At 50.5% G+C, this 115,343-nt stretch carries 101 protein-coding genes, 2 tRNA genes, 1 pseudogene and 2 riboswitches (1 of these 106 running past the window's edge); of the genes and pseudogenes, 86 read left to right on the top strand and 18 right to left on the bottom strand.

The annotated features are described in order from the left end of the window. The 15 genes from glmM to DW915_RS09680 all read left to right on the top strand — a co-directional run. Positions 1 to 1,195 carry the 3' portion of a phosphoglucosamine mutase gene (gene glmM, locus DW915_RS09750; RefSeq protein ID WP_022462134.1) on the top strand. 152 nt of this gene lie to the left of the window's left edge, so the window shows 1,195 of its 1,347 coding nt (coding positions 153-1,347); its start codon lies off the left edge, out of view; the stop codon is at positions 1,193 to 1,195. Next, positions 1,192 to 2,226 carry a tetratricopeptide repeat protein gene (locus tag DW915_RS09745; protein ID WP_055219726.1) on the top strand — a complete coding sequence of 345 codons (1,035 nt, stop codon included), beginning with the start codon at positions 1,192 to 1,194 and terminating at the stop codon, positions 2,224 to 2,226. Before glmM ends, DW915_RS09745 begins: the two co-directional genes overlap by 4 nt. Positions 2,227 to 2,244: 18 nt before the next feature. Further along, positions 2,245 to 3,480: a GTPase HflX gene (gene hflX / locus DW915_RS09740; RefSeq protein WP_118742042.1), complete on the top strand. Its 1,236-nt coding sequence runs from the start codon at positions 2,245 to 2,247 to the stop codon at positions 3,478 to 3,480. 247 nt (positions 3,481 to 3,727) lie between these two features. Continuing rightward, positions 3,728 to 6,139, top strand: a complete 2,412-nt coding sequence (locus tag DW915_RS09735) for a ribonucleoside triphosphate reductase (protein WP_055227013.1) — start codon at positions 3,728 to 3,730, stop codon at positions 6,137 to 6,139. A gap of 158 nt (positions 6,140 to 6,297) precedes the next feature. After that, complete coding sequence (locus DW915_RS09730; protein ID WP_022463108.1) at positions 6,298 to 7,575, top strand: O-acetylhomoserine aminocarboxypropyltransferase/cysteine synthase family protein; 1,278 nt, start codon at positions 6,298 to 6,300, stop codon at positions 7,573 to 7,575. Positions 7,576 to 7,616: 41 nt separating this feature from the next. Beyond that, positions 7,617 to 8,099 (top strand): acyl-CoA thioesterase, encoded by a 483-nt coding sequence (locus DW915_RS09725; RefSeq protein ID WP_118742041.1) that lies wholly within the window; start codon positions 7,617 to 7,619, stop codon positions 8,097 to 8,099. Between the two features lie 121 nt (positions 8,100 to 8,220). Next, positions 8,221 to 8,301: riboswitch (ZMP/ZTP riboswitch) on the top strand. 78 nt (positions 8,302 to 8,379) lie between these two features. Beyond that, complete coding sequence (locus DW915_RS09720) at positions 8,380 to 9,093, top strand: IMP cyclohydrolase (RefSeq protein ID WP_022463110.1); 714 nt, start codon at positions 8,380 to 8,382, stop codon at positions 9,091 to 9,093. A gap of 31 nt (positions 9,094 to 9,124) precedes the next feature. Then, positions 9,125 to 10,303, top strand: coding sequence for a phosphoribosylaminoimidazolecarboxamide formyltransferase (locus DW915_RS09715; RefSeq protein ID WP_117760499.1), 1,179 nt, complete (start codon positions 9,125 to 9,127; stop codon positions 10,301 to 10,303). A gap of 183 nt (positions 10,304 to 10,486) precedes the next feature. After that, entirely contained in the window at positions 10,487 to 10,729 is a 243-nt protein-coding gene (locus DW915_RS09710) for a hypothetical protein (protein ID WP_022463113.1), read from the top strand. Continuing rightward, positions 10,716 to 11,243, top strand: coding sequence for a DNA-deoxyinosine glycosylase (locus DW915_RS09705; RefSeq protein WP_118742040.1), 528 nt, complete (start codon positions 10,716 to 10,718; stop codon positions 11,241 to 11,243). Before DW915_RS09710 ends, DW915_RS09705 begins: the two co-directional genes overlap by 14 nt. A gap of 4 nt (positions 11,244 to 11,247) precedes the next feature. After that, entirely contained in the window at positions 11,248 to 11,478 is a 231-nt protein-coding gene (locus DW915_RS09700; RefSeq protein WP_022463115.1) for a hypothetical protein, read from the top strand. Positions 11,479 to 11,515: 37 nt separating this feature from the next. Further along, on the top strand, positions 11,516 to 11,860 hold the full coding sequence (locus DW915_RS09695; RefSeq protein WP_055219739.1) for a metal-sensing transcriptional repressor: 345 nt from the start codon (positions 11,516 to 11,518) through the stop codon (positions 11,858 to 11,860). 30 nt (positions 11,861 to 11,890) lie between these two features. Further along, positions 11,891 to 12,715: an Mrp/NBP35 family ATP-binding protein gene (locus DW915_RS09690; RefSeq protein ID WP_055219741.1), complete on the top strand. Its 825-nt coding sequence runs from the start codon at positions 11,891 to 11,893 to the stop codon at positions 12,713 to 12,715. Positions 12,716 to 13,050: 335 nt separating this feature from the next. Then, positions 13,051 to 13,278, top strand: coding sequence for an HPr family phosphocarrier protein (locus tag DW915_RS09685; protein WP_022463118.1), 228 nt, complete (start codon positions 13,051 to 13,053; stop codon positions 13,276 to 13,278). A gap of 329 nt (positions 13,279 to 13,607) precedes the next feature. After that, on the top strand, positions 13,608 to 16,100 hold the full coding sequence (locus tag DW915_RS09680) for an ATP-dependent DNA helicase (RefSeq protein WP_117801941.1): 2,493 nt from the start codon (positions 13,608 to 13,610) through the stop codon (positions 16,098 to 16,100). On the opposite strand, the gene DW915_RS09675 is transcribed toward DW915_RS09680, so the two are convergent. Next, positions 16,091 to 16,984: an AraC family transcriptional regulator gene (locus tag DW915_RS09675; protein ID WP_055219743.1), complete on the bottom strand. Its 894-nt coding sequence runs from the start codon at positions 16,982 to 16,984 to the stop codon at positions 16,091 to 16,093. The genes DW915_RS09680 and DW915_RS09675 overlap by 10 nt on opposite strands. Before the next feature lie 264 nt (positions 16,985 to 17,248). On the opposite strand from DW915_RS09675, the gene DW915_RS09670 reads away from it, so the two are divergent. The 7 genes from DW915_RS09670 (at position 17,249) to DW915_RS09640 (ending at position 27,120) form a co-directional block, all read left to right on the top strand. Beyond that, positions 17,249 to 18,418, top strand: a complete 1,170-nt coding sequence (locus DW915_RS09670) for a galactokinase (RefSeq protein ID WP_022463121.1) — start codon at positions 17,249 to 17,251, stop codon at positions 18,416 to 18,418. 40 nt (positions 18,419 to 18,458) lie between these two features. Next, positions 18,459 to 19,952: a UDP-glucose--hexose-1-phosphate uridylyltransferase gene (gene galT / locus DW915_RS09665; RefSeq protein ID WP_055219747.1), complete on the top strand. Its 1,494-nt coding sequence runs from the start codon at positions 18,459 to 18,461 to the stop codon at positions 19,950 to 19,952. Positions 19,953 to 20,026: 74 nt separating this feature from the next. Then, positions 20,027 to 21,043 (top strand): UDP-glucose 4-epimerase GalE, encoded by a 1,017-nt coding sequence (gene galE, locus DW915_RS09660; protein ID WP_022463123.1) that lies wholly within the window; start codon positions 20,027 to 20,029, stop codon positions 21,041 to 21,043. 187 nt (positions 21,044 to 21,230) lie between these two features. After that, complete coding sequence (gene ftsH / locus DW915_RS09655) at positions 21,231 to 23,189, top strand: ATP-dependent zinc metalloprotease FtsH (RefSeq protein ID WP_117813181.1); 1,959 nt, start codon at positions 21,231 to 21,233, stop codon at positions 23,187 to 23,189. Positions 23,190 to 23,281: 92 nt separating this feature from the next. After that, complete coding sequence (gene uvrC, locus DW915_RS09650; protein WP_055219750.1) at positions 23,282 to 25,141, top strand: excinuclease ABC subunit UvrC; 1,860 nt, start codon at positions 23,282 to 23,284, stop codon at positions 25,139 to 25,141. A 94-nt stretch (positions 25,142 to 25,235) separates the two neighbouring features. Beyond that, positions 25,236 to 26,171, top strand: coding sequence for an HPr(Ser) kinase/phosphatase (hprK, locus tag DW915_RS09645; RefSeq protein WP_022463126.1), 936 nt, complete (start codon positions 25,236 to 25,238; stop codon positions 26,169 to 26,171). A 4-nt stretch (positions 26,172 to 26,175) separates the two neighbouring features. Then, positions 26,176 to 27,120 (top strand): ROK family glucokinase, encoded by a 945-nt coding sequence (locus DW915_RS09640; RefSeq protein WP_117509663.1) that lies wholly within the window; start codon positions 26,176 to 26,178, stop codon positions 27,118 to 27,120. A 91-nt stretch (positions 27,121 to 27,211) separates the two neighbouring features. On the opposite strand, the gene DW915_RS09635 is transcribed toward DW915_RS09640, so the two are convergent. Then, the gene (locus tag DW915_RS09635) at positions 27,212 to 29,791 is read right to left on the bottom strand and encodes a transglycosylase domain-containing protein (protein WP_118742039.1); all 2,580 of its coding nucleotides are present in this window, start codon (positions 29,789 to 29,791) and stop codon (positions 27,212 to 27,214) included. Between the two features lie 205 nt (positions 29,792 to 29,996). On the opposite strand from DW915_RS09635, the gene DW915_RS09630 reads away from it, so the two are divergent. Together DW915_RS09630 and DW915_RS09625 are read left to right on the top strand one after the other, a co-directional pair. Beyond that, entirely contained in the window at positions 29,997 to 30,692 is a 696-nt protein-coding gene (locus DW915_RS09630; protein ID WP_022463129.1) for a YigZ family protein, read from the top strand. Between the two features lie 13 nt (positions 30,693 to 30,705). Continuing rightward, positions 30,706 to 31,734, top strand: coding sequence for a S66 family peptidase (locus tag DW915_RS09625; RefSeq protein ID WP_117509660.1), 1,029 nt, complete (start codon positions 30,706 to 30,708; stop codon positions 31,732 to 31,734). 72 nt (positions 31,735 to 31,806) lie between these two features. Here the strand turns inward: DW915_RS09625 and DW915_RS09620 are convergent, their stop codons facing one another. The 5 genes from DW915_RS09620 to DW915_RS09600 all read right to left on the bottom strand — a co-directional run bounded on the left by DW915_RS09620 (position 31,807) and on the right by DW915_RS09600 (position 34,178). Then, entirely contained in the window at positions 31,807 to 32,490 is a 684-nt protein-coding gene (locus DW915_RS09620) for a Crp/Fnr family transcriptional regulator (protein WP_055265861.1), read from the bottom strand. Between the two features lie 153 nt (positions 32,491 to 32,643). Beyond that, a complete protein-coding gene (gene trxA / locus DW915_RS09615) occupies positions 32,644 to 32,961 on the bottom strand; it encodes a thioredoxin (RefSeq protein WP_022463132.1) in 318 nt (105 codons plus the stop codon). 118 nt (positions 32,962 to 33,079) lie between these two features. Next, a complete protein-coding gene (gene nudC, locus DW915_RS09610; RefSeq protein WP_118742038.1) occupies positions 33,080 to 33,934 on the bottom strand; it encodes an NAD(+) diphosphatase in 855 nt (284 codons plus the stop codon). An 81-nt stretch (positions 33,935 to 34,015) separates the two neighbouring features. Then, positions 34,016 to 34,087 (bottom strand) — tRNA-Gly (locus tag DW915_RS09605). 20 nt (positions 34,088 to 34,107) lie between these two features. After that, a tRNA-Gly gene (locus tag DW915_RS09600) sits at positions 34,108 to 34,178 on the bottom strand. Between the two features lie 511 nt (positions 34,179 to 34,689). On the opposite strand from DW915_RS09600, the gene DW915_RS09595 reads away from it, so the two are divergent. From DW915_RS09595 to DW915_RS09555, 9 genes are all read left to right on the top strand, one after another. Beyond that, positions 34,690 to 35,145, top strand: a complete 456-nt coding sequence (locus tag DW915_RS09595; protein ID WP_022463135.1) for an Lrp/AsnC family transcriptional regulator — start codon at positions 34,690 to 34,692, stop codon at positions 35,143 to 35,145. A 111-nt stretch (positions 35,146 to 35,256) separates the two neighbouring features. Further along, on the top strand, positions 35,257 to 36,381 hold the full coding sequence (alr, locus tag DW915_RS09590; RefSeq protein WP_022463136.1) for an alanine racemase: 1,125 nt from the start codon (positions 35,257 to 35,259) through the stop codon (positions 36,379 to 36,381). A 206-nt stretch (positions 36,382 to 36,587) separates the two neighbouring features. After that, a complete protein-coding gene (locus DW915_RS09585; protein ID WP_118742037.1) occupies positions 36,588 to 37,442 on the top strand; it encodes an amino acid ABC transporter substrate-binding protein in 855 nt (284 codons plus the stop codon). 6 nt (positions 37,443 to 37,448) lie between these two features. Continuing rightward, a complete protein-coding gene (locus DW915_RS09580) occupies positions 37,449 to 38,096 on the top strand; it encodes an amino acid ABC transporter permease (protein WP_022463138.1) in 648 nt (215 codons plus the stop codon). A 24-nt stretch (positions 38,097 to 38,120) separates the two neighbouring features. Beyond that, positions 38,121 to 38,879: an amino acid ABC transporter ATP-binding protein gene (locus tag DW915_RS09575; RefSeq protein WP_055226986.1), complete on the top strand. Its 759-nt coding sequence runs from the start codon at positions 38,121 to 38,123 to the stop codon at positions 38,877 to 38,879. Between the two features lie 166 nt (positions 38,880 to 39,045). Beyond that, positions 39,046 to 40,482: an adenylosuccinate lyase gene (purB, locus tag DW915_RS09570; RefSeq protein WP_022463140.1), complete on the top strand. Its 1,437-nt coding sequence runs from the start codon at positions 39,046 to 39,048 to the stop codon at positions 40,480 to 40,482. A 141-nt stretch (positions 40,483 to 40,623) separates the two neighbouring features. Then, positions 40,624 to 41,904, top strand: a complete 1,281-nt coding sequence (locus DW915_RS09565) for an adenylosuccinate synthase (RefSeq protein WP_055265795.1) — start codon at positions 40,624 to 40,626, stop codon at positions 41,902 to 41,904. A gap of 25 nt (positions 41,905 to 41,929) precedes the next feature. After that, positions 41,930 to 42,622, top strand: coding sequence for a hypothetical protein (locus DW915_RS09560; RefSeq protein WP_022463142.1), 693 nt, complete (start codon positions 41,930 to 41,932; stop codon positions 42,620 to 42,622). Between the two features lie 27 nt (positions 42,623 to 42,649). Further along, the gene (locus DW915_RS09555) at positions 42,650 to 44,047 is read left to right on the top strand and encodes a glycine--tRNA ligase (RefSeq protein WP_055265793.1); all 1,398 of its coding nucleotides are present in this window, start codon (positions 42,650 to 42,652) and stop codon (positions 44,045 to 44,047) included. 76 nt (positions 44,048 to 44,123) lie between these two features. Here DW915_RS09555 and arcC read toward each other — a convergent pair whose 3' ends face one another. Continuing rightward, on the bottom strand, positions 44,124 to 45,053 hold the full coding sequence (gene arcC / locus DW915_RS09550; protein ID WP_055265791.1) for a carbamate kinase: 930 nt from the start codon (positions 45,051 to 45,053) through the stop codon (positions 44,124 to 44,126). A 197-nt stretch (positions 45,054 to 45,250) separates the two neighbouring features. On the opposite strand from arcC, the gene DW915_RS09545 reads away from it, so the two are divergent. The 30 genes from DW915_RS09545 (at position 45,251) to DW915_RS09395 (ending at position 81,696) form a co-directional block, all read left to right on the top strand. Continuing rightward, a complete protein-coding gene (locus tag DW915_RS09545) occupies positions 45,251 to 46,726 on the top strand; it encodes a UDP-N-acetylmuramoyl-L-alanyl-D-glutamate--2,6-diaminopimelate ligase (RefSeq protein ID WP_055265789.1) in 1,476 nt (491 codons plus the stop codon). After that, a complete protein-coding gene (priA, locus tag DW915_RS09540; protein WP_118742036.1) occupies positions 46,723 to 48,951 on the top strand; it encodes a replication restart helicase PriA in 2,229 nt (742 codons plus the stop codon). Before DW915_RS09545 ends, priA begins: the two co-directional genes overlap by 4 nt. Positions 48,952 to 49,014: 63 nt before the next feature. Beyond that, on the top strand, positions 49,015 to 49,506 hold the full coding sequence (gene def, locus DW915_RS09535) for a peptide deformylase (protein ID WP_055219778.1): 492 nt from the start codon (positions 49,015 to 49,017) through the stop codon (positions 49,504 to 49,506). A 27-nt stretch (positions 49,507 to 49,533) separates the two neighbouring features. Continuing rightward, a complete protein-coding gene (gene fmt, locus DW915_RS09530; protein WP_055219781.1) occupies positions 49,534 to 50,505 on the top strand; it encodes a methionyl-tRNA formyltransferase in 972 nt (323 codons plus the stop codon). 86 nt (positions 50,506 to 50,591) lie between these two features. After that, positions 50,592 to 51,287: a zinc metallopeptidase gene (locus DW915_RS09525; protein ID WP_022463149.1), complete on the top strand. Its 696-nt coding sequence runs from the start codon at positions 50,592 to 50,594 to the stop codon at positions 51,285 to 51,287. After that, positions 51,277 to 52,644, top strand: coding sequence for a 16S rRNA (cytosine(967)-C(5))-methyltransferase RsmB (gene rsmB, locus DW915_RS09520; RefSeq protein ID WP_330422682.1), 1,368 nt, complete (start codon positions 51,277 to 51,279; stop codon positions 52,642 to 52,644). Before DW915_RS09525 ends, rsmB begins: the two co-directional genes overlap by 11 nt. A 3-nt stretch (positions 52,645 to 52,647) precedes the next feature. After that, positions 52,648 to 53,688, top strand: a complete 1,041-nt coding sequence (gene rlmN, locus DW915_RS09515) for a 23S rRNA (adenine(2503)-C(2))-methyltransferase RlmN (RefSeq protein ID WP_055219785.1) — start codon at positions 52,648 to 52,650, stop codon at positions 53,686 to 53,688. A 30-nt stretch (positions 53,689 to 53,718) separates the two neighbouring features. Beyond that, positions 53,719 to 54,462 (top strand): Stp1/IreP family PP2C-type Ser/Thr phosphatase, encoded by a 744-nt coding sequence (locus DW915_RS09510; RefSeq protein WP_022463152.1) that lies wholly within the window; start codon positions 53,719 to 53,721, stop codon positions 54,460 to 54,462. Further along, positions 54,456 to 56,723: a Stk1 family PASTA domain-containing Ser/Thr kinase gene (gene pknB, locus DW915_RS09505; RefSeq protein WP_118742034.1), complete on the top strand. Its 2,268-nt coding sequence runs from the start codon at positions 54,456 to 54,458 to the stop codon at positions 56,721 to 56,723. Before DW915_RS09510 ends, pknB begins: the two co-directional genes overlap by 7 nt. A 2-nt stretch (positions 56,724 to 56,725) precedes the next feature. Continuing rightward, on the top strand, positions 56,726 to 57,610 hold the full coding sequence (gene rsgA / locus DW915_RS09500) for a ribosome small subunit-dependent GTPase A (RefSeq protein ID WP_118742033.1): 885 nt from the start codon (positions 56,726 to 56,728) through the stop codon (positions 57,608 to 57,610). Position 57,611: 1 nt separating this feature from the next. Beyond that, complete coding sequence (gene rpe / locus DW915_RS09495) at positions 57,612 to 58,295, top strand: ribulose-phosphate 3-epimerase (protein ID WP_022463156.1); 684 nt, start codon at positions 57,612 to 57,614, stop codon at positions 58,293 to 58,295. A gap of 34 nt (positions 58,296 to 58,329) precedes the next feature. Then, positions 58,330 to 58,983, top strand: coding sequence for a thiamine diphosphokinase (locus DW915_RS09490; RefSeq protein ID WP_147342458.1), 654 nt, complete (start codon positions 58,330 to 58,332; stop codon positions 58,981 to 58,983). Positions 58,984 to 59,107: 124 nt separating this feature from the next. Beyond that, a complete protein-coding gene (ychF, locus tag DW915_RS09485; RefSeq protein ID WP_022461456.1) occupies positions 59,108 to 60,205 on the top strand; it encodes a redox-regulated ATPase YchF in 1,098 nt (365 codons plus the stop codon). 206 nt (positions 60,206 to 60,411) lie between these two features. Beyond that, positions 60,412 to 61,287, top strand: coding sequence for a prolipoprotein diacylglyceryl transferase (gene lgt / locus DW915_RS09480; RefSeq protein ID WP_022461071.1), 876 nt, complete (start codon positions 60,412 to 60,414; stop codon positions 61,285 to 61,287). A 323-nt stretch (positions 61,288 to 61,610) separates the two neighbouring features. Continuing rightward, positions 61,611 to 62,042: a division/cell wall cluster transcriptional repressor MraZ gene (mraZ, locus tag DW915_RS09475; RefSeq protein ID WP_022461070.1), complete on the top strand. Its 432-nt coding sequence runs from the start codon at positions 61,611 to 61,613 to the stop codon at positions 62,040 to 62,042. Positions 62,043 to 62,071: 29 nt separating this feature from the next. Then, on the top strand, positions 62,072 to 63,010 hold the full coding sequence (gene rsmH / locus DW915_RS09470) for a 16S rRNA (cytosine(1402)-N(4))-methyltransferase RsmH (RefSeq protein WP_055265773.1): 939 nt from the start codon (positions 62,072 to 62,074) through the stop codon (positions 63,008 to 63,010). Positions 63,011 to 63,039: 29 nt separating this feature from the next. Beyond that, positions 63,040 to 63,549 (top strand): hypothetical protein, encoded by a 510-nt coding sequence (locus tag DW915_RS09465; RefSeq protein WP_022461068.1) that lies wholly within the window; start codon positions 63,040 to 63,042, stop codon positions 63,547 to 63,549. Positions 63,550 to 63,623: 74 nt separating this feature from the next. Continuing rightward, positions 63,624 to 65,678: a peptidoglycan D,D-transpeptidase FtsI family protein gene (locus DW915_RS09460; protein WP_055265771.1), complete on the top strand. Its 2,055-nt coding sequence runs from the start codon at positions 63,624 to 63,626 to the stop codon at positions 65,676 to 65,678. Between the two features lie 82 nt (positions 65,679 to 65,760). After that, positions 65,761 to 67,485, top strand: a complete 1,725-nt coding sequence (locus tag DW915_RS09455) for a peptidoglycan D,D-transpeptidase FtsI family protein (RefSeq protein WP_118742032.1) — start codon at positions 65,761 to 65,763, stop codon at positions 67,483 to 67,485. 249 nt (positions 67,486 to 67,734) lie between these two features. Further along, the gene (gene mraY, locus DW915_RS09450) at positions 67,735 to 68,691 is read left to right on the top strand and encodes a phospho-N-acetylmuramoyl-pentapeptide-transferase (protein WP_118742031.1); all 957 of its coding nucleotides are present in this window, start codon (positions 67,735 to 67,737) and stop codon (positions 68,689 to 68,691) included. 19 nt (positions 68,692 to 68,710) lie between these two features. Then, positions 68,711 to 70,078, top strand: coding sequence for a UDP-N-acetylmuramoyl-L-alanine--D-glutamate ligase (gene murD / locus DW915_RS09445; RefSeq protein WP_118742030.1), 1,368 nt, complete (start codon positions 68,711 to 68,713; stop codon positions 70,076 to 70,078). A gap of 128 nt (positions 70,079 to 70,206) precedes the next feature. Then, on the top strand, positions 70,207 to 71,289 hold the full coding sequence (locus DW915_RS09440) for an FtsW/RodA/SpoVE family cell cycle protein (protein WP_118742064.1): 1,083 nt from the start codon (positions 70,207 to 70,209) through the stop codon (positions 71,287 to 71,289). An 84-nt stretch (positions 71,290 to 71,373) separates the two neighbouring features. Then, entirely contained in the window at positions 71,374 to 72,639 is a 1,266-nt protein-coding gene (murA, locus tag DW915_RS09435) for a UDP-N-acetylglucosamine 1-carboxyvinyltransferase (protein ID WP_055219802.1), read from the top strand. After that, the gene (locus DW915_RS09430; protein ID WP_118742029.1) at positions 72,636 to 73,583 is read left to right on the top strand and encodes a cell division protein FtsQ/DivIB; all 948 of its coding nucleotides are present in this window, start codon (positions 72,636 to 72,638) and stop codon (positions 73,581 to 73,583) included. The genes murA and DW915_RS09430 overlap by 4 nt, the downstream gene beginning before the upstream one ends. A gap of 186 nt (positions 73,584 to 73,769) precedes the next feature. After that, positions 73,770 to 74,951 (top strand): cell division protein FtsZ, encoded by a 1,182-nt coding sequence (gene ftsZ / locus DW915_RS09425; protein WP_118742063.1) that lies wholly within the window; start codon positions 73,770 to 73,772, stop codon positions 74,949 to 74,951. A gap of 190 nt (positions 74,952 to 75,141) precedes the next feature. After that, on the top strand, positions 75,142 to 76,005 hold the full coding sequence (locus DW915_RS09420; RefSeq protein WP_158581051.1) for a sigma-E processing peptidase SpoIIGA: 864 nt from the start codon (positions 75,142 to 75,144) through the stop codon (positions 76,003 to 76,005). 42 nt (positions 76,006 to 76,047) lie between these two features. After that, positions 76,048 to 76,746: an RNA polymerase sporulation sigma factor SigE gene (sigE, locus tag DW915_RS09415; protein WP_330378078.1), complete on the top strand. Its 699-nt coding sequence runs from the start codon at positions 76,048 to 76,050 to the stop codon at positions 76,744 to 76,746. Between the two features lie 279 nt (positions 76,747 to 77,025). Continuing rightward, on the top strand, positions 77,026 to 77,316 hold the full coding sequence (locus DW915_RS09405) for a hypothetical protein (RefSeq protein WP_022462543.1): 291 nt from the start codon (positions 77,026 to 77,028) through the stop codon (positions 77,314 to 77,316). 44 nt (positions 77,317 to 77,360) lie between these two features. Next, positions 77,361 to 78,719, top strand: coding sequence for a sodium-dependent transporter (locus DW915_RS09400; RefSeq protein WP_055226948.1), 1,359 nt, complete (start codon positions 77,361 to 77,363; stop codon positions 78,717 to 78,719). 175 nt (positions 78,720 to 78,894) lie between these two features. After that, positions 78,895 to 81,696, top strand: a complete 2,802-nt coding sequence (locus DW915_RS09395) for a glycoside hydrolase family 3 protein (protein ID WP_118742027.1) — start codon at positions 78,895 to 78,897, stop codon at positions 81,694 to 81,696. Between the two features lie 110 nt (positions 81,697 to 81,806). Here DW915_RS09395 and DW915_RS09390 read toward each other — a convergent pair whose 3' ends face one another. Next, positions 81,807 to 82,436 carry an HdeD family acid-resistance protein gene (locus tag DW915_RS09390; protein ID WP_022462612.1) on the bottom strand — a complete coding sequence of 210 codons (630 nt, stop codon included), beginning with the start codon at positions 82,434 to 82,436 and terminating at the stop codon, positions 81,807 to 81,809. Between the two features lie 140 nt (positions 82,437 to 82,576). On the opposite strand from DW915_RS09390, the gene DW915_RS09385 reads away from it, so the two are divergent. The 3 genes and pseudogenes from DW915_RS09385 to DW915_RS16450 form a co-directional block, all read left to right on the top strand. Then, the gene (locus tag DW915_RS09385; protein ID WP_022462611.1) at positions 82,577 to 83,323 is read left to right on the top strand and encodes an RNA polymerase sigma factor region1.1 domain-containing protein; all 747 of its coding nucleotides are present in this window, start codon (positions 82,577 to 82,579) and stop codon (positions 83,321 to 83,323) included. A 69-nt stretch (positions 83,324 to 83,392) separates the two neighbouring features. Further along, the gene (locus DW915_RS09380) at positions 83,393 to 83,695 is read left to right on the top strand and encodes a Dabb family protein (protein WP_118742026.1); all 303 of its coding nucleotides are present in this window, start codon (positions 83,393 to 83,395) and stop codon (positions 83,693 to 83,695) included. Continuing rightward, a pseudogene (locus DW915_RS16450) lies at positions 83,605 to 83,820 on the top strand (DUF6783 domain-containing protein); the annotation flags it as partial. The gene DW915_RS09380 and the pseudogene DW915_RS16450, both read left to right, overlap by 91 nt. Here the strand turns inward: DW915_RS16450 and DW915_RS16445 are convergent. Then, positions 83,752 to 83,904: a DUF6783 domain-containing protein gene (locus tag DW915_RS16445; RefSeq protein ID WP_334294920.1), complete on the bottom strand. Its 153-nt coding sequence runs from the start codon at positions 83,902 to 83,904 to the stop codon at positions 83,752 to 83,754. The pseudogene DW915_RS16450 and the gene DW915_RS16445 overlap by 69 nt on opposite strands. 76 nt (positions 83,905 to 83,980) lie before the next feature. Next, a complete protein-coding gene (locus DW915_RS09375) occupies positions 83,981 to 85,636 on the bottom strand; it encodes an InlB B-repeat-containing protein (RefSeq protein ID WP_147398431.1) in 1,656 nt (551 codons plus the stop codon). 349 nt (positions 85,637 to 85,985) lie between these two features. On the opposite strand from DW915_RS09375, the gene DW915_RS09370 reads away from it, so the two are divergent. From DW915_RS09370 to glpK, 4 genes are all read left to right on the top strand, one after another. Beyond that, on the top strand, positions 85,986 to 87,002 hold the full coding sequence (locus DW915_RS09370; protein WP_055226940.1) for a LacI family DNA-binding transcriptional regulator: 1,017 nt from the start codon (positions 85,986 to 85,988) through the stop codon (positions 87,000 to 87,002). Positions 87,003 to 87,156: 154 nt separating this feature from the next. Next, positions 87,157 to 88,827: a glycoside hydrolase family 13 protein gene (locus DW915_RS09365; RefSeq protein ID WP_022462607.1), complete on the top strand. Its 1,671-nt coding sequence runs from the start codon at positions 87,157 to 87,159 to the stop codon at positions 88,825 to 88,827. A 100-nt stretch (positions 88,828 to 88,927) separates the two neighbouring features. Then, positions 88,928 to 91,315, top strand: coding sequence for a glycoside hydrolase family 31 protein (locus tag DW915_RS09360; protein WP_055265751.1), 2,388 nt, complete (start codon positions 88,928 to 88,930; stop codon positions 91,313 to 91,315). Positions 91,316 to 91,452: 137 nt separating this feature from the next. Next, positions 91,453 to 92,943: a glycerol kinase GlpK gene (glpK, locus tag DW915_RS09355; RefSeq protein WP_118742024.1), complete on the top strand. Its 1,491-nt coding sequence runs from the start codon at positions 91,453 to 91,455 to the stop codon at positions 92,941 to 92,943. Between the two features lie 86 nt (positions 92,944 to 93,029). Here glpK and thiC read toward each other — a convergent pair whose 3' ends face one another. From thiC to DW915_RS09325, 6 genes are all read right to left on the bottom strand, one after another. Then, positions 93,030 to 94,337 carry a phosphomethylpyrimidine synthase ThiC gene (gene thiC / locus DW915_RS09350; RefSeq protein ID WP_022461338.1) on the bottom strand — a complete coding sequence of 436 codons (1,308 nt, stop codon included), beginning with the start codon at positions 94,335 to 94,337 and terminating at the stop codon, positions 93,030 to 93,032. Between the two features lie 25 nt (positions 94,338 to 94,362). Next, positions 94,363 to 95,142 (bottom strand): bifunctional hydroxymethylpyrimidine kinase/phosphomethylpyrimidine kinase, encoded by a 780-nt coding sequence (gene thiD, locus DW915_RS09345; protein WP_118742062.1) that lies wholly within the window; start codon positions 95,140 to 95,142, stop codon positions 94,363 to 94,365. A gap of 115 nt (positions 95,143 to 95,257) precedes the next feature. After that, positions 95,258 to 95,902, bottom strand: coding sequence for a thiamine phosphate synthase (gene thiE, locus DW915_RS09340; protein WP_055226936.1), 645 nt, complete (start codon positions 95,900 to 95,902; stop codon positions 95,258 to 95,260). Continuing rightward, positions 95,889 to 96,710, bottom strand: coding sequence for a hydroxyethylthiazole kinase (gene thiM / locus DW915_RS09335; RefSeq protein WP_022461341.1), 822 nt, complete (start codon positions 96,708 to 96,710; stop codon positions 95,889 to 95,891). Before thiM ends, thiE begins: the two co-directional genes overlap by 14 nt. A gap of 126 nt (positions 96,711 to 96,836) precedes the next feature. Beyond that, a riboswitch (TPP riboswitch) is annotated at positions 96,837 to 96,948 on the bottom strand. A 377-nt stretch (positions 96,949 to 97,325) separates the two neighbouring features. Further along, positions 97,326 to 98,303, bottom strand: coding sequence for a Gfo/Idh/MocA family protein (locus DW915_RS09330; protein WP_118742023.1), 978 nt, complete (start codon positions 98,301 to 98,303; stop codon positions 97,326 to 97,328). Between the two features lie 21 nt (positions 98,304 to 98,324). Then, the gene (locus tag DW915_RS09325) at positions 98,325 to 99,281 is read right to left on the bottom strand and encodes a ketopantoate reductase family protein (protein WP_118742022.1); all 957 of its coding nucleotides are present in this window, start codon (positions 99,279 to 99,281) and stop codon (positions 98,325 to 98,327) included. A 383-nt stretch (positions 99,282 to 99,664) separates the two neighbouring features. Between DW915_RS09325 and DW915_RS09320 the strand changes: the two genes are divergently transcribed. From DW915_RS09320 to DW915_RS15760, 3 genes are all read left to right on the top strand, one after another. Beyond that, the gene (locus tag DW915_RS09320; RefSeq protein WP_118742021.1) at positions 99,665 to 100,672 is read left to right on the top strand and encodes an ABC transporter substrate-binding protein; all 1,008 of its coding nucleotides are present in this window, start codon (positions 99,665 to 99,667) and stop codon (positions 100,670 to 100,672) included. 211 nt (positions 100,673 to 100,883) lie between these two features. Beyond that, positions 100,884 to 101,681, top strand: coding sequence for a pyrroline-5-carboxylate reductase (gene proC / locus DW915_RS09315; protein WP_022461345.1), 798 nt, complete (start codon positions 100,884 to 100,886; stop codon positions 101,679 to 101,681). Between the two features lie 38 nt (positions 101,682 to 101,719). Beyond that, complete coding sequence (locus DW915_RS15760; protein ID WP_158579586.1) at positions 101,720 to 101,869, top strand: hypothetical protein; 150 nt, start codon at positions 101,720 to 101,722, stop codon at positions 101,867 to 101,869. On the opposite strand, the gene DW915_RS09310 is transcribed toward DW915_RS15760, so the two are convergent. Beyond that, on the bottom strand, positions 101,864 to 102,319 hold the full coding sequence (locus DW915_RS09310) for a CYTH domain-containing protein (protein ID WP_022461346.1): 456 nt from the start codon (positions 102,317 to 102,319) through the stop codon (positions 101,864 to 101,866). The two genes, DW915_RS15760 and DW915_RS09310, sit on opposite strands and share 6 nt — an antisense overlap. 235 nt (positions 102,320 to 102,554) lie before the next feature. Here DW915_RS09310 and DW915_RS09305 point away from each other — a divergent pair, with 235 nt between their 5' ends. The 13 genes from DW915_RS09305 (at position 102,555) to DW915_RS09245 (ending at position 114,976) form a co-directional block, all read left to right on the top strand. After that, positions 102,555 to 103,106, top strand: a complete 552-nt coding sequence (locus DW915_RS09305; protein ID WP_055219893.1) for a DJ-1 family glyoxalase III — start codon at positions 102,555 to 102,557, stop codon at positions 103,104 to 103,106. Positions 103,107 to 103,250: 144 nt separating this feature from the next. Beyond that, on the top strand, positions 103,251 to 104,537 hold the full coding sequence (gene tig, locus DW915_RS09300) for a trigger factor (protein ID WP_022461348.1): 1,287 nt from the start codon (positions 103,251 to 103,253) through the stop codon (positions 104,535 to 104,537). Between the two features lie 24 nt (positions 104,538 to 104,561). Further along, positions 104,562 to 105,143, top strand: a complete 582-nt coding sequence (gene clpP, locus DW915_RS09295; protein WP_022461349.1) for an ATP-dependent Clp endopeptidase proteolytic subunit ClpP — start codon at positions 104,562 to 104,564, stop codon at positions 105,141 to 105,143. Between the two features lie 108 nt (positions 105,144 to 105,251). Next, positions 105,252 to 106,547 carry an ATP-dependent Clp protease ATP-binding subunit ClpX gene (gene clpX / locus DW915_RS09290; RefSeq protein WP_117509624.1) on the top strand — a complete coding sequence of 432 codons (1,296 nt, stop codon included), beginning with the start codon at positions 105,252 to 105,254 and terminating at the stop codon, positions 106,545 to 106,547. Between the two features lie 21 nt (positions 106,548 to 106,568). Continuing rightward, positions 106,569 to 108,896 carry an endopeptidase La gene (lon, locus tag DW915_RS09285; RefSeq protein ID WP_118742020.1) on the top strand — a complete coding sequence of 776 codons (2,328 nt, stop codon included), beginning with the start codon at positions 106,569 to 106,571 and terminating at the stop codon, positions 108,894 to 108,896. A 34-nt stretch (positions 108,897 to 108,930) separates the two neighbouring features. Further along, a complete protein-coding gene (gene yihA / locus DW915_RS09280) occupies positions 108,931 to 109,536 on the top strand; it encodes a ribosome biogenesis GTP-binding protein YihA/YsxC (protein ID WP_055226925.1) in 606 nt (201 codons plus the stop codon). 4 nt (positions 109,537 to 109,540) lie between these two features. Beyond that, positions 109,541 to 110,386 (top strand): energy-coupling factor transporter ATPase, encoded by an 846-nt coding sequence (locus tag DW915_RS09275; RefSeq protein WP_055219895.1) that lies wholly within the window; start codon positions 109,541 to 109,543, stop codon positions 110,384 to 110,386. Further along, positions 110,377 to 111,261: an energy-coupling factor transporter ATPase gene (locus DW915_RS09270; RefSeq protein ID WP_118742019.1), complete on the top strand. Its 885-nt coding sequence runs from the start codon at positions 110,377 to 110,379 to the stop codon at positions 111,259 to 111,261. Before DW915_RS09275 ends, DW915_RS09270 begins: the two co-directional genes overlap by 10 nt. Continuing rightward, positions 111,255 to 112,055 carry an energy-coupling factor transporter transmembrane component T family protein gene (locus DW915_RS09265; protein WP_118742018.1) on the top strand — a complete coding sequence of 267 codons (801 nt, stop codon included), beginning with the start codon at positions 111,255 to 111,257 and terminating at the stop codon, positions 112,053 to 112,055. Before DW915_RS09270 ends, DW915_RS09265 begins: the two co-directional genes overlap by 7 nt. 24 nt (positions 112,056 to 112,079) lie before the next feature. Continuing rightward, a complete protein-coding gene (gene truA, locus DW915_RS09260; RefSeq protein ID WP_022461356.1) occupies positions 112,080 to 112,832 on the top strand; it encodes a tRNA pseudouridine(38-40) synthase TruA in 753 nt (250 codons plus the stop codon). A gap of 213 nt (positions 112,833 to 113,045) precedes the next feature. Then, positions 113,046 to 113,474 (top strand): 50S ribosomal protein L13, encoded by a 429-nt coding sequence (rplM, locus tag DW915_RS09255; protein ID WP_055219851.1) that lies wholly within the window; start codon positions 113,046 to 113,048, stop codon positions 113,472 to 113,474. Between the two features lie 17 nt (positions 113,475 to 113,491). Continuing rightward, positions 113,492 to 113,884: a 30S ribosomal protein S9 gene (gene rpsI, locus DW915_RS09250; protein ID WP_055219853.1), complete on the top strand. Its 393-nt coding sequence runs from the start codon at positions 113,492 to 113,494 to the stop codon at positions 113,882 to 113,884. Between the two features lie 348 nt (positions 113,885 to 114,232). Beyond that, positions 114,233 to 114,976, top strand: a complete 744-nt coding sequence (locus tag DW915_RS09245) for a BRO family protein (RefSeq protein ID WP_243033813.1) — start codon at positions 114,233 to 114,235, stop codon at positions 114,974 to 114,976. Positions 114,977 to 115,343: the final 367 nt, after the last annotated feature.

Here is a 115,343-nt window from a genome sequence, read left to right as displayed (position 1 = left end):
CAGCTACATGTTCGAATATTCGCTGGTAGCAGGACTGACCGCATCGGGAGCAGACGCTTATCTGCTGCACGTAACGACCACCCCGAGCGTTTCCTATGTTGTCCGTACCGAAAACTTTGACTGCGGAATTATGATCTCCGCCAGCCACAACCCGTTCTATGACAACGGAATCAAAGTCATCAACGGCCTGGGACAGAAACTGGAAGCCGACATCGAAGCGCAGATCGAAGCCTACATCGACGACGGAACACCGAAGATCCCGTTCGCAACGAGAGAAGACATCGGACGCACCGTGGATTTTGCAGCCGGAAGGAACCGCTACATTGGACACCTGATCTCGATTCCGACAAAATCCTTTAAAAACATGAGAGTCGGACTCGACTGCTCCAACGGAAGTGCCTCTTCCGTAGCCAAGAGCGTGTTTGATGCCATCGGCGCCAAGACATATGTGATCCACAACGAGCCGGACGGAACAAACATCAACTGCGGCTGTGGTTCCACCCACATCGAAGAGCTTCAGAAATATGTAAGAGAGAAACACCTCGATGTCGGATTTGCCTACGACGGAGACGCAGACCGCTGCATCGCTGTCGATGAGCTGGGAAATGTGGTAGACGGAGACCTGATCATGTATGTCTGCGGTAAATACTTAAAAGAAAAAGGCCAGTTAAACGGAGATACGATTGTGACCACGATCATGTCAAACCTCGGTCTTTACAAAGCGTGTGACCGCGCCGGTATCCGGTATGAGAAGACGGCAGTCGGCGACAAATACGTGTGCGAGAACATGATGGCAAACGGCTATTCTCTCGGCGGAGAGCAGTCCGGCCACATCATTTTCAGCAAGCACGCGACGACCGGTGACGGAATCCTGACCTCCCTGATGGTGATGGAAGTGCTGATAGATAAGAAACTCCCGCTCAGCACCCTGACAGCCGAGGTAGTGATTTACCCGCAGCTCTTAAAGAATGTCCGCGTGGCAAACAAAGCAGCTGCAAAGGCCAACCCGGCAGTACAGAAAGCAGTAGAAGACGTAGCAGAGGCCCTGGGCGATGACGGACGCATCCTCGTAAGAGAGAGCGGCACCGAGCCGGTGATCCGTGTCATGGTGGAAGCACCGGACGACGCAACGTGTGCAAAATACGTAGACCAGGTTGTTTCTGTGATGCATAAAGAAGGACTTGTGACAGAATGAAAAAAAGACTGGTAATCTTTTTTCTGGCGGCGGCAATGGTGCTTGGCGGCTGTGAAAATAAAAATTCAAAGCTTTATAAAAAGGGCATCGAGGCGCTCGAACAGAAGGACTACGTAACGTCGATTGCGATGCTGGAGGGAGCCGTAAAGGCAGGCGACCGACTGGCGGAGAGCTACCGGTCGCTCGGCATCGCTTATCTGAAAAGCCAGGAGTATGACAAGGCAAAAGAGGCTTTCAAGAGCAGTCTTTCGAGCATGAAGCACAAAGACGCGGAGTTTTCGCGCGATGTCATGTATTACGAGGCGGAAACCTGCGTACAGGCCGGAGATCTGGATGGAGCCATTGAGATCTGCACCAATATTCAGGAAGAAAAGGCCGATGCCGATGCGCTGTTCCTTAGGGGACGCGCGTACTTCCTGCAGAAGAATTACGAGCAGGCGAAGGTGGATTTTGATGCGGCAGTGGAGACGAAGGAGAGCTATCAGCTCTGCCTTGACATTTACGAGCTGTATCAGGAGAGCAGCATGAAGGCGGACGGAGACCGTTACCTCGAAGCGGCAGTGAAGATTGAGCCGAAAACGACCGAGGATTATTATAACATCGGCTGCGCATACTACTATCTGGAGGAGCAGGACGAGGCGGTCAAAGCGTTCTCGAAGGCAATGAAGGACGGCAGCAGCGCGGCGATGGAAATGCTCGGCGAGGTTTACCTTTCCAATGGTCAGAACGACGAGGCGAAAGCACTGTTTTCTTCGTATCTTTCGACAGATGGCTTTGCGGCGGCAGCAAACAACGGGCTGGCGCTCTGCGCACTTGCGGAAAACGACACGGACAGTGCACTCTCGTATATCGAGGAAGGACTCAAAACGGCAGAGGATTCCGACCGGGAAAATCTGCTGTTCAACCAGATTGTATCCTATGAAAAACGGGCGGATTTTGATACCGCGAAGTCGCTGATGGCGGATTTTCTGGCAGCATACCCGGAAAACACCGCGGCGCAGCGGGAAAATACGTTTCTCCAGAACCGATAACAGACGGAGGAAGTTGGATTGTTTGATTTAAGAGAAGAACAGGAGCGCGTGATTCTGGTCGGCGTACAGGAAAACGGCGGCGCAAACGCAGAAGAATCGCTCGACGAGCTGGCGGAACTGGCCAGCACCGCCGGTGCGAAGGTGGAGGGCCGCCTGGTGCAGGTGCGGGAGGCCATTCATCCGGGAACGTACATCGGAAAAGGAAAATTAGAGGAATTGAAAATTCTGGTGCGCGCCTGCGATGCGACGGGCATCATCTGCGACGATGAGCTCTCCTCGATCCAGTTAAAAGGGCTGGAGGAAGCACTGGAATGCAAGATCATGGACCGTACGCTTTTGATCCTGGATATCTTTGCGGCGCGCGCCGTGAGCAGCGAGGGTAAAATCCAGGTTGAGCTGGCCCAGTTAAAGTACCGTGCGTCCCGACTTTCCGGCCTTGGCACATCGCTTTCCCGTCTCGGCGGCGGAATCGGTACGAGAGGACCGGGAGAGAAAAAGCTGGAAACCGACCGGCGCCTGATCCGCACGCGTATTACGCAGTTAAAACGTGAGCTTGAGGAAGTACGCCAGCACAGAGAGCTCCTTCGTGAAGGCAGAAAACGTTCCAAAATCCCGGTAGCGGCGCTCGTAGGCTATACGTCAGCGGGAAAGAGCAGTCTTTTAAATGCACTGACAGGATCGGAAATTCTGGCAGATGCAATGCTATTTTCCACGCTGGATACGACGACGCGGTCACTGACCCTTCCGGATGGACAGGAAATCCTGCTGACCGATACGGTTGGATTTATCAATAAGCTGCCACATCATCTGATCGATGCATTCCGCAGTACGCTGGAGGAAGCACGGTATGCCGACTATATTCTCCACGTTGTGGATACGTCAAATCCGCAGATGGAGCTGCAGATGCAGGTCGTGTACGATACGCTGCGGGAACTGAAAGTTGAGGACAAAAAGATCGCCACCCTGCTGAACAAGCAGGATAAGCTTCTCGCCCCGATGGTTGTAAAAGATTTCCGGGCAGACGCGAGCCTTGCGGTCTCTGCCAAAACAGGACAGGGACTCGAAGACCTCAAAAATTTACTCTCCTCGTGGATGATGGAGGGAAAAATCTATATCGAGCGCCTCTATCCGTACGATAAGGCGGGAACGATTTCACTGATCCGCGGATACGGAATTCTGCTCGAAGAAGAATATCTGCCGGAAGGCATCCGCGTAAAAGCCTATGTACCGAAGGATATCTATCCGAGGGTATAGAGGTATGGCAAGCGGGCTTAAAAACGGCAGTACATCCCTTTAAGCGCCGTACAGCGCCGAAAAATGGAAGGGACAGAATACAAGTAAAAGTACCATATCTAGTGATGTTAGAAAATTTCACACTAGATATGGTACTTTTTACTATTGACGGGAGAAACATGCTCTGCTATCATATGGTTCAGACACTGCAAAGAGTGGAACCTTAAAAAGGCCTTGCAGAAACGGTTGAATTAACAGGAGGGATTCCATGTTTCAGGTAGAAAAGAGAGACGGAACGATTGCAGAGTTCCAGATGAAAAAGATTACCGATGCGATTGGAAAAGCATTCGGCGCAAAAGATATGCAGTTCAGCGATGACATGCTTCAGATGCTGGCACTGCGCGTAACAGCGGACTTTCAGTCCAAGATCAAAGACGGAAAAATTTCAGTGGAGGCAATTCAGGACAGCGTGGAGAACGTGCTGATCCAGTGCGGCTACGCAGAAGTGGCAAAAGCTTACATTCTGTACCGCAAGCAGAGGGAAAAAATCCGCAACATGAAATCGACGATCGTAGACTACAAAGAGATCGTGGACAGCTACGTAAAAGTAGAGGACTGGCGTGTCAAAGAGAATTCGACCGTAACGTATTCTGTCGGCGGTCTGATCTTAAGCAATTCCGGCGCGATCACAGCCAACTACTGGTTATCAGAGATTTATGATGACGAGATCGCCGAGGCACACCGCAACGCGGATATTCACATCCACGACCTGTCGATGCTGACCGGCTACTGTGCAGGATGGTCGTTAAAACAGCTCATCAAAGAAGGACTTGGCGGCATCAACGGAAAGATTACTTCTTCTCCGGCAAGACATCTTTCGGTTCTGTGCAACCAGATGGTCAACTTCCTCGGCATTATGCAGAACGAGTGGGCAGGTGCGCAGGCATTTTCTTCATTTGATACGTATCTGGCGCCGTTCGTCAAAGTGGACAACTTAAGCTACGGCGAAGTGAAGAAGTGCATCGAGGCGTTTATCTACGGCGTCAACACACCGAGCCGCTGGGGAAGCCAGGCACCGTTCTCCAACATCACACTCGACTGGACCGTACCGGATGACCTCGCGGAGCTTCCGGCGATCGTCGGCGGCAAGGAGATGGACTTCAAGTACAAAGACTGTAAAAAAGAGATGGATATGGTCAACAAAGCGTTCATCGAGACGATGATCGAGGGAGATGCCAACGGAAGAGGCTTCCAGTACCCGATCCCGACCTACTCCATCACATCCGATTTTGACTGGTCCGATACGGAGAATAACCGTCTGCTGTTCGAAATGACTGCAAAATACGGTACCCCGTACTTCTCCAACTACATCAACAGCGATATGAAACCAAGCGACGTGCGCTCCATGTGCTGCCGTCTCCGCCTGGATCTGCGTGAGCTTCGAAAGAAAACCGGCGGATTCTTCGGTTCCGGCGAGAGCACCGGATCGGTCGGCGTTGTCACCATCAATATGCCGCGTATCGCATATCAGTCCAAAGATGAGAAAGAGTTCTACCGCCGTCTCGATCATATGATGGATATTGCTGCACGTTCGTTAAAGACGAAACGTGAGGTCATTACCCGCCTCCTGGACGAGGGACTGTATCCATATACGAAACGGTACCTTGGAACGTTTGAGAACCACTTCTCAACCATCGGTCTGATCGGTATGAACGAGGCCGGCTTAAATGCCGCATGGCTCGGAAAGGGTCTGGAGGATCCGAAGACACAGCAGTTTACGAAAGAAGTTCTGAACCATATGAGAGAGCGTCTTTCTGATTACCAGGAGGAGTACGGCGATCTGTACAACCTTGAGGCAACTCCGGCGGAGTCGACCGCATACCGTCTGGCAAAACACGACCGTGCAAAATGGCCGGATATCAAGACCGCAGGCCATGAGGGAGATACCCCGTACTACACCAACAGCTCCCATCTGCCGGTGGACTATACCGAGGATATTTTCTCTGCGCTTGATATTCAGGATGATCTGCAGACGCTGTACACCTCGGGAACTGTCTTCCATGCGTTCCTTGGCGAAAAACTGCCGGATTGGAAAGCAGCAGCTTCCCTTGTGCGGAAGATTGCAGAGAACTACAAACTGCCGTACTACACGCTGTCCCCGACGTATTCTGTTTGTGCGAACGACGGCTATCTCGCCGGCGAGCACTTTACATGTCCGATCTGCGGAAAAGAGGCAGAGGTTTACAGCCGTATCACGGGATATTACCGTCCGGTCAAGAACTGGAACGACGGAAAACGCCAGGAGTACAAGAACAGAACTGTATATGATATCATCCACTCCAAATCGCCGGAGCAGAAAATGAAATCGTACGGCGCAGCAGAGAAACTGGCAGAGCAGGCCGCTGGAAAAGAAGAGCCGAAAGCCGCTGCAGCAGCAGATAAAATCGAGGAAGACGGCATGTACCTGTTCACGACAAGCACCTGCCCGAACTGCAAAATGGCAAAAGAAATGCTCGCCGAGGAGCAGTATGAGGTGATCGACGCAGAGCGTCACCCGGATCTTGCCGCACAGTACGGCATCATGCAGGCACCGACTCTTCTCGTTGTGGAGGACGGCCAGGCGCAGAAGATTGTGAATGCTTCCAATATCCAGAAATATGTGGATGAATATCTCTCCTAAATCTGTGCGCATATAGTTGCAGGAAAGAACAAACAGAGTTATAATAGGAAAAAGTGATACCCTCGCCCGGGCATCCCGGGTGGGGGTATTATTATGGCGCTGAGCACAGCAGAAATCGGCCCGGTGGACCGGTTTCACTTACAGAAGGGAGAAAAATTATGGGATACAGCCAGGACACAATCTGTGTACAGGGAGGATGGCAGCCGAAAAACGGTGAGCCGCGTGTACTTCCGATTTACCAGAGCACAACATTCAAATATGCAACCAGCGAGGAAATGGGAAAACTGTTCGATCTGGAGGAGGAGGGATATTTCTATTCCCGTCTGCAGAACCCGACGAACGACGTCGTAGCACAGAAAATCTGCGATCTGGAGGGCGGCGTGGCAGCCATGCTCACATCTTCCGGCCAGGCGGCAACGATGCTTGCTGTTACCAATATCTGTGAGGCAGGCGACCACGTTGTCTGCGCGGCAAAGGTTTACGGAGGAACCTCCAACCTGCTCGCCGTTACCTTAAAACGATTCGGCATCGAGACTACCCTCGTGGACCAGGATGCGCCGGCAGAGGAGCTGGAAAAAGCATTCCAGCCGAACACCAAAGCTGTCTTTGCCGAGACGATTTCCAACCCGGCAGGTGTTGTACTTGACATTGACAAGTTTGTTAAACTTGCACATGAGCACGGCGTTCCGATGATCTGCGACAACACCTTTGCAACCCCGATCAACTGCCGTCCGTTCGAGTTTGGTGTAGATATTGTCACCCATTCCACCACAAAATACATGGACGGCCATGCAATGGCGCTCGGCGGAGCGATTGTTGATTCCGGAAACTTCGACTGGGATGCGCATGCAGACAAATTCCCGGGTCTTACCACACCGGACGAGTCGTATCATGGTGTTATTTACACCCAGAAATTCGGCAAAAAAGCATACATCACAAAAGCAACCGCACAGCTGATGCGCGATATGGGAGCGTGCCAGTCCCCGCAGAATGCATTCCTGACGAATGTCGGTCTGGAGACCCTGCACCTGCGCGTGGAGCGTCACTGCAGAAATGCCGAGAAAGTGGCAGAGTTCCTGAAAAACCACCCGAAGGTAGCATGGGTTGAGTACGCAGGCCTTGCAGACAGCAAATACCATGCGCTGGCAGAAAAATACATGCCGAACGGAACCTGCGGCGTTCTCTGCTTCGGACCAAAGGGCGGAAGAGACGGCGCGATGCGCTTCACGAACGGCCTGAAAATGGTAGCAATTGTAACACACGTTGCCGATGCAAGAAGCTGCGTTCTGCACCCGGCAAGCCATACCCATCGCCAGCTGAACGATCAGCAGCTCATCGAAGCCGGTGTTCTGCCGGATCTGATCCGTCTGTCAGTCGGCATCGAGGATGTGAACGATATCATTGCAGACCTTGATCAGGCGCTTGCGAACGTATAAAGATACAAAAAACAGGATGTGAAAAGGAGCGTATTGGTAAAATGGAAGAAATGGCAAAGAAACGCGTAAAAGATTCTGAGACAGAGCAGTCGTATCTTCTGATGCACCGCCATATCAACGGCTATGGCCGTCTGTTCGGCGGCCAGCTGGTCGCGTGGATCGATGAGCTTGCCGGTCTGGTGGGACGCCGCCACTGCGGCCACGAAATCACCACCGCGTGCATCGACAATCTGAACTTCAAGCATCCTGCTTTTCTGAACGACACCGTCGTACTGGTCGGAAGAGTGACGTATGTCGGACGCACCTCAATGGAGGTGCGCGTCGACACGTACGTGGAAGAGCTTGCGACCGGCATTCGGAAAATGATCAACCGTGCCTACGTGGTGATGGTGGCCATCGACGAGAATGGTCACGCACTTCCCGTTCCGGGGCTGATTCTGGAATCTCCGGAGCAGGAAGCTGAGTGGGAGGGCGGAAAACGCCGCTATGAACTGCGAAAAGAGCGTCACAGAGAGGGGTTCTAAGTTGACGTTCACCCGCACATTTGCAGAATCCACCGGAGCTGTCTTCGTGCATTCTGAAAATTTTATTTTAAGAAAATCCCGCCGTGTCCCTTGACAGGCGGGATTTTCCATGTTAAGGTAAAGGCAGTTATACGACTGACGGAAGTGGAAATGACCACAGGGAGTATAGCGTGAGAAGAGGCCGACCGTCTGGGCAGAAGAATGCTTGGGGGAGTGGGTCTGTTTTTTTATCCAAAAACAGAAAATCCCATTCCAGCCACCTTGAAAAGGAGATCAGAAGATGAAAAAAGTATCACTGGAACAGGAATTAAAAGGAAATGCATATCCAGGAAGAGGAATTGTGATCGGCAGATCCAAAGACGGCACAAAAGCTGTTGCCGGATACTTTATTATGGGCAGAAGCCAGAACAGCCGCAACCGTGTCTTTGTTGAGGAGGGTGAGGGAATCCGCACACAGGCGTTTGATCCGTCGAAGCTGGAAGATCCGAGCCTGATCATCTACGCACCGGTACGCGTTCTGGGAAATGATACGATCGTAACAAACGGAGACCAGACCGATACCGTATACGAAGGACTGGAGCAGGGAAAAACGTTTGAGGTATCCCTTCGAAGCAGAGAGTTTGAGCCGGATGCACCGAACTACACTCCTCGTATTTCCGGTGTGATGCACGTAGAGAACGGAACGTACGGCTACCAGATGTCGATCTTAAAGAGCAATAACGGCGATCCGTCCCAGTGCAACCGCTACACCTTCTCCTATGATAACTGTGTAGCAGGGGAAGGCCATTTCATCCACACCTACATGCACGACGGCAATCCGCTGCCAAGCTTTGAGGGTGAGCCAAAACTGGTCGAGATTCCGGATGACATCGATGCCTTCACCGAACTGCTCTGGAGCAGCTTAAACGAGGACAACAAGGTGTCCCTCTTCACACGCTATATCGACATTGCAACCGGCAAGTATGAGACAAGAATCGTGAATAAAAATAAATAAGAAATCGAGTGTTTTGCGAAAGGAGAAAATCATGAAAGAATTAGCGTTAAAATACGGATGCAACCCGAACCAGAAACCTTCCAGAATTTACATGGATGATGACAGAGATCTTCCGATCGAAGTATTAAGCGGCCGTCCGGGCTATATCAATTTTCTGGATGCCTTCAATGGCTGGCAGCTGGTACGTGAGCTGAAAGCAGCCACCGGTCTTCCGGCAGCAACTTCCTTCAAGCACGTTTCCCCGGCAGGTGCAGCCGTAGGTCTTCCGCTGGACGAGACCCTGCGTAAAATTTACTGGGTAGACGATATGGGAGAGCTTTCTCCGTTAGCATGCGCTTATGCAAGAGCCAGAGGCGCAGACCGTATGTCTTCTTTCGGCGACTTTATCGCACTTTCTGATGTCTGCGACAAAGACACCGCATCCCTGATCAAACGCGAGGTTTCTGACGGTGTCATCGCTCCGGGATTTACCGATGAAGCACTGGAAATCCTGAAAGCAAAGAAAAAAGGTAACTACTGCGTCATCAAAATCGACGAGAATTACCGTCCGGCTCCGCTCGAGCACAAACAGGTCTTCGGCATTACCTTTGAGCAGGGCCGCCAGGAGCTGCCGATCGACGATGAGCTGCTCTCCAACGTGGTAACCGAGAACAAAGAGATTCCGGAAGCAGCAAAACGCGATCTGAAGATTGCACTGATTACCTTAAAATATACCCAGTCCAACTCCGTATGCTTCGTCAAAGACGGTCAGGCCATCGGTGTCGGTGCAGGCCAGCAGTCCCGTGTGCACTGCACCCGTCTTGCCGGACAGAAAGCCGACAACTGGTTCCTGCGTCAGTGCCCGAAGGTGCTGGATCTGCAGTTTGTAGACGGCATCCGCCGCGCAGACCGTGACAATGCGATCGACGTTTACATCGGCGAGGAGTACATGGATGTTCTCGCAGACGGCGCATGGGAGAAGATCTTCAAAGTAAAACCGGAAGTCTTCACAAGAGAAGAGAAACGTGCATGGCTCGACCAGATGAAAGGCGTAACCTTAGGTTCCGATGCCTTCTTCCCGTTCAGCGACAACATCGAGCGCGCACACAAGAGCGGCGTCCAGTACATCGCAGAGCCGGGCGGATCAGTCCGTGATGATGCTGTGATCGAGTGCTGCAACAAGTACAACATGGCAATGGCGTTTACGGGAATCCGTCTGTTCCATCACTAAGAAGAAAAAAACATATAATAAAAAGAATCCGGCTCCGGCAGCCGGGTTCTTTCTATTATATGGCAGAGAAATTTTAGAACAGGGGGAATTTCGGGAAAATCCCCTGTTCTTTTTGGAGAAAGTATGATAAAATACCCCATGGGCGTATTTTTTGGCGCCGCTGCAAAAAGGAGGATGAGAAATATGCGGCAGATGGAATTTAAAATGGAGCGACAGGGACTTCTCGAGGAAGGCCAGGAAGTCAACGTGACAGAAAGCGCACTGCCTACCTCCTATTATTATACGATTACCCCGGCAGTGGCCATGAGCAGGAATTATCAGGCGTATGAGAGGCTGCAGTCCCGGAAGGGAATCGTAAAAGAAGTAAAAGAGACACCGAGAGGATTCTATACGGTAGTGGAGTTTGATGAAGATGAGCCGACCTGACGAGAACAAAAATGAGCACCCGGTGGTGCATCCGATTCCGCCGGTTTACCGCGCCGATTCCCGGATTCTGATTCTCGGCAGTTTTCCGTCCGTAAAATCCAGGGAGACCGGATTTTTTTACGGCCATCCGCAGAACCGTTTCTGGAAAGTGACGGCAGTCGTGTGCGGGGAAGAGGTGCCGCAGACCGTGGAAGAGAAGAAGGCGTTTCTGCTCCGGAATCATATCGCTGTCTGGGATGTGATCGCGTCCTGCGTCATCACAGGCTCGAGCGATGCGAGCATCCGCGATGTTGTGCCGAATCCGCTGCAGGACATTCTGGAATGCGCCGATATTCGGCAGATTTACTGCAACGGGGCGACCGCGTGGAAGTATTACCGGAAGTACCAGGAGAAGCAGCTGGGACGGGAAGCGGTTCGCCTTCCGTCGACGAGTCCCGCGAACGCCGCATGGTCTGTGGAGCGGCTGCTTGGCGAGTGGAGCCAGTGCGGAGAAGTCTTACGAAACGGAGAGTGACAGGATGAAAAAAGAGTACGAGACCGTCTGGGAGATTTTTAATGAGTGTGCCAATAATCAGATGCGGGACGTCTTTTTCGACGAGATTGAGACGGATGACCCGGAGGCGTATATCCGTCAGAAATTTCCGGACAAAAACTTAAAATATGAAAAAACGGTGGAAGCGGACGGATCTCTGGTCTTTGACATTGAGACCTCCGGCATCCGCCAGCGGTTTACGTTTACAGAAATCTGAATCGCGCAGAAAATACCAGAAAAGCGGAGAAAAAACGATGAGTGAAGAAAAACACACGCATGTGCATGTGCTGGAAGACGGCACCGTGATCGAGCATTCCCACGATCACGCCCACGGGCACCATCATACAAATACAAAAGCAGTCTTAAACCGCCTCTCCCGCGCGATCGGACACATGGAGTCGATCAAGCGGATGGTAGAGGAAGGCCGGGACTGCACTGAGGTTCTGATCCAGCTGTCTGCCGTGAAGGCGGCCATTAACAATACAGGAAAAATTATCCTGGAGGATCACATTGAACATTGCATCGTCGATGCAGTCGAGCATGGGGACACAAAAGCGATTCAGGAGCTGAATAAGGCGATCGACCGCTTTGTCAAATAAGCAAGAAAAACAAGAAAAGAGGAAAGAAACATGGCAAAAGAATGCAGCAATTCGAGCTGTTCCAAAGAAAGCTGCGAAGGATGTCCAAGCAAAGCAGGACAGGGCAAACCGGATTTTCATATTGATCTGAATGCCGATTCTTCGATCAAACATGTCATTGGCGTTGTCAGCGGCAAGGGCGGTGTTGGTAAATCCATGGTAACCGCATCTCTGGCAAACCAGAAAGCAAAAGAGGGCTACAAGGTTGGTATCCTCGATGCCGATATCACAGGACCGTCCATCCCGAAAATGTATGGCCTGAAAGGACCTGCAAACGTAGATGACAAGGGCGTTTACCCGGCAGTTGCAGCAAACGGCGTAAAGGTAATGTCCATCAACCTCCTGCTTCCGGGCGAGGAAGAGCCGGTCATCTGGAGAGGACCTGTCATCGCAGGAACCGTAAAACAGTTCTGGACCGACGTCATCTGGGGCGACCTGGACTATCTCTTCGTCGATATGCCGCCAGGAACCGGTGATGTTCCGCTGACCGTTTTCCAGTCTCTTCCGGTAGACGGCGTAGTGATCGTATCTTCCCCGCAGGATCTGGTGCGCATGATCGTCATGAAAGCCTACAAGATGGCACAGATGATGAGCGTTCCGGTGCTCGGTATCGTAGAGAACTACAGCTACCTCGTATGTCCGGACTGCGGCAAAAAGCTGTCCATTTTCGGCGAAAGCCACATCGACGAGATCGCAGCCGAGATCGGCGTGCCGGTTCTCGGCAAAATGCCGATTCATCCGGAGTTTGCCGAGCTGGTGGACGAAGGAAGATTTGCAGAAGTGGATAACACCGATATTGCAAAGATCAACATCTAATCATTAAATATAGAAGCAAGTAATGGCATGAAAAACTCGTTTTTCCTTGATTTTACAAGGAAAAGCGGGTTTTTTTGACAAGATTTTTACGTTTCTTTTGGCAAAAACTATTTTATTTTAAACGGATTTTGTGTAACCGGTTACACACGACTGCGCAAATGAGACAAAAAGCGACAAATATGAAGGGTTAATGAGAAAAACTTGCATAAAAAACATGCATAATATGGCAAAAACAAGGAAATAAATTCAATATTGACATTTAAAGAGAAAAAGTGCATAATCTACCTCAACGATAGGAAAACAAACAGCTATTGATTAAGAAAGAGGTGAATCGTATGTCACACTGCGTAGTAAGACTCAATGGAACTGAGGAAGTAGAGGAGTTTGTAAAAGCAGCTTCCAAATGTGATTTTGATATTGACATTTTTTACAACCGCGTTATTATTGATGCAAAATCCATTCTTGGCATCCTCAGCATGGATCTGAACCGTGATCTCACCGTACACTGCTATGGTGACAGCCCGGCATTCAATAAAACCCTGCAGAAATTTGCTGTAGCATAAATTTTATTAAGGGAAACGAAAAAAATTCAGCCTGCGCCGCCAGCGAGAGTAGAGACAGAATTTGCGCAGGGGACTTTCTGAAGAAAAACTAATCACACGAGACACATAGCTTCAGAGAGAAAAAAAGGAGACTGTTGCGGCAGTCTCCTTTTTTCTGTATAATGATAACTATTCAGAGCTATGCGAAATTCCAGAAAAGGACACGAATCATGCTTGCATGAATGAGCGTTCTTTTCTGGAATTTCATATGGCGAGAAGCCACATCGAGATGCAGCGCAGCGGAATCGAGATGGGGCTTTGAATAGTCTGGTTAGAAAAGGAGCGGGCTAGTGGAAGAGAAGAAGAAAGAGATCCGGATTTCCGTGCGGAATCTGGTGGAGTTTATTCTGCGCAGCGGGGATCTGGACAACTCGTCGGGCGGTTTTGGCGAGCGGGATGCCATGCAGGCGGGAACGCGGGTGCATCAGCAGATTCAGAAAAAACGGGGCGCCGATTACCGTGCGGAGGTTCCGCTGGTTCACGAAAAAGAATATGAGCATTTCATCCTGCGCGTCGAGGGAAGAGCAGACGGCATGTACGAGGACGGAACCACGACCGTGATCGAGGAGATCAAGGGAACGTACCGTGACCTCGAAACGATGGAAGAGCCGGTTCCGGTACATCTGGCACAGGCGAAGTGCTACGCTTACATCTACGGCCTTCAGAACCGCAAAGAGGAGATGGGCGTGCTGATGACGTACACCCTGCTCTCCTCCGAGGAGGAAGGCCTTCTGCGCCCGCTCACCAAAGAAGAGGTAAAGCCGGAGCACTCTAACTGGCGCATCCGCCATTTTCTGCAGACGTACAAGCTCCCGGAACTGGAGCAGTGGTTCGATGAGCTACTCGACGCCTGGTTTATCTGGGCGGAATTCCAGTACCAGTGGCAGAAAGCGCGAGATGCCTCAATGCAGCACCTCGAATTCCCCTTCCCGTACCGGAAAGGCCAGCGGGAACTGGTGAGCGGCGTCTACCGTACCATTCTGCGGAAAAAAGAACTCTTCGTCCAGGCGCCGACCGGCATCGGAAAAACAATGTCCACGGTCTTTCCGGCCATCCGCGCGATCGGAGAGGGCTGCGGCGACCGTCTTTTTTATCTGACTGCGAAAACCATCACCCGTACCGTGGCAGAGGAGGCGGTCTCCATTCTAAAAGAGAAGGGACTGCAGTTCAAAGCAATCACGCTGACCGCAAAAGAAAAAATGTGCATCCTCGATGAGCCCGAATGCGATCCGATCCACTGCCCGCGCGCGAAAGGTCATTTTGACCGGATCAACGCGGCGGTGTACGAGATGCTGACGGAATGCGATTCCTACACAAGAGAGGAAGTCCTGCGCCAGGCGGAAAAATGGAACGTTTGCCCGCACGAGTTCCAGTTTGATGTGGCTTCGTGGGTGGACGGCGTGATCTGCGATTACAACTATGCGTTTGATCCGACCTCGAAATTAAAACGCTTTTTCGCAGAAGGAACGAAGGGTGACTACATCTTTCTGATCGACGAGGCACATAACCTGGTCGAGCGGGGCCGCGATATGTTCAGTGCCACGCTCGTCAAAGAGGAGATTTTAAAGGTCCGCCAGCTCCTCCGCCCGTATGCACCGGGCAAAAAGCTCGAGAAGGCGCTGAATCGCTGCAATCACCAGATGCTCGTCTACAAAAGAGAGTGCGATTCCTGCACGGAGCTGGAAAGCGTATCGACGTTTCTTATGATGGTCAATCAGCTGCTGGAAGAACTGGCGGGCTGGCTGGAAGCGCATAAGACAAGCGAAATCCGGAAGCAGGTTCTGGAATTTTACTTTAACTTGCGAAATTTTTCCGAGATTTACAATTTAGTGGATGAAAATTATCTGATCTACACGAGTTATCTCGATAACGGCGATTTTGCACTGCGCCTGTTCTGCGTCAACCCGGCGGAGAATCTGCAGCAGTGTATCAACCAGGGGCGGTCGGCCGTCTTCTTTTCCGCGACGCTGCTGCCGGTGCAGTATTATAAGAAGATGTTCAGCACGAATACGGACGATTACGCGATTTACGTGGAGTCCCCGTTTGATCCCACGAAGCGGTGTCTGGCGATCGGAAGCGAGGTCAGCACGAAGTATCAGCGGAGAAACCGCGCAGAGTTTGAGAAGATCGCCGCCTATCTGAACGAGATGATCCAGAGCCGGAAGGGCAACTATATGGCGTTCTTCCCGTCATACCGCCTGATGCAGGATGTCTATGCGGTCTATGAGGAACTGTATGCAGATGAAAACGTGACCTGCCTGATCCAGGAGTCGGCGATGCGGGAGCAGGAGAGAGAAGCGTTTCTGGAAGCGTTTGCGAAAGACAACGAGAAAACGCTGGTGGGATTCTGTATCATGGGAGGCATTTTCTCGGAGGGAATTGATCTGGACGGGGAAAAGCTGATCGGCGCGGCCGTTGTGGGAGCCGGAATCCCGCAGGTGGGGCCGGAGAGAGAACTTTTAAAGCAATATTTCGACCGCAGCGGAGAGAACGGTTTCGACTACGCGTACCGCTATCCCGGCATGAATAAAGTATTGCAGGCGGCAGGGCGCGTGATCCGTACGACGGAGGACACGGGTGTGATTCTGTTGCTCGACGAGCGGTTCCGAAACAGGGAGTACCGCGAGCTGTTCCCAAGAGAGTGGGAGGACTGCCGGATTGTGCAGCGCAGCAGCCTCCCGGAGGTAATCCATTCGTTTTGGGAGAGGGTGGATTGTGAGAGCGGATCAAAAGCCGGGCAGCAGGAAATGAAATCTCGGTGCAGCGCTGAACGTTACGTGTGATCCGCACGGTTCCGGTATTCGCTCGGTGAGCAGCCCATCTGCTGCCGGAAAATTTTAGAAAAATAGGCAGGACTGGAAAATCCGGTCTGTTCTGCTACGGAAGTGATACTGGCCTGGCGCTCGAGAAGGAGCGGCAGGCTTTTTTCAATACGGTAATCGAGAAGATAGTCAAACAGGGATTCGTTCATGCATTTCTTGAAAAAACGGCAGCATTCACTGCGGCAGATGTGGATCTGTGCGGCGAGATCCTCGAGCGTCAGATGCTCCATATAATGGCGGTGGATGTAGTCGAGCAGAATGCGGAGCCGCTCAACATCACGCGCTGCCGCCGTGTTCTGGGATTCACCGGAAAACGATGCGTGGCGGTAAATCTCAATCCAGATCGACAGCAGAAGCTCCTGGATTTCCATCTCAAACGCGGACGGCTGTGAAAGCGAGAGGTCGTAGATGCGGTGCATACAGGCAAGTACCTGGTTCTGCCAGTCGATCTCCGGCGAAAAGACGATGGAGGCGAGCTGCATATCCGTCAGCACCGGTTCGACGTAGCGCGTCTGGATCACACTGTTTGAAAAACCATAGAGAAAGCGCGGGGCGAACGTGGTTGAAATATAGACGCAGTCCATCCCGTCGATCATGTGGCCGCTGTGAAGCGCATTCGTGTTGCAGAAAATGCCGTCCCCTTCTTTTAAGACATACGATTTGCCGTTGACCTGATATCCGATCTGTCCCGAGAGGACAAACGTCAGCTCAATTTCCGGGTGCCAGTGCCAGGAAAAGGAGCCGCGCTCGTAGCGGGAGAGCTGTTCGTAACTGATGTTGACAGGAAATTCATAGCTGCCGTGGGCCTTCAGCTCACGGTTTTCTTTATCCATGCGGATCTGCATGAAACGTACCTCCAATCCATAAAATCCATTAAAAATCATACGATAAGTAAAGTATGCGGCAAAAAGGGAAAAAAAACAAGAAAAAATCGAAGATCACCTCAATATAATTATCGTTTGCCCCAATATTGTTGTTGCAGATGGGCGTACGGCTCACTATAATGATACTTAAGAAGATAAGAAAAAACACACAAACACACAATACACACACAACACACAAAACGAAACCATGAAAACAACACACCAAAAAGAAAAGGAGACAACAAAATGAAACAGCAGGTACTGGATTGTTTTGCAAAACTGTTCGGGGGAGAGGGCGACATCCGCACCTACTTCGCACCTGGACGTGTGAACCTGATCGGTGAGCACACCGATTACAACGGAGGCCACGTATTTCCATGCGCACTGACCATCGGAACCTACATGGCAGCAAGAAAACGTGACGACAGAAAGCTTCGTTTTTACTCTATGAACTTTGAAAAACTCGGCGTGGTAGAATCTTCTCTCGATGAATTCCTGATGGGAAAAGAAGGCAACTGGACCGCATATCCGAAGGGAATGATGTGGGCATTTTGCCAGAAGGGCTTCCCGGTAGAGCAGGGCTTCGATATCGTGCTCTACGGAAACATTCCGAACGGCTCCGGCCTTTCCTCTTCCGCATCCGTTGAGACCGTAACCGGCGTAATGCTGCGTGACATGTTCGGCTACGACACCATCTCCATGATCGACATCGCTCTGTACGGCCAGTTCTCCGAGAACAATTACAACGGCGTCAACTGCGGTATCATGGATCAGTTCGCCATCGCCATGGGCAAAAAGGACTGTGCGATCTTTCTTGACACCAGCGATCTGAAATATGAGTACGCACCGGTTAAACTGGAAGGCGCAAGAATTGTCATCTCCTGCAGCAACAAGAAACGCGGCCTTGGCGACTCCAAATACAACGAGCGCCGCAGCGAGTGCGAGACTGCTCTGGCTGAGATTCAGAAAGTCAAAGACATCAAGAGCCTTGGCGAGCTGACCGAGGAAGAGTTTGAGGCAGTGAAAGATGCCATCAAAGATCCGGTCCGCCAGAAACGTGCAAAACATGCTGTTTACGAGAACCAGAGAACCGTTCAGGCCGTTGCAGCTTTAAAGGCAAACGACATCGCAAAATTCGGCGAGCTGATGAACGCATCCCACGTTTCCCTGCGTGATGACTATGAGGTAACCGGCATCGAGCTGGATACTCTTGTGGAAGAAGCATGGAACTGCCCGGGTGTCATCGGATCCCGTATGACAGGCGCAGGCTTCGGCGGATGCACCGTCAGCATCGTAAAAACAGAAGATATTGACAACTTCATCGCAAAAGTAGGCGCAGCTTACAAAGAAAAAATCGGCTATGCCGCAGACTTCTATGTCGTAGACATCGGAGACGGCGCAGGCGTATTAAAATAAGAAATAAAAAAGCTGGATCGGCAGCAGGGAGGAAGCTACAGTGATTAACGAGAGTATTGCAAAACTGGTAAAATATGGAGAAAATGCCGGTCTTGTTTCGGGACTGGATAAAATCTATGCGACAAACCGGATTCTGGAAGTCATGCAGATTTCCGATTACGAAGAGCCGGAGCAAATTCCGGAGACCCCGGATCTGGAAGAGACTTTAAATGAACTGCTTGATGATGCAGCTAAGCGCGGTCTTCTCGAACACAACAGCGTCGTTTACCGCGATCTGTTCGATACGAAACTGATGGACTGCCTGATGCCGCGCCCAGGAGAGGTGGTAAAGAAGTTTGAGGAACTCTATGCGAAGAGCCCGCAGGAGGCAACCGATTACTTCTACAAACTGAGCCAGGATTCCAACTACATCCGCAGATACCGCATCGCAAAGGATATCCGCTGGAGCGTACCGAGTGCCTACGGCGATATTGATATCTCGATCAACCTCTCCAAACCGGAGAAGGACCCGAAGGCGATCGCGGCTGCAAAACTGGCAAAACAGAGCGGTTATCCGAAATGCCTGCTCTGCAAGGAGAATGTGGGCTATGCGGGACGCGTCAACCACCCGGCGCGCCAGAACCACCGCATCATTCCGCTGACGATCAATCAGACGGAGTGGGGATTCCAGTACTCGCCATATGTGTATTACAATGAGCACTGCATCGTGTTCAATTTCCAGCATAACCCGATGAAGATCGAGCGCGCGACCTTTGTGAAGCTGTTTGACTTTATCAAGCTGTTTCCGCACTACTTCATCGGTTCTAATGCGGATCTGCCGATCGTGGGAGGCTCCATTTTAAGCCACGATCATTATCAGGGCGGCCACTATACCTTCGCAATGGCGAAAGCGCCGATCGAGCGCCATTTTACCATCAAAGGATACGAGGATGTGGAAACCGGCATCGTCAAATGGCCGCTGTCCGTCATCCGGATCCGCCACAAAGATGAGAAACGGCTGATCGATCTGGCAGAGCATATCCTGAACTGCTGGAGAGGTTACACGGATGAGGATGCGTTTGTATTCGCCGAGACTGACGGAGAGCCGCACAACACGATCACGCCGATCGCAAGAAAAGTGGGCGATACGTTCGAACTCGATCTGGCACTGCGCAACAACATCACGACGGACGAATGCCCGCTCGGTGTTTACCATCCGCATGCACAGTATCATCACATCAAAAAAGAGAACATCGGCCTTATTGAGGTTATGGGACTTGCGATTCTGCCGGCGCGCTTAAAAGATGAGCTGGAAGAGCTTTCCAAATGCCTTGTAGAGGGAAAAGATGTCCGCGCTGTCGCAGAGCTGGAGAAACATGCCGATTGGGTAGACGAATTCCTGCCGCGCCATCCGGAGCTGAACAGCGAAAATGTGATGGATATCCTGAAAGAGGAAGTCGGAAAAGTCTTTGTCGGTGTACTCGAGGATGCCGGCGTTTACAAGTGCACCGAGGAAGGCAGAAGTGCATTTGCAAAATTCATGGAAACGTTGTAGAATAAACTAAATGCTTCAATTAACCCGCTGCGGCAAAAAAAGCAGCAGCGAAGGAAAACATGGAGGATACCAAAATGAAAATCTTAGTTACTGGCGGTGCAGGCTATATTGGAAGCCACACCTGTGTGGAACTGCTGAACGCAGGCTATGACGTTGTTGTCATGGACAACCTTTACAATGCAAGCGAGAAAGCCATCGAGCGTGTAGAACAGATTACCGGAAAGAAAGTAACCTTCTACAAAACCGATATGCTGGACCGCGAAGGCGTAAAGAAAATTTTCGACAACGAGAAAATTGACGCTGTCATCCATTTCGCAGGCTTAAAAGCAGTCGGCGAGTCCGTACATAAACCGATTGAATATTATCACAACAACATGACCGGAACCCTGATTCTCTGCGATGAGATGAGAAACCATGGCGTAAAGAACATCATCTTCAGTTCTTCTGCAACCGTATACGGCAATCCGGCACAGATTCCGATCACCGAGGAGTGCCCGAAGGGAACCCCGACCAACCCATACGGCTGGACAAAAAGCATGCTCGAGCAGGTTCTGACCGACATCCACACCGCAGATCCGGAATGGAATGTTATCCTGCTTCGTTACTTCAACCCGATCGGAGCGCATAAGAGCGGCCTTATCGGAGAGGATCCGAAGGGCATCCCGAACAACCTGCTTCCGTATGTCGCACAGGTTGCCATCGGAAAACTCGAGTGCATCGGCGTTTTCGGTGATGACTACGATACTCCGGACGGAACTGGTGTCCGCGATTACATCCATGTTGTTGACCTGGCACGCGGCCATGTAAAAGCCATCCAGAAACTGGCTGACAACGAGGGCGTTTCCATTTACAACCTCGGAACCGGCAAAGGCTACAGCGTACTCGATGTGATCCACGCATTCGAGAAAGCATGCGGCCATCCGCTGAAATACGAAATCAAACCGCGCCGTGACGGTGATATCGCAACCTGCTACTCCAAATGCGACAAAGCAAAAGAGGAGCTTGGCTGGGAGGCTGAGTACGGCATCGAGGAGATGTGTGCCGATTCCTGGAACTGGCAGCAGAAGAATCCGAACGGATATAACGACTAATGTAATGTGAGTGTTATCTGGCGGTCCGCCGATACTTGAAAGAGTGTCGGCGGGCCGTTTTTGTATAGATAAATTCAGTCTTTTTTCACAAAGTCCGGCTTGCTAATTAAGAGGGAATCCGATATAATGTAAGAGTTAAAGTGTCCGTAAAAAAAGAGGGGCGGTTTGACATACAAGGAGGAAAAGCATGGACGATAGAAAAAATCAGAACCGGGAACCAGAAAAAGGCTCCGGGGGAGGACCGAAAAACAGACAGACGATACTCATTATCCTGATCTGCCTCCTCGTCAGCCTGATGGTGATGGGACTTCTGAACAATGCCCTTGGGGGAATTACTTCCGAGGATCTTGACTATAGCAAATTCCTGGACATGGTAAACAACGATGAAGTGCAGGAAGTTGTCTTGAAATCGGGAACACTGACCGTAACGCCGAAAGACCAGAAATCGGAGGGAATCACCTATCAGGTAACGATGATGGGAGATGAGCAGGAACTGGTCGATCTGTTACAGGAGAAAGGCATTACGTACCACAAAGATCCGCCGGATTCTACCGGAACGATCATTTACACATTGCTGACCGTCATTCTGCCGGTTGTGATGCTTGTCGCTGTCATGGTATGGGTGATGCGCAGCATGAACAAAGGCGGCGGAGTCATGGGCGTAGGAAAGAGCAGAGCAAAGGCCTACGTACAGAAAGAAACCGGCGTGACATTCCGCGATGTTGCGGGACAGGACGAGGCAAAAGAATCGCTCCAGGAGGTTGTGGATTTCCTGCATAACCCTGGAAAATACACGACAATCGGTGCAAAACTTCCGAAAGGAGCGCTTCTTGTAGGCCCTCCTGGAACCGGAAAAACACTGCTTGCCAAAGCCGTAGCCGGTGAGGCGCACGTACCGTTTTTCTCGATGTCCGCTTCGGAATTTGTCGAGATGTTCGTCGGTGTCGGTGCATCGCGTGTGCGTGACCTGTTTGAGGAAGCAAAGAAAAACGCACCGTGCATCATCTTTATCGATGAGATCGATGCGATCGGAAAGAGCCGTGACAACAGCTACAACAGCAACGACGAGCGGGAGCAGACGTTAAACCAGCTCCTCGCCGAGATGGACGGATTCGACAGCTCCAAGGGTATTCTGATCCTTGCGGCCACAAACCGCCCGGAGGTTCTTGACCCGGCGCTGCTGCGTCCAGGCCGTTTTGACCGCCGGATTATCGTAGAAAGACCGGACCTGAAAGGCCGTGTGGAAATCCTGAAAGTACACGCCAAGAACGTATCGCTCGATGAGACGGTTGATCTCGACGGCATCGCACTTGCGACATCGGGAGCCGTTGGTTCTGATCTTGCAAATATGATCAACGAGGCAGCGATTCTTGCGGTCAAGAACGGAAGAAAAGCCGTTTCCCAGAAGGATCTTCTCGAGGCAGTCGAGGTTGTCCTCGTCGGAAAAGAGAAGAAGGACCGCATCTTAAGCCAGGAAGAGCGAAAGATCGTTTCCTACCACGAGGTAGGCCACGCACTTGTTACTGCACTGCAGAAGGATTCCGAGCCGGTACAGAAAATCACGATTGTGCCGCGTACGATGGGTGCGCTCGGCTACGTCATGCAGGTGCCGGAGGAGGAGAAATACCTCAACACGAAGAGCGAACTCGAGGCGATGATCGTCGAGTGCCTCGGTGGAAGAGCGGCAGAGGAGATCGTATTCGGCAACGTGACAACGGGAGCTTCGAATGATATCGAGAAAGCGACGAAGATTGTCCGCGCGATGATCACGCAGTACGGTATGTCGGAAAAATTCGGTCTGATCGGTCTTGCGACCCAGCAGAATCAGTACCTCGACGGAAGAATGGTCTTAAACTGCGGCGATGCCACAGCAACCGAAATCGACCACGAGGTCATGAAGATCTTGAAAGAGTCGTATGAGCAGGCAAAAGAACTTCTGGCAGCTAACCGCGATGCGATGGATGAAATCGCAGCTTACCTGATCCAGAAAGAGACGATCACCGGAAAAGAATTTATGGAGATTTTTCATCAGGTGATTGCAAAACGGAATGGAAACGCGGAAGAAGCAGTTGAAAATCCAGAAAATACAGAAACAGAAAATACAGCACTTCCGGAGGCGGATTTTACCGTAAACCCAGAAGTATAAAAAGAAAGCGAAAAGGCCCGGCGGGAGCAGAGAAAACGATCTCTGCACGCTGGGCATTTTCAACATTACAGTCCCAAAAAGAGGAGGGTCATATGGCGTTTGATATCCAGGAAGAACTGAAAAAACTGCCGGGGAAACCCGGCGTCTATCTGATGCACGACGCGGACGATACAATTATCTACGTAGGAAAGGCGATTTCGCTGAAAAACCGTGTCCGCCAGTATTTCCAGACGAGCCGCAACAAAGGGCCGAAGATTGAGCGGATGGTCACGCATATCGCCCGTTTTGAGTATATTGTGACGGATTCCGAACTGGAGGCGCTCGTGCTGGAGTGCAACCTTATCAAAGAGCACCGTCCGAAATACAATACGATGCTGAAAGATGACAAGGCGTACCCGTACATTAAGGTGACCGTGAACGAGGATTTTCCACGCATTCTGTTTTCCCATCAGATGAAGAAGGACAAGGCGAAATATTTCGGCCCGTACACGAGCGCCGGAGCTGTGAAAGATACGATCGAACTGTTGCGGAAGCTGTACGATATCCGTTCCTGCAATAAGAGCCTGCCAAAGGAGATCGGCAAGGACCGCCCGTGTCTTTACTATCACATCCACCAGTGTAAGGCACCGTGCCAGGGATACATTTCCAAAGAAGAGTACGGCGAGCAGATCAAAAAGGCGATCAGTTTTCTGAATGGAAATTACAATGACATTATCAAAGAGCTGACTGGAAAAATGACGGAGGCGGCTGAGGAGATGCGGTTCGAGCAGGCGGCGGAGTACCGTGATCTGATCGACAGCGTGCGCAGGATCGGCGAGCGGCAGAAGATTACGAACAGTGACGGCGAGGACAAGGATGTCATTGCGCTTGCGATGGACAAAGAGGATGCGGTGGCGCAGGTCTTCTTTATCCGGAACGGAAAGCTGATCGGGCGGGAGCATTATTATCTGCGGATCGGCGAGGAGGAGCAGAAAAGCGAGGTGCTGCTCACGTTTATGAAACAGTTCTATTCCGGCACGCCGTTCATCCCGCGGGAAATCATGATTTCCGAGGAGATTGCCGAGCAGGAGCTGATGGAAGAGTATTTAAGCAGCAAACGGGGCCAGAAGGTCCGCATCCGCGTGCCGAAAAAGGGCAGCAAGGAAAAAATGGTGGAACTGGCAGAGCGGAACGCACAGATCGTTCTCGACCAGGACCGCGAGCGGATCAAGCGGGAAGAGGGTCGGACGGTCGGTGCCGTAAAAGAGATCGCCAGATGGCTGAACCTGCCGTCGATCGACCGCATCGAGGCGTACGATATCTCCAATATCAGCGGTTTCCAGTCGGTCGGCTCGATGATCGTCTACGAGAAAGGAAAGCCAAAGCGCGCCGATTACCGAAAATTCAAGATCAAATCCGTCGAGGGACCGAACGATTACGCCAGTATGAAAGAGGTCTTAAGCCGCCGTTTTCTGCGCGGCATCCAGGAGGACAGCGGTTTCGAGCGGCTGCCGGACCTGATCATGATGGACGGCGGACGCGGCCAGGTCAACATTGCGCTTGAGGTGCTTGAAGAAATGGATCTTGCGATTCCGGTCTGCGGTATGGTAAAGGACGACAAGCACCGCACGAGGGGTCTGTATTTCCGAAACGTGGAAATTCCGATCGACCGGAATAGCGAGGGCTTCAAACTGATCACACGCGTGCAGGACGAGGCACACCGCTTTGCAATCGAATACCACCGCCTGCTGCGGAGCAAGGGCCAGGTCCACTCGATTCTCGACGACATCCCGGGCATCGGGCCGACAAGAAGGAAAGAACTGATGCGCCACTTTCAGGGAATTGATGATATCAAGGCGGCAACCGTGGAAGAACTTTCCGGACTTCCGGGCATGAATAAAAAGGCGGCGGAGCAGGTTTACACATTCTTTCACGCACCTGCACAGGAGGAAAATGAGGATTCGTCAAAATAGTTAAATTTCTAGGTTGCCCGTGATGCTTTATTGTGCTAAAATCATAGAAGAGACGGATTTAAAAAGACGTCGAATGAAGTCGGAGGACAGGAAAATGAAAGAAATTGAAATGACCAAAATGGTGGAGGAAATGGATCTCCGCAACCTGACACCAGAGGTTGATATGACAGATCTTGTCATTGCCACACCGGATATCAACCGTCCTGCACTGCAGCTGACCGGTTACTATGAGCATTTTGCCAATGAGCGTGTGCAGATCATCGGTTATGTAGAGTTCACGTATCTGCAGCATCTTGAAGAGAGCGAGCGCGTCCGCGCGTTTGAAGAGTTTGTAAGCCGCAAGATCCCATGTGTCATTTTCACCACGAAGATGATTCCGGGACCGGAAATTCTGGAGCTGTGCAATCGTTATCAGGTACCGGCCTTTGCGGTAGACAAATCGACTTCCGTTTTCATGGCTGAAATCATCCGCTGGCTGAATGTCCAGCTTGCCCCGATGATCTCCATCCACGGCGTGCTGGTCGATGTATTCGGCGAGGGCGTTCTGATCATGGGCGAGAGCGGAATCGGAAAGAGCGAGGCTGCACTGGAGCTGATCAAACGAGGCCATCGTCTCGTCAGCGATGATGTGGTTGAAATCAGCCGTGTCAGCGACATTACGCTGGTCGGAACGGCACCGGATATCACGCGTCACTTTATCGAGCTGCGCGGTATCGGTATCATCGACGTCAAGACGCTGTTTGGTGTCGAGAGCGTAAAGGATACCCAGTCTATCGACCTTGTTATCAAGCTTGAAGAGTGGGACAAAGAGAAAGAATACGACCGTCTGGGCCTGGAAGAAGAGTATATTGAGTTCCTTGGAAACAAGGTTGTCTGCCATTCCCTTCCGATCCGTCCGGGCCGTAACCTGGCGATCATCGTAGAAACCGCTGCTGTCAACCACAGACAGAAGAAGATGGGCTACAATGCCGCACAGGAGCTGTACCGCCGTGTACAGGCTAACTTAGTGAAAAAAAGAGAGGAGAAGTAAGAAAATGGCAAACTATGTATTTGGAATCGATGTTGGGGGTACTTCAGTAAAATGCGGACTGTTCCAGACAGACGGAACTCTGTTGGAAAAATGGGAAATCCCGACCCGCACCGAAAACGGCGGAAGCGAAATTCTGCCGGATATCGCAAAAAGCGTAAAAGCAAAAATGGCTGAGAAGGGTATCGCAGCAGATGATGTTGCCGGTGTCGGCATTGACGTACCTGGCCCGGTTAATGACAAAGGTGAGCTTTCCATCGCAGTCAACCTGAACTGGGGATATAAAAATATCGTAAAAGAGCTTTCCGACGAACTCGGCGGAATGGCAGTAAAAGCAGCAAACGACGCAAACGCAGCAGCTCTCGGTGAGATGTGGGCAGGCGGCGGAAAGGGAAGCAAGAACCTGGTTATGGTTACCCTTGGAACCGGTGTCGGCGGCGGAATCATCGTGGACGGCAAGATCGTAGCAGGTGCTCACGGCGCAGGCGGCGAGGTTGGTCATGCATGTGTTGAGCCGGAAGAAGAAGCGGTCTGCAACTGCGGAAACCACGGATGCCTCGAGCAGATGACATCTGCAACCGGTATCGTTCGTCTGGCAAAGAAATATCTGGCATCCCATGATACTCCGTCTTCTTTAAGAGAAAGAGGAGAGTCCATCAGTGCAAAAGCTGTCTTTGATGCATTAAAAGAAGGCGATGCAGCAGCAGAAGCAATCGTTCAGGAGTTCTCCGAGTACCTCGGAAGAGCACTTGCAGTATTCGCATGCGTTGTTGACCCGGAAGTTATCGTAGTCGGCGGCGGTGTATCCAAAGCAGGCCAGATCCTGATCGACGGCGTAGCTAAATACTACCGTGAAGCAGCATTCATCGCATGCAAAGATACCCCGATCGTACTCGCTTCCCTTGGAAACGATGCTGGTATCTACGGCGCAGCAAAAATGCTGATTGACTAATTGATTCAGATGAAAAAAGAAGTATAGAAAAACCGGTCCTGCTGGCATATGCCAGAGGGCCGGTTTTTTGTGTATAGACTGACTGAAAAAGTTATTCGGAAGAGCCGCTCTCTTCGGACTGCGGCTGTACTTCCGATATCTCCGCCGGGGTATCCGGTTCTGACGGTGCATCAGGGGTCTCCGGTGTGTCAGGAGTCTCCGGTGTATTAGAAGGCGGATCGGCAGGTGTTTCGGTCGGAGCCGGAGTTTCCTGCGGTGCCTCCGTCGGTGTCGGGGTTGTCTGCGGAGTTGATGCTGCGGAAGGGGTTCTGGTCGGCGTCGGTGTTGAGGCCGGCGCGGTGTAGTGGCCCCTGCAACGCTCGGTCGGCAGATCGGATACCGCAAAGTATTCGGTGATGGACGGGCAGCTTGAGCGGGCGAGCAGGCCGGTCTTCGTACAGATCGTTGCCTCCTGTACTGTTGCGGAAGTCTCGAAATCCATATCGGCAAGGCCTTCGTGGATTTCATTCATGACCTTTGCCCAGAGACGTTTGTGGAATTCACGGTCGCTCTCCGGAAACTCCGCGTGTGTATCATACGTTGCCCAGATGGCAGCGGTATAATACGGCGTAAAGCCTGCAAAAACAAGATCCTTGGCCTCGTTCGTCGTACCGGTTTTTCCGGCTGCGTGCATATTGTCGAGGCGGGCGGCAACACCGGTACCTTTTTCCAGAACATCCTCCATGGCATTGGTGAGGAGGGAGGCAGTGCTTGCCTTGAAGACCTGCGTTGCCTTGTTTTCTGTGTTGTCAATTAAAACATTTCCCTTGCTGTCGGTAACCTTTGTGTAGAACACCGGCTTGCGGTACTGGCCGCCGTCTGCGATTGCCGCGTAGGCTGCCGTCAGTTCGAGATCACTGACACCGTAGGTGATACCGCCGAGAGCCAGCGGCTGGATCACATCGTATTCCTCGGAGAGTTTGGAAAAACCAAGCTTCTTCAGATAATCAAAGCCGACCTTCGGCGTAAGCTCGGTCAGTACTTTGACGGCCGGGATATTGATGGAATTGATGATCGCCTGGCGGACGGTAACATCACCATGGTAGGTAAGATCCGAGTTCTGCAGCGGTGTGCCGTCGCTGTAGTTGAACGGCTCATCCTTAATTACCGTAGCGAGTGTAATCTTTCCAAGGTCGAGTGCCGGTCCGTACGCGGAAAGAATCTTAAACGTGGAACCCGGCTGGGAATAATTATCGGTTGCGCGGTTGAAGGTAAGACTTGCTGTTTTTTCGCCGCGTCCGCCGACGATGGCTTTCACGTAACCGGTGCGCTGGTCCATAACGGTCATGCACGCCTGCGGCTGCGGGGTGAAGCTGCTGCGCTCGGCAACAATCGTATCGCCCTCCTGCATGATAGCGGCTTTGTACTGGTCGATATAGCTCTGTGCCTCCTCCTGGGAGTCAAAGAGCAGATCGAAATTCGGATCGCTGTTGCGGAAGTAGAGCTGCAGCATCTCTTTGCTGTAGTTCTGTACCTCGCCGTCTGCCTGCTCTACGGTGAGCGCCCAGTCGAGACCGATCTGCGTGTTCGCCGGGAAGTTCTCCGGATTCTGGAATTCCGTATCGAGGATTGACTGCATGTAGGAATCCTGTGTGGTATAAATTTTGAGGCCGCCGCTGTAGACAACGTTCTTTGCCTGCACTTCGGTGTAGCCTTTCTGTACCATCAGATCGTTGATCAGGTTGGTGATGACTTCATCGATAAAGTAGGAGTACGGCGCGCTCTCCGCCTGGGACTGCGTGTGCATGGCGATGCGGTCGTAAACATTGTCGTTCATGGCAATGGTGTATTCTTCTTCGGTGATGTAGCCCTGCTCTTTCATGTTGTTCAGGATCTTGTCGCGGCGCTGCTGGTTTTTCTCCGGGTGGTTTTTCGGATTATATGCCGTCGGCGCCTTTGGAATTGCGGCAAGAACGGCGCATTCAGAGAGCGTCAGATTTTTTGCATCCTTTCCGAAATACGTCTGCGCTGCCGTCTGGACACCGTAGCAGCCGGAACCCAAGTTGATCGTATTCAGATAATTTTCCAGAATAACGTCTTTGGCGTTTTCACCCTCTGCGGTCAGTGTTTTTTCCAGCTTCAGCGCCAGGTACTGTTCCTGGATCTTCCGCTTGAAGCTCTGAATCCGCGTCTCTTCCATCCAGTCAGTGAAAACATTGTTTTTTAAGAGCTGCTGTGTGATCGTGCTGGCGCCCTCGGTAAAATGAAAGCCATGGCTGACGCCGACAACGAAAGCACGGATGATACCGCTCGGATCGATGCCGTTGTGCTCATAAAAACGGGCATCCTCAACCGCGACGATCGCGTGCTGCATATCGAGCGGAATCTCCTCAATCGAAATCGAGACACGGTTTCCCTGAGCCCCGGTCAGCTTCTGTACCTGGTTGCCGTCAGCATCGTAGATAAACGACGCGTTGCCGAGCGGCATGATATTTGCCTCCGAGATATCAGGGGCACTGTCAATCACGCCGCGGACAGCGCCGATCACAAGCCCGGCACCGCAGACGAGAACGACAAGAAGAAGACAGAACGCGATGCGCAGCGCCGTCACGCCGGCCGTCTTTTCAATCTTTCCGTAATGGGACCGCAGATCTTCACGTTTGTCTTCCAGATGACTTTTTCCAAAGTGCATATAGAAAATCCTCCTTATGTCATGTTCCTGCAAAACTGATTTAGTTCAGTAATCAATGGTGTTCCTGCCCTGCAAAAAGCAGGGTATACTTATTTTTATTATACCAAACAAAGGGCTGGAATAAAAGTATTTCTGAAAAGAATGCTGATTTTTCAGAAATGATATGGTAAGATAGGTACATATTTGGATGAAGGAGTAAGGACATATGATCGATCAGTTTCGGACGGTTTACCGGGGTGGAACCGGGGAAATCGTGGAGAAGAAATCACGTTTTATTGCGACGGTGCGTCTGGTGGAATCTGAGGAGGAGGCACTTTCCTGCCTGGAAGCTCTGCGGAAAAAATATTGGGATGCGCGGCATAACTGTTTTGTGTATATTATTGGAGAAAATCAGGAGACGGTGCGCTGCAGCGACGACGGGGAGCCTTCCGGCACGGCAGGGCGGCCGATGCTCGATGTGGTACAGGGAGCAGGCCTCCGCAATGTGCTTGTTGTGGTGACGCGGTATTTCGGCGGTACGCTGCTGGGAACGGGCGGCCTGGTGCGCGCGTACTCGCAGGCGGTGCAGGAGGGGCTGGCAAACAGTGTTCTGATTGACGAGATCTGCGGCGTGCGGCTGTTGATTGAGACGGATTACAACGGCATCGGTAAAATCCAGTATCTGCTCGGCCAGCGGGGGATTCCGATTCTGGAATCCGAGTACACCGATCAGGTGAAAATCCGCGTTCTCGTTCCGAAAACGGAGGTGGACCGTCTCTGCGCGGAGATTACCGAGGGGACGAACGGAAAGGCAAAACTGGAAAAAGAAGAGGAGCTGTACTTTGCGCAGAACGACGGAGAGCTGATCTTCGGGGATGCGCTGACGCAGTATAAGAATCTGGAGGCAGAAGAATTAGGATAAAGGAGGATGCGACATGAGGTTTCCGGAAAATCTGAAAAAGGGCGGAACGATCGGCTTTGTGGCACCATCGTTTGGATGCACAACAGAGCCATACAAGTCCGCGTTTGCAAATGCACAGAAAAAATGGAAAGAGATGGGATATCAGCTGGATCTTGGGCCAAACTGCTATGCAGAGCACGGCATCGGAATCAGCGCGGCACCGGAGGAGTGCGGAAAAGAGCTGACGGAATATTATGTCAGTGAGAAGAATGACTGTCTGATTTCCTGCGGCGGCGGAGAGCTGATGTGCGAGGATCTCGATTACGTGGATTTTGAAAAGATCAGAAAGGCACCGGCGAAATGGTATCTCGGCTATTCTGACAATACGCATTTTACGTATCTTCTGCCGACCATCTGCGATACGGCGGCTGTTTACGGTCCGTGTGCGAGTGATTTCGGCATGGAGCCGTGGCATAAATCCGTAGCGGATGCGTTTGGCGTACTGACGGGAGAAGTGCGTACCGTCCGCGGCTATGAGGGATGGGAAAGAGACGATGCGAAGGGCAGAAGCGAGGAAAATCCGTATCTGCCGTACCAGATTACAGAACCGCGCGTTCTGCGCCGCTTCCCGGATGCGGACAGTGCATTTGAGGGACGGCTCATCGGCGGCTGTCTCGACTGTCTTGTCAATATTCTTGGAACGAAGTACGACGGAACGGTTGATTTTGTGGAAAAATATAAAGAGGACGGTTTTGTCTGGTTTCTGGAAGCGTGCGATCTGAACGTCTTTGCGATCCGCCGCGCAATCTGGCAGATGGAGCACGCCGGCTGGTTCCAATATGTGAAAGGCTTTCTGATTGGCCGCCCGCTGCAGTTCGGACAGAAATTCGGGGAACTCGACCAGTACCGCGCCGTGACGGATCTGCTTGGAAAATACAACGTGCCGATCGTGATGGATCTCGACATCGGACACCTTCATCCGGCGATGCCGCTGATCGTCGGAAGTTATGCGAAGGTGGCCGTGGAAGGAAATGAGATTGAAATTAAGATGGAGTGCCGTTAGAACGCTTTTGAAAAATATTTTCTCGAGCGGCAGGGCAGAGCCTGTGGGAAAATGTTTGCGCGCGTAGAAGAACTATCGGCGCATCCGGCAGATGCCGCGGAGCTTTTTGACATCGAGAATCGTGACCGTGCCGCGGGAGAGTGCGACGATGCCGTCTTTCTCGAACGACTTTAAGGTGCGGGAAACGACCTCTCTGGCACTGCCGAGGTTCCGCGCGATCTGCTCGTGCGTGGTGGAGAGCACCGGGGAACCGGTGCGGATGCGTTCATCCTCGAGATATCCGGCAAGGCGCTGGTCAAGCCGCGTAAAGAGAAGCTGGCCCATCGCCCACATGACTTCGGAAAAATGCTCCGTTGTTTCCCGGTAAATGTAGTTTTCAACGTAAATATTCTGATTCATCAGTCTGCGGAACGTGCTGGCCGGAGTGATGAGAACTTTCGTCTCCTCCTCGGCCTCAATCAGAATATCAAAGCTGATTTCCTGCATCGCACAGGAGGCAGACAGCGTGCAGACTTCGCCGGGACCGGTGGTAAACAGGGTAATTTCCCGCTGCTCGCCGGACTGGATAAAGATGCGGAGCTTGCCGGAGAGGACAAGCAGAACGCCGAGACAGTCATCGTCACAGCTGTAGAGAAAATCGCCGCGCTGATACGTCGTCAGGACGGAAGAGAGCACGAGTGTCTGCTGTTCATCGGCGGTAAGCTTTGAATAAAATGGATAATGCTCCTGAAAACAGGATTCCAGAAAAGATGACATAAATAAAACTCCTTTCGGAAGAAGAATGTTCTTTTGTAAACTACGGCAGCAGCCGTTTCTTCCATGATAGAAAAGAACAGAAAGAAATGCAAGAAAAAACGTATCGGTTTTTGTGCCGATACGTTTTTTTCTGCATTTCCGATATTACGCTGTTTATTTTACAGAGTTAATCAGCTCTTCCAGCTCCTCATAGGAAACGGCGCCGACGTTTTTCTTTACGAGCTCGCCGTTTTTGAAGAAAGCGAGGGTCGGAACGCTCATGACTTTAAAGGATCTTGCCAGCTCCGGTGCTTCGTCAACGTCTACTTTGTAGAACTGAATCTCCGGCATATCCTCAGCTGCCTCTTCGATGACCGGGGCGAGCATTTTGCACGGTCCGCACCAGGTAGCAAAGAAATCAACAACGGCAACGCCAGGTGCTGCCTGCAGAGCTTTTTCGAAGTTTTTGGATGTAACATGAATTAATGACATAATAGAAGTCCTCCTTTTTATTGTACGGGTAATTCCCGGTAACTGTTTTTTTTTGGTTGTGACTGTAGAATATCACAGCAGAACGGGAAGTTCTGTGACTAAGTCACAAAGTGATTTCTTAGTTCTGTTTCGGTTCTTTCCCCTGGCGGAAGCATTCGATCATCTCGCCGGTCAGGCTGATGAGGTTCGGGGTCTCCGGGAGGGAAGCACGGTCAAACCATTCGGCAACGGAGAGTTCCTCGCGGTCGAGGGTAATGGACGGATCGCCGTCCACATCGCAGTAAAATCCGGCGAGCAGCGAGCCGCTGAAGGACCACGGCTGACTCTTATAGTATCTCAGATTTTTGACCTTTAATCCGACTTCTTCCATGACTTCACGGTGCACCGTCTGTTCCAGCGTCTCACCGACCTCAGTATAGCCGGCCACGAGGGCGTACTGGCGGTGGCTGCTGTGGGAAGGTGCGTACTTCGTGAGCAGCAGACGGTCACCGTCGGTGATGGCAACGATGACGCTCGGGCAGATGACCGGATAGGAGAGTGCGCCGCAGGAAGGGCACTGCATCGCGCGTTCATTTCCAGGCGCATGCATCTTCGTTCCGCAGCGGCCGCAGTAGGTGTGGTCGGTATACCAGGTGTGGATCTGGTAACCGGTGATACCGGCAAACCCGAGCCATCCCGGAACGGCGCTGCGAAGAATTAGTGTATTTTCGTATTTCCAGATGCCAAATTCCGGAAGCTGCGGACTGCGCAGTTCATAATAGTCCGTCTCATCAATGCGGAACAGAAATTTTGCCTTTTCTTTAATCTCCGGAAAAACAGCTGTAATTTCCGCAATGGAAGGGTAGCGGATCTCGGGATCTTCGAAATTGCACAGAATTGTGTGATGACCGTAAATTAAAACAAGATCCGTATCGTTCGGAACAGAAGGCTGGTAATCTACATAATATTTATGCGGAGCAATGTCCTGAATCATAAGAACTCCTTTCTTTGGTAAAAAAGTTTTTGGAAAAACAAAAAACCGAAATTTCTGTGAAGAAATTTCGGTAATAAAAAGAGCGCGAGACGGGATTCGAACCCGCGACCCCAACCTTGGCAAGGTTGTACTCCACCCCTGAGCCACTCGCGCATATTCATCCTTTAGGATGAAGCGGGTGATGGGAATCGAACCCACGTATCCAGCTTGGAAGGCTGGTGTTCTACCATTGAACTACACCCGCAGATGATTGGCACTGATTTTTTTCTCTGTCTTGTTGACTGCCGTGCCTCACTGACAAAACGTATTCTACAGGAAAGCCGGAGAAAAGTCAACCCCTTTTTTAAAAAAAATTGAAAAAAATTTTAAAATACTGAAAAAGGTGAAAATTCAGGGCAAATGGCGCGAGTGAACGTCCGGTGAATAGTACGTAAATATCAGTCTTGTTCCGGGAAGGAAAGTGTACTATAATAAAAAAACGGAAAACAAAGAAAAAGGGGGAACTTCCCTATGCAGGAGAATGGAGCAGCACCTCGGGATCGGCATTCTGATGCAGGATATTGCAGAAACCTTCGAAGAATAGAAAAACCGGCATCTGTGCAATTTAAAGAAAAATTCTAATCTTTCTATAAAATATTTTGGGAAAAACTGGACTTATCTGAAAAATTTGATATAATAGAAAGGCAGTGACAGGGAAATTTTATGCTAAGATCTGGAAAGAAGAGCCCTGTCAATTCTTATGGGAGGAAAAATACATGGATGCCATTGATTATAAGATTCTGAAGATATTGCAGAAAAATGCCCGCGAGACGGCTTCCAATATCAGCAAAGAGATTCATTTATCGGTTTCTGCAGTCATCGAGAGAATCCGTAAAATGGAAGAAACCGGAGTGATTAAAGAATACACCATTATTGTAGACGAAAAGAAAACGGGAAATGAGATGACCGCGCTGATGGAAGTCAGCCTGGAGCATCCGAAGTTCTTTGACAGTTTTGCAGATGCGATCCAGAAACTGGAGTACATCGTATCCTGCTATTATCAGACCGGAGATTTTGATTTGATTATCCGCATTTCCTGTCACTCATCCGACGAACTCGAAGAAATCCACCGCCAGGTGATGAGCCTTCCGGGCGTCGATGCGACAAGAACGCATGTAGTGCTGAAAAATGTAAAAAATATCTATTCCGCCATCCGCAGACCGGACAAATAAAAACCGGCACAGCCGGAATCTGATACGAGAGCGTGTCTGAAAATAATCCGAAAGAGTTTTCAGGCACGTTTTGGCGTCTCAGAAAAAGTACGGAAAGAAAGAAGGAAAAAAGTGAACAGATACTTACGCTGTTATGCAGAGATTTCACTCGAAGCGATCGGGCATAACATCAGAGAAGTGAAAAAAAGACTACCGGAGGGCGTGAAACTCCTTGGCGTTGTAAAAGCGAACGCCTACGGCCACGGTGCCGTTCCGGTAGCATCCTATCTGGAAAACCAGGTTGATTATTTTGCAACCGCAACCATCGAGGAGGCTGTCGAGCTCAGAGAAAACGGCATTTCCGCGCCGATCCTGATTCTCGGCTACGTGTCCCCGTCCCAGTACGGCGATCTTGTGGAATACGACATCACTCAGACGATCGACAGCTACGCACAGGCGCTTGCCCTCGAAAAAGAGGCAGCACGCCAGAACCGGAAAGCAAAAGCACACCTTGCGGTCGATACCGGCATGACGCGGATCGGCTTCCAGGTGACGGAGCACGATGCGGATGAGGCGGCAAAAATCGCGGATCTTCCGCACATCGAGCTGGAAGGTATGTTTACGCATTTCTCCTGCGCCGATCAGGAAGACAAGACGTACTGTTCGATGCAGATGGAAAAATATGATAAGATGACGGCACTTTTAGCAGAGCGCGGCGTGACGATTCCGCTTCGCCATATCTGCAACTCCGCCGGAATCATGGAATTTGACGATCACCGCTTTGAGATGGTGCGTTCCGGTATCATCACCTACGGCATTTACCCATCCGAGGAGGTAAAAAAAGAGCGCCTCGATCTGATCCCGGCGCTTTCCTGGAAGAGTCATGTCATCCATGTGAAGGAAGTTGGCCCGGGCATCGGCGTCAGCTACGGTGCCACGTATGTGACCGAGAAACCGATGACACGGATCGCAACTGTTTCAGCCGGCTATGCAGACGGCTATCCGAGAGCTCTCTCGAACCAGGGCTGTGTGCTGATCCACGGGAAAAAAGCACCGATCATCGGAAGAATCTGTATGGATCAGATGATGGTGGACGTGACCGACATCCCGGATGTGCAGGTGGAGGACGTTGTAACGCTTGTCGGAACCGACGGGGATGAGACCATCACGATCGAAGAGATCGCCAACCCGGCGGCACGTTTCGATTACGAGATGCTCTGCGATATCAGCAGCCGTGTAACAAGGGTTTATAAATAGTTATCCAAAATAGAAAAATCAAAGTCTCCGAAGACGGAAAAAAGCAGAATCTGCTGACCGTTTCGGAGACTTTTTTGTGTTGGAACAGGTTTTCTGGATTATTTAACCGGTGCGGGTTGACAGGAGGTGCCGGAGTATGGTAGGATACCAATTAGTTTAGCGTAGTACAGTGATAACATGATCACGTAGAAAAGGAGAAGATTATTATGAAAAAGAAAATGGTTAGCATTTTGACAGCAGCCTTTTGTGCATCTGCCCTGCTGGCTGGCTGCGGCTCTGCAGACACAGCAAAAACATCTGCCTCATCAGCAGGAGCAGCATCCTCTTCCGCAGACGGAACGACAACCCTTACCGTAGGCTTCGATGCAGAATACCCGCCGTACGGCTACATGGACGATGAGACCGGCAATTACACAGGATTTGACCTGGAGCTCGCTGAGGCAGTCTGCGAGATTTACGGCTGGAAGCTGGTAAAAACCCCGATCAACTGGGATGCGAAAGATACCGAGCTGAATTCTGGTGCGATTGACTGCATCTGGAACGGCTTTACCATGAACGGCAGAGAGGACGATTACACCTGGTCCGATCCGTACGTGGACAACAGCCAGGTGATGGTCGTATCTGAGAATTCCGGCATCAACAGCCTGTCCGATCTGGCAGGAAAGACGGTTGGTGTGCAGGCAGCATCCGCAGCACTCGATCTTTTACAGAGTGAGGAAGATGGCGGTCAGAAAGAACTCGCCGATACTTTCGCCGCTCTGCAGCAGTTCCCGGATTACAACAATGCGTTTGTAGAGCTTCAGGCAGGTTCCATCGATGCGGTTGCCATGGATATCGGCGTTGCCAAATATCAGCTGGAAAGCCGCGGAGAAGGATACAAAATCCTCGACGAGCACCTGAACTCTGAGAAATATGCGATCGGATTCAAAAAAGGAAATACCGAGCTCTGCGATAAAGTAAACGAAGGCCTGCAGCAGGTTCTGGCCGACGGAACATTCGACAAGCTCGCAGAAAAATACGGAATCGCAGACATGGTGTGTCTGGAGAAAAAAGGAGAGTAAAGCAGCATGAAGTTGTCCATGATTCTATCACAGCTTAGTACCGGAATGGCGGGAACGATCTCGATATTTGTCCTGACGCTCGTATTTTCCCTGCCGCTCGGTCTGCTGATCGCCTTCGGGCGTATGTCGAAAAACCGGATTGTGAGCGGAATTTTCCGGCTCTATATCTCCCTGATGCGCGGCACGCCTCTGATGCTGCAGCTCATGGTGGTTTACTTCGGACCGTTCTATCTGTTCGGTATGAACATCGGAAAATGGCGCTTTCCGGCGATTATCACCGGATTTGCCTTAAACTACGGCGCCTATTTTGCAGAAATCTACCGCTCCGGCATCGTTTCGATGGATCGTGGACAGTACGAGGCAGCAAAGCTTCTTGGTTATTCGAAGGGACAGACGTTTGTCCGCATTATTCTGCCGCAGGTTGTGAAACGGATTCTGCCGGCGATCACCAATGAGGTGATTACGCTGGTCAAGGATACGTCGCTGGCCTTTTCCATTTCCTATGTGGAAATGTTCACGATCGCAAAACAGATCGCGGCGGCCAAGACCACGATGGTTCCGTTCGTCGCCGCCGGTATTTTCTACTACATCTTCAATTTTGTCGTGGCGTGGGTGATGGAACTTTTGGAAAAGAAATTTTCTTATTATCATTAACTATAGAAGAGAGCGGAAAACGATATGATTTATCTGGAAATGAACCATGTAAGAAAGAGCTTTGGGGATCTCGAAGTGTTAAAAGATATTTCCCTCAAAGTAGAAGAGGGCGAGGTGCTCTCGATCATCGGCCCGTCGGGATCGGGAAAATCGACGCTGCTGCGGTGTGCGGCGATGCTGGAGACGATGGATGGCGGTGACCTGACGTATCTTGGCGAGCAGGCAGTCACCATGCAAAATGGAAAATCCGTTTATGCAAAGCCGGCCGTGCTGCGGAAAATTCAGGAAAACTTTGGAATGGTATTCCAGAGCTTCCACCTGTTTCCACATTATGATGTGATGAAAAACCTCTGCGATGCGCCGATTCATGTGCAGAAACGCAACCGTGCAGAGGTGGAAGCACAGGCAGAAGAGCTGCTGCAGAAAATGGGACTCACAGGAAAAGAAAAGGCGTATCCGTGTCAGCTTTCCGGCGGTCAGTGTCAGAGGGTTGCGATTGCGCGTGCGCTGATGCTGAACCCGAAGGTGCTCTTTTTTGATGAGCCGACTTCGGCGCTCGACCCGGAGCTGACAGGCGAGGTGCTGAAGGTCATCAAATCCCTTGCGGAGATGAATATGACCATGGTGATCGTTACCCACGAGATGAATTTTGCCCGGGAGATTTCCAACCGCGTTATCTTTATGGACCAGGGCGTGATCGCCGTGGAAGGAACGCCGGACGAAGTCTTCGATTCCGAAAATGCCAGAATGCAGGGCTTTTTGGGAAAATTTCGTGAGAAGTAACGACGTTGCACTTGCCTAAAAAAACAACATGCGTTATACTAGAGCGTGGTTGAAACGTATTTCAAACACGCTCTTTATACGTCCCGTTCTGTTTTTGGGATGAAAAAGAGCGGGGATAAAAGAGAAACCGAATACACATTTTGACAAGAAAAGGAGAATCGTGTCTATGAGCGGAACTGACAGATATGTAAGCCCTCTTTCCGAACGTTATGCAAGCAAGGAGATGCAGTACATCTTCTCTCCGGATATGAAATTCCGTACCTGGAGAAAGTTATGGATTGCGCTGGCTGAGACAGAAAAAGAACTGGGACTTTCTATTACAGATGAGCAGATCGAAGAACTGAAAGCAAATGCCGAGAACATTAACTACGATGTGGCAAAAGAAAGAGAGAAAGTCTGCCGTCATGACGTAATGTCCCATGTGTATGCCTACGGCGTACAGTGTCCGAAAGCAAAAGGAATTATCCATCTGGGAGCAACCAGCTGCTACGTAGGCGACAATACCGATATCATTGTCATGAACGAAGCCTTAAAGCTGGTGAAGAAAAAACTGGTGAACGTTATCGCTGAGCTGGCAAAATTTGCGGATACCTACAAAGACCAGCCGACCCTTGCCTTCACCCACTTCCAGCCGGCACAGCCGACCACCGTCGGAAAACGTGCAACCCTGTGGATGCAGGAGTTCTTAATGGACCTTGAAGATCTCGAGTACGTACAGAGCACCTTAAAGCTGCTCGGCTCCAAAGGAACAACAGGCACACAGGCAAGCTTTTTAGAGCTGTTCGACGGAGATCAGGAGACCATCGACAAGATCGATCCGATGATCGCTGAGAAAATGGGCTTCAAGAACTGCTATCCTGTTTCCGGACAGACGTATTCCAGAAAAGTCGATACGAGAGTATTAAACGTTCTGGCAGGCATTGCGGCAAGCGCAACAAAATTCTCCAACGACATCCGTCTTCTGCAGCACTTAAAAGAAGTTGAGGAGCCGTTCGAGAAAGGACAGATCGGATCTTCCGCCATGGCATACAAGAGAAATCCGATGAGAAGCGAGCGTATCGCATCCCTGTCCCGTTATGTGATCACCGATGCATTAAATCCGGCCATCACCTCTTCTGTACAGTGGTTTGAGAGAACCCTCGATGACTCTGCAAACAAGAGACTTTCCATTCCGGAAGGCTTCCTTGCCATCGACGGTATCCTGGATCTGTGCATGAACGTCGTAGACGGACTTGTGGTTTATCCAAAGGTTATCTTAAAACACATGATGGCAGAGCTTCCGTTTATGGCAACTGAGAATATCATGATGGATGCGGTAAAAGCAGGCGGCGACCGTCAGGAGCTGCATGAGAGAATCCGCGAGCTGTCCATGATCGCCGGAAAACATGTCAAAGAGGAAGGCCGCGACAATGATCTTCTGGATCTGATCGCAGCGGATGAGATGTTCCATCTGACCAAAGAAGAGCTGGAAAAGACGATGGATCCGTCCAAATACACAGGCCGCGCATCCGTACAGGTTGACGCATTCCTGAAGAACGTAGTCAATCCGGTGCTTGAGGCAAACAAAGAGGCACTTGGCATGACTGCGGAAATCAACGTCTGATGCGTTTGATAAACAGAAATAATAAAAAAACAAATTTTATAAGTAATAATAAGTTTTACTTATGAAGAAAACATGGTATACTATGCATAAACGGCCGAAAAAAAGAGGCCGCAAGTATACGTTGAATTAGGAGGATGTCACATGATTAAGGCAGTAGTAGGAGCAAACTGGGGAGACGAGGGAAAAGGTAAGATTACCGATATGCTCGCAAAAGAGGCAGACATTATTGTCCGTTTCCAGGGTGGTGCGAATGCAGGCCATACCATTGTAAACAACTATGGAAAGTTTGCACTTCATACCCTTCCATCCGGCGTATTTTACAGCCACACAACAAGCGTAATCGGAAACGGTGTTGCACTCAACATTCCGGTTCTGATCAAAGAGTTAAATGAGATCGTTTCGAAGGGAGTGCCGGCACCGAAAATCAAAATTTCCGACCGTGCACAGATGGTAATGCCGTACCACATCTTGTTCGATCAGTATGAGGAAGAGCGTCTGGGCGGAAAATCCTTTGGTTCCACCAAATCCGGTATCGCTCCGTTCTACTCAGATAAATATGCAAAAATCGGTTTCCAGGTAAACGAGCTGTTCGACGATGAGCACCTGAAAGAGAAACTGAAATCCGTATGCGAAACCAAGAACATTCTGCTCGAGCATCTGTATCACAAACCGCAGTTAAATCCGGATGAGATCTATGCAGAGCTGATGGAATACAAAAAAATGGTTGAGCCATACGTATGCGATACTTCCGCATTCCTGTGGAACGCGATTCAGGAAGGCAAGGAGATCCTGCTTGAGGGTCAGCTTGGTTCCTTAAAAGACCCGGATCACGGAATTTACCCGATGGTAACTTCTTCTTCCACACTGGCCGGCTACGGCGCAGTAGGAGCAGGTGTTCCGCCATATGAAATCAAGAAAATCGTAACCGTATGCAAAGCTTACTCCAGCGCAGTAGGAGCAGGTGCTTTCGTTTCCGAGATCTTCGGCGATGAGGCAGATGAGCTCAGAAGACGCGGCGGAGACGGCGGAGAGTTCGGTGCAACCACAGGCCGCCCGAGACGTATGGGATGGTTCGACTGTGTTGCTTCCCGTTACGGCTGCAGAATGCAGGGTACCACCGATGTAGCGTTCACCGTACTTGACGTACTTGGCTATCTGGATGAGATTCCGGTCTGCACAGCATACGAAGTAGACGGAAAAGAAATCCACGATTTCCCGAACACCAGCATTCTTGAGAAAGCAAAACCGGTTCTGAAAACCCTTCCGGGATGGAAATGCGATATCCGCGGCATCAAGAAATACGAGGATCTGCCGGAGAACTGCAGAAACTACATCGAGTTTGTAGAGAAAGAAATCGGATTCCCGATCACCATGATCTCCAACGGACCGGGAAGAGACGATATCATTTACCGCAATAAATAATTCAGGCGGTTTTTAGAGGATTTTTATGAAAAAAGCAGGACAGCTTCTCGCAGTTCTGACAGCGGCTTCCGTGCTGCTGTCGGGCTGTGAGAAGTTAAAAGATGTGACAACGACATCTGTCTATGTGAGCAAAAATGGTGTTGTGACAGAAGCCATTGTGGAAGATTACAGCAAAGACGATGATTACACGGAAGACGAACTGAAGGTCTTTGTGGAGGATGACATCAAAAAATTCACAGAGGAGCGCGGCGATGCGGATTCCGTGAAGCTGGAAAAATGCCAGATCAAAGAGGACAAGGTGGAGATCCGGATGGAATACGGAGATTACCAGTCCTACGCGGATTATCACGGAGCAGAATTTTTCGCAGGCACGCTGGATGAGGCAGAAGAAGCGGGATATGATTTTTCCGCTTCCTTTGTCGATTCTAAAGGCAATGAGGTTTCAGTCGAAGATGCGGTCAAAGGCGTTAAGCATGTACGCGTGATTGTCTGCGAGGAGCCGCTGGAAATCGTAACGGAAGATCCGGTGCTCTGCGTTTCCGGTACAGCCGTGATCAAAGGAAAAAACACGGTGGATACGGCCGGCGAGTGGACCACAAAGTCCACAGAGAGTGCTTCTGCGTCATCATCAGAGCAGACTAAGACAGAAGAAACAGAGCAGGAATATGAGCAGGACGTTCTTCTTGCCAGTCCTGTTATTGTTGTTTATGGTAAGTAAACAAATAAAATAGAGGAGTAACTAACTATGGAAAAGACAATGGACAAAATTGTGGCAGTAGCAAAATCCAGAGGTTTTGTATATCCGGGTTCCGAAATTTACGGCGGCCTGGCAAATACCTGGGATTACGGCCCGCTCGGTGTTGAACTGAAAAACAACGTGAAAAAAGCATGGTGGCAGAAATTCGTCATGGAGAGCCCGCACAACGTAGGCGTTGACTGTGCGATCCTGATGAACCCGCAGACATGGGTAGCTTCCGGTCATCTCGGCGGATTTTCCGATCCTCTGATGGACTGTAAGGAATGCCATGAGCGTTTCCGTGCAGATAAACTGATCGAGGATTTCTGTGAGGAAAAAGGCATCGAAATCGAAGGCGGCAGCGTAGATGCATGGTCTCAGGAAGAGATGAAAAACTTTATTGAAGAGCATCAGATTCCGTGTCCGTCCTGCGGAAAACACAACTTTACCGATATCCGTCAGTTCAACCTGATGTTCAAAACCTTCCAGGGTGTTACAGAGGATGCGAAGAACACCGTATATCTTCGTCCGGAGACTGCACAGGGTATCTTCGTAAACTTCAAAAACGTACAGCGTACTTCCAGAAAGAAAATTCCGTTCGGAATCGGTCAGATCGGTAAATCTTTCCGTAACGAGATTACACCGGGTAACTTCACCTTCCGTACCCGTGAGTTCGAGCAGATGGAGCTGGAGTTCTTCTGCGAGCCTGGCACCGATCTTGACTGGTTCCAGTACTGGAGAGGCTTCTGCATCAACTGGCTGAAGAGCCTCGGCATGAAAGACGAAGAGATGCGTGCAAGAGACCATTCTCCGGAAGAGCTGTGCTTCTACAGCAAGGGAACAACCGATATCGAGTTCCTGTTCCCGTTCGGATGGGGCGAGCTGTGGGGAATCGCAGACCGTACCGATTACGACCTGACTCAGCATCAGAATGTATCCGGACAGGATATGACCTATTTCGATCCAGAGAAGAACGAGAAATACATCCCGTATGTTATCGAGCCGTCTCTTGGTGCTGACCGTGTCGTTCTGGCATTCCTGTGCAGCGCTTATGACGAGGAAGTTCTCGACGCAGAGAAGAATGATGTTCGTACCGTGATGCATTTCCATCCGGCACTGGCACCGGTAAAAATCGGTGTGCTTCCGCTTTCCAAGAAGCTGAACGAGGGCGCTGAGAAAGTCTTTGCAGAGCTGTCCAAGAAATACAACTGCGAGTTTGATGACCGTGGAAATATCGGAAAACGGTATCGCCGTCAGGATGAGATCGGTACTCCGTACTGCATCACCTACGACTTCGATTCCGAGACCGATGGTGCTGTTACCGTCCGTGACCGTGACACCATGGAGCAGGAGAGAATTAAAATTGAGGATCTCGATGCTTACTTTGCAGATAAATTTACTTTCTAATCTGGCTTTTTAGTCCGGAAAAAGAGTAGAAAAAAAGGATTCCCACTCGAGGGAATCCTTTTTTGTATACTTTGTATTACTCAATAATCGTACCTGTTTTTCCCTGGAATCCGGCGAGTGCGGAATCAATGGAAGTGATGACTGCGGTACGGCCGATGCCTTTCTCGAGGAAAGAAACAGCTGCTTCCATCTTCGGCAGCATGGAGTTTTCTCCGAACTGGCCTTCTGCGATGTATTTCTTCGCGTCAGCAACGGTGATGTGCTCCAGCGGTTTTTCGTCCGGGGTACCGTAGTTGATGGAAACGTTTTCCACGCTGGTCAGGATCATCAGCATGTCTGCGTTCAGCATTTCTGCCATCAGGCCGCTGGTGAGGTCTTTTTCGATGACTGCGGATGCACCCTTTAACTCTTCATTCTGCGGGAGAACCGGGATTCCGCCGCCGCCTGCTGCGATGACAACCTGTCCGGCATCGAGAAGAAGACGGATGGAGTCGATCTCTACGATATCCTGCGGCTTCGGAGCAGCAACGATTCGGCGGTAGCCGTCCTCGGTTTTCGTTACGTAGTTTCCTTTTTCTTCCTCTGAGTCAGCCTCCTCTTTGGTAAGCGTACGGCCGATCAGTTTGACCGGATTGTTGAAGGCATCGTCGTACGGATCTACTTCAACCTGTGTAAGAATCGTGGATGTGGTTTTGAAGATTCCCCTGCGGAGAAGCTCAGCACGGATGGCGTTCTGCAGGTCGTAGCCGATGTAGCCTTCGCTCATAGCGGAGCAGACAGACATCGGGGCTGCGCTGTAGTCGGTGTGCATTTTGCCGAATTCATTCATCGCCATGTGGATCATGCCGACCTGCGGCGCATTGCTGTGGGTGATGACAACATCAGCGCCGGCAGCAACGAGATCTGCGATTACTTTTGCGGAACGTTTTACGGCTGCTTTCTGTTCCGGCAGCGTCGTTCCAAGAGCTTTGTGTCCCAGTGCAACAACTATTTTTTTTCTTTTCATTGGAAGATACCTCTCTTTGCAGTTCATAGATTTTGATACGAAAAAACCAGGCATCAATATAAAACTATTATAAAGTTTATGGGGGCAAAAATCAAGAAGAAACCGACATTGCGCACATTGAAATGTTTTTCGGACTATGGTATTCTATAAAAGTATCTGAGTCGTAGGGATTTGAAACGTGAAAGGGAGGTCCCGGCATGAAAAACATGCGCACGTTACAAAAACGGATCGCATATCAGCTCCAGCAGGGCAGTCTGGATGCGGAAGTTACAGGAATCACATGCGACAGCAGAAAAGTACAGCCGCAGAACGTGTTTGTCTGCATCCGCGGAAACAGGATGGACGGGCACGTATATGCAGAAGAAGCAGTCGAGAGGGGCGCTGCTGTCCTGGTTGCGGAGCGGGAACTGGAAGGGATTCCGGAAAAGGTAACCGTACTCGTAGTAAAGGACAGCAGAGAAGCACTCGCACAGCTTTCCTGTGCCTGGGAGGACGATCCGGCGCAGCACCTTGTGACAATCGGAGTGACCGGCACGAAGGGAAAGACGACGACGGCATATATGATTTACGAAATCCTGCGAAAAGCAGGGATCCGCGCAGGACTCATCGGAACGATCGAGACGAGGATCGGGGAAAAAAGCATTCCGTCAGAAAATACAACGCCGGAGCCTGTTGTGCTGCAGAAGCTGTTTTCTGAAATGATGCGGGAGGGCTGCACCCATGTTGTGATGGAGGTTTCCTCGCAGGCGGAAAAACAGCACCGGTGTGATGGATTTACGTTTGATTACGGTGTGTTCACCAACATTGGAAACGACCACATTGGCGCCGGGGAGCATGCATCGTTTGCAGAATATCTGTCCTGCAAAAAGAAGCTGCTTCGCACCTGCAGAACCGGAATTGTAAACCGGGATGACAAAAGGTTTCCGGAGATCATAAGGCAGAGCACCTGCCGTCTGGTGACATTCGGATGCAGGGAAAAAGCTGATTTTATGGCAGCAGATGCAGCACTCGATCAGGCGCCCGGCGTGCTCGGTGTCTCATACCGGGTGCAGGGCGCAGCGGATTTTCCGGTACGGGTAGATCTGCCGGGTCTGTTTTCCGTTTCCAACTCGCTTGCCGCCATTGCGGTCTGCGCGCAGATGGGAATCCCGGAAAAGGCGATGCAGGAGGCACTTTCCGCAGTCCGCGTCCGTGGGCGGTGTGAGGCAGTTCCGGTGTATCCGGAAATGACGCTTCTCATTGACTACGCACACAATGCGATGAGCCTCGAAAGCCTGTTAAAGACACTGCGGAAATACCATCCGAAGCGCCTGATCTGTCTCTTCGGCTGCGGCGGAAACCGCGCGCGGAACCGGAGATTCCAGATGGGAGAGGTGTCGGGGCGTCTGGCGGATCTGACCGTCATCACCTCGGACAATCCGCGGGATGAGGAACCACAGGCGATTCTGGACGATATCCGGACGGGAATCGGGAAAACAGAAGGCGCTTTCGTTGAGATTGCAGACCGTAAGGAGGCGATCCGGTATGTGATCGAAAACCGGCAGCCGGGCGATCTCGTGGTGCTCGCGGGAAAAGGCCACGAAACGTATCAGATCCGGAAGGGGAAACGGTACGAGATGGATGAGCGCGTGCTGATCCGGGAAATACTGGAAGAAAGTAAGGGGAATGTATGAGCAGCGTTTACGCTGATGTAATCGTAGATATCACAAATGAAAAACTGGACCGGACCTTTCAGTACAAGGTTCCGCCGGAACTGACAGGGGAGATCGGTCCGGGAACGGCGGTACAGATTCCGTTTGGAAACGGAAACCGTACGATCACCGGCTATGTGCTTTCCGTCGGAAACGAGCCGAAATATCCGCAGGACCGGATGAAGGCCATCCTTGCGGTACAAAAGGATGCGGCGACTGTAGAGACGAAGCTCATCGCGCTCGCCGCGTGGATGCGTCATACGTACGGATCGACGATGATCCAGGCGTTAAAGACGGTGCTTCCGGTCAAAGTAAAGGCGCGCGGGAAAGAAACCCGCGAAATTGCGCTTCTTGCAGATCCCGCAGAGTGTGAGGAGCTGCTGGAAAACTACAGAAAGAAAAATTATAAAGCGAGAATCCGTCTCTTAAACGCGCTGCTGGCCCAGCCGGTTCTTCCAGGGCCGGTTGTGAGCAAGGAACTGAAAATCACGGCAGATACGCTGCACGTGATGGAAGAGCAGGGCGTGTTGGAAATCCGCCGTACGAGCACCTGGAGAAATCCGGTATCCGATGCGGCAGGAAGAACAACTGCGGGAAAACCAAACGAACAGCAGCAGGCCGTGGTGGACGGCATTCGAAAGGAATGGGAAGGGCAGAACCGCCCCTGCCTGATCCGCGGTGTGACGGGAAGCGGCAAAACGCTCGTCTATATGGAGCTGATGGAGCGAGTGCTGAAGGAAGGAAAACAGGTGATCGTGCTGATCCCGGAGATTGCGCTGACGTATCAGAACGTGGAGCGGTTCTGCGCACGGTTTGGAACAAGGGTCACGGTGGTCAATTCGCGGATGACACCGTCCGAGCGCGCCGACCAGATGGAGCGCGCGCGGCGCGGGGAGGTCAGTATTATGATCGGTCCGCGTTCCGCACTCTTTGCACCGTTTCCGGATCTGGGGCTGATCGTAATCGATGAGGAGCATGAAACCTCCTATAAAAGTGAAGTGACGCCGCGCTACCATGCAAGGGAGACCGCCGTGCGCCGCGCCGGGCTGGAGCATGCCCATGTGGTGATGGGTTCGGCAACGCCGTCGGTGGATGCTTCTTACGCCTGCGAGACGGGAGCGTACGCGCTGTTCCGGATGGATGCGCGGTACGGAAATGCAGCACTTCCGTCCGTATGGATCGCGGATATGCGGGAAGAATTACAGATGGGAAACCGTTCGATTCTGTCCGGAAAACTGCGGGAAGAGATCGAAAAACGGCTTGAAAAAAAGGAACAGGTTGTACTGTTTCTGAACCGCAGAGGCTATGCGGGCTTCGTCTCGTGCCGTGCATGCGGCCATGTGATGAAATGCCCGCACTGCGATGTATCACTGACAGCACACAATAACGGAAAGCTCGTCTGCCATTACTGCGGTTATGAAACACCGCAGGTACATGCGTGCCCGTCGTGCGGTTCCCCGTACATCGGCGGCTTCCGTGCCGGCACACAGCAGATCGAGCAGAACGTGAAAAAGCTGTTTCCAAAGGCACGCGTTCTTAGGATGGACGGCGACACGACAAAAACGAAAAACAGTTATGAAGAAATCCTGTCCTCATTTGCGGCGGGGGAGGCTGATATCCTGATTGGAACCCAGATGATCGTAAAAGGCCACGATTTCCCGAATGTCACGCTGGTGGGAGCGCTGGCGGCGGATCTCTCCCTGAATGCAGTCGATTACCGTGCCGGGGAGCGTACGTTCCAGCTGCTGACGCAGGCAGTCGGCCGCGCCGGAAGAGGCGAAAAGCCGGGAATGGCAGTCATTCAGACGTACCATCCCGAACATTACAGCATTCAGACGGCGGCAGAGCAGGATTACGGGACATTTTATGAGAAAGAAATGGACTACCGCCGTCTGATGGGATATCCCCCGGCGGCGGAGCTTCTGGCGATCCACGGAGCCGGGGAGGATGAAGCGCATCTGACGCAGGCGATGGAATACATTCGCAGATATCTCATCCGCATCCGGGGAAACCGCGAAGTCCAGATCATCGGCCCGGCAAGTGAGGCAGTGTCGAAAATCAATGACCTGTACCGCATGGCCGTGTATGTACGCGCGCCGCAGGAAGAGGTGCTGGCAGAGCTGCGGGAAAAACTGGAGCGGTATATCGAGATTAACAAAGGCTTCCGTACCGTTTATTTACAGTTTGACTTCAGCAGAAAGTATTAGTTTTTTCATACTATTTACACATAGATTATTTATAATAGAAGAGCAAAAGAAAGGAAAAGAATTATGGCAATCAGAGAAATCAGAGTCGTAGGCGACCGCGTATTAACAAAAAAATGCAGACCGGTGGAGAAGATGACACCAAGAATCAGCGAGCTGATCGACGACATGTTTGACACCATGTATGAGGCAAACGGTGTCGGCCTTGCCGCACCGCAGGTCGGCATCTTAAAGAGAATCGTAGTCATGGATGTGGATGGAACCCCACATCTTCTGATCAATCCGGAAATCCTGGAGACTTCCGGAAGCCAGACAGGAGCAGAAGGCTGCTTAAGCCTTCCGGGAAAATCCGGTACAGTAACCCGTCCGAATTACGTAAAGGTAAGAGCGCTGGACCGCGACATGCAGCCGTTTGAACTGGAGGGAACCGAACTTCTTGCCCGCTGCATCTGCCACGAGTGCGATCACCTCGACGGACATATGTATACAGAAAAAGTAGAAGGCGAACTCTGGGACAACACGTACGATGAGTATGAGGAGTACGAGGACGAAGAGTAAGTCTTAAAATAAAGGAGATGACTTCAGATGAAAGTGGTATTTATGGGAACCCCGGATTTCTCCGTGGGAACACTTGAGGCACTCGTGGAGGCCGGTTATGAGATCACAGGCGTTGTGACCCAGCCGGACAAACCGAAGGGCCGCGGAAAACAGATGATGCCGACACCGGTGAAAGAGGCAGCCGAAAAACACGGCCTTCCGGTCTATCAGCCGCGCCGCGTGCGGGATGCAGAGGCGATCGAGGAGATCCGGAAAATGGAGCCGGATGTGATCGTTGTCGTTGCATTCGGCCAGATTATTCCAAAAGAGATTTTGGACATGCCGAAATACGGATGCATCAACGTTCATGCATCCCTGCTTCCGGCTTACCGCGGAGCAGCGCCGATCCAGTGGGCTGTCATGAACGGCGATGAAGTGAGCGGCGTAACCATTATGAAGATGGATGAAGGCCTCGACACAGGCGATATGCTGACGAAAGTGGAAGTTCCGCTTGCAGCAGATGAGACCGGCGGCAGTCTCTTTGACAAGCTCGCCGCAGCCGGAGCAAAACTTCTGGTGGAGACACTTCCAAAACTTGAAAAAGGCGAAGTGACACCGGAAAAACAGCCGGAGATAAGCACTACAGAGTATGCGCGGATGATCAAAAAAGAAGACGGAAAGATCGACTGGACGAAGAGTGCCGTTGAGATCGAACGTCAGATCCGTGCGATGAGCCCGTGGCCGAGTGCTTTTACAAAAGTAAACGGAAAGAACCTGAAAATCTGGGATGCCAAAGTCATTGCCATGTTCGGCGGCGATCTATTCTCGAAAATTCCGGGACAGAATCCGACGAAGAGTGCCGGAAAAGTCTGGGTGGCAGATGAGACAGGTCTCCATGTAAAGACGGGAGACGGCATTCTGGTGATCGAGGAGCTGCAGCTCGAAGGAAAGAAACGGATGAAAACCGCCGATTTCCTGCGCGGCTATGCGATCGAGCCGGGTACCAGACTTGGCGAATAAAAGAGAAAAAGCAACCTGAAGTTAAGGCGGGGAACTGCACAGCGGTGTGATGGCTGCTGTGCCTGAGAAAAAAGGAGAAAAACGATATGGGACTTTTTTATGACAGTACGTATCTGCTGGTGATTCTTGCCGCACTGATTTCCATGGCGGTATCCGCCCGCATGAACACGATTTTCAGCAAATATCAGACCGTCCGCTCGTACAGCGGCATGACGGGACGCGAGGCGGCGATGCGCATTCTGCATCAGGCCGGCATCTACGATGTGACCGTCCGCCACGTATCCGGTAAACTGACCGATCACTATGATCCGCGGACAAAAACCGTGAATTTATCGGATGCGGTTTACGATTCAACCTCGGTCGCAGCGATCGGCGTCGCAGCGCATGAGTGCGGCCATGCCGTACAGCACAATACGGATTACGTGCCGCTGAAAGTAAGAAGCGCCATTGTTCCGGCAGCGAATCTTGGATCCCAGCTTTTCTGGCCGCTGTTCCTGATCGGACTGATTTTCAGCCTTCCGATGCTGGTGAAAGCCGGTATCTGGCTGTTTGTGCTGGCACTGGCATTCCAGGTGGTAACACTTCCGGTCGAGTTCGATGCGTCGAGAAGAGCATTAAAAATGCTCAGTGAGGGCGGTATGGTGACAGAGACGGAACACGACGGAGTCAAGAAAGTACTCTGGGCTGCAGCCATGACATACGTGGCAGCGGTGATCGGTTCTCTGCTGCAGCTGCTCCGGCTGCTGATTTTATCCGGAGCATTTAGGAGAAATGATGACTGATACAATCAATACAAGAGAGCTGATTATGAACATTCTGCTTGAGATGGACAGGGAGAAAACGCCCTGCCATCTTGCTGTAAGGGACGCCCTCGATAAATACCAGTTCCTGCCGCGGCAGGACCGTGCGTTTATCAAGCGGGTCTGCGAGGGAACCGTGGAATACGGCATCCAGAATGACTACATCATTAATCAGTATTCCAAAATCAAGATCAACAAATGCAAGCCGGTGATTCGTGCGATCTTACGGATGTCGGTGTACCAGATCCGTTTTCTTGACGCAGTACCGGATTCGGCAGTCGTCAATGAGGCGGTGAAACTGGCGGAAAAGAAGCATTTTTACAATTTAAAGGGCTTTGTCAACGGCGTTCTGCGCACGATCGTGCGGGAGAAAGATCATCTGCCGATGCCGAAGGAGAACAATACTACGCAGTATCTTTCCGTGAAATACTCCATGCCGGAATTTCTGGTTGAGGAGTTCGTATCCCAGTACGGAAAAGAAACGGCAGAAACGATGATGGCGGATTTCCTGAAAGAAAAACAGGTGACGATCCGTATCAACCACTGGAACAATACGCTCGAGGAGACGAAGAAAAGCCTGGAAAGCCAGGGGGCAGAGCTGGAAAAAGCGCCGTATCTTGGCGAGGCGTTCTATCTGAAAAACTTTGAGACGATCGCATCACTGAATGCCTTCCAGAAAGGCCGGTTCCAGATTCAGGATGTGAGCTCCATGATGGCGGCGCATCTGGCGGATCCAAAGCCGGGTGACCAGGTGCTGGATCTCTGCGCGGCACCGGGCGGAAAGAGCCTCCATGCAGCAGATAAAATGAGAAATCAGGGATGCGTGGAAGCGCGTGATCTCACCGAATACAAGGTCGATCTGATCCGGGAAAATGTGCAGAGAGCAGGTGTTTCCTGCGTCGTGCCGAAGGTAAAAGATGCGGAACAGCTCGATGCAGAATGGATCGGAAAAGCGGACGTTGTGATTGCGGACCTGCCGTGCACCGGATACGGCGTCATCGGCAGAAAGCCGGATATCAAATATTACGCTTCAAAAGAAAAAGAAGAGGAGCTGGTACGGATTCAGCGGGCAATCCTTGCAAATGCCGCATCGTACGTAAAGCCGGGCGGCACACTGCTGTACAGCACATGTACCGTCAACAGAAAAGAAAACAGCGAGAATGCCGCATGGTTTCTGGAACAGTTCCCGTTTGAAGCAGTCAGTCTGGATGAACTGCTGCCGGATGAGCTGAAAAGCGGAGAAACGGCCAAAGGACAGCTGCAGCTGATCCCGGGGGTACACAAGACAGACGGATTTTTCCTTGCAAAATTCCGGAAAACAGAGGAAGGACGGGCGTAACAGATGGATATTAAATCAATGACCTTAGACGAATTAAAGGACGCCTGCCAGCAGATGGGAGAAAAGCCATTCCGTGCCAAACAGTTATACGACTGGATGCATCATCGTCTGGCGGGCAGCTACGATGAGATGACGAATCTCTCGCTTGCCTTCCGGGAAAAATTAAAGGAACAGTATCCGCTTACCTGTCTCGAAAAAGTGCAGGTGCAGGAGTCCAAAATCGACGGAACGAGAAAATACCTGTTCCGCCTTAGCGACGGCAACGTGATCGAGAGCGTCTGGATGAAGTACCACCACGGAAATTCCGTCTGCATCTCATCCCAGGTCGGCTGCCGGATGGGCTGCCGCTTCTGCGCGTCCACAATCGGCGGACTCGTGCGGTGCCTGACTCCGTCGGAGATGCTCGACCAGATTTACCGGATTCAGGAGGACACCGGGGAGCGGGTCTCCAATCTGGTTGTCATGGGAACGGGTGAGCCGATGGACAATTACGACAATCTGGTGCGCTTCGTACGGCTGCTTTCGAGCCAGGAAGGACTCAACATCAGCCAGAGAAACATCACCGTTTCCACCTGCGGAATCGTGCCGAATATGTACAAATTGGCAGATGAGGGACTACAGATCACCCTGGCACTTTCCCTTCATGCGCCGAACGATGAAAAGCGCCGCGAGCTGATGCCGATTGCCAATAAATATTCCATTGATGAAATTCTCGATGCATGCCGCAATTACTTTGCAAAAACAGGCCGTCGGATTACATTTGAGTACTCTCTCGTTGGCGGGAAAAATGACAGCGAAGCCGATGCAAAAGAGCTTTCCGCGCGGATTTCGGATATCAACTGTCATGTAAATCTGATCCCGGTCAACCCGATCAAAGAGCGCGATTACGTGAAATCAACGAAAAAAGTCGTAGAGAATTTCAAAAATAAACTTGAAAAATACGGAATTAATGTTACTATTAGAAGGGAAATGGGCGCCGATATTGACGGAGCCTGTGGACAGTTAAGAAAAAGTTTTATCGATAAATCAAACGAACAGCCGTAAAAAGCGGCTGTCAATACAGGAGAAAAAAGCATGAAGGTATTTTCTGCAACCGATATCGGACAGAAACGGACGATGAACCAGGATTTTGTGTTTGCCTCCGCCTCTCCGGTCGGAAACCTTCCGAACCTCTTTGTCGTTGCAGACGGCATGGGAGGCCATAACGCGGGCGATTTTGCTTCGCGTTACGGTGTTTCTGTACTGGTGGAATCTGTAAAAAGGGATACGAATTTCAACCCGGTGCGGATCATTCGGCATGGAATTGAAGCAGCAAACAGCCAGATTTTTGAGCAGGCAAAACGAGATATATCCATGGAAGGCATGGGTACGACGATGGTAGTAGCTACGGTTGTCGGCAACTATGCCTACGTTGCAAACGTAGGAGACAGCAGGCTGTATCTGGCAGCAGATGGCACGTTTGACCAGGTGACGCAGGACCATTCCCTGATCGCAGAGATGGTGCGCCTTGGAGAACTCACTCCCGAGCAGGCGCGGAATCACCCGGACAAAAACATTATTACCAGAGCAGTAGGCACACAGGATACCGTAAAGATTGATTTCTTTGACATTCAGCTTGAAGAGGGCAATCAATTGGTGATGTGCTCGGACGGCCTTTCCAACATGGTAACGGATGAGGAGATTTTCGAACTCATCTGCCGAGAAGACGGTGAGGACAAGGCGAAACGTTTAATTGATAAAGCAAATGCAAATGGCGGCAGAGACAATATCGCAGTCATTGTCGTTGAACCATTTACAAACGAGGTGAAAGAATGTTAAAAGAGGGCGTTATTTTAGGAGAACGATATGAGATCATAAGCCGGATCGGTTCCGGCGGTATGGCTGATGTCTACAAAGCAAAAGACCACAAGCTGAACCGCATGGTGGCCGTCAAGGTTTTAAAACCGGAATTCCGGGAGGATAAAACCTTTATCCGCAAGTTCCGCACGGAGGCACAGGCCGCAGCAGGACTGTCCCATCCGAATATTGTAAACGTGTACGATGTCGGGGAGGACCGCGGCGTTTACTATATCGTCATGGAGCTTGTCGAGGGAATTACTCTGAAGGATTACATTGACCGCAAAGGGAAACTGAGCGTAAAAGAGGCAACCAGCATCGCCATTCAGGTTTCCCTTGGTCTTGAAGCAGCACACAACCGCAATATTGTACACCGCGATGTCAAACCGCAGAACATCATCATTTCCACAGACGGAAAAGTAAAACTTTCCGACTTTGGTATTGCAAAGGCAACTTCTTCCAATACGATCAGTTCGAACGTTATGGGAAGTGTACATTACAGCTCTCCGGAGCAGGTGCGCGGCGGATATTCGGACTATAAGAGTGATATCTATTCCCTTGGCATCACCATGTACGAGATGGTAACCGGAAGAGTGCCGTTTGACGGCGATACCACCGTTGCCATCGCAATCAAGCATCTGCAGGAGGAGATTGAATCTCCATCCAAATATACCCCGAACCTTCCGTTCGCACTGGAGCAGATCATCTTAAAATGTACCCAGAAGAGCCCGGACCGCCGTTACAATAACATGGCGGAGCTGATCGACGACTTGAAGCATTCGCTGATGGAGCCGCAGGGCAATTTCGTAAAAGTAACTCCGTTAAGTTCTCACGCCGAGACTGTTATGGTATCCGCAGAGGAGTTAAGCCAGATCCGTTCCGGCGCAGCAGCAAAGGCAAATGCGCAGACGGCAGAGGAGCCGGCCCGCAAGCGCTACAGCAAGATCGAGGATGAGGAAGAGGACGAAGATTACAGCTACGAGGACGAAGAAGACGAGGATGAGGACGAAGAAGAGGATGACCGCGATTCCTACGATGAGGATGACGACGATTCCTACTACGACGATGACGACGACGATGACAAAGCCGGAAACAAACTCGAAAAGATCATCACAATCGGCGGTTTTGCGATTGCAGCCATCATCATCTGCATGCTGATCTACTTTATTGCACAGGCAGCCGGCATTGTCGGCGGAAAAGGACCGACCGCAGCTTCTTCCAGTTCCGCATCATCTTCGAGCAGCACGGAAGTTGTTTCTTCCAGCAGCAAAGAAGAGGAAAAAGTAACCGTTCCGGATCTGACCAATAAAACCGAGGCAGATGCAACCGCACTGGCAAACAGCCTGAAGCTTGGTGTAGTCAACGGCGGAACCGAGGCATCGGATGTCATTGAAGCAGGAAAGATCTGCCGCCAGGATCTGAAACCGGGAACGAAAGTCGATAAAAATGCAACGATTACGTATTATGTAAGCTCCGGAAAAGAAACTGTAACGATTCCGACCGGCATTGTGGGAACACAGAAAGACGCTGCAAGCGCTGCTCTGACCCAGCTTGGACTTCAGGTTTCTACCACAGAGGATTTCAGCGATACCGTTGCCGAAGGATACGTAATTTCCGTTGATCCGGCCGAAGGAAGCCAGGTTGCACCGGAATCCACCGTTACCCTCGTTGTCAGCAAGGGATCAAAGGACGCGGAAGAAATTGCAATCCGTGATGTAATTGGTCTGGATGAGGAAACTGCAAAATCAATCCTGAGCGATTTCAATATTATTGTAAAAACAGGAACCAGCAGCAAGGTGGCCGAGGGTGAAGTCATGGAGGTTGACCCGGCAATCGGAACCAAAGTAAAGAAAGGTTCTGACGTTACGATTTATGTCAATAGCCCGAGTGCACAGCCAACGACGCCGGATGAGAATACACCGACCCCGACACCGGCAGAGCCGGGCGCAAATACCGCTACGGATGTTACCTGGTCCTGCAGCCAGACCTTAAGTGCGCCGGATCAGTATCAGGGTGGTATTGCAAAAATTGAGCTGATCCAGGATGATGGGAACGGAAACGAGACCTCCATCACCATCATGGACGGACAGGCCATTACGAGCTGGCCGTATTCTGTCAACACCAACTGGAGTGCTTCATCGTCTGCTTCTTCTACCGGAAGAATCGTCTTCTATGAGATGGATTCGAGCGGAAGTTATCAGGCAATTGCACAGTACCCATCGGTTCCGTTGAGTGAAGGTTGAGTATGACAGGAAAGATTATGAAAGGAATTGCCGGATTCTACTACGTAGACGTGGAAGAATCCGGCATTTATGAGTGCAAAGCAAAAGGAATTTTCCGGAAGGAAGGCCAGAAACCGCTCGTCGGAGACCTTGTGGAAATCGAGATTCTGGATGAAGCGGAAAAAACAGGAAATATGACCCGGATTCTGCCGCGAAAAAATGAACTGATCCGTCCGGCAGTAGCCAATATCGATCAGGCGCTTGTGATTTTTGCGCTGGAAAATCCGACTCCGAACCTGACGCTTCTGGACCGTTTTCTTGTGATGATGGAACAGCAGAACGTTCCGACGGCAGTTTGCTTCAATAAAAGAGATCTTGCAGGGGAAGATTACACAGACCATCTGCGAAGCGTCTATGAGAACTGCGGTTACCGTGTCTTTACGGTGAGTGCAGCGAAAGAGCAGGGCATGCAGGAAGTGGAAGCATACCTGAAAGGGAAAACAACGGTGGTAGCCGGTCCGTCCGGCGTCGGAAAATCTTCGATCACAAACCGGATGCAGAAAGAAATCCAGATGGAGACCGGAGAGATCAGCAAAAAGCTGAAAAAAGGAAAACACACGACGCGCCATTCCCAGATGATCCCGATCGACCATGAGACGTATCTGTGCGATACGCCGGGGTTCAGCTCGCTTTATACAACCGATATGGAAAAAGAGGAGCTGAAAAACTTTTTCCCGGAATTTCATCCGTACGAAGGAAAATGCCGTTTCCTCGGCTGCATCCACGGAAAAGAGCCGGGCTGTGCCGTTAAAGAGGCACTGGAACAGGGAAATATCAGCAAAGAAAGATTTGAAAATTATACCATGTTCTATGAAGAACTGAAAGAACAGGAAAAGAGGAGATACTAGCATGAGCCGAGTATATCAGTTGGCACCTTCTATTTTATCCGCAGACTTCAACCGTCTCGGAGAACAGATCCAAAGGGTAGAGAAAGCAGAGTGCCGGTGGCTTCATATCGATATTATGGATGGAATGTTTGTACCATCCATTTCGTTTGGAATGCCGGTGGTAAAGTCGATCCGAAAAGAAAGCAGTCTGTATTTTGATGTTCATATGATGGTAAAGGACCCGGAGCGGTACGTAGAAGAATTTCAAAGCTGCGGGGCGGATATGATCACGGTTCACGCGGAGGCATGCCGCGATCTGGCAGAAACCGTGAAAAAGATTCATGAAACAGGCGCAGATGCCGGAGTTGCCGTAAATCCGGATACGCCGCTTTCTGCGGTTACGGACGTGATGGATCAGGTAGAAATGATTCTGATTATGAGCGTTTATCCTGGCTTCGGCGGCCAGAAGTATATCCCGGAGTCGACGGAGAGGATCCGTACGCTCCGCAGAATGCTGGATGAAAAGGGACTGGAGCATGTGCACATTCAGGTCGATGGCGGCATCAACCGCGCGACCATCGATGAAGTCCTTGCGGCAGGTGCCAACATCATCGTGGCAGGCTCTGCTGTATTTGGCAGCAACATCGAGCAGAACGTGCGCGAGCTGCAGGAAAAAATTTCTTCATACAGCAAAAAGGCAGAATAAGATACAAAAAGACAGAAAAAAGAGGCAGGGAAACGTGAGAACATGTATTATTTCGGGAGGGATGATCGAACCGGATTTTGCCTTCCCATATCTTCAGAAACAGCAGTTTGATATTATCCTGGCAGCAGACCGGGGACTGGAGTTCTGCTACCATTACCAGATTATGCCGACGTATATTCTGGGAGATTTTGACAGTTTATCTCCGGAGATTTTAAATTATTACAAGGAGAACCATGTCGCACCGATCCGGGAATTTAATCCCATGAAGGACAATACGGACACGGACATCGCATTTCAGCAGGCGATTGTTCTGGGAAGCAGTGAAATCACGATCCTCGGAGCAACAGGGGGAAGACTCGACCATTTCTTAAGTATTGTGCAGAACCTGAAAACGGCATGGGAGAAGAAAATTCCGGCTTACATTGTGGACAGCCGCAATCTGATTACGATTCCGGTGGAAACTTCGTTTGAAATCCGGAAAGAAGAGCAGTTCGGAAAGTACGTTTCGTTCTTCCCGCTGGAAAAGGAAGTCGCATCCATCACCCTGGAGGGCTTCGCCTACCCGCTCGACCATCACTATCTGCCGAATACTTCGGGTGGTCTGTGCGTGAGCAATGAGATCGTCGAGGAGACCGCGCATGTATCGTACGAGGGCGGCATTCTTCTGATGGTACAGTCAAGAGATTAAAATCCATTGAAATCAAAGAGCCCGTGTGCTATAATTTATAGTTGCATTGGGCTCTTTTTGTGCATAAAAAGAACCCGAACAGAAAAAGAAGCGAAAAATAAAAACAAAGGAGATATAGATTACTATGAAATTAGGTATCGTGGGCCTTCCGAACGTCGGAAAAAGTACACTTTTCAATTCCCTGACTAAAGCAGGAGCAGAGAGCGCAAACTATCCGTTCTGTACCATTGACCCGAATGTCGGCATCGTGCCGGTTCCGGACAAGCGTCTGCAGCAGCTCGGAGATTTCTATCAGTCCAAGAAAGTAACACCGGCTGTCATCGAGTTCGTTGACATCGCAGGTCTTGTAAAAGGTGCATCCAAAGGAGAGGGACTTGGAAACCAGTTCCTTGCCAATATCCGTGAGGTAGACGCTATCGTTCACGTTGTCAGATGCTTCGAGGATCCGAACGTTATCCACGTAGACGGCAGCATTGATCCGCTCCGTGATATCGAGACCATCGACCTTGAGCTGATCTTCGCCGACCTTGAGGTACTCGAGCGCCGTATTTCCAAAACTGCAAAATCTGCAAGAATGGACAAAGAGGCAGCAAAAGAGCTCGAATTCCAGGAGCGTCTGAAAAAACTGCTCGAGGACGGAAAAGATGCCATCCTGATGGAGCTGCAGAACGAGGACGAGGAGAAATGGATCGCAGAGTACAACCTGCTGACCAGCAAACCGGTCATCTACGCAGCAAACGTAGCAGAGGATGATCTCGCTGACGACGGTGCAAACAACTCCTATGTACAGTCCGTCCGCGAATATGCAAAAGAGCACAACAGCGAAGTATTCGTCATCTGCGCCGAGATCGAGGCAGAAATCTCCGAACTCGAAGAGGATGAGAAAAAAATGTTCCTCGAGGATCTTGGTCTTACCGAGTCCGGTCTGGAAAAACTGATCGCAGCAAGCTACCGTCTGCTCGGCCTCATGAGCTTCCTTACAGCAGGAGAGGATGAGACCCGTGCATGGACCATCAAAGTCGGAACAAAAGCACCGCAGGCAGCCGGAAAAATCCACACCGATTTCGAGCGCGGATTCATCAAAGCCGAGGTTGTCAATTATCAGGATCTGCTCGACTGCGGTTCCTACGCAGGAGCAAGAGAGAAAGGCCTTGTGCGTATGGAAGGAAAAGATTACATTGTCCGCGACGGCGATGTCATCCTGTTCCGTTTCAACGTTTAACACCAGTAGACAAGAAGTCCCCCGCTTCTAAAGCAGTGGGATGAATTGTTAAAAGAAACATAACGGCAGTGGCGGGCGGAGAGAAATCGGTATCCTCCACTGACATGAGGCAAGTCACAGTCGAACTATTTTCGACATGTCAGACTCCGTGAAAATACCGACTGTGAGTTGAAACAATGAACTGAAAATCAGAGAGAATAAAATCTATGGATATGGAAATTAATTTCCCCAATCTCGGGATTTATCTCGATCATGTGGGAAAAAACATCAGTATTTTCGGATTTTCCATTGCCTATTACGGCATTGTGATCGTAACCGGTATGATGATTGCGATCTGGATTGCCCAAAGAGAGGCAAAGCGGACGGGGCAGAACCCGGAGCAGTACCTCGATCTTGCGATGATCGGCATCGCAGCCGGTATTCTCGGGGCACGGATTTACTACGTTATATTTGCCTGGGACTATTATAAGGATGATCTTTTGAGTATTTTCAACATCCGCCAGGGCGGACTTGCCATCTACGGCGGCATCATCGGTGCCTGCATTGCGGTGGTGATTTACAGCAGAAAGAAGAAACAGAACTTCAGCCTTCTGATGGATACCGCGAGCATGAGCATCGTGTTCGGTCAGATTATGGGACGGTGGGGAAACTTCTTTAACCGTGAGGCATTCGGTGACTACACTAACAACCTGTTTGCGATGCAGCTTCCGGTTTCCGCGGTCCGTGCCAATGAAATCACACAGAAAATGTGGGATCATGTGGTGACGGTAAACGGCGTCGAGTATATTCAGGTGCATCCCACCTTTTTATATGAAAGTTTATGGAATGTGGGTGTCCTGCTTTTTCTTTTCTGGTTTCGGAAAAGAAAAAAATTTAACGGCGAAGTGTTCCTGATGTATCTGATAGGATATGGCCTTGGAAGAATCTGGATCGAGGGACTCCGCACCGACCAGCTTCTGCTTCCGGTGGTGGGACTTCCGGTTTCCCAGCTCCTTTCGGGGTGCCTTGTGGTGGGATGTACCATCCTGGTGGTATGGAAACGAAAAAAATTATCATCCGGTGGGGAGACAGCCCATTCTTAAGGATAAAACCAGTGAAAAAAACAGAATAAAAATACAGAAAAGGGGAAAACCGGCAAAAAAGGTTTTCTCTTTTTTGATACAAAATTGGTATAAAAAAGGCGGAAAATGCGCATAAAAATGTTGCATTTTGGGGAAAATCTTAAAAATGAAATAGAAAAAAGACCTTGCTATTTTCCCTGAGTTGATATAGAATAAAAATATAAGTGGTAGAAAGTGGTGAAAAGTGGTGCGTTGTGGAGCGGATGTGGCAGTCTGGCTGCGGCGCGATACATGAAGTGGTGCGTGGGGAGACCGCCATTTCAGGTGATAAGAGGGTTTTCATTATGTTCATGGGAGAGTACAGTCATACGATTGACGCGAAGGGAAGATTGATCATACCGTCCAAGTTCAGAGAACAGCTGGGAGAAGAGTTTGTACTGACGAAGGGATTGGACGGATGCCTTTCCATTTACCCAAACGACGAATGGGCTGCCTTTGAAGAGAAGCTGAGAGCCTTACCACTTACAAACAAAAACGCCAGAACTTTTTCCCGTTTCTTTGTAGCAGGTGCTACGTCATGTGAACTGGACAAGCAGGGGAGGATTCTCGTACCGGCAACGCTGCGGGAATTTGCTGGTCTGGAAAAAGATGTAGTCCTTACCGGAAATATCAACCGGATTGAAATCTGGAGCAAGGAAAAATGGAACGAAAACAGCAATTATGATGATATGGATGCCATCGCCGAATCAATGGAAGAGATGGGCATTGTGATCTGATCTGTTTCGTTGGGATACAGGAGATGACCATGGAATTTTCGCATACATCAGTATTACTGAAGGAAACCATTGAAAACCTTAAGATAAAACCGGACGGAATCTACGTGGACGGGACGTTGGGAGGCGCTGGACATTCCAGTCATATATGTGAGCGCTTATCTGCCACGGGGAGATTAATAGGCATAGATCAGGACGAAGCTGCGATAGCTGCTGCGGGTAAACGCCTGGAACCATTTCAGAACCAGGTCACGATTATCCGCAGCAATTATTGCGATATGGTTCCGCGTCTTGCCGAAATCGGAGTCACCGGGGTAGACGGAATCCTGCTGGATCTTGGAGTTTCATCCTATCAGCTGGATAATGCAGAGCGTGGATTCACATACCGTGAGGATGTTCCGCTGGATATGCGGATGGATCAGAGAAATGCTCTTTCCGCGTACGAAGTCGTGAACGATTACAGTGAAGAGAATCTTTCGCGTATTCTCCATGAATATGGAGAAGAGCGTTTTGCAAGAAAAATTGCACACAATATATGCGTAAGCCGGCAGCAGGCGCCGATTCGAACAACTGGGGAGTTAATCGAAATCATCAAGCGCTCGATTCCGGCAAAAATAAGGGCGACGGGCGGCCATCCGGCCAAGAGAACCTTTCAGGCAATCCGTATCGAAGTGAACCAGGAACTTACCGTTCTGTCGGAGTCACTGGACGGCATGATTGATCTCTTAAATGACGGTGGAAGACTTTGTGTCATCACCTTTCATTCTCTGGAAGACCGTATCGTAAAAAACATTTTCAGAAAAAACGAGCATCCATGTACGTGTCCGCCGGAATTTCCGGTCTGTGTATGCGGAAAGAAGTCCAAGGGAACCGTAGTAACTCGGAAACCGATCTTGCCGGGAGAAGAGGAAATGGAAACAAATCCCCGTTCCAAGAGCGCAAAACTGCGCGTCTTTGAACGAAAAGTGTGACGGCTCGGCACGAAGGAGACAGAGAAGTTATGGCCAGACGGGCAGATGGAAGGGTAAATTCGACAGATAGAACGAAACGTTATACGCCAGATACGTTTGAGGACGGAAGTGCGGTACGGCGTCTTGCAGCACAGCCGCAGGAAGCACCAAAAGAAGCACGGCCTCTGAAATCGGGTGTGAGCAGCCAGACAAGAAGAAACCGGGCACGGGCGACACAGATCAGCGCGGGCTACGCTGTTTTTCTTGCCATTGTCTGCACACTGTGTATCGCGGCGTGTGTTGCGTATGTCAAGTTGCAGACCGTGGTTACCACGCAGGCGGAAGACATTACCAGCAAAGAAAAAGAATTGAGCGATCTGAAGGCGGACAATGACGCCTATTACAATACAACGGTTGCCTCCGAAGATCTTGAGGCAGTCAAAGAAGCAGCACAGAACCGGCTCGGCATGAAATATGCAGATGAGTCCCAGGTAATTTATTTCGATGATTCAGAAAACAGCTATGTGAGACAGTATCAGGATGTTCCGGATGCGAAATAGGTGAAAACGTGAGTAAACAGAAAAAAAATAAAAAACGAAGCGGGGCATTCCGGAGACGGAAGACAAGTGGGCGTATGAGCAGAAAACTGGTAGCACTCTTTTTGGGAGTGATGCTGGTTTTTGTTGCTTTAGCGATTGACATTACGTATGTGAATGCCACAAAGGGAGAAAAATACGAAAGACAGGTTTTAAGCCAGACGCAGCAGTCCTACGACAGCAGGACAATTCCATTCCAGCGGGGAAGTATCACCGACCGGAATGGAACGATTCTGGCAACGAGTGAGAAGGTTTACAACGTTATTCTCGACTGTAAACTTGCCAATACGACGGTAAAAGATGAAGAAAAGAACGATACCCATCCGTACGTCGATCCGACCGTAGCAGCACTGGTTGAATACTTCGGACTCGACGAGACGGATATCCGGGATCGTCTGACCGGCGAAACGACAAAAGAAAGCCAGTACCAGGTTCTCGCCAGAGAGGTCTCGATGGACGCGAAAAAAGCGTTTGAGGCCTATGTGGACGAGTACGCGGACAAAAAGAACAAGGAGCTCGATGAGAACGAGCAGGCGGAAAAAGCATACCGTGCCAACATCCGCGGCGTCTGGTTCGAGGAATCCTACCACAGAACGTATCCGTTAAATTCACTTGCCTGCGATCTGATCGGCTTTACGTATTCAGGAGACACGGCAGACTGGGGAATCGAAGGGTATTATTCCAGTATCTTAAATGGCGTGAATGGCCGCCAGTTCGGCTATTACAACGAAGATGCGGATATGGAACAGACGATCATCGAGGCGCAGCCGGGCAAAAACGTGGTTACGACGATTGATGTAAATATTCAGAAGATCATCCGCACGGCGATCGAGAATTACAATGAGCGGATTCATGTCCAGAACGGCGCGGACGAATCGGACACTGAGACGAACCGTCAGACAAAAGCGGCAAAGAATATCGGCGTTGTCGTGATGGATCCGAACAATGGAGAGATTCTTGGTATGGATTCTTCCGACTGGTATGACCTGAACAATCCAAGAGATCTGACACAGTTCTATTCGCAGGAAGAAATTGATGCGATGAACGATAACGAGACAATGGAGGCTTTGAGTGCCATCTGGAAAAACTACTGTATTTCCGATGCATATGAGCCAGGTTCCACGGCAAAACCGATGAACGTGGCGGCGGCATATTCCCTCGATGTAATCGATGATGATACCCTGTTTGACTGTGAGGGGTTTGAGACGATTGCAGGGCAGATGATCCGCTGCGGAGCTTATCCGGGAACACATGGCGTACAGACACCGGCCGATGTACTGAAAAACTCCTGCAACGCTGGTATGATGCAGATCGGACAGAAGATGGGAGCAGCGGAATTTCTCCGCTATCAGGATATTTTCGGTTTCGGCAGTCTGACAGGAATTGACCTGCCGGGTGAGGCGTACGGCCTGGTTCACACGGAGGATACTATGGGACCGACCGAGCTTGCAACGAGTACATTCGGACAGGGCTATACCGTGACGATGGTACAGCAGGCAGCTGCGTTTTCCTCTCTGATCAACGGAGGCAATTATTACCAGCCGCATGTGATGAAGACGATCACGGACAGCACAGGAGCCGTTGTTGAGAGCAATGAGCCGAATCTGGTGCGTCAGACGGTTTCCGCGGAAATCAGCGATAAAATGAGAAGTTTCCTCCAGGGAGTCGTGACCGATGGAAGCGGCCAGAGTGCAAAGGTTGCCGGTTACACGATGGGAGGAAAAACAGGTACTGCACAGAAGTATCCGCGAGGCAATGGAAAATATCTCGTTTCCTTTATCGGATTTGCACCGGTAGAAAATCCGAAAGCTGTTGTTTATGCGATTGTGGACGAGCCGGATGTAGAAAATCAGGCGAACAGTGTGCTGGCACAGGAGATCGTAAAAGAGATCTACACAGAACTGCTGCCGTATTTGAACGTATTCCCGGATGATACGGACGGTGTGACGGGCGAAGGCTCCGAGACCGGAACGGATGATCCAAACGTAGCGGCACCGGTACAGGAAGACGATACGGAAAACAGTGCTGAAAACAGCAATATCGAGAACGGCGGTCTGACAAACGCCGAGCTGGATCTCATCAATGAAGAGTAAAAAAACATAAAAAACAAAAGACATAACCCCATAGCAGTTTCCATATAGTGTTATCATAATGGATTCGGCTATGGGGTATTCTATGCGTAAAAACAAAACGTATCACCGGAAAAAGACGGTTCTTCTGTGGGTACTCTGCATGGGAATGATGGTCGGACTTGCCGGGCGGCTGGTGTATCTGTGTGTGTTCCGGTCCGTCTATTATTCCGAGAAGGCGGATGATCTGCACGAGCGGGAGCGCGGGATCAAGGCGGCGCGCGGCCGGATTCTTGATGCAAACGGGGAAGTTCTCGCGGCAAACCGCACGGTCTGTACGATTTCCGTGATCCACAGCCAGATCGAGGAGCCGGAGGCGGTGATTGCGATGCTGGTAAAAGAGCTTGGAATTTCGGAGGAGACGGCGCGGAAACGCGTGGAGAAGCGGTCTTCAATCGAGCGTGTCAAGACGAATGTGGACAAGAAGACGGGTGATACCATCCGGTCGTACGGATATGCGGGGGTAAAAGTGGATGAGGATTTCAAGCGGTATTACCCCAAAGGGAAGCTGGCGTCGCGCGTTATCGGCTTCACCGGAGGCGATAATCAGGGCATCATCGGGCTGGAGGTGGAATATGAGGAAATTTTAAAAGGAATCAACGGAAAAATCCTGACGACAACGGATGCGCGCGGGATTGAGCAGAACGGCATCGGGGAGAGCCGCCAGGAGCCGGTGGCGGGAAGGGACTTAAAGGTCAGCCTGGATGTCAATATCCAGGCGTACTGCCAGCAGGCAGCGGAAAAGGCGATGGCAGAAAAACAGGCGGACAGCGTCTCGATTCTTCTTATGAATCCGCAGAACGGAGAAATCTATGCCTGTGTCAATGTGCCGGAGTTCGACCTCAACGATCCGTTCACGCTGCAGCAGGATACAACGGGACTTTCGGAAAAAGAAATTCAGGATCTGCTGAACCAGATGTGGCGGAATGCCTGCATCAACGATACGTACGAGCCGGGATCTACCTTTAAGATCATCACGATGTCGGCGGGACTTTCGGAGGGCGTTGTGTCGCCGAACGATTCGTTTTTCTGTCCCGGCTACAAAATCGTGGAGGACCGCCGGATCCACTGCCACAAGCGGACGGGACACGGAGCCGAAAACTTTGTGCAGGGCGCGCAGAACTCGTGCAACCCGGTGTTCATTGAAGTGGGGCTGCGGCTCGGTGTGGAAAAGTTCTGTGATTACTTCCGGAATTTCGGTCTGATGGAAAAGACGGGGATCGATCTGCCGGGCGAGGCATCGACGATTATGCACAAGGAGGAAAACATCGGAGGGGTTGAGCTTGCGACGATGGCATTCGGCCAGTCCTTCCAGATCACGCCGATTCGCCTGGCGGCGACGGTCTCTGCGCTCGTCAACGGCGGAAAAATGGTGACGCCGCATGTCGCAACGGATGTGCTCGATGAAGAAGGAAATGTTGTAAAGCATCTGAATTTTCCGGAAAAAGAAGGGGTTCTTTCGGAAGAAACTTCCAGGACGGTGCGCGAAATTCTGGAAAGCGTCGTTTCAGAAGGGTCTGGAAAGAATGCGTACCTCGAGGGATATTCCATCGGCGGAAAGACGGCAACCTCGCAGACACTTCCGCGGAGCGCCAACCGCTATATTTCCTCATTCCTCGGCTTCACCCCGGCGGAGCATCCGACGGTGCTGGGGCTTTGCATTATCCGCAATCCGCAGGGCGTCTACTACGGCGGAACGATCTGCGCGCCGGTGATCCGCGATATCTTTTCCAATGTACTTCCGTATCTCGGTATTGGACACAATTCTTAGGAAACCTGGGAATTGTGTCCTTCGCAGCCCTCATTTAAAGTTTTGCTTCGCAAAAGGAGGGCTGCTCACACCTGAATCACTTTCTTACGCAGCGAAACAGCAAGTGTTTCACTGCTGAGCGAACCGTAACTTGGATTATAAAAGAAGGTTGCGAAACAGAACAAAAAGCTATATACTGAATAGGCTGGAGAAAATATTTTGACATGCCTGTTCCGTACACAATCCGTACAAAAAGGAAGAGGTGCGTCTATGAAAAGAGAAATGATCCTGCCGGTTCTTCTTTCCTTTGGCATCAGCCTGGCGCTGGGGCCGGTTCTGATCCCGTTTCTGCGAAAAGTCAAAGCGGGGCAGAAGGAGCGGGAAGAGGGTGTGCCGAGCCACCAGAAAAAAGCGGGAACCCCGACGATGGGCGGCGTGATGTTTCTGGCGGCGTTTACCGCAGTTTCCCTCCTTTTCCGGAAAGAGGGAGCGGAAGTGGTTCCGGTGCTGTTTCTGACGCTTGGTTTTGGCCTGATCGGCTTTCTCGATGACTATCTGAAAGTCGTGCTGCACCGCAGCGACGGGCTGTACCCGAAGCAGAAAATGGCACTGCAGGCAGTGATTACAGCAGTCTTTCTGTGGTATTTGGCGCGTTTTTCCGGAATTTCCCTCCGGATGCGCATTCCGTTCCTTCCAGGCAAAGAGCTGGACGCAGGGATTTTTACGATTCCGTTTCTCGCCTTTGTGATTCTTGGAACGGTCAACGGTGTCAACTTTACCGACGGCCTTGACGGGCTGGCGGCGAGTGTGACGATTTTAAATGCTGTTTTCTTTTCCGTGGCATCGATCGGCCTCGGAAACGGTGTTTCCCCGTCCCCGCTTGCGGTTATCGGGAGTCTGCTTGGGTTTCTGGTATTCAATGTATTTCCTGCCCGCGTCTTTATGGGCGATACCGGAAGTCTGGCACTCGGCGGTTTCGTCTCGGGAATGGCGTGTTTCTTACGTCTCCCCTTATTTCTGCCGCTTGTGGGATTCATTTATATGGTGGAGATTCTCTCTGTGATCCTGCAGGTGTCATTCTTCAAACTGACGAAGGGAAAACGGATCTTCAAGATGACGCCGATCCATCACCATTTCGAGCTGATGGGCTGGTCGGAGACACAGATTGTGACGGTGTTTGCTACAATCACAGCGATATTATGCCTGATCGCATTGATGGGGCTTTAAAATATGGAGGTAATCAAACATGATTTTCGCAGGAAAAAAAGTACTGGTTTTCGGAACCGGAAAGAGTGGAATTGCAGCGGAGGATCTGCTGCACAAGAAAGGTGCTTCTGTCGTTCTTTACGATGGAAATGACAAACTCGAAAAAGAAGAAATCTTAAAAAAATTAGAGAGCCGTGACAGCGTGGAAGTTGTCTTAGGCGAGCTCCCGGAGGAGATGCTTGACAGCCTTGATCTTGTCGTTTTAAGCCCGGGCGTTCCGACGGATCTGCCGGTTGTCCTTAAAATGAAAGAAAAAGAGATCCCGGTCATCGGTGAAGTGGAGCTGGCGTATCAGGTAAGCCGCGGAAAAGTGCTTGCGATTACCGGTACCAACGGAAAGACCACCACAACATCGCTGCTCGGCGAGATCATGAAAGCATATCAGCCGGAAGTAAAAGTGGTCGGAAACATCGGAACCCCGTACACATCCGCAGCACTCGACACGACAGATGATACCGTAACGGTTGCCGAGATCAGCAGCTTCCAGCTGGAAACCATCAAAGAGTTCCATCCGGCGGCAAGTGCGATCACAAACATTACCGAGGATCATCTGAACCGCCATCACACGATGGAAGAGTATATCCGCGTGAAAGAGTGTATCACCGAAAATCAGACGATGGATGATCTCTGTGTGCTGAATTATGAGGACGAAATCCTGCGCCCGTTCGGCGAGAAACTGATGGCAGAGAAGAAAGTACAGGTGATGTACTTCTCGAGTCTGCGTGCGTTAAAGGACGGCATCTATTATCAGGACGGCGAAATCCGCATTGCAAAGAACGGCGAGACGGAGCTTCTGACCAGAACCGACGACTTAAAACTGCTCGGCCTACATAATTTTGAAAACGTCATGGTTGCTTCTGCGATGGCACTTCATGCAGGCGTGCCGATGGAAACTGTCCGCAAAGTCATTCAGGAGTTTGCAGGGGTAGAGCACCGCATCGAGTATGTCTGCGAGAAGGACGGCGTGGCATATTACAACGATTCCAAGGGAACGAATCCGGATGCGGCCATCAAAGGCATCCAGGCGATGAACCGCCCGACTCTGCTGATCGGCGGCGGCTACGACAAGCAGTCCACCTACGAAGAGTGGATTCAGGCATTCGATGGAAAGGTACGTTTCCTGGTTTTGATCGGAGATACGAAAGAGAAGATCGCAAAAGCGGCAAGAAACGTCGGATTCAACGACATTATCATGGCAGACAACTTAAAAGAAGCCGTACAGATCTGCCACGACAAGGCAAATGCAGGGGATGCGGTTCTTCTTTCCCCGGCCTGCGCAAGCTGGGATCAGTTTAAGAGCTATGAGCAGCGCGGTGAGCTGTTTAAGGAGTACGTAAGAGCACTGTAAAAATGGTTACTGTTCACTCAGCAGTAAAACACTTGCTGTTTTACTGCGTAAGAACTGTAACTAAAAACGTCATATCAGGAAACTATCCCGCATAAGCTGAAAAAGAGCGAACGGCGGGTGTGGCGCGGATGCGGAAGGAAAAAGAGAAAAAAATAGATGGGACGCTGCTGGTGACGGTATGGATTCTGCTTGGCCTTGGCCTTGTGATTCTGTACAGCGCCAGCGCGTATAACGGCCGGGTCAGATTCCATGACCCGGCTTATTATTTCAAGAAGCAGCTCTTTGCAAGTGCGCTCGGTGTGATCGGTATGTATGCGGTTGCAAAAATAGATTACCGGCGGCTGTTTGCACTGGCACCGTGGTTTTATGCGGCTTCCCTTGCGCTCTCGACGGCGGTGCTCTTTTTCGGAAGTGAGTACAACGGCTCGAAGCGGTGGTTAAAGATTGGCCCCTTATCGTTCCAGCCCTCGGAATTTGCCAAGATGGCGGTGATTCTCTTCCTGCCCTGGGTGATGGAGCACACGAAAGGCCGGTCCGACAGTCTCTGGTTTATGACAAAGGCGGTGCTGTGCACCCTGCCGATTGCAGCGCTTGTCGGAAGCAATAACTTAAGTACGGCGATTATTTTGCTCGGAATCTGTGCGTTTCTAATCTTTATTTCACATCCGGGCTACCTGCCGTTTCTCGGAATCGGAGGCGCCGGCATCGGGTTTATTGCCGTTTTTCTGATGATGGAGAGCTATCGCCTCGAACGCCTTGCCATCTGGCGCAACCCGGAGGCGTACGAGAAGGGGTTCCAGACCATTCAGGGACTCTATGCGATCGGCAGCGGGAGAATCTTTGGCTGCGGGCTTGGAAAAGGCCTGCAGAAGCTTGGCTTTGTGCCGGAAGCGCAGAATGATATGATCTTTTCGATTATCTGTGAGGAGGGCGGACTGTTCGGCGCCTGCCTGGTGATCGCCGTGTTTGCGGTGCTGATCTGGCGCTTGATGGTCATTTCGATCCATGCGCGGGATCTTGGCGGAGCACTGATTGCGGGCGGAATTATGGGGCATATTGCGCTTCAGGTGATCCTGAACATCGCGGTTGTGACAAATACGATTCCGAATACCGGCATTACGCTGCCTTTTATCAGTTACGGCGGCACCTCCGTGCTGTTTCTGCTCGGCGAGATGGGGCTTGCCCTGTCGGTCTCGAGGGACACCGATTAAAAAGGCGGAAAAGCGCTGCAGAACGGGAACAAAACGGGAGTGTAATGCATACCGTAAAAAGAGAGGCCGGATGGGAGAGAACAGGTGGGAGTATATCAGATTCTCGGCGGAAGGCGGCTTTGCGGAACGGTAACAGTCCAGGGTTCCAAAAATGCCGTTCTTCCCATGATCGCGGCGGCGGTTCTGACAAAAGAGGAGATCGTGCTGGAAGGCTGCCCGAAGATTTCCGATGTGGAGGATATGGCGGAGATTGTAAGAAGCCTTGGCGGAACAGTCTGGTGGGAGAGGAATGCGCTCCACCTGAACTGTGAAAAGATCGAAAAAAGCCGTGTGGAGGGAGCGCTTTCGAAGAGACTGCGCGCCTCTCTTTTGTTTCTGGGAAGTCTTCTTGCAAGGACAGGGGAGGCATACCTTGCAGGGGCCGGCGGCTGCCGGATCGGAAAGCGGCCGACGGACCTGCATCAGAGGGCAATGGAGCTTCTGGGAGCCGAGGTCTTCGAGGAGGACGGCACCATTCGGGCAAAGGCAGATCATCCGAAAGGAGCCGTGCTCTGCTTTCCGAAAAAGAGCGTCGGGGCGACGGAAAATGCGGTTCTTTTTGCTGTCGGAGCGGAAGGTGCAACAAGGCTGGAGCACTGTGCGCGGGAGCCGGAAGTGGTTCATCTCTGCCGGTTTCTTAAGGCCATGGGAGCGGAGATTACCGGCGAGGGGACGGAGCAGATTACCGTTTACGGAAGGCAGGGAAAGAGACTGCTGTCCGGCTGCCGGTATCGTGTTCCGGGTGACCGGATCGCGGCAGGGACGTATCTTCTGATGGGCGCGGCGACGCGGGGGCACCTGACGCTTTCCGGCGCGCCGCTGGACGAAATGGGGGCGGTTCTGTCCCTCTATCAGAAAATAGGTGGACAATATACAAGGAAGAGTGGTACACTGGTAGCAGACAGCAAAAACGTGCAGCATGCTGTTCCGTACGTGGAGACAGAGGAATATCCTGGTTTTCCGACGGATCTGCAGTCGCTGTATCTGGCGGCAGCGATGACGCTGGAAGGAAAGAGCTGTATCTGTGAAAATGTATTTGAGGACCGCCTCCGGACGGCAGAGGAGCTGCAGAAAATGGGCGGTACGCTGCAGATCTGCGGAAAATGGCTGACGGCCGAAAAAAGCCGTCTGCACGGTGCAGAAGTTGTTTCCCAGGATCTTCGGGGCGGCGCGGCACTCGTATCGGCGGCGCTTGCCGCAGAAGGATTTTCCACAATCCGGCAGACAGAACTGATTGAGCGGGGGTATGAACGGTTTCCAGAAACGCTCCGGGAACTCGGAGCCAAGATTATCGTAGAAAAAGAAATATGAGACAGAAAAAAAACAGAAAAAAGAAGAAAAACAGAAAAATACGGATTCTGACCGGGGTGGTGCTTGGCGTCGGCCTTGCAGGTGCCTTGTTTTTTAATGTGTTCAAAATCCGCAATATCCAGGTGGCGGGGAACACCCGGTATACAAAAGATGAAATCAAAGAGATGGTCGCGGACGACAAGTGGATGAAAAACACGGTGCTTCTTACGACGTTTCATTCGAAGGTTGATATGAGCGATATTCCTTTTATGAACTCCGTGGAGTTTACGTTTGTAAGCTATGACACCATCTGCATCCAGGTAAATGAGAAAAAAGTGGTCGGTTATGTCGAGTACGAAGGCCAGAAGGTCTATTTTGACAAGAACGGCATCGTGCTGGAGTGCGTGGACGAGGAGCAGGAAACACCTGCGGAGGGTGAGTCTTCCGACGGAACCGCCTCCGATGGAACGAGTGCGGATGGATCCCTTACGAGTGAGCCGCTTGCATCCGAAAGCGTATCATCCGATGGCACAGCATCCGAAAGCAGTACATCCGACGGTGCGCTCTCGGCGGATACGATTAAAAGTGCACGTGTGACAACGACAGACTTTCAGCCGACCCTTTCCGATGTTCCGCTTGTAACAGGACTTACGTTTGACTATGTGACCGTGAACGAGCAGCTCCCGGTTGAAAAACCGGCAGTTTTCCGCACCATGCTCGCACTTACGAGAATGACGGAGAAATACAATATCACGCCGGACAGTGTGGAATTTAATGAGAACAGCGAAATTATTCTGCATTACTATGATACCGTGCGGATTCTGCTTGGAACCGATACGGCGTTAGAAGAAAAGATGACGCGCGTAGCAGCAATCCTGCCGAGCCTTTCCGGTCTTTCCGGAGAACTTAATATGGAGGATTACAAGGACGGCGACAGCAGCTTTGTCTTCTCGAAAGATGTATAAGAGGAAAGGAAAGCCGTCAAAAAAAACGCAATAATCCTGAATTTTTTATGAAATACGAAAAAAACAGTTGATTATTTTCCGAAGAAATTATATTATATCTTTATGTATGACCATCAGAATATCAGATTATTTTGAGATAGACAGCAGTTCATAATCAAAAGGAGGAAGTTGAAATTGTTAGAGATCATGACAAATGAGGCAGAATCATCTGCAAAGATTATCGTAATCGGTGTAGGTGGTGCAGGAAATAATGCTGTAAATAGAATGGTGGAGGAATCCATCGGCGGTGTTGAATTCGTTGGAATCAACACCGATAAACAGGCGCTGACCCTCTGTAAGGCACCTACCATTCTCCAGATCGGCGAGAAGCTGACTAAGGGACTGGGCGCAGGAGCAAAACCTGAGGTTGGAGAGAAAGCAGCCGAGGAGAGCATCGAAGAGCTCAAACAGATCATGGAAGGCGCTGATATGGTATTCGTCACCTGCGGTATGGGCGGCGGAACCGGAACAGGTGCAGCACCGGTTGTAGCAGGCGTTGCAAAAGAAATGGGCATTCTGACTGTCGGCGTTGTAACAAAACCGTTCAAATTCGAGGCAAGAACCCGTATGAGCAATGCGCTGATGGGAATCGAAAAACTCGAGGAAAACGTAGATACCCTGATCGTGATCCCGAACGACAAACTTCTTGAAATCGTAGACCGCCGGACAACCATGCCGGAGGCATTAAAGAAAGCAGACGAGGTTCTGCAGCAGGCCGTACAGGGCATCACAGACCTGATCAACCTGCCGGCACTCATCAACCTCGACTTCGCAGATGTTCAGACCGTTATGACCGACAAGGGTATCGCCCACATCGGTATCGGCGAGGCAAAGGGCGACGACAAAGCACTCGAGGCTGTACAGCAGGCTGTTTCCAGTCCGCTGCTTGAGACCACCATCGAGGGTGCAAGCCACGTTATCATCAACATTTCCGGAGATATCTCCCTTATGGATGCAAACGATGCTGCAAGTTACGTACAGAATCTGGCTGGAGAGGATGCAAACATCATCTTCGGTGCTATGTATGATGATTCTGTTACCGATACAGCGAAGATCACCGTTATCGCAACAGGCCTCAACGATGCAACGGCGAAACAGGCAAGCGTATCCCGCAAAGAGCCGGCAGATGCAAGAAAGAGCGCATTTTCCAGCAGCAGCTTCTCTGCACAGGCAGCCGCTCCGGTACACACTGCTCCGAAAGCTTCCGCTCCGGTACAGCCGCAGCCACAGGTTCAGGTGCAGCCGCAGGTACAGGCTCAGCAGACCGTGACAAGCAATGTTCCGAAAAAGGACATCCAGATCCCGGATTTCTTAAGAAACCGCAGATAAGCAAAGAATAATAAGCAAATAACGAATTTGCCTCGACACGCCGCAGACCGAAAATGTTGCGGCGTGTCGAAGTTTGTTGATCAAAAAAGAAGGTCATTCTTCCGAAAACGACAAAAAATTCACCCCCTTCCGTCTATAATAGGGTCTGTTAGAAATTCAGACCATGCAAAAGGCGCAGGGGGTGTTTTTTTTGCACTATGAGATCTTTCTGGATCTTCTCTTTGCAGAGAATCTTCTGCTGAATTATACTATTCTGCGCCTTTCCTCCTTTCTTCTAAAACGATCTGCCACGCGAAGAAGGAGTTTTGCGGCAGCCGCGCTCGGCGCCGGTTATGCGGTGCTGTATGCCGTGCTTGCACGGTATCTGCCGGGTGCGCTGCTCGCCCTGGTCGGAATCGGAATTACAACAGGGATGGTGAAATCTGGCTGCAGAATCACGACAGTACGGGATCTTGCGGTGGGAATGGAAGGCTATATACTGTCCGGTTTTCTGATCGGCAGTGCATACCGCTTGTTCCGGGAGCTGATGCCGGGAAGGGGAATTCTTCTTTTTCTTCTTTCCGGGAGTGCCGCATATGCGGGAACGCTCCTCCTGCTGAAGATCCGAAAGGAGATGCTCCTGGAACACGCCAGGCAGGTTACGGTACAGCTTGTGCAGAATGGGAAATGGAAAAAAGTAAAAGGACTGTACGACACGGGCAATACTTTGCGGGATGCCACAACCAAAAAGCCGGTCTCGGTCGTACCGTACACTGTGATACTCGAATTGTTCCCGGACGAAATGCGGACAGGGATTGCGGCGCTTGCAAGGCACGAGACGGTGCCGGAGCCGGAACAGCTTCTTGCGCTGCAGCCCCGTTACATACCGTTTCGCGGACTGGAAGGCGGGGGATTTCTGCCGGTGATCCGGATCTCGGAAATGATTCTTGTGACAGAACATACAGCCAGGCACATAAGCGGACCGCTGATTGCGCTTGGCGGAGAAAATAGTTCATCTCCCAGGGGCTATGAAATAATTTTGCATCCAGATCTCATGGAAGGACAGGAGGAATGAAGTATGCTGCAGGCTGCACTGCCAAACGGATTCCGGCTTCGTATGCTGCCGCGGTCCGTACCGGCTGTATTTCGTCAGACAGGGGAGATTTTCTATATCGGAGGCGCAGACGTTCTCCCGGCGCCTCTGGAGGGTCAGGCGGAGGCGGACGCGATCGCCGGGCTTTCCGATCCGGAAAACGAGACGGCAAGGAGCGAGCTGATCGAACACAATCTGCGCCTTGTCGTCTACATTGCACAGAAATTTGACAACACGGGAGTCGGTGTGGAGGATCTGATCTCGATTGGGACGATCGGCCTCATCAAGGCGATCAACACATTCAATCCGGAGAAAAAGATCAAGCTCGCCACGTACGCGTCCCGGTGCATCGAGAACGAGATTCTGATGTATCTGCGGAGAAACAACAAGACGCGCATGGAAGTTTCGATTGATGAGCCGCTCAATGTGGACTGGGATGGAAATGAACTGCTCTTGTCCGATATCCTCGGAACGGAGGAGGATGTGATCTACCAGGGTCTCGAGCAGGAGGCGGAACACCGCGTGCTCGGAAGTGCAATCAGCAAGCTCTCGGAGCGGGAGCAGGTGATTGTGAAGCTCCGGTTCGGCATCAATATGCCGGAGGGACGGGAGAAAACGCAGAAAGAAGTCGCGGATCTTCTCGGGATTTCCCAGTCGTATATCTCGCGGCTGGAAAAACGGATTATGAAACGGCTGCGGAAAGAGATTGCGCGGTATGAATAGAGAATAGATAGGAATTGAGAATAGAAAAATATGCCCTGCCCGGAGGAAACAAAAAAGGTTTCTGCCCGGGCAGGGCATTGCCGGTCATCGGTTAAAAAGGGTTACCGTGTCTCAAACCGGCATACGGTGCAGGCATGCGGAGCAAGCGCTGCAGAGAAACTGCCGTTTAAAGTGAGCTTTTCGCCGCAGCAATTGCTTGTTTTTTTCTGATAAGAAAAGTATAATAGAGAGCATAGTGCAAAACAAGAAGACAAACCGGATAAAAGAGGTGATTTTTTGATGGAAGATCTGATCGGAGTATATGGAATCCTGGATCGGGATCACTGGCCGGAAGCTCCGTTTCAGCTGCTGGACGGCGGGGTGGAGATAAGATGGAAGGAACCGTATGCGTTTCATAATGCAGAGCGGGGAACATATTCCGGATGGCTGATGCAGTATACACTTTCCGGAACCGGATGGTTTGAAAAAAACGGAAAAACGTATGAGATGAGCCCCGGAAAAGTTTTCCGTCATCATATGGGAATTTCACCATCGTCGTACCGGAAAGAACGGCAGAACGGTGCCGTCTGAAATCTGAGTTTTGTACGAAGAAATAAAGGGAGGAAACAAAACAAATGGAACGAGAAACATTCCAATCGCGCCTTGGCTTTCTTCTGCTTTCGGCAGGATGTGCCATCGGCATCGGAAATGTATGGAAATTTCCGTACATGGTAGGAAACAACGGAGGCGGCATTTTCGTGCTGTTTTACCTGCTGTTCCTTGCCATCATGGGAGTTCCGATTCTGTCGATGGAGCTTGCCATCGGAAGAGGAAGCAAAAAGAGTACCGTGCGCGCGTATGGGGAACTGGAAAAGAAAGGGCAGAAGTGGCATATCCACGGATACGTTGCCCTCATCGGAAACTATCTGCTGATGATGTTCTACACCGTCGTTGCAGGCTGGATGCTGTACTATTTCTACAGCTTTTTAATCGGAAAATTCAGCGGCCTGACAGGCGACGCCGTAACCGGAAAATTCAACGAGATGCTTTCATCTCCGTCGATTCTTGTCATTACCATGCTGATTATTACAATTGCAGGCTTTCTGATCTGTTCGGTGGGTCTGCAGAACGGCGTGGAGCGTGTCACAAAGGTGATGATGATCGTGCTGATGGTCATCATGATTTTCCTTGCGGTTTACAGCTTTACGATGCCGGGTGCCAAAGAGGGACTGAAATTCTATCTGGTGCCGGATATGCAGCAGATCGAACAGGTGGGACTGTTCCACATTATCACAAACGCGATGAGCCAGGCATTTTTTACGCTGAGCCTTGGTATCGGCGCGATGCTGATTTTCGGCAGCTACTTAAACGGCGGAAAATCCCTGCTCGGCGAGGCAGTCAGCATTGCAGCGCTCGATACGTTTGTAGCGATTACCGCAGGCCTCATCATTTTCCCGGCGTGCTTCTCCTACAACGTACAGCCGGACAGCGGCCCGAAGCTGATCTTTATGACGCTGCCGCACATTTTCACCTCGATGAAGGGCGGACGGATTTTCGGAAGCTTCTTCTTCCTGTTCCTGTTCTTTGCGGCGCTGTCTACCATCATTGCTGTATTTGAGAATATCATGTGCTGTTTTTCTGAGATTTTCGGCGTTTCCAGAAAACAGTCAGCCATCATCAACTGCATTCTGGTGATCTTAGGATCCCTGCCGTGTGCACTCGGCTACAATGTGTGGTCCGGATTCCAGCCGCTCGGCGCAGGAAGCACCGTTCTTGATCTTGAGGACTTTATCGTCAGCAACCTTCTGCTGCCGGTCGGCTCTCTGATTTACCTTCTGTTCTGTACTTCAAAATGGGGCTGGGGCTTCAAAAACTACCAGGCAGAGGCAAATAAGGGCGGGGGCCTGAAAGTGCCGGACTGGGTACGGGTTTATCTTTCTTATATTCTGCCGTTGCTGCTTCTGGTATTAATTGTCCAGGGACTGATCGGATAAGACAGGAACAAAAAGGTCAATATCAGACGAAAAAAAGATAAGAAAAGAACTGGAAAAAAAGCCAGGAATACGAGATAATAAAAGACAAGAGACCAGAACAGGTGCCGGGACCCGGAAGTATCAGGTGTCCCGGCACTTGTCGGATCAGAAAGGATACAGGAGAAAGGGGAACAAAATGGGAAAATTTACACCACTGGATTTCAACAAATATGCAGCACTGGCCCGTCAGGCAGCGGCAGAAGGCTGTGTACTTCTGAAAAACGAAAATGAGGCACTCCCGCTTCGAAAAGGAGACAAAGTGGCTGTTTTCGGAAGAATTGCATTCCACTATTATAAGAGCGGACTTGGCTCCGGCGGTCTTGTCAATACGAAATACGTTGTCGGTATTCTGGATGCCTTAAAAGAAGAAAAAGACATTACACTCGACGAGAATCTTCTTGGAATATACGAAAAATGGATCGAGAAAAATCCGTACGACGAAGGACAGGGCTGGGGCAAGGTGCCGTGGTCCCAGAAAGAGATGGAGCTGACCGACGAGATCGTGGAGAGTGCAAAAGGCGCCGATGCAGCCATCGTTGTTGTAGGCCGTACCGCAGGTGAGGATCAGGACAACAAAAATGAGGCAGGCAGCTATCTCTTAACCGATACTGAAAAAGAGATGGTAGAAAAAGTCAGCAAAGCATTTGCAAGAACAATCGTTGTGCTGAACGTCGGAAACATCATCGACATGAAATGGGTGAAAGAGTGCAATCCGGCAGCTGTTCTCTATGTATGGCAGGGCGGTCAGGAAGGCGGAAACGGTGTTGCCGATGTACTGATGGGAAGAGTCAATCCGTGCGGTAAGCTGACCGACACGATTGCAGAGAATATCGAGGACTATCCGTCCCAAAGCTGCTTCGGCGATCTGACCCGCAATGAGTACAAAGAGGATATCTACGTCGGATACCGCTACTTTGAGACCTTTGCAAAAGAGAAAGTATTGTATCCGTTCGGTTTTGGTCTTTCCTATACGACATTTGCCGTGACCGCAGAGGCCAAAGAGAAAGATGTTGACAATGTAACCGTGACGGCAACCGTTGAAAATACCGGCAAAACGGATGGTAAAGAGGTTGTTCAGGTTTATGTAAAAGCTCCGCAGGGTGTTCTTGGAAAACCATCCCGCGCACTCGTCGGTTTTGCAAAGACCGGTGTTCTTGCACCAGGCGCAAAAGAGACGCTGACGATCGATGTGACCAAAGAGAGCTTTGCATCCTACGATGACAGCGGTGCAACCGGCCACAAATCCTGCTATGTACTCGAAGAGGGCAGTTATGAGTTCTACGTCGGAAGCGATGTCAGAAGCGCAGCCTTTGCCGGTGCATACGAGCAGCCGTTCAAAGTGGTTGAGATCCTGACCGAGGCCATGGCTCCGGTAGAAGCATTTGAGCGCATGAAAGCTGTTCCGGGCGAAGACGGAACGTTAAAACCGGGATATGAGGCAGCTCCTCTGCGCACCGTAGATCCGATCGAGCGCATGAAAGAAAACCGCATGGAGCCGATCACCTATACCGGTGACAAAGGCTACAAGCTCGGTGATGTCCTGGATAAGAAAGTAACGATGGAAGAGTTCGTGGCACAGCTTTCCGATGAAGATCTGATCTGCATCTTCCGCGGCGAGGGCATGTGCAGCCCGAAGGTTACTCCGGGAACCGCAGCAGCATTCGGCGGTCTGACACCGGAACTGCAGGAATTCGGTATTCCGGCAGCCTGCTGTACCGACGGCCCGTCCGGACTCCGCTTTGACTGCGGAACGAGAGCCTTCTCCATGCCGAACGGAACCCTGCTTGGCTGTACGTTTGACCTTCCGCTGGTAGAAGATCTGTACGAGATGGCAGGACGCGAGATGAGACAGAACCGTGTCGATGCCCTGCTCGGACCTGGTATGAATATTCACAGAAACCCGCTGAACGGCCGTAACTTTGAGTATATCTCCGAGGATCCGTACCTGACCGGATGGATCAGTGCCGTACAGATTCTTGGTATGGAAAAATCCGATGTAACCGGAACCATCAAACACTTCTGTGCAAATAACCAGGAGTCCAACCGACATCATGTGGACGCCGTTGTTTCCGAGCGTGCCCTGCGTGAAATCTATCTGAAGGGATATGAAATCGCAGTCAAAGAAGGCGGCGCAAGATCCATCATGAGCACTTACGGACCGGTCAACGGTATCTGGACTGCAGGAAATTACGATCTTCTGACCACGATTCTGCGCGGCGAGTGGAACTACGACGGCTTCGTTATGACTGACTGGTGGGCAATGTCAAACCGTGAGGGATATGAAGCAACCAAAACAACCCATGCACCGATGGTATCTGCCGGAAACGATGTCTTCATGGTATGCACCGACTGCTCCGATATGGGACAGGACGATGTGAAAGAGGCACTGGAAAACGGCGAGATCACAAGAGGCGACTTGCAGAGAAATGCGATGAATGTCCTGCATTTCATCCTTGGAACTCCAAGCATCTTACGGTTCCTGGACCGCATCAGCGAGGAAGAGAAAGAAGCACAGGAGCAGATGGGCGACAACGATTTCGTTGCAGCAGATCTTGTAACATACGAGGCAGATCCGGCAACGGGAGATGTTGTGATCGACGCATCCGCATGGAACACGAAAAAAGGAAACAGTGAAGTATGCGGTGTTACGATTCTGGCTGACAAGATGGGAACGTACGATATCGAAATCGAGATGAAATCCGATCTGGAAGACCTCGCACAGCTGCCGGTAACCGTGTACATCGACAATATCGTAAAAACTATGATCAGCATCCGCGGAACAAAAGGTGAGTGGATCAAAGAGACGAGAGACCTTGGCTTCTTCTTCGGCCCGAACCATTACCTGAAGCTGTACTTCGGCGCAAATGGTCTGGAGCTTGGAAAGATCCGCCTGAAGTTAAGAGAAGGCATGGAAGTACTGAGCAAACACGAGGAATAAATAAAAAAAGAAATACAGAGAAAAACCGGAACCCGGGAGCCGCTGTTTGAAAGCGGTGCCGGGTTCCGGTTTTTCGTATGAAAGAAGATTTTTATGGAAGAAGCTGTTTTTTAGTGAAGCTCGTCCTCATCCACATCAATCACATTGTCATCGTGCAGGATTTTCTGCTGGTTGATCTCGGTCTGGATGACGTTTTTGATCCGGCGTTTTGCGCGGCCCATGTAGTAGGTGGTGACAAGATCGGAAATGCCGCTGTAGACAAGGCAGATACCGATGAAAATGTTTGTGGTTGCAACGGCATCAAACGGATTGGTACAGATGATGATGCCGAGAACGCTGGTTAAAAGAGCCAGCAGGAACTCAAGCCACCATTTTTCCAGCCCTGTTTTTTTGAGGTTGAACGCCTTTTGAATGCTGAGCAGTCCGTTTGCCAGAAGGATGATACCGATGACAACCGGGATGAATGCGATTACAAGGTCACTTTCAAAGATAACGAAGCAGCCAAACAGAATCAGTACCAGGGCAACGAACAGATCGTAGCGGAAGAAAAATGGTTCGCCGCGGCTTGCAATGTAGCGGATCAGCGCAACAACGCCGCCGAACAGGAGCAACGCTCCGGCGATATAACAGATCAGCAAACTTGTTTTTACGGGGTAGACGATCAGCACGATACCTAGTATAATAGAGACAGCGGCTGAAAGCAGGAAACTGTTTTTCACATCCTGAAAAAATTGTTTCATAAGGATTCTCCTTTCCACTTGAATGTGGTTTTTCGTTTGCTTTTATAGTAGCTTTTCAAAGCAGAAAAAGCAATGGACAAATTGAAAAAAATGTACGAAGAAATGGAATCGTGAAACGGAAGAAAGAGAGGGTAAAAAAGATGCAGGACGAACAGAAAAAGTTCCAGGAGAAGCTCTCCGAATTGCTGTCCTACGCCAGAAACCATGAAAATAAAGTAACGATGAAAGAAGTCAGAGACTTTTTTGAAGACTTTGCACTGGATGAGCAGAAAGTCACCTTTGTCTGCGAATATCTGACGATGGAGCAGGTCGATGTGGCAGATTATGAGCCGGGCGTCGTGCCGGAGGAGACCGAAAAAGAAAAGAAAAAACCGGAGTTTTCCGAGGAGGAGCTGCGTGCCTTACAGCAGTATCTTGACGAACTGCCGGAGACAGAAACACCGTCGGAGGAAGAAACGGCAGAGCTTTACCGGAAAGCGGCAGAGGGCGATTCCCTTGCAAAGAGCATGCTCGTGCAGCTCTGGCTTCCGAAAGTTATTGAGACCGCAAAAGAAATGCACACCCGCGATTTCTTCCTGATGGATCTGGTGCAGGAGGGAAATGTCGGACTTTTAGTAGCGCTGGAGTCCGTTGTAAAAGCTGAGACGGCGGAGCAGGCGATTGATGCGGCTGTGCGTGAGACGATCAGCGATTTCATGGAAGAACACAGAGTTCAGAAACACAAGGACAATACTGTAGTCAATAAAGTAAACCGCTTAAAAGACGCCATCGAGGAACTCTCCGACGGCGATGACATGGATTTCAGTGTGGCAGAGCTTTCCGCGTATCTTGACATGTCCGTGGAAGAGATTGAAGATATTCTGCGGATTGCAGGCGAAGAGCCGTAACAAAAGGCTGGTATTTGCACAGAAACTGTGTGAATTGGCAATAAAACAAAAGCAAAGGAGAAAAATACAATGGTACATCATATTGTTATGTGGAAATTCAAACCGGAAGTAGAGGATGCAAAGAAACCGGAGCTGAAAAAAGCGATGGCAGAGAACCTGAAAAGCCTGGTCGGCAAAGTGCCGGGACTGTTGACGGTTGACTTTGTAGAAGCACCGCTTGCATCTTCCACCCATGATATGGCACTTGTCACAATCCTGGAAAAAGCAGAGGATGTAGCTGTATATGCAAAACATCCAGAGCACGTAAAAGTAGCAGACACCTATGTACGTCCGTACACAACGGAGCGTGCAGCACTCGATTACGAAGAGTAAAAACAAATACGGACTTTAGAGCGTGTCTGAAAAACCATTTCCGCAATCTGCAAGCCTCACTTTGCGGGAGATTTTACCCTCATTCGGTTGCCGTAGCCTGCTACGCCGCCCTCATTCGGATAAAATCTCCCACAAACTGGGACTCGCAGCTCACGAAAAGCCTTTTTCAGACACGCTCTAGCTCGTTGCCCGCGTAAATAAAAAAGTATCCCGATTCCCCAAAAGGAACGGGATACTTTTTTTGTGCCGAGAAGATCAATTCCTGATCTGGTGAATACGTTTCATTTAAGTGTTTTTCTGTTCTTCCTTCTGCAGTTCGTCAATTGTAAGCAGCAGCTCATCGATGGAAAACTCTTCGTCCTTCGGATCTTCCGTAAATTCTCTGACCAGTTCTTCGTACGTTCTTCTTCTGTGTTCCAGCGCTTTCCGCGACCGCTCCCGCCGGATGCGGCGGACATACCGCAGGCGGAGGATAAAGAGCAGAATCAGAACGAGAAGGACAAACGGCATCGCCAGAAAAACAGGATCTGCCTTCCGGATACGGGCAAAAAGGGATGCACCGGCCGAGGCAAGATGGCGGAACCAGGAAGCGGCAGCCGACTGGAAAGCGTGAAATCCGGCTCCGGCTTTTCCGGCAAGCGAATGAAATGCACGGCCGACCGTCCGTCCTGCTCCTGCAAAAAATGCGCAGGTTTTCTGGACGGCTGCAGAGCCGGCATGCACAGTGCCTTTCCAGAACGCTGCGAAATGGGAAGCCACAGATGAGAAGGAAACCGTGGATGATGCCGGTGCTTTGGAAATGGCCGGTTCCGGTGTCTTGGTTATGGCCGGTGTTTCGGTCGGCGTCGCAGTGGCAGTTGGCGTCGGTGTCGCCGTCGGAACCGGTTCAAACGTTACGGCAAGGGTATGATCCTTCTGGATATCGGAAAATGTGTAGCTGTCCGGATATTCCGTCACCGGCAGATACAAGCCGTCCACCGAGAGTTTCGCGAGCCGGAAGCCTTCGTCTGCCGTGTAGGAAACGGTTTTTTCCTCTCCGCGGGAAACTTCCCCGCCCTCGGACACCGAGCCATGCTCCGCCGCGGAAGTGGAAACCGTGAACAGATACGGCACCCGGGTGCGGTAGAACTGCACGTACCGTCCACCATCTGCCTTTGTTACGTTTACAATCGCAATAAATTCCCCAGGATTTGTCTCGCAGAGGCCCTCTGGTTCATTGATGGTGATATCGTCGGAAAAGCCAAAATCAACCGTGTCGTCCGCAAGCAGTGTTTTCTGCGAGAGCGAGTATGTCTGGATAAAGTTTCCGATTCCGAGATGCATCGTCAGCGGAAAAAGAAAAAAGAGATCGCCGGAAACACAGAGATCCTGAAAGTTTTCCATGTAAAAATCGAAGGGATACGTGCCCCAGTCATCCACCACCTGAAGTGAGGCATCGAGGAGTTTAAAGCCGTAGCCGCCGTCCGCATCGGTCTGGATCAGATAGCCGCCGGTGGAGGGAAGATAATCAATACCGAGAATATTGTAGCTTGTCGAGAGCTGGATCCGCTCTTTCTGCTCGAGAGTATCCGGGTCGAGGCGGAAGATACATCCGTAATTGGAAGCATCCGGGCTGCTGTAGCCGCTCACGAGGATTTCATGTGTGACGGGATTGTATGCCATACCGTTTGCGTGAGCAAAGTCTGCGTCCCTTACCTGATGCGCGAGGGAATACTGCGTAACGGGATTTCCGCCTGCGTCTGTATCATTTTTATAGTAGGCAGAGACTACGTCCGGCTCTGTCGTCAGATCATTAAAATTTTCGATGCAGATGATATAATCTTCCGTCGCACAGACGGACTGCACCGCGCCGTTGCTGCCGAGAATCGGATATTCCCCGACCAGTTCCCAGGAGGTACCGGTAAACGGCGTACTGGAGGCAAAACCAGCCTGGCAGAGCATGGGGTGAGTCAGAAAGAGAAAAATGCCCAGAAAAAGGGCAAGAAAAAACCGGCCGGATTTCCTGCCGGTGGGAGATTTTATCGAAAAATTTGTAAATGCAAGCCGCATATGATGTGTAGGTCCTTTCTTACAGAAAAAAGGTGGACTTTTTCTGTCATCCTATCTTACCACGGAACCGGCGGAAAGTAAATGAAGGAGAGATGGAGATTTTCTTACATATCGTTTAAGAAAATGTAATAATTTTGTAGTGTTTGCCGATGCAAAGTAGTTGTAAACATTTTGTCGTCTTGGTAAAATAAACATAACAGAATTCAGAAAATTGTGAAGAAAAAGGAAAGGCAGAGAACCGATGATTAGAATCAAAGATATTGCAGACCGCGCAGGGGTCAGCCCGACGACGGTTTCGAATGTAATACACGGAAAGACAGGGCGCGTCTCAAAGGCGACGGTCGAGAAAATCAACCGGATTTTAAAGGAGATGGAGTACGTGCCGAGTATCAGCGCGCGCATGCTGGCGAACAACAGCTCCGGTCTCATTGGTGTGGCGCTTGGTTTCATGAAGAAAGGAAATGCATCTTCCTTTGAGGATCCCTTTGTGTCGGCAATGCTCGGAAATCTGGAATATCAGATCCGGGAACACGGCTATTATATGATGCTGGTTGCGCGCCATGAGCAGGACGACATTATGCAGCAGGCGCTCGGCTGGAATTTTGACGGCATGATTGCGATGGCTCTGAAGGAAAAGGAGATTGCAGAGCTCTCGGAACGTCTCGGAAAACCGCTGGTAACCATTGATCAGTATCTCCCGCCGGAACTTGGAGTCCGCTCCATTACGATGGATGACTGCGGCGGTGCGTACCAGATGAGTCAGTACCTGATTGGAAAGGGACATAAAAAATTTCTCTTTTTATCCGACTGCGATCTCGGGGTTGACCACTATCGGTGGCTCGGTGTGCGTCAGGCGATGGAGGAGGCGGGAATTGAGGACATTGAAAGTCGCCATATTGTGATCCCGTGGAATCCAGAGCAGAGGGAGAAGGCATATGAGGAGATGCTTCCGTTCTTCAAAAAACAGACAGCGCTCTTTTTTTCATCGGATTACTATGCACTTGAAGCATCCAACTTTCTGCAGAACAGGGGAATAAAGGTTCCGGAGGAAATTTCAATTGCGGGCTTTGATGATGTTACTTATGCGACACTTGCGCGGCCGAAGCTGACTACCGTGCATCAGATGGTGGATGGAAAAGCACGCCGTGCCGTAGAAGTCCTGATGCACTTGATCCAGGATGAGCCGGTACAAAAAGATATTCCGCCATTGCCGACAACGCTGGTGGAGAGGGAGTCGGTAAGAGATCTGACGAAGTAAATAGTTACCAAGTTTACAGAAAAACTCTTGTAGAAACTGCTGGTTTTGCGCAAAACTATTGAAAAATCACCGTGAGGTATGGTAAACTGTGCTTGCAAACGACAGAATCAAAGAACCAGACACGTTCTGGGGATGAAATAAAGGAGGTAAAAAAATGGACAAAAAATGGTGGAAAGAAGCCGTAGTGTATCAGATTTATCCGCGCAGCTTCATGGACAGCAACGGAGACGGTATCGGAGATTTAAATGGTATCACATCCCGTCTGGATTATCTGAAGGATCTTGGCGTAGATGTTATCTGGCTGTCTCCGGTGTACCAGTCACCAAACGATGACAATGGATATGATATCAGCGATTACCGGGCAATCATGCAGGAGTTCGGAACAATGGAGGATTTTGACCGCATGCTTTCGGAGATGCATAAAAGAGGCATCAGGCTGGTCATGGACCTTGTTGTCAATCATACTTCAGATGAACACAAATGGTTCGTGGAGAGCCGCAAATCGAAAGACAATCCATACCGCGATTATTATATCTGGCGTGATGCAAAAGAGGGAAAAGAGCCAAACAACTGGGGAAGCTGCTTCTCCGGTTCCGCATGGAAATACGATCCGCAGACAGAGATGTATTATCTGCATCTGTTCTCAACAAAACAGCCTGATCTGAACTGGGAGAACCCGGCGGTTCGAAAAGAAGTTTTCGATATGATGAACTGGTGGTGTGAAAAAGGCATTGACGGTTTCCGGATGGACGTTATCAGCATGATCTCCAAACCGGAAGGGCTGCCGGACGGAAAAATTCCGGAGGGCGGACTCTACGGTGATTCCGGCTGCGTAAACGGACCGCACGTTCATGAGTATCTGCAGGAGATGAACAGGGAGGTCCTCTCCAAATACGATCTGATGACGGTTGGTGAGTGTGCCGGTGTCACGATCGAGGAGGCAGAAAAATATGCATCCGCAGACGGCAAAGAGCTCAGCATGGTATTCCAGTTCGAGCTGGTAGATCTGGCAAGCGGAACATACGGCAAATGGACGGACAAACGCGTACCGCTCAAAGATTTCAAACGCGTCATGACAGCATGGCAGACGGAGCTTGAGGGAAAGGCATGGAACAGCCTATTCCTTGGAAACCACGACCAGCCGCGCTGCCTGTCCCGTTTCGGCGATGATTCACCGGAATACCGTGTGGTAAGTGCCAAAATGCTGGCAACCTGCCTTCATATGATGCAGGGTACCCCGTATGTATACCAGGGCGATGAGCTTGGCATGAAAAATGTTCCGTTCCACGATCTGTCCGAGTTCCGCGATATTGAGAGCATCAACGCGTTCCACGAGCTGACCGGTGCCGGAAAAGTAGCACCGGACGACATGATGCGCTACCTGAACCTGCGCGGAAGAGACAATGCAAGAACTCCGATGCAGTGGGATGATACCGCTTCGGCAGGATTTACCACAGGAACACCGTGGATCAAGGTCGGACCGGATTACGAGACCGTCAATGCCAAGAATGAGATGGCGGATCCGGATTCTGTATACAATTATTACAAGAAACTGATTCATCTCCGGAAAGAGAAGGATATCATGGTTTACGGAACGTACGAGCTGCTCGATCCGGAGGATGAGGCTCTGTATGTATATACCAGAACCTTAGGCGACCAGAAACTCCTCGTGATGTGCAATTTTACAAAAGAGGAGCAGGAGTACACAGTTCCGGAAACCTTTGCGGGAGCAGATGTACTGATCAGCAACTATCCACAGAGCGGCGCAGCAGCGGGGGCAAGAAAACTGCGTGCGTATGAGGCAGTTGTTCTGGAAACCAAATAAAAAATGCAGAGGAACCTGTGGCAGAACGGACTTTTGCCACAGGTTCCCGTTCTCAAAATACGGCAAAAACCGGTAAGAGTAAGAAAGGGGAAAACAAAACATGAAACCATATCTGAAATTGGAGACACATCCGCTTGCAGACCCGAAGAATGTAGTAAAGGGCGATAAATATCGTATCACGGTACTGACGGAGCATCTTCTTCGGCTGGAATACAGTGAGGACGGTGAATTTATCGATGCGGCATCCCAGACGGTTGTAAACCGTGATTTTCCAGCAGTGGAATTTTCCGTCAAAGACACAGGCGATGAGCTGGAGCTGCGCACAAAGTATCTGCAGCTGAATTACAACAAAAAGGCATTCTCTGCAAACGGACTTTCCTGCAAAACAACGGCAGTCGGCATCAGTTCTGTACCGGCATGGCATTACGGAGATCCGACACAGGATCTTGGAGGAACGGCCCGTACGCTTGATCAGGTCAACGGAGCATGCGAACTGGAACCTGGTATCATGTCCTGGTTTGGTTCCGCTGTTCTGGATGATTCGAAGTCGCTTCTGATGACAGAGGACGGTTGGGTGACCCCGAGAAAGAAAGGAGTGCAGGATCTGTACTTCTTCGGCTATGGCTGGAATTTCCGCCTGGCATTAAAGGATTTTTACCACCTTTGCGGCAAAACTCCGATGCTTCCGAGATTTGCACTCGGAAACTGGTGGAGCCGTTACTGGCGTTACAGTGAAGCATCTTATATGAAACTGATGGAAGACTTCGACAAAGAGAACGTTCCATTCTCGGTTGCTGTTATCGATATGGACTGGCACCGTGTAGACGATGTGGATCCGAAATACGGCAGCGGCTGGACCGGCTACAGCTGGAATAAAAAACTCTTCCCGGATCCGGAGCGTTTTCTTGGAAAACTTCATGCACGCGGCATGAAGACAACACTGAATGTCCATCCGGCAGACGGAATTCGTGCGTATGAGGACTGCTATCCGGAAGTAGCAGAGGCTATGGGAGTGGATGCAAAAAAAGAAGAGCCGGTCAATTTTGACATTGCGGATCCGAAATTTGTCGATGTATATTTCGAAAAAGTCCATCATCCGATGGAAAAAGAGGGCGTCGATTTCTGGTGGATTGACTGGCAGCAGGGACAGAGTACCAAGATCGAGGGTCTTGATCCGCTGTGGATGCTGAATCACTATCATTTTCTTGACAGTGGAAGAGACGGAAAACGTCCGATGACCTTCTCCCGCTATGCAGGACCGGGCTCCCACCGCTATCCGGTCGGATTTTCCGGAGACACCCACATCACCTGGGAATCCCTGGATTTCCAGCCATACTTTACCAGCACAGCCTCCAACATCGGCTACGGATGGTGGAGTCATGATATCGGCGGCCATATGCTCGGTTACCGTGACGATGAGCTTGAAGCAAGATGGTATCAGTACGGAGTCTTTTCTCCGATCAACCGTCTGCACAGCTCTAACAGTGCCTTCAGTGGAAAAGAGCCTTGGAACTTCAGTATGGAAGTGCGCAGCACAATGGATGATTTCCTTCGTCTGCGTCATAAACTCGTACCGTATCTGTACACGATGAACTACCGTGCATGGAAAGAAGACACACCGATCGTTGTTCCGATGTATTATGATTACCCGGAGACGGTTTTCTGGGGCAAAAATCAGGCACCGAATCAGTACTTCTTCGGAAGCGAGCTGATGGTAACACCGGTGACAACGAAATGCATTCCGGAGCTGAAGCGTGCAAAAACAAAGGTGTGGCTGCCGGAAGGTACGTGGTTTGATTTCTTCAACGGAATGATTTACGAGGGTGGCAGAAGTATGGATCTGTACCGTACGCTCGAGGAGATCCCGGTTCTTGCGAAAGCAGGTGCGATTATCCCGATGACAGAGAAGATCAGTGCGCTGGATGTAGAATCCAACCCGGATGAGCTGACGGTACGCGTTTACGCGGGCGCGGACAATACATTTGCCCTGTACGAGGATGACAATACTACCATGGCATATGAGAAGGATGACTGTGCAAAAACATCGATGACGCTCGATTGGGGTGCGCGGAAATTTACGATTGCACCGGTTGAGGGCAATCAGAGCCTCGTTCCGGAAAGCAGAATGTACTGCGTAGAATTCGGCGGAAGTACGGCAAAAGAAGCGAAGGTCTTTGTAAACGGCGTGGAAGCGGATGCAGAAGTCAAAGAGAAAGACGGACTTCTTACGATCGCGGTAACAGATGTAAAACCGCAGGATACCGTGACAATCTGTCTGCCGGAAGATACGGAGATTGCAAAGAACGATGTCATGACACGTGCGATGGATCTGCTGCTGCACGCCGAAATCAGCTACATCACCAAAGAGCAGATCGCAAATCTTCTTCACAAAGCAGACGGAAAGGTGGCAATTCTGGCTGCAGAGCTGCAGAGCATGGAACTTTCAAACGATCTGCGCGGTGCGCTGCTGGAGATCATTACGGCATAAATTGCTGCAGAAAAACACGATTTGATTTACAGAAAAAGAATTCTGTGATACGATACATACAAAGAAAAGGAAGAGAGCGTGGCAGTGGATTCTGTCAGGCTCTCTTCTTGAAATGTGAGACAGGAGGATTTTTAAACGTGGGAAAATACATCATGGCACTTGATGCCGGCACAACGAGCAACCGCTGTATTCTGTTTGATCAGAAAGGACAGATCGTAAGCCTTGCGCAGAAGGAGTTTACCCAGCGTTTCCCGAAACCGGGCTGGGTGGAGCACGATGCCAATGAAATCTGGTCCACGATGCTCGGTGTAGCCGTGGAGGCAATGCAGAAAGCGGGCGCGTCCTACGAGGATATCGCGGCAATCGGCATCACAAACCAGAGAGAGACGACGATCGTCTGGGACAAAAAGACGGGAGAGCCGGTCTACAATGCAATTGTATGGCAGTGCCGCAGAACATCGGAATACTGCGATTCCCTGATGGAGCGCGGACTGGTTGACCGTTTCCGGGAGAAAACAGGTCTTGTGATTGATGCGTATTTTTCAGCCACGAAGCTGAAATGGATTCTAGATGAAGTTCCGGGCGTGCGCGAGCGGGCGGAGCGAGGCGATCTCTATTTCGGAACGGTGGAGACGTGGCTGATCTGGAAGATGACAAAGGGAAAGGTACATGTCACCGATTACACCAACGCGTCCCGTACAATGCTGTTCAATATCCATACACTGAAATGGGATGAGGATATCTTAAAAGAGCTGAACATTCCGCTCTGTATGCTGCCGGAAGTCCGCCCGTCGAGCTGTGTCTACGGGGAGACGGCATCCACATATTTCGGCGGCCCGATTCCGATTGCGGGAGCAGCGGGAGACCAGCAGGCGGCGCTGTTCGGCCAGACCTGCTATACGCCGGGCGAAGCGAAAAATACATACGGAACAGGCTGCTTCCTGCTGATGAACACGGGAGAAAAGCCGGTTTCTTCGACACACGGTCTTGTTACCACGATTGCATGGGGCATCGGGGACAAGATTACGTATGCGCTCGAGGGATCCATTTTCGTCGGCGGAGCCGCAATCCAGTGGCTGCGCGATGAGATGAAGCTGATCGAGTCCTCGGCGGATTCCGAGTACATGGCGCAGAAGGTGAACGACACGAACGGCTGCTACGTCGTGCCGGCGTTTACCGGCCTTGGCGCACCGTACTGGGATCAGTATGCGAGAGGAACCATTCTCGGCCTGACCCGCGGCGTCAACAAATACCATGTGATCCGCGCAACGCTCGAATCCATTACGTATCAGGTAGATGATGTGTTAAAAGCCATGGAGGCAGATTCCGGTATGAAGCTCTCTGCGCTGCGTGTGGACGGCGGAGCAAGCGCCAACAACTTCCTGATGCAGTGCCAGGCGGACATCAGCCAGGCGCCGGTGGAGCGGCCATGCTGCATCGAGACGACCGCGATGGGAGCAGCTTATCTTGCGGGACTCGCCGTCGGCTACTGGCCGGATCAGGAGACGGTAAAACAGAACGGAGCCATTGACCGTACATTTGAGCCGGAGCTCTCGAAAGAGGAGCGCGATGAGAAGATGAACGGATGGCACAAAGCAGTCCGTTACGCCGAAGGATGGGCGAAATAGAAAAAGATTTTGGAAATGCAGAAAAGGAACGGTTTCGTAATGAAAACCGTTCCTTTTCGCGTACTGTGACTTCTTGTCTACTGATGTTAAAGAATGTCGATATGTTCGCCGTTTAAAGCTTTGTTCATGCTTCGCACGGCACAGAATTTACCGCACATCGAGCAGGTATCTTCCTGTTCCGGCGAGCGGTCAGCACGGATGGCTTTTGCGGTCTCCGGGTCCAGTGCACAGTCCCACTGTGCTTCCCAATCGAGCACGCGGCGGGCGTCTCCCATCTTGTCGTCAATATCACGCGCATGCGGCACGCCTTTGGCAATGTCGGCAGCGTGTGCGGCGATTTTGCTTGCGATGATGCCCTGCTTTACGTCATCGAGGTTCGGAAGAGCCAGATGCTCTGCCGGCGTTACGTAGCAGAGGAAAGCAGCGCCGTTCATAGCGGCAATTGCGCCTCCGATGGCAGCGGTGATGTGGTCATAGCCCGGTGCGATATCGGTTACGAGAGGTCCGAGAACATAGAACGGAGCGCCCATGCAGATGGTCTGCTGTACTTTCATATTGGCCGCAATCTGATCCATCGGAACGTGGCCCGGTCCCTCAACCATAACCTGAACGTCTTTCTCCCAGGCACGTTTGGTGAGTTCGCCGAGGCGCACCAGCTCCTCAATCTGGCAGACATCCGTTGCGTCGGCAAGGCAGCCAGGACGGCAGGCGTCGCCGAGAGAAATGGTCACATCGTATTCACGGCAGATATCGAGAATCTCATCGTAATACTCGTAGAACGGATTCTCCTCGCCGGTCATGCACATCCAGGCGAACACGAGGGAGCCGCCGCGGGAAACAATATTCATTTTCCGTTTGTGTTTGCGGATCTGATCGATGGTTTTTCTGGTGATGCCGCAGTGCAGGGTGACGAAATCGACACCGTCCTCGGCATGGAGGCGGATGACGTCAATAAAATCTTTGGCGGTCAGCGTATCCAGGTCTCTCTGGTAATGGATCACACTGTCATATACCGGCACGGTGCCGATCATAGCCGGACATTCGGAGGTCAGTTTCCGCCGGAACGGCTGCGTATTACCGTGGCTCGACAGGTCCATGATGGCTTCTGCGCCCATATTGACCGCGGAGAGTACCTTCTGCATCTCCACATCGTAATCTTTACAGTCTTTCGAAACACCGAGATTTACATTGATTTTCGTGCGCAGCATCGAGCCGATGCCCTCCGGATCGATGCAGGTGTGCAGCTTATTGGCCGGAATGGCAACCTTTCCGCTGGCGACGAGCGGCATCAGGTCTTCCACGGCCATATACTCTTTTTCTGCGACTTTTTTCAGCTCCGGTGTTACAATGCCGCGGCGTGCGGCGTCCATCTGTGTTGCGTAATTGCGTTCCATCTGTTGTTCTCCTTTATTTTCAAAATCAGATCCGGTAAGCGTGGTTCAGCGGTCCTGAGCCGTGGCCGAGATCCATCATGCTCGCGAGTGCGCCCGAAATATACTCTTTTGCGGCGGAAATGGCATCCGGAAGGGAAAGCCCCTTTGCGAGCCCCGATGCGATGGCGCTGGAGAGTGTACAGCCGGTGCCGTGTGTGTTCGGATTGTCGATGCGTTTTCCTGTGAACCAGGTAAATGTGCCGTTGTGATATAAAAGATCGTTGGCATCATTGATACTGTGGCCGCCCTTTAACAGAACGGCACAGCCGCAGGAATCCCCGATCTCTTTTGCGGCGTGTTCCATATCGCTTTCCGACTGGATTTTGATGCCGGAGAGAACTTCTCCCTCTGGGATATTCGGTGTGATGACTTCGGCCAGAGGAAAGAGCAGTTTTTTCATCAGGTCAGGCACGCCGCCCGAAGCGAGCGCGGAGCCGCTTGTAGCGACGAGGACCGGGTCCACAACGATGTGTTTGGCCTGGTAGAAGCGAAGCCGTTCGGAGATGACTTCGATCAGTGCCGGGGAGGATACCATACCGATTTTGACGGCGTCCGGGAAGATGTCCGTAAAGACGGCGTCAAGCTGTGCGGCCAGAAACTCCGGTGTTACATCGAAAATACCGGAAACTCCGGTGGTGTTCTGGGCGGTGAGTGCGGTAATTGCCGACATGGCGTAAACTCCGTTTGTGATCATGGTTTTGATGTCTGCCTGAATGCCGGCGCCTCCGCTGGAATCACTTCCCGCGATTGTTAATGCTGTTTTCATGTTTTTCGCGTCCATGAGAATTACTCCTTTGCATTACTTTTCTTTTTGGACAGGCGACAAAGAAAGTGGTGCCCCCAGTCTGCCGCCTGGTGTGAGGATGAATGGTTACGTAAAATTATTTGTTTTCCAGCATGCGCAGAGTCTGTTCTTTCAGATCCTTCGTTGCGGAAACAATGTCTTTCTGTGCAAAAATGGCACTGATGACGGCGATGCCGCAGATGCCGCTGCCGGAAAGCTCCGTCACGTTATCGCGTGTGATGCCGCCGATGGCGATGACAGGGATTTTAACGGCATTGCAGATAGCAGTCAGCGTTTCGTGGCTGACATCCTCCGCATCCGCCTTGGAACCGGTGTGGAAGACTGCGCCGACGCCGAGGTAATCTGCCCCGCGCTGCTCGGCGAGAATGGCCTGTTCCACGGTCTGCGCCGAAACGCCGATGATCTTGTCCGGGCCAAGCTTTGCACGGACATCGCCGGCCTCCATATCGCTCTGGCCGACATGAACGCCGTCCGCATCCATCTTAGCTGCGATTTCCACGTTATCGTTGATGACGAAAGGAACATGGTATGCGGCACAGAGTTTTTTCAGTTCCAGTGCCTCTTCCATAAAGTGATCCTGGTCAAGATTTTTTTCGCGGAGCTGGATAAACGTTGCGCCGCCCTGCAGAGCCTTTTCCACCTGGCTGTACAGTGTCTCGCCGTTCAGCCAGCTGCGGTCTGTCACAGCATATAAAAGCAGGCCTTTTTTATCGCACTTCATACTTTGCACCTTTCTCCAGCGTCTCGCCGTCCATGTGGTAGATGGCGTCGATGATGCGGTTCCGGTAGGTGGAGTTGCCGTCTTCCGGTTTCATATGGCTCCAGCCGATCTCGCCGGCAAGTCCCATCGCGCAGACAGCGGCAGCAGCGGCTTTTAACGGCTCGTCCGGGTTGGCAACGAGGTAAGCGGTCATCATGCCGGAGAGCTGGCAGCCTGTTCCGGTGATGCTTCCCATCTCGGCGCGTCCGTTGCGGATCACGTAGCAGGTGTCAGCATCGGCAACGAGGTCGATCGCTCCTGTGATGGCGACAACACAGTTGTGGTCTTTCGCAAAGTTTTTTGCAAAAGCAACGGCGCTGTCGAGGTTTTCGTCTGTTACTTTATCGGCAACGTCTGCGTCAACACCCTTTGTCGTTCCGCTTCCGAGTGCCAGTGTTTTGATTTCGGAAATATTTCCGCGGATGACGGTGAACGGGATTTTTTCCATCAGTCCGACTGCGGTCGAAGTACGTAAGTGGCTTGCGCCTGCGCCGACTGGATCGAGCAGGATTTTGTGGCCGAGCGAAGCTGCTTTTGCACCGGCACGGTACATGCCGTCGATGCTCGTTCTGTGCAGCGTTCCGATGTTGATGTTCAGACCGCCGCAGATGGAGGTGATATCCTCGACATCCTCCGGTTCATCGGACATGATCGGGCTTGCGCCGCATGCCAGCAGAATATTGGCGACATCGTTTACTGTAACGTAATTTGTGATGTTGTGTACGAGAGGGGTTGTTTTTCTGACATTGTCAAGACAAGTGCCTAACATAATTTTTTGTTCCTCCTGTGTGAGTATTTTTGCAGAAGCAAATTCCCTTGCGGTACTGGAAGAACCTGTTGATGATGTGTTCATAGAGATTAAAAAAGCAGATATACGTGGAGGTATATCTGCAGAAAATGTGCATATCGTATCTCCCTACGTTGGCATTACCCAAATCAGGTTCAGGGTCTAGGAGATGCATCCTACTCTCAGCCCGCTTCGCACGCGAGCTCCCCTTTGCTTTCTGCAGACAATTATATACGCATAAAAACAATTGTGCAAGAGAAAAACGGAAGATTTTAAAAAATTTCAGAAAAATAAAAAAGACATGCAAAATATTGGAAATGTAATGTTATTTGGGTTGAAAGAGAAAATAATATCAGCGTAAAATGAAGTATAAAATATGCGTGGAAGACGGATGAAACGATGGAAGAACAAAGAAGCTTGAACTCTACCAGGACAGCCCGGAATACACCTTCGACCTGATCCTCGTGGACGTGCATATCGCAAAGCCGATTGATGCGGAATTACTGAAAAAGAAAATTGCAGAGTATTGCAGGTGAAAAGAAGTGCCCCTGCCCGGCATCTGATGTGTGCCGGGCAGGGGATTTTGATGTGCGAATCTTATTTTTCTTCCTCCGGGTACGTATAGCCCCAGGTTCTGCGGAAGGAGGTCATCAGATCCATGACGTCCTTCGTGTAGTCGAGGTGCATGGCAGATGCATCTCCATTGATGGCGCGTTCCATGTCGGCGAGCTCATAGGCGAGTGCATCGGCGTTGTCACCGGCTTTGATGATTTCGGATTCGCCGGTGGAAGCGTCTGTGATTTTTGCTTCCCAGGCACGCGGGTACTCCATGATCTCGATAAATCCGTTCTCACAGGAAACCATGCCGCGTTTCGGCTGTTTGGAGTGGAGAGAGAGCATCACACTTGCCATCTGTCCTTCCTGATTGGTGAGAAGGAGGCCGGCCTGCTCGTCCACACCGGTCGGAGCGGGCTTTACCTGGGAAAGGAGCTGATCCGGCTTGGAGTCGAAGAACCAGCGGATGAAGGAGAGTGCGTATACGCCGATATCAAGCATCGCGCCGCCTGCGAGATTCCGGTTGAAGAAGCGGTTCTTCATGTTGTACTCTTTGAAACTGCCGAAGTTCATCGTGATCAGATTGACTCTGCCGAGACGGCCGGAGTCGAGAATTTTTTTCAGTTCTTTGTAGATCGGCATATGGTAAATCGTCATTGCCTCTCCGATGATGACACCTTTTTCTTTCGCAAGCGCTATGGCCTCGTCGAGCTCGTCACTGTTCAGCGTAATCGATTTCTCAACGAGAATGTGTTTTCCATTGGCAATCGCCTCTTTCATAAAGCCAAGATGCGTGTTGTGCGGCGTCGTGATATAAATGACATCGACCTCCGGATCGGTAAACATCTCATGGAAATCATCGTAAACTTTTCCAATTCCATATTTCTCCACAAAAGCAGCCGCCTTCTCATGGGTCCGGTTGCCGACCGCGTAAATATTCTTTCCGTTTTTCTGCAGTGCGACCGCCATTTCATTTGCAATCACACCGCATCCGAGTACAGCCCATTTGATTTCTTTCATCGTTAGATTCTCCTATCGTATCTATTTCGCCCAGAGCGGTTCTTCGCTTCCGCTGTAGTCAAACCGTCCGTCGTTTTTCTCTTCCAGTGCTTTGATCATATGGTACGTAAATTCATTGTAAGGCGTTGGAATTCCAAGCTCTTTTCCCATGCGGATCAGCGCACCCGAGAACATATCAATTTCCGTATGGCGTCCCGCATCGAGATCCTGGAGCGTCGAGTAGCGCGCCGTCGGCGGAACCGCACTTCCGCGTCCCGAGGAGACATCCGCCTTGCTGATATCAATTCCCTTTGCCTCCGCAATCGCCATCAGTTCTGCGCGGAGTCCGTCGCTGATCGCCTTCATATGCACACTGTCGCGGTAGCAGCCGACCCCGGCACCGAGAATAGCCTGCGGCAGGTTATTGCAGACATTCAGCCGGAATTTGCTCCATATTTCCTCTAAAATACAATCGGTTGCCCGGTAATGCAGCCCTGTGCCGGAGAACAGATCCAGAACAGCCTGCACACGCTCACTGTCGTACGGCGCCGAAACTTCGCCGAAAATGATGCCGAGCGTCGCCTCAGGGTTGAAAACGTAGCCGTCATTCTCTTTATGAGAAGCTACTTTGATAACAGCATGAAGCAGATGCTCCGCACCGACTTTTTCCGCGATGATCTCCTCACTGTCCACGCCGTTCATCAGACTCATGATCACAGTATTCTCGCCGGTAACGGCAGTAATATTGTCAAGAGCCCCCGGCAGTGCGCCGTATTTGAGCGAGACGATCAGAAAATCCACGCCGTGTGCCTCTTCCGGTGTCCATACCTCCGGGTGATAAACCGTATCGTTAATTTTGCATCCTTTGTTTTTCAGACGCTTCGCCCGTTCCCCGGACGCGATAACGCCAAGCCGGATGTCCTTTTTCTCCGAAAGCCCCCAGATCACATAAGACCCAACCGCTCCGGCGCCCAGAACAGCAACTGATTTTATTTTCATAATAGCCTCCTTTGTAACTGTTTGAATTACCCTTACTATAACAAATTTTGCGGAGATCCTCAATTTGTTTTTCAAAATAGAGAATTTCGGAAAAGGAAGCCAACGGCGTCCGCGGCGAATTCCAGATCAACTACGCTTGCGGCTTCGCCTTCTCCGGCGACTACCCCGAAGCCTCCATCTCCGATCTGCTGCACGAGGCAGATCTGAAAATGTACGAAGACAAAATCCGGACGAAAGAAGAACAGAAGGCAAAAGAAAAACAAGAGAAGAAATAAGAAACGAAGGAGAAACGAAATTCGAACATTTCTCCTTCGTTTTTTGCACGCATTTTTACCGGGAAATCATATTCTAAGGTTAGAATGAAAAAACAGGAGAATCTGTTGATGAAAGGAAAATGGCTGACAGGTGCGCTTGTACTGGCAATGGCGGCAGTGACGCTGGCGGGATGCGGGGCAAAAGATGAGACAAAAGAAAAAGTGGAGCAGGTGACATTAAATGAGGTTGCCCACTCCATTTTTTACGCCCCGCAGTACGTGGCAATTGAGGAGGGGTATTTTGCGGACGAGGGCATTGATCTGACGCTGATGACAGGATTTGGTGCAGATAAAGTGCTGACGGCGATGATTTCCGGCGAAGCGGATATCGGGTTTATGGGGGCGGAGGCAACCGTCTACGCGTACCTCGAGGGAACCGCAGACCCGGTTGTGAACTTCGCGCAGCTGACGCAGCGGGCGGGAAACTTTGTTGTGGGAAGAGAGAAAGACAATTCGTTTACCTGGGAGAAATTGAAAAACAAAGAGGTATTAGGGGGAAGAAAAGGCGGTATGCCGGAAATGGTCTTTGAGTATGTTCTGGCGCAGAAAGGGATTGATAAAAAAGACGTAAATATCAACCAGAGCATCGATTTTGGTTCCACAGCTGCCGCGTTCTCCGGCGGGCAGGGGGATTATACGATTGAATTTGAACCGTCCGCGACACTGCTCGAGCAGAAGGGCGACGGCTATGTCGTGGCATCGGTCGGAACGGAATCCGGGTATGTGCCGTATACGTCGTACAGCGTCAAACAGAGTTATCTGAAAACGCACGGCGCAACCGTAGAAAAATTCACGAAGGCACTGCAGAAGGGAATGGACTTCGTGCAGACGCACACACCGGAGGAGATTGCAGAAGTGATTGCGCCGCAGTTTGCAGAAACCGAGCTGGAAACCATCACCGCGATCGTGCGCCGCTACTATGAGCAGGATACGTGGAAAGAAAATCTGATCTTTGAGGAAGAAAGTTTTGATCTTCTGCAGGAGATTCTGGAGCAGGCGGGAGAGCTGGAGAAAAAGACACCGTACAAGACACTCGTGACAACAAAATACGCCGAAGAGGCCGCCGCCAAAGGCTGATTCCGGCGGAATAGAAAAGCGAAAAAAGACAGAAAAAGACACTTTTCGACATTCGTCGACAAACAGCGACATTTAATTCGAAAAAAATAAAGAAAATTGCAAAAGAAAAGCAGAAAAATAGAGAAAAAGTATTGCAAAAAAGTAAATTTTGTTGCATACTATGGGTGTCGCATATATTTTTTACAACACAGGCATACGGAGGCGAACAGACATGAAAGTAGGTTTTATCGGCGGCGGCAACATGGCGAGTGCCATGATTGGCGGAATGATCCAAAAAGGAGTTGTATCTGCAGATGACATTCTGGTATCGGTCCGCACGGAGAAAAGTGTGGAACGCTTGACCAACCAGTTTGGAGTCCAGGCGACTATGGAGAACGAAGCGGTCGTAGCCGGATCCGATCTTGTATTCCTGGCAGTAAAGCCAAACCAAATAAAAAATATAATAAACCTCGTCAAAAACTTCATCTCACCCGAGAAGATTATCGTATCGATTCTTCCCGGTAAGTCTTTACAATGGCTGGGTACAGAAATCGGAAAACCAACAAAGTTAATTCGCACCATGCCAAACACACCAGCACTCGTCGGAGAAGGAATGACCGGCGTCTGTGCCAATGATCTCGTGACGGAGGAAGAGCTGCAGCTCGTTTTAACCCTCCTGAAAAGCTTTGGCCGCGCAGAAGTTGTTCCGGAGTATCTGATGGATACCGTCACAGGTGTCAGCGGAAGCTCGCCGGCGTACGTATTTCTTTTCCTGGAGGCTCTTGCAGATGCGGCCGTAGCCGAAGGAATGCCGAGAAAACAGGCATATGAATTTGCTGCACAGTCTGTCCTTGGAAGCGCCAAAATGCTTCTCGAGACAGGAATGCACCCGGGAGAATTAAAAGACATGGTCTGCTCGCCAGGCGGAACCACCATCGAAGCGGTTGCCGTACTGGAGCGGGAGAACCTGAGAAGTGCTGTTATTGATGCAACACGAGCCTGCATCCGGAAATCAAAGGGAGTGGATTAGAAGGAGCAGCACCGCCGCTTTGACAGAATGACGCTAATGTGAAAGCAGCAAAAATAAAGAATGTATGCACAAAAAAACAAACCAAAACAAGCAAAAAGCAAGCACAAAAAAGAGTAAAAAAACAAACGAGCGGAAAAATCCCGGCAGCCGTGGAAAAGGCACCGGGATTTTTTTCTGGTAATTTATAGTTTTTTTCCTTTACTGAGCGTACTGTTGTGATAATCGGAAGAATAGGTTACATCCTTTCCAAACCATACCGGAGGAACAAAGGCGTTTGCGGATGCTTCGTCAGGAAACTCCACCTCTGCGAGGTAAAGGCCTTCATACGGCGCATCAAAGACATCGAGCTCGATCGTCAGATCCGTTCCGGTAAGCGGCAGCAGATAGCGTGTTTTTGAGATGAGAACGCCGTCTGCCTTTTCCCGCAGATGCAGGTAGGATTCCTTTGTGAGCGGAAGATTATACTCTTCACGCACCATCAGCCCTTTTGACTTGTAGGTCAGATAATATTCGTCGTCAGAGCGGCGGATGCGGACAACCGGTTCGGTGGAAAGATAGCCCTGCTCGATTTTTTTACATGGATAGCTTGTAAGATTTTCCGGAAGCTGATCCAGAAGGTATTTGCGTTCGATTTCCATAAAAGAGACTCCTTCTCGTGATTGCATCACTGCTTTTTTCAAGAGTTTACCATGCTTTTCCCGTGATGTTAAGCGAAATCCGGCTTTTTGCGAAAAAAGTCCTGAAATTTTTATGAAATGCAAGCATTCTGCGGAAAAATGTGGTATAATAGCGGCGGTTTGTTACAAAGAAAAGCAGAGAATATCACGTGACAAAACACACGAGACTGATCATACAACACAGGAGGACAAAACCATGGCAAAGATTTATGTATTTCTGGCAGACGGATGTGAAGAGATTGAGGCACTGACCCCGGTGGATCTGCTGCGCAGAGCCGGAGAAGACGTATGCACCGTTTCTATTATGGGAAGAAAAGAAGTAACAGGATCCCACAAAATCACCATTCTTGCAGATGAAACCATCGAAGAGGGAGAGTTTGATGACGGAGACATGCTGGTACTTCCGGGCGGAATGCCGGGTACATTAAATCTGGCCGGAAACGAGACGCTCGCAGCGCTGATCCGTTCCTATGACGATCAGGGAAAGAAACTGGCAGCCATCTGCGCAGCGCCGAGCATCCTTGGTGTGATGGGCATCTTAAAAGATAAAAACGCCGTCTGCTTCCCGGGATTTGAAGAAAAGCTGGCAGGCGCAAACGTACTCGATGTACCGGCAGTCACCGACAAAAATGTGACCACCGGCCGCGGCATGGGAGCAGCCACTGACTTCGCACTGGAGCTGATCCGTGTTCTGCAGGGAGAGGACAAAGCAAAAGAAATGGCGGAAAAAATCGTATTTCATTGCTAAAAAAAAGCCTAAAAACCACAGAAATATAAAAAAATCACTGGCGTTTTTGAAAAGAGTATGCTATACTCGATAAATGACTGTAGAATGGAGAGGTGTGCAGGTTTTCTGCCGCTTTTCAGATAAATCAAGGAGGAAATTGATAAAATGAGTGTACAGGTCGAAAATTTAGAAAAGAATATGGCCAAACTTACCATTGAGGTTCCGGCTGAAGAATTAGAGAAAGCACTGGAGAAAGCTTACCAGAAACAGAAAAAGAACATCAGCGTTCCGGGCTTCCGTAAAGGAAAAGTTCCGAGAGCTATGGTAGAAAAAATGTATGGCCCGGCAGTATTCTATGAGGATGCTGTAAACAGCCTTGTTCCGGAAGAGTATTCCAAAGCAGCAGAAGAGAGCAAACTGGACATCGTATCCCGTCCGGAGATCAACGTAGAGCAGATCGAAAAAGGCAAAGCTTTCATCTTTACCGCAACTGTAGCAGTAAAACCGGAAGTTACCCTTGGCGAGTACAAAGGTCTGGAAGTAGCAAAAGCTGACACAACCGTTACAGATGAAGAAGTAGAAGCTGAGCTGAAAAAAGAGCAGGAGAAAAATGCAAGAACCATCAATGTAGAGGATCGTCCGGCAGCAGACGGAGATACCGTTACACTTGACTTCGAAGGTTCTGTAGACGGCGTTCCGTTCGACGGCGGCGCTGGAAAAGATTATCCGCTGACCCTTGGCTCCCATTCCTTCATTCCGGGATTCGAAGAGCAGCTCGTTGGCGCAGCTCTGGAAGAGGAGAAGGAAGTAAACGTTACTTTCCCAGAGGATTATCAGGCAGAAGAGCTTGCTGGAAAAGCAGCAGTATTCAAATGCACCATCCACAAAATCGAAGCAAAAGAGCTTCCGGCACTTGATGACGACTTCGCAAAAGATGTTTCCGAGTTCGATACTCTGGATGAGTACAAAAAAGAAATCAAAGACAACCTGACCAAGAAAAAAGAAGAGCAGGCTAAGACAGAAAAAGAGAACGCTGTCGTAGATAAAGCAGTAGAGAACGCAACAATGGAGATTCCGGAAGCTATGATCGATACGCAGGTAGAGAACATGGTTGACGATTTCGCAAGAAGAATCCAGTCCCAGGGTCTGTCCATGGAGCAGTACATGCAGTTTACAGGCGCTACCGTTGATTCCTTAAAAGAGCAGATGAAACCGCAGGCTGTTAAGAGAATCGAGAGCAGACTGGTACTTGAGAAAGTTGCAGAAGCAGAGAACATCCAGATCAGCGATGAGAAGCTGGACGAAGAGCTGGCTAAAATGGCTGAAATGTACAAAATGGAGCTGGATAAATTCAAAGAGCTCGTTGGCGAATATGAGAAAGAGCAGATGAAGAAAGATCTCGCTGTTCAGGAAGCAGTAACTCTCATGGCCGACAGCGCAAAAGAGGCGTAAGACCTCGGAAAGAGAGGCAATTGAATGAGTTTTGTACCTTATGTCATCGAGCAGACAAGCAGGGGAGAGAGAAGTTACGATATTTATTCAAGACTGCTGAACGACCGTATTATTTTTCTGGGAGAGGAAGTCACTGACGTATCGGCAAACCTGATCGTTGCACAGCTTCTGTTCCTGGAGTCTGAAGATCCGGGAAAAGATATCCACATGTATATCAACAGCCCGGGAGGTTCTGTAAGCGCAGGACTTGCTATCTACGATACGATGCAGTACATCAAATGTGATGTATCTACGATCTGTATCGGTATGGCTGCCAGCATGGGAGCATTCCTTCTTGCCGGCGGTACCAAAGGAAAGAGAATGGCTCTGCCAAACTCTGAAATCATGATTCATCAGCCATCCGGCGGTGCACAGGGTCAGGCAACCGAGATCAAAATCGTTGCAGAACAGATTCTGAAAACCAAACGGAAATTAAATGAAATTCTGGCGGCAAATACAGGAAAACCGCTGGAACAGATTGAGATCGATACCGAGCGTGACAACTATATGTCCGCAGAGGAAGCAAAAGCATACGGTCTGATTGATAATGTAATTACGAACCGATAAGAGAGGAAAGGTGTCCAAAAGCGTAGTTCCGGCAATGAGGCTTTTGTGGCACCTTTTGCCTTATCCGGCGATAAGGTTTAGTTGTAATATGTTGAAAGGAAGAAAACGATGGCTATAAAAGGGAATGATACCAAGATCCGCTGCTCTTTCTGCGGAAAGACAGAAGACCAGGTACGCAAGCTGATCGCAGGCCCGGACGGGGCATACATCTGTGATGACTGCGTGGCAATCTGCTCGGAGATCATTCAGGAAGAATTTGAGGATCTGTACGGCGAGCAGGATACCGACGAGATCAACCTGATCAAACCAAAGGAAATCAAAGCATTTCTGGATGACTACGTAATCGGACAGGATGAGGCGAAAAAAGTGCTCTCCGTTGCTGTTTACAATCATTACAAACGAGTGCTTTCCGGTGCATCCTCCGACATCGAACTGCAGAAGAGCAACATTCTGATGCTCGGACCGACCGGTTCCGGAAAAACGTATCTGGCACAGACACTGGCCAAACTGATCAACGTTCCGTTTGCAATTGCAGACGCAACGGCGCTCACCGAGGCAGGTTATGTCGGCGAGGACGTAGAAAACATTCTGCTCCGCCTCATTCAGGCAGCAGACTATGATATCGAGCGCGCTGAGCACGGCATCATCTACATCGATGAGATCGATAAAATCACAAGAAAATCCGAAAACGCTTCGATCACACGAGATGTTTCCGGCGAGGGTGTACAGCAGGCACTGCTGAAAATCCTGGAGGGAACTGTAGCTTCCGTTCCGCCGCAGGGCGGAAGAAAGCATCCGCATCAGGAGTTTATTCAGATTGATACGACGAATATCCTCTTTATCTGCGGCGGTGCATTCGAAGGACTCGAGAAGATCATCGAGACGAGACAGGATACGAAATCCATCGGATTCAACAATCCGATCGGCCATGCAAAAGATGAGAATGTCGGAGATCTGCTCCGTCAGGTCATGCCGCAGGATCTGACCAAGTTCGGCCTGATTCCGGAGTTTGTCGGACGTGTGCCGATTGTCGTTACGTTAAATTCTCTGGATGAGACGGCCCTGATGAAGATTCTGGTTGAGCCGAAGAATTCTCTGGTCAAACAGTACAAGAAGCTGTTTGAGCTGGACGGCGTACAGCTTGACTTCAAAGAAGATGCACTCGAAGCGATTGCAAAGAAATCCCTGGAGCGGAAAACAGGCGCCAGAGGTCTCCGCGCAATCATGGAAGATACGATGATGGATCTGATGTATGAGATCCCGTCGGACAATACGACAAAAGAATGCGTCATCACCAAGGACGCTGTAGAAAAGAAGGCGGAGCCGGAGATTATTCACGGCGAACCGGCCCCTGTTCCACGGCGGAATATGGGAAGAAGATCCGGAAGACCGGAAACCGCCTGAAAAACGCAGGAGGAAACTTAAATGGAAGAAGTGACAAAAGTATTACCGGCGATTGCGCTGCGTGGAACAACGATTTTGCCGGATATGATTGTACATTTTGATATCAGCAGACCTAAATCGGTTCGTGCGGTCGAGGAGGCGATGCTGGGAGACCAGAAAATTTTCCTGATTACACAGAAAGACCCGGATACGGAAGTACCGGGTCTGCTTGATGTGTATAAAATTGGAACAATTGCGGTCATCAAACAGGTTGTGAGAATGCCAAAGGATGTTCTTCGGATTCTCGTAGAAGCAGAAAGACGCGCAGAACTGCTGAACTTCGAGGAAGAGGAGAGCGAGTATCTCCGCGCCGAGGTGGCGCTGTTTACCGGCTCGGACGAAATGCAGTTTTCCGATATCGAGCAGGAGGCAATGCTGCGCAACTTAAAAGAGCTGTTTGCCGTCTACTGCGAGCAGACGCAGAAAGTCAGCAAGGAACTGGCAGGCCAGATCCTCGGAACCGAAGAAGTTGGAAAGCTGGTGGACCAGATCTGCATGAATCTGCCCCTCGACTACGTAAACCGCCAGAAACTGCTGGAGGCTGTGGAGCTTTCCGAGCGGTATGATACGCTCTGCGTCATGATCGCCAACGAGATTCAGATTCAGGAGATCCGTTCGGAGATTCAGGGAAAAATCAAAGAGCGGATCGATAAGAACCAGCGTGATTATATTCTGCGCGAGCAGCTTAAAGTCATCCGCGAGGAACTCGGCGAGGACAATTCCCGGACCGAGATTGAAAATTATAAGAAGCAGCTTGAGAAGCTCAAAGCCTCCAAAGAGGTAAAAGAGCGGATTTCCGAGGAGATCCACCGTCTGGAAAATTCGGCCAACAATCCGTCCGAGGCAGGCGTGATCCGTGGCTATATCGAGACACTGCTGGGGCTTCCGTGGGATAAGGCATCCCGTGACAATCAAGATCTGGCAAGAGCACGCGAGATTCTGGAGGAAGATCACTACGGTCTTTCGAAAGTAAAAGAGAGAATCCTCGAATTCCTGGCCGTACGCACCCTGACGAAGAAAGGCGAGAGCCCGATTCTCTGCCTGGCAGGCCCTCCGGGAACCGGTAAGACCTCGATTGCGAGAAGCGTGGCGCGAGCCCTGAATAAAAAATACGTCCGCATCTGTCTCGGCGGTGTGCGGGATGAGGCGGAGATCCGCGGCCACAGAAGAACCTACATCGGTGCGATGCCGGGACGCATTGCGGCGGGACTCCATCAGGCGAAGGTGAAAAATCCGCTGATGCTGCTCGACGAGATCGACAAAGTAAGTGCAGATTACAAGGGAGATACCTCTTCCGCACTTCTTGAGGTCCTCGATTCCGAGCAGAATAATAAATTTGCCGATCATTACGTAGAGCTTCCGATCGACCTTTCGGAGGTGCTCTTTATTGCAACCGCAAATGATATTCAGAACATTCCGCGTCCGCTGCTGGACCGTATGGAAGTGATTGAAATTTCAAGCTATACGGAAAACGAGAAGTTCCATATCGCAAAAGAACATCTCGTTCCGAAGCAGAAGAAGGCGAACGGTCTGAAAGAAGCACAGCTTGTGATCGAGGATGAGGCGCTGATGGAAGTGATCAGCGGCTACACCAGAGAGGCCGGTGTCCGCTCCCTGGAGCGCCAGATCGGCAGAATCTGCAGAAAGAGCGCGAGAAAGATTCTCGAGGAACAGGTAAAAGAGGTTGTTGTGACGAAAGAAAACCTGGAAGAGTTCCTCGGAAAAGAAAGGTATGAGTTCCAGCCGGCCAACGAAAAACCGGAGATTGGTATTGTGCGCGGTCTTGCCTGGACGGCAGTCGGCGGCGATACGCTGCAGATCGAGGTCAATGTGATGCCGGGAAAAGGAGAGTTTCTGCTGACCGGCCAGCTCGGCGATGTGATGAAGGAGTCTGCGCAGGCGGGCATCAGCTTTATTCGTTCCGTGGCAGAGCAGTATGAGATTCCGAAAGAATTTTTCGAGAAACACGACATCCACATTCATATTCCGGAGGGAGCCGTTCCAAAAGATGGCCCGTCTGCCGGTATTACGATGGCGACGGCGATGGTTTCCGCGATCACAAAGGTTCCGGTAAAAGCAGACGTTGCGATGACCGGAGAGATTACGCTCCGCGGCCGTGTGCTTCCGATCGGCGGCTTAAAAGAGAAGCTGCTGGCGGCAAAGAAAGCCGGTATCCATATGGTTCTCGTTCCGGAGAAAAATGAGCCGGATGTCAGAGAACTGGATGCGGAGATCACAGACGGACTGCAGATCGAATTTGTCGGCAGCATGGAACAGGTATTAAAACTGGCACTTGTGAAAAAGAAGTAAGGCCAGAAGATGCAAAAAACAGGAGAAGAAAAGTATGGTAATTAAACAGGTAGAGCTGCAGCACGTCTGCGGAATCACCAGTAAACTGCCGGATACCGGTCAGGTGGAAGTGGCATTTGCGGGAAAATCCAATGTTGGAAAATCTTCTCTCATCAATGCCCTGATGAATCGGAAATCACTGGCGCGTACCAGTGCGCAGCCGGGAAAAACACAGACGATCAACTACTACCACATCAATGAGGAAATGTATCTGGTGGATTTGCCGGGATACGGTTTTGCGAGAGCCTCCGAGGAGGTTAAAGCAAAATGGGGCAAGCTGATCGAGGATTATCTGCATCAATCAAAAATGCTGCACGCAGTATTTCTTCTGATTGATATCCGTCATGCACCGTCCAACAACGATCGCATCATGTACGACTGGATTCTTCGAAACGGCTACCAGCCGATCATCATTGCGACGAAGCTGGACAAGATCAAGCGCAGCCAGCTTCAGAAGCAGATCAAGCTGATCCGCGAGACGCTGGAGGTTGAGAAAGATACGATTGTGATTCCGTTTTCAGCAGAGACAAAACAGGGACGCGAGGAGATCTGGAATCTGATTGATGAAATCCGCTCGGATGCAGAAGAAAGCGGGGAATAATGTCATGGGTATGATACGTGCCGCAGGCCTTGGGTATGAATACCTCCGTTACGAGGAGGAAGGACAGGAGCCGGAAGTAACAAAAGCGATCGAGGACGTCAGTCTGGAAATCCAGAAAGGTCAGTTTATCGCGGTGCTCGGGCATAACGGAAGCGGAAAATCAACGCTTGCGAAACATATCAACGCTCTGCTGGTGCCTACAGAAGGCACCATGTGGGTGGACGATATGAAGACGACAGATGAGGAGGATGTCTGGAAGATCCGCCAGAAAGCCGGTATGGTATTCCAGAACCCGGATAACCAGATCATCGGAAATGTGGTGGAAGAGGATGTCGGCTTTGGACCGGAAAATCTGGGTGTCCCGACCGATGAAATCTGGAAACGGGTGGAGGAGAGTCTTACGGCGACCGGGATGATTTCATACCGGGCCCACTCTCCGAATAAGCTTTCGGGTGGCCAGAAACAGAGGGTTGCAATTGCCGGAGTGATGGCTATGCAGCCGGAATGCATTGTTCTTGATGAACCAACCGCGATGCTGGATCCAAACGGACGAAAAGAGGTTCTTCGTGCTGTGCGCAAACTGAATGAAGAAAAGGGCGTTACGGTTATTCTGATTACGCATTACATGGAAGAGGTTGTTTTTGCGGACCGTGTGTTCGTTATGGACAACGGTAAGCTGGTAATGCAGGGGACACCAAGGGAGATTTTTTCCGAAGTTGAGAAATTAAAAGAACTCCGTCTTGATGTACCCCAAGTGACACTGTTGGCTTATGAATTGAGAAAAAATGGTGTAGATCTCCCAGAGGGAATTTTGACCATTGAAGAACTGGTGAATGCATTATGTCATTGAAACTTGAAGATGTAACGTACACATACAGCCCGGGAACGGCATATGAAATGCACGCCCTGGAGCATATCAATCTTGAAATTCCGAATGGCCAGTTTGTTGGGATTATCGGCCATACGGGAAGCGGAAAATCGACGCTTGTGCAGCATTTGAACGGTCTGATCCGCCCGACATTGGGACGGGTGCTGTATAACGGAGAGGATATCTGGAAAGAAGGATATCCGCTAAAAGAGCTCCGAAGCCATGTAGGACTGGTTTTTCAGTACCCGGAGCATCAGCTTTTTGAGACGGATGTGATCACAGATGTCTGCTTCGGACCGAAAAATCAGGGACTTTCACCGGAGGAATGCAGAAAACGGGCGGAAGAGGCGCTGGATCATGTCGGATTTCCAAAGGAAATGTATGAAAAATCGCCGTTTGAACTCTCCGGAGGTCAGAAACGTCGTGTTGCGATTGCCGGTGTGCTTGCAATGAACCCGGATTTTCTGGTGCTTGACGAGCCGACTGCAGGCCTTGATCCGAAGGGACGCGATGAAATCCTCGATCAGCTTGCATTGCTGCATAAGACGCGCGGCATTTCGGTCGTGCTCGTATCGCACAGCATGGAGGATATTGCAAAATATGTAGAGCGGATTATTGTCATGAACCACGGTCATGTGGCGTTTGACGATACTCCGAAGAAAGTCTTTGCCCACTATAAAGAACTCGAGAAAATCGGCCTTGCAGCGCCGCAGATGACGTATATTATGCATGCGCTAAAGGAACATGGCATGGACGTGGATGTAACGGCAACAACGGTTGAGGAGGCGCGCGATACGATTCTTGCGGCACTGGAAAGTCAGAAGAAAAACGGGAAAAAAGGAGCAGAAGTATGTTAAGAGATATTACTCTGGGACAGTATTACCCGGCAGATTCCATTCTGCACCGGCTTGACCCGCGTGTGAAATTTGTGGGAACGCTCGTTTATGTCATTTCCCTTTTTCTGTTCCACAATTGGGGCTACCTGCTTGGAACCGCATTCCTTGCGGTGATGATTAAACTGTCGAAGGTACCGTTCAAATTTATCACGAAGGGTCTGAAATCAATTTTTGTGCTGCTTGCGATTACGATGGTATTTAACATCTTATTTACGCCGGGAGAGGTGCTCGTCCGTATCTGGAAAATTACGATCACCCGTGAGGGTGTGGCTATGGCATGCCGTATGTCGGTGCGTCTGATTTTCCTGATGATCGGCTCTTCGCTGATGACGCTGACGACAACACCGAACCAGCTGACGGATGCACTCGAAAGCCTGCTCGGACCATTGAAAAAAATCCATGTGCCGGTGCATGAGATTTCCATGATGATGTCAATCGCGCTCCGTTTTATCCCGATTCTTCTGGAAGAGACAGACAAGATTATGAAAGCGCAGATGGCGCGCGGCGCGGATTTTGAGAGCGGAAATATTATCCAGAGAGTAAAGAACATGGTGCCGCTTCTGGTGCCGCTGTTTATTTCAGCATTCCGCCGTGCAAATGATCTGGCGCTGGCGATGGAAGCACGCTGCTACCATGGAGGAGAGGGAAGAACACAGATGAAACCGCTTCGGTATCAGACGCGCGATTATGCAGCGTATGGCGTTCTTGTGGCATACCTTGTTTGCAGTATCGGCCTTCGCGTGTGCGGACTCTGACTTTGACGAAAACGGAGGAGAAGAATGCGCAGAATTAAACTGATTGTAGCGTATGACGGCACAAATTACTGTGGATGGCAGGTGCAGCCAAACGGCATTACAGTACAGGAAGTATTAAATCAGGCTCTTTCCGATCTCTTTGCGAAAAAAATTGCCTGCATCGGCGCAAGCCGGACCGATGCCGGGGTACATGCTCTCGGCAATGTTGCGGTATTTGATACGGATGCGAGAATGCCGGCGGACCGTATCGCATTTGCACTCAACACACGGCTTCCGGCAGATATCCGTATTCAGGGATCATCCGAAGTGCCGCCGGACTTTCACCCGCGTTTTACCGCAACAGTTAAAACGTATGAATATCGGATTTTGAACCGCACTTTTGCAGATCCGACGCGGAGACTGAATTCCTATTTCTGGTACGGCCCGCTGGATGTGGATGCGATGCGGCAGGCAGCATCGTATCTGGTTGGCACGCATGATTTTAAAAGCTTTGCAACAGCAAAACCGGAGGTGACCGACACGGTCCGTACGATCTATGAAACGAGTTTGGAAAAAGAAGACGATCTGATCCGCTTCCGGATCACCGGAAACGGTTTTCTCTACAATATGGTGCGGATTATCACCGGAACACTGCTTGAGGTTGGAAAGGGTGATTATCCGCCAGAGAAAGTAAAAGAAATCCTTGCGGCGAAAGATCGAAAAACGGCGGGAGCAACGGCAAGGCCGGAGGGTCTGACCCTGGTGCAGATCCGGTATCCCGAATGGGATTTCGAGTAAAGACACAAGTGGTCTGTATTTCCCGAAAAACAGACTCGCAGTTTACGAAAAAATGCAAAATATGGGTAAAAAACAGTTGACATTCCAAAATCCGTATAATATAATTACTAAATGTGTGACGTAGTTTGAAAACGCCGATGCCATAAGCCCCGGTAAGGCGGTTTCCTATATACATGAAACAGTAAATTGAATTTTTCACAGGAGGTTATATCCATGAACACCTTTATGGCAAATCCAGATAAGATTGAAAGAAAATGGTATGTTGTTGATGCAGAAGGATGTACATTAGGACGTCTGGCATCTGAAGTAGCAAAAGTATTACGTGGAAAAAACAAACCGGAGTACACTCCACACGTAGATACTGGTGATTACGTAATCGTAATCAACGCTGATAAAGTAGCAGTAACCGGTAAAAAACTGGATCAGAAGATCTATTACAGCCACTCCGATTATGTTGGTGGAATGAAAGAAGCTACTCTTCGTGAGATGATGGCTAAGAAACCGGAGAAGGTTGTTGAACTTGCAGTGAAAGGCATGCTTCCAAAAGGACCTCTTGGAAGACAGATGTTCACAAAACTTCACGTATACGCTGGTGCAGAGCACGCTCATGCAGCTCAGAAACCAGAAGTATTAACATTTTAATAGGGAGGTAAAGAACATTGGCTAGCGCAAAATATTACGGAACCGGAAGAAGAAAAAAATCTATCGCAAGAGTATATCTTGTACCGGGAACTGGTAAAGTTACCATCAATAAAAGAGACATCGATGAGTATTTTGGTCTGGAGACCCTGAAAGTTATCGTTCGTCAGCCTCTGGCAGCTACAGAGACCGCTGATAAATTTGACGTGATCGTAAACGTTCACGGCGGCGGATACACAGGACAGGCAGGAGCAATCCGTCACGGTGTTGCACGTGCCCTTCTGACTGTAGATAACGACTACAGACCAGTTCTGAAAAAAGCAGGATTCCTGACTCGTGATCCTAGAATGAAAGAGCGTAAGAAATACGGCCTCAAAGCAGCTCGTCGCGCACCTCAGTTCAGCAAGCGATAATTTACAGCTTAATAATGCTAAAAAAGCCTGGAAATACGCCATTTTCCGGGCTTTTTCTATACCCAAAATTCTGTCTGGACTGTTTGGTTTTGATGGAATTTGAACGGAAATTTATGGGTTTATAGTGGTCAAATTACTGGTGGACAAGCCCATTTTGACCTCTTATGGGTTAAATTACTGGTGGACAATAGGAGCAAATGAAGTCCAATTTTGCCATCGACGGACGAACACATACTTGACTGATTTACATAGAGCCTTGGCTCATTCTTTGAAAACGAGAATGGGTCGAGGCTCTATTTTTTTTCGCCTGAAATCCGGCGAGACAAATTTGAGTAGGAGGTAACAGGTATGACGGATTTCAATCAGAAGACCCATGATACCGATGTGGGCAGTCATGGCGGACAGTCGAGGCAGATGATGGAGGTGTTTGAGAACCAGGAGTTTGGTTCGATCCGGTTGTTACAGGAGGCAGGCAAGACCTTCTTCTGTGCAAGCGACGTGGCGAAAGCGTTGGGGTATGTGAATCCCTACGCCGCAGTGAAACGCCATTGCAGAGGCCCCCTAACGAAACGCGAGGGGGTCGTTCAGAAGGTGAACCAGTATGGGGATGCTGGAGAGCAGGTCGTTGAAATCGCTTTTATCACAGAAGGCGATGTTTACCGACTGATTGTTCACAGCAAGCTGCCATCGGCAGAACGGTTTGAACACTGGGTGTTTGATGAAGTTCTCCCTTCTATCCGCAAGCATGGTGTGTATATGAGCGATTCCATTTTGGATCAGGTGATTCAGCATCCGGAGGTCATCTACACCCTGGCGCAGGAGCTTGTAGCCGAGAGGGAGCAGCTTGAGGGTATCCGCAAACAGCTGGATGCAGCACAGCCTAAAGCAGACTACTTCGATACCTTTGTGAATTCGGAGGATTGCACCTGCATCCGAAATTTCTGTAAGGAAATCGGAATCCCGGAGAAGACGGCAGTGGCTCTCTTACTGGATCATCGCTATCTGTACCGCAGTCCAAGCGGCTGGCTGATGCCTTTTGCAGACAAATCTGCAAGGGGCTATTTTAGTTTGCGCGCCATGGGCGCGCTCTAACGGGTGAAAGTCCCGAACACGCCTAGGCGACAAGGAAGTGTATAGCTGAACAGCAAGGGTGTCTATCGTAAGGTAGAATCTGAAGGAAGCTGTAAGCAAACTCTTGGTCTGACGGACAGAAATCACATATGAGGCTAGGTTCCGCTTGGTAAGTCTGCTAAATAAGACAAAGCCGTAAAGTTGCCGTTTGTAGGAACCGAGTAAATGTGGCGGATATATGAGAGGAAAGAGCGTGCACCTTAAGCGTGGAGGTCTCACAGAGGTTTCATTAGCCTAGTAACAACGAACTGTGAGAAGTCAGCCGAGCCCATAGTGTGCGACTTGCAAGTCGTCATTTAAATTGTGATAAATTCACTACTACATCCGT

This window comes from Blautia sp. AM42-2 (genome assembly GCF_003480245.1).
Taxonomy (GTDB): domain Bacteria; phylum Bacillota; class Clostridia; order Lachnospirales; family Lachnospiraceae; genus Fusicatenibacter; species Fusicatenibacter saccharivorans.
This window is presented reverse-complemented; position numbering and strand designations above follow the sequence as displayed.

What these genes read in the sequence shown, in the direction of transcription:
- DW915_RS09745 (WP_055219726.1), top strand. Translation starts at nt 1,192, where the DNA reads ATGAAAAAAAGACTGGTAATCTTTTTTCTGGCGGCGGCAATGGTGCTT.
- DW915_RS09735 (WP_055227013.1), top strand. Translation starts at nt 3,728, where the DNA reads ATGTTTCAGGTAGAAAAGAGAGACGGAACGATTGCAGAGTTCCAGATG.
- DW915_RS09730 (WP_022463108.1), top strand. Translation starts at nt 6,298, where the DNA reads ATGGGATACAGCCAGGACACAATCTGTGTACAGGGAGGATGGCAGCCG.
- DW915_RS09725 (WP_118742041.1), top strand. Translation starts at nt 7,617, where the DNA reads ATGGAAGAAATGGCAAAGAAACGCGTAAAAGATTCTGAGACAGAGCAG.
- DW915_RS09720 (WP_022463110.1), top strand. Translation starts at nt 8,380, where the DNA reads ATGAAAAAAGTATCACTGGAACAGGAATTAAAAGGAAATGCATATCCA.
- DW915_RS09715 (WP_117760499.1), top strand. Translation starts at nt 9,125, where the DNA reads ATGAAAGAATTAGCGTTAAAATACGGATGCAACCCGAACCAGAAACCT.
- DW915_RS09710 (WP_022463113.1), top strand. Translation starts at nt 10,487, where the DNA reads ATGCGGCAGATGGAATTTAAAATGGAGCGACAGGGACTTCTCGAGGAA.
- DW915_RS09705 (WP_118742040.1), top strand. Translation starts at nt 10,716, where the DNA reads ATGAGCCGACCTGACGAGAACAAAAATGAGCACCCGGTGGTGCATCCG.
- DW915_RS09700 (WP_022463115.1), top strand. Translation starts at nt 11,248, where the DNA reads ATGAAAAAAGAGTACGAGACCGTCTGGGAGATTTTTAATGAGTGTGCC.
- DW915_RS09695 (WP_055219739.1), top strand. Translation starts at nt 11,516, where the DNA reads ATGAGTGAAGAAAAACACACGCATGTGCATGTGCTGGAAGACGGCACC.
- DW915_RS09690 (WP_055219741.1), top strand. Translation starts at nt 11,891, where the DNA reads ATGGCAAAAGAATGCAGCAATTCGAGCTGTTCCAAAGAAAGCTGCGAA.
- DW915_RS09685 (WP_022463118.1), top strand. Translation starts at nt 13,051, where the DNA reads ATGTCACACTGCGTAGTAAGACTCAATGGAACTGAGGAAGTAGAGGAG.
- DW915_RS09675 (WP_055219743.1), bottom strand. Translation starts at nt 16,984, where the DNA reads ATGCAGATCCGCATGGATAAAGAAAACCGTGAGCTGAAGGCCCACGGC.
- DW915_RS09670 (WP_022463121.1), top strand. Translation starts at nt 17,249, where the DNA reads ATGAAACAGCAGGTACTGGATTGTTTTGCAAAACTGTTCGGGGGAGAG.
- galE (WP_022463123.1), top strand. Translation starts at nt 20,027, where the DNA reads ATGAAAATCTTAGTTACTGGCGGTGCAGGCTATATTGGAAGCCACACC.
- ftsH (WP_117813181.1), top strand. Translation starts at nt 21,231, where the DNA reads ATGGACGATAGAAAAAATCAGAACCGGGAACCAGAAAAAGGCTCCGGG.
- uvrC (WP_055219750.1), top strand. Translation starts at nt 23,282, where the DNA reads ATGGCGTTTGATATCCAGGAAGAACTGAAAAAACTGCCGGGGAAACCC.
- hprK (WP_022463126.1), top strand. Translation starts at nt 25,236, where the DNA reads ATGAAAGAAATTGAAATGACCAAAATGGTGGAGGAAATGGATCTCCGC.
- DW915_RS09640 (WP_117509663.1), top strand. Translation starts at nt 26,176, where the DNA reads ATGGCAAACTATGTATTTGGAATCGATGTTGGGGGTACTTCAGTAAAA.
- DW915_RS09635 (WP_118742039.1), bottom strand. Translation starts at nt 29,791, where the DNA reads ATGCACTTTGGAAAAAGTCATCTGGAAGACAAACGTGAAGATCTGCGG.
- DW915_RS09630 (WP_022463129.1), top strand. Translation starts at nt 29,997, where the DNA reads ATGATCGATCAGTTTCGGACGGTTTACCGGGGTGGAACCGGGGAAATC.
- DW915_RS09625 (WP_117509660.1), top strand. Translation starts at nt 30,706, where the DNA reads ATGAGGTTTCCGGAAAATCTGAAAAAGGGCGGAACGATCGGCTTTGTG.
- DW915_RS09620 (WP_055265861.1), bottom strand. Translation starts at nt 32,490, where the DNA reads ATGTCATCTTTTCTGGAATCCTGTTTTCAGGAGCATTATCCATTTTAT.
- trxA (WP_022463132.1), bottom strand. Translation starts at nt 32,961, where the DNA reads ATGTCATTAATTCATGTTACATCCAAAAACTTCGAAAAAGCTCTGCAG.
- nudC (WP_118742038.1), bottom strand. Translation starts at nt 33,934, where the DNA reads ATGATTCAGGACATTGCTCCGCATAAATATTATGTAGATTACCAGCCT.
- DW915_RS09595 (WP_022463135.1), top strand. Translation starts at nt 34,690, where the DNA reads ATGGATGCCATTGATTATAAGATTCTGAAGATATTGCAGAAAAATGCC.
- DW915_RS09585 (WP_118742037.1), top strand. Translation starts at nt 36,588, where the DNA reads ATGAAAAAGAAAATGGTTAGCATTTTGACAGCAGCCTTTTGTGCATCT.
- DW915_RS09580 (WP_022463138.1), top strand. Translation starts at nt 37,449, where the DNA reads ATGAAGTTGTCCATGATTCTATCACAGCTTAGTACCGGAATGGCGGGA.
- DW915_RS09575 (WP_055226986.1), top strand. Translation starts at nt 38,121, where the DNA reads ATGATTTATCTGGAAATGAACCATGTAAGAAAGAGCTTTGGGGATCTC.
- purB (WP_022463140.1), top strand. Translation starts at nt 39,046, where the DNA reads ATGAGCGGAACTGACAGATATGTAAGCCCTCTTTCCGAACGTTATGCA.
- DW915_RS09565 (WP_055265795.1), top strand. Translation starts at nt 40,624, where the DNA reads ATGATTAAGGCAGTAGTAGGAGCAAACTGGGGAGACGAGGGAAAAGGT.
- DW915_RS09560 (WP_022463142.1), top strand. Translation starts at nt 41,930, where the DNA reads ATGAAAAAAGCAGGACAGCTTCTCGCAGTTCTGACAGCGGCTTCCGTG.
- DW915_RS09555 (WP_055265793.1), top strand. Translation starts at nt 42,650, where the DNA reads ATGGAAAAGACAATGGACAAAATTGTGGCAGTAGCAAAATCCAGAGGT.
- arcC (WP_055265791.1), bottom strand. Translation starts at nt 45,053, where the DNA reads ATGAAAAGAAAAAAAATAGTTGTTGCACTGGGACACAAAGCTCTTGGA.
- DW915_RS09545 (WP_055265789.1), top strand. Translation starts at nt 45,251, where the DNA reads ATGAAAAACATGCGCACGTTACAAAAACGGATCGCATATCAGCTCCAG.
- priA (WP_118742036.1), top strand. Translation starts at nt 46,723, where the DNA reads ATGAGCAGCGTTTACGCTGATGTAATCGTAGATATCACAAATGAAAAA.
- def (WP_055219778.1), top strand. Translation starts at nt 49,015, where the DNA reads ATGGCAATCAGAGAAATCAGAGTCGTAGGCGACCGCGTATTAACAAAA.
- fmt (WP_055219781.1), top strand. Translation starts at nt 49,534, where the DNA reads ATGAAAGTGGTATTTATGGGAACCCCGGATTTCTCCGTGGGAACACTT.
- DW915_RS09525 (WP_022463149.1), top strand. Translation starts at nt 50,592, where the DNA reads ATGGGACTTTTTTATGACAGTACGTATCTGCTGGTGATTCTTGCCGCA.
- rsmB (WP_330422682.1), top strand. Translation starts at nt 51,277, where the DNA reads ATGATGACTGATACAATCAATACAAGAGAGCTGATTATGAACATTCTG.
- rlmN (WP_055219785.1), top strand. Translation starts at nt 52,648, where the DNA reads ATGGATATTAAATCAATGACCTTAGACGAATTAAAGGACGCCTGCCAG.
- DW915_RS09510 (WP_022463152.1), top strand. Translation starts at nt 53,719, where the DNA reads ATGAAGGTATTTTCTGCAACCGATATCGGACAGAAACGGACGATGAAC.
- pknB (WP_118742034.1), top strand. Translation starts at nt 54,456, where the DNA reads ATGTTAAAAGAGGGCGTTATTTTAGGAGAACGATATGAGATCATAAGC.
- rsgA (WP_118742033.1), top strand. Translation starts at nt 56,726, where the DNA reads ATGACAGGAAAGATTATGAAAGGAATTGCCGGATTCTACTACGTAGAC.
- rpe (WP_022463156.1), top strand. Translation starts at nt 57,612, where the DNA reads ATGAGCCGAGTATATCAGTTGGCACCTTCTATTTTATCCGCAGACTTC.
- ychF (WP_022461456.1), top strand. Translation starts at nt 59,108, where the DNA reads ATGAAATTAGGTATCGTGGGCCTTCCGAACGTCGGAAAAAGTACACTT.
- lgt (WP_022461071.1), top strand. Translation starts at nt 60,412, where the DNA reads ATGGATATGGAAATTAATTTCCCCAATCTCGGGATTTATCTCGATCAT.
- mraZ (WP_022461070.1), top strand. Translation starts at nt 61,611, where the DNA reads ATGTTCATGGGAGAGTACAGTCATACGATTGACGCGAAGGGAAGATTG.
- rsmH (WP_055265773.1), top strand. Translation starts at nt 62,072, where the DNA reads ATGGAATTTTCGCATACATCAGTATTACTGAAGGAAACCATTGAAAAC.
- DW915_RS09465 (WP_022461068.1), top strand. Translation starts at nt 63,040, where the DNA reads ATGGCCAGACGGGCAGATGGAAGGGTAAATTCGACAGATAGAACGAAA.
- DW915_RS09460 (WP_055265771.1), top strand. Translation starts at nt 63,624, where the DNA reads ATGAGCAGAAAACTGGTAGCACTCTTTTTGGGAGTGATGCTGGTTTTT.
- DW915_RS09455 (WP_118742032.1), top strand. Translation starts at nt 65,761, where the DNA reads ATGCGTAAAAACAAAACGTATCACCGGAAAAAGACGGTTCTTCTGTGG.
- mraY (WP_118742031.1), top strand. Translation starts at nt 67,735, where the DNA reads ATGAAAAGAGAAATGATCCTGCCGGTTCTTCTTTCCTTTGGCATCAGC.
- murD (WP_118742030.1), top strand. Translation starts at nt 68,711, where the DNA reads ATGATTTTCGCAGGAAAAAAAGTACTGGTTTTCGGAACCGGAAAGAGT.
- DW915_RS09440 (WP_118742064.1), top strand. Translation starts at nt 70,207, where the DNA reads ATGCGGAAGGAAAAAGAGAAAAAAATAGATGGGACGCTGCTGGTGACG.
- DW915_RS09430 (WP_118742029.1), top strand. Translation starts at nt 72,636, where the DNA reads ATGAGACAGAAAAAAAACAGAAAAAAGAAGAAAAACAGAAAAATACGG.
- ftsZ (WP_118742063.1), top strand. Translation starts at nt 73,770, where the DNA reads ATGACAAATGAGGCAGAATCATCTGCAAAGATTATCGTAATCGGTGTA.
- sigE (WP_330378078.1), top strand. Translation starts at nt 76,048, where the DNA reads ATGCTGCCGCGGTCCGTACCGGCTGTATTTCGTCAGACAGGGGAGATT.
- DW915_RS09405 (WP_022462543.1), top strand. Translation starts at nt 77,026, where the DNA reads ATGGAAGATCTGATCGGAGTATATGGAATCCTGGATCGGGATCACTGG.
- DW915_RS09400 (WP_055226948.1), top strand. Translation starts at nt 77,361, where the DNA reads ATGGAACGAGAAACATTCCAATCGCGCCTTGGCTTTCTTCTGCTTTCG.
- DW915_RS09395 (WP_118742027.1), top strand. Translation starts at nt 78,895, where the DNA reads ATGGGAAAATTTACACCACTGGATTTCAACAAATATGCAGCACTGGCC.
- DW915_RS09390 (WP_022462612.1), bottom strand. Translation starts at nt 82,436, where the DNA reads ATGAAACAATTTTTTCAGGATGTGAAAAACAGTTTCCTGCTTTCAGCC.
- DW915_RS09385 (WP_022462611.1), top strand. Translation starts at nt 82,577, where the DNA reads ATGCAGGACGAACAGAAAAAGTTCCAGGAGAAGCTCTCCGAATTGCTG.
- DW915_RS09380 (WP_118742026.1), top strand. Translation starts at nt 83,393, where the DNA reads ATGGTACATCATATTGTTATGTGGAAATTCAAACCGGAAGTAGAGGAT.
- DW915_RS09375 (WP_147398431.1), bottom strand. Translation starts at nt 85,636, where the DNA reads ATGCTCTGCCAGGCTGGTTTTGCCTCCAGTACGCCGTTTACCGGTACC.
- DW915_RS09370 (WP_055226940.1), top strand. Translation starts at nt 85,986, where the DNA reads ATGATTAGAATCAAAGATATTGCAGACCGCGCAGGGGTCAGCCCGACG.
- DW915_RS09365 (WP_022462607.1), top strand. Translation starts at nt 87,157, where the DNA reads ATGGACAAAAAATGGTGGAAAGAAGCCGTAGTGTATCAGATTTATCCG.
- DW915_RS09360 (WP_055265751.1), top strand. Translation starts at nt 88,928, where the DNA reads ATGAAACCATATCTGAAATTGGAGACACATCCGCTTGCAGACCCGAAG.
- thiC (WP_022461338.1), bottom strand. Translation starts at nt 94,337, where the DNA reads ATGGAACGCAATTACGCAACACAGATGGACGCCGCACGCCGCGGCATT.
- thiD (WP_118742062.1), bottom strand. Translation starts at nt 95,142, where the DNA reads ATGAAAACAGCATTAACAATCGCGGGAAGTGATTCCAGCGGAGGCGCC.
- thiE (WP_055226936.1), bottom strand. Translation starts at nt 95,902, where the DNA reads ATGAAGTGCGATAAAAAAGGCCTGCTTTTATATGCTGTGACAGACCGC.
- thiM (WP_022461341.1), bottom strand. Translation starts at nt 96,710, where the DNA reads ATGTTAGGCACTTGTCTTGACAATGTCAGAAAAACAACCCCTCTCGTA.
- DW915_RS09330 (WP_118742023.1), bottom strand. Translation starts at nt 98,303, where the DNA reads ATGAAAGAAATCAAATGGGCTGTACTCGGATGCGGTGTGATTGCAAAT.
- DW915_RS09325 (WP_118742022.1), bottom strand. Translation starts at nt 99,281, where the DNA reads ATGAAAATAAAATCAGTTGCTGTTCTGGGCGCCGGAGCGGTTGGGTCT.
- DW915_RS09320 (WP_118742021.1), top strand. Translation starts at nt 99,665, where the DNA reads ATGAAAGGAAAATGGCTGACAGGTGCGCTTGTACTGGCAATGGCGGCA.
- proC (WP_022461345.1), top strand. Translation starts at nt 100,884, where the DNA reads ATGAAAGTAGGTTTTATCGGCGGCGGCAACATGGCGAGTGCCATGATT.
- DW915_RS09310 (WP_022461346.1), bottom strand. Translation starts at nt 102,319, where the DNA reads ATGGAAATCGAACGCAAATACCTTCTGGATCAGCTTCCGGAAAATCTT.
- DW915_RS09305 (WP_055219893.1), top strand. Translation starts at nt 102,555, where the DNA reads ATGGCAAAGATTTATGTATTTCTGGCAGACGGATGTGAAGAGATTGAG.
- tig (WP_022461348.1), top strand. Translation starts at nt 103,251, where the DNA reads ATGAGTGTACAGGTCGAAAATTTAGAAAAGAATATGGCCAAACTTACC.
- clpP (WP_022461349.1), top strand. Translation starts at nt 104,562, where the DNA reads ATGAGTTTTGTACCTTATGTCATCGAGCAGACAAGCAGGGGAGAGAGA.
- clpX (WP_117509624.1), top strand. Translation starts at nt 105,252, where the DNA reads ATGGCTATAAAAGGGAATGATACCAAGATCCGCTGCTCTTTCTGCGGA.
- lon (WP_118742020.1), top strand. Translation starts at nt 106,569, where the DNA reads ATGGAAGAAGTGACAAAAGTATTACCGGCGATTGCGCTGCGTGGAACA.
- yihA (WP_055226925.1), top strand. Translation starts at nt 108,931, where the DNA reads ATGGTAATTAAACAGGTAGAGCTGCAGCACGTCTGCGGAATCACCAGT.
- DW915_RS09275 (WP_055219895.1), top strand. Translation starts at nt 109,541, where the DNA reads ATGGGTATGATACGTGCCGCAGGCCTTGGGTATGAATACCTCCGTTAC.
- DW915_RS09270 (WP_118742019.1), top strand. Translation starts at nt 110,377, where the DNA reads ATGTCATTGAAACTTGAAGATGTAACGTACACATACAGCCCGGGAACG.
- DW915_RS09265 (WP_118742018.1), top strand. Translation starts at nt 111,255, where the DNA reads ATGTTAAGAGATATTACTCTGGGACAGTATTACCCGGCAGATTCCATT.
- truA (WP_022461356.1), top strand. Translation starts at nt 112,080, where the DNA reads ATGCGCAGAATTAAACTGATTGTAGCGTATGACGGCACAAATTACTGT.
- rplM (WP_055219851.1), top strand. Translation starts at nt 113,046, where the DNA reads ATGAACACCTTTATGGCAAATCCAGATAAGATTGAAAGAAAATGGTAT.
- DW915_RS09245 (WP_243033813.1), top strand. Translation starts at nt 114,233, where the DNA reads ATGACGGATTTCAATCAGAAGACCCATGATACCGATGTGGGCAGTCAT.